Source organism: Phocaeicola paurosaccharolyticus JCM 15092, from assembly GCF_000613805.1.
Lineage (GTDB): Bacteria > Bacteroidota > Bacteroidia > Bacteroidales > Bacteroidaceae > Phocaeicola > Phocaeicola paurosaccharolyticus.
Map to the genome: position 1 here is coordinate 173015 of NZ_BAJR01000001.1, position 115343 is coordinate 288357.

Consider the following 115343-nt stretch of genomic DNA (forward strand, 5'->3'; position numbering starts at 1 on the left):
TTCTCGAAGTTGTCGCTAGCTACTCCTATCTGTCCTATAATCTGTTTCTTTGCAGCATCCAATTGTGATGAACTAAGTTTGTTATCACGTAGCTTTTTGAGTTCCTTTTCTGTAATTGATATACATCTGTCAATATCGTGGATATCGCATCCGAAATAGATACAGAATACCCCAGTGTCTGTATATGAGGTGAGATTTGCCTCTACGTTATATACCAATCCTCTCTTTTCTCTCAGGCTTACATTGAGTCTGCTGTTCATACCAGGTCCTCCCAACATATTGTTTAGCAGATATAGACCGGTACGCTTGTCATTATATGCGTCATATCCACGACTGCCTATCATGATATGGGCCTGGTGAGTCTCTTTTGATAAGATCTTTTTTATTGGGAGATATGGCAGCGGCTTACATCTTATCTTATATGTAGGTAGGAGAGGTATGTCGTTTGTCAATTTACCAATGACTCTCTTAACCTTTTTAATATCGATATTCCCTTGAACGAAGAAAATCATATTTGTGGTACGGTATAACTTTGACGTAAACTCTTTAGCATTATTACTCTTGAACTTCCTTAGGAGTTCAGGTTTACCTAAGATGTTTTTACCAAGAGGGTGAGAAGGGAAAAGCAACTCCTCGAAATCATCGAATATAAGTTCAGAAGGATCGTCCTTATAGCTCTGAATCTCATCTAAAATAACCTCTACTTCTTTTTCTATTTCTTGCTGTGGAAAAGTACTGTGGAATACAATATCTGTAAGCAGTTCAGCAGCTCTCTCAAAGTCTTCTTTAAGAAAAGAGCTATATACTACCGTCTCCTCTTTATTAGTATATGCATTAAGCTCTCCGCCGACTCTCTCCATTCTGTTCAAGATATGCCATGCATGTCTTTTTTCCGTCCCTTTGAAGATCATATGTTCAACAAAGTGAGCCATTCCTTCCTGATTTTCTGACTCATCACGGGTACCTGCATCTACAGCAAAACCACAATAAGCTACGTCCGAATTATTGGGTATATGTATTACCCTAAGACCGTTTGTAAGAGTGAATATATTGTACGATATCATTTTAAATTCTTATTCATATATGTAATCACAAAAATACAATAAAAGTTATTGCTGTTCATCAAAAAATGCAGATATTTGTAGACTAACTAAAACGACATCATATTGATAATCTATTATGCTGACATCCATAAATGAATTACTCGAGAAAGAGGCGCAAGCAGTAAAAAATATTCCTATTACTGATGCCTACGAGAAAGCTGTTGAGCTTATAGTTGAGCAGGTGCACAATAAAAATGGGAAACTTGTTACTTCTGGAATGGGTAAAGCTGGACAAATTGCTATGAATATTGCAACAACTTTCTGTTCTACCGGAATACCATCAGTATTTCTTCATCCAAGTGAAGCTCAACATGGAGACTTAGGAGTGTTGCAAAAGAATGATCTTTTACTTCTGATATCTAATTCAGGAAAGACTAGGGAGATTGTTGAACTGACAAAGTTGGCTCATACACTTAATCCGGAACTGAAGTATATAGTAATAACAAGCAATCCTGAAAGTCCTCTTGCAGAAGAATCTGATATTTGTCTACTTACAGGTCATCCTAATGAAGTTTGTCTTTTAGGTATGACTCCTACTACATCTACTACTGTAATGACTGTAATAGGTGATATTCTTGTTGTAGAGACAATGAGACGTACAGGTTTTACTATTGAAGAGTACAGCAAGCGCCATCACGGCGGTTATCTAGGAGAAAAATCCAGAGAACTGAGTAAATAATATTTTTTAATCCTATATAGTTATTTCTATTAAGTAGAAGCTATATCAGTATATCTAGTCCATGGTATATAAAGAGAAAAACTTTGTATACCATGGACTTTTATTATACTTTTTCAATCTGCGACAGACAAATAATCTTGTAAAGAAAACTGATATAGCCAAATGATATTTATATACAATCACTCTTCCATTTATACACTATAAAATGTTAATTTATTAATTGTAAAAGCCATTTTAATTGAGGTATATCAATATTAAACCATTTATAAATTGAGAAATTATCTTGTCTTAAATCGTAAAATAAGGTGGGCTTATATTTTTGTGTTTTTAAATAAATAATTTGCATATATTTTTAATGGTAATATAAAAAACAGGAAATCAATAGTTTAATTAAAATATAAATTGGCGCTACTTGTATAACGCCTGTGTCGCTTTTATGATTTATCCTCAATTTTAACCAAAAAGTAACAGAAAAATCCTACATTTTAAAAATATCCTAATATTTATAAATAAATTCATATAAATTTTTTGGTTGATTAAGATATTAAGATATTTTTGTTCGTCGAATAAGGATTTAAACAAAACCGGCCGATGGAATCAGAAAGTAAAAAAAAGGATGGTGCTTATGATACATTCTTAACTAAAACAAAAGAGGAGGTAGTCAAAAGTGCAAGGAATGAATGGAATAAATTGGTTGAGAGTGGAGATAAAATTGGAAGAAGATGTGATAGTGATCTTTATACAAGTATAGTCTACAATTTTGAAGTAAGAAAGGTATATCTAGATCCATCACTTAACCTTGTTAAGTTAAGCCACATTGTAGGAACTAATACTACCTATCTATCGAATGTTATCAATAAATATTTTAAATGTAATCTGAAGAATCTCATAAACAGGTATCGCGTAGAGCATGCTAAGTATCTATTAGATTTTGAGCGAGAGCCGATATGCCAACTTCCTAAAAAGTGTGGCTTTACATCGAGAAGTGTATTTTATGTAGCCTTCAAGAAAGTTATAGGTATCACTCCTCTACAATATGTAATATCCGAGAATGCTGAAGATAAGGATGAAATTTAACGAAATATTTTTAGTCAATTAAATTTATAAATTTAAAGTTTTCTAGTCATGAAAAAAATTTTTAAGTGCGATTCTGTTAGGTGCCTTTATGGTTGCCTCTACAGTGACATTTGAGTCTTGTAAGGATTATGATGATGACATCGATAACCTACAAGGTCAAATAGATAAGATAGCAACTAGCCTTACAGACCTACAGGCTAAGGTTGGCTCATTTGTTAAATCTGTTACTTATGACTCTTCTACAGGAGTCCTTACAGTAGTGGATAGTAATAATTCTAGTGTAACTTACACTATTGCAAAAAATCTTCCTACTTACTCAATCACTGTTAGTGCTGATGGAACAGTTTCACTGTTAAAAGATAATACAGTTGTCTCTTCAGGCAAAATCACATTCCCTACTCCGGAGCCAGTTGCATCTTTTGACCCATCTAACTAACTGTTGATGCAAATACAGGAAAAGTTTTGTATAATGGAAAAGAGACAGCTGTTGTAATTCCTTCTGAAGGTGTAATTTCAATTAAGGATTATAAGGATGCTAACGGATCAGTTGTTGGTTATACTATAATGTACAAAAACCAATCTGTATCTTTTGGATTGAACGATATGCTGACTCTTAAGTCACTGGTATTCCAATCAGATCTTTTTGTTAATGGTATAGAGGCTATAGAGTATCCATACATGGCATATACATATCTAAAAGAGGGAACTAGTACTGTAACTACATATAATGACGAGAATTATGTTAACTGTGTTATAGAAACTTTACCAAAGGAGTGGAATTATGTTAATGATAATAGTGATTATTATAACCCTATTGAGTATATTAATTATCACATGAATCCATCAAGTGCAAAAGTTGTAAAAGAGAATCTTTCATTTATATCTAGAGATGTAGAGGCTATCTCAAGAGCATCTGTTGCAAATCCAACTGTTGAAGACCTAAAAGCTCCAAAAGATGGTATTATTCCTGTAGGCTTTAAAGCTATAGGTAAAGATATTGCTACTGGTACATTGGAAGGAACTCCTTCTTCCGCAGCAGCAAATAAAGCTAATATTATGGCCCTTCAGGCAGTAGTTAAGAGTGGTGATAAAGATACTACAATCACTTCTGATTATGCAATGTTATATGCTTCAATTGTAGCTCCACAGTCTTTAGGATATACTGATCCTGCAGTTGTAGCTTTGAATTGTACAGTTTCAACAAATCCAGATGCCCTATTTAAGACAGTTCAGACTGCAATAGGAAATGCTCCAACTCTTCAGGTTCCTTATAATGGTTCACTTGATTTAAAAGAGCAGCTTAATCTACATTACAACTCTAATTCAAAGACATCAAAGGGTGGAACACATAGAATTTGGGCTTATGGTGATGAATCTAAGTATGGATTGAAATATGATTATTCGTTAATTCAATACAAGACAGGTACAAATGCAACATCAGATAGTAAGTATGCTATTCTTGAAGATGGAGTTGTTTTACCTCGTATAGTTAATGCTTCTGGAGAGACTATTAGTCAACAAGGTATCTCTTCTGTAGGAAAACGCCCTTTAGTAAGGGTACGTATTCTTGACTCTCAAAATAGAGTTGTTGTATATGGATTTATTAAACTTGAGATTGTTAAACAGGTAGGCACAATTACTACAGATGAGTTTAATTTCAATAATAAGCCATTTGGCTGTAATGCTCTTGATTTAGGTTTGACATGGTCACAAATTTCATATCAGCTACTTGAAAAAGCTGCTGTTCAATCTAAAGCTGAATTCGATGCTTTATATATGTTTGATGTTGATGCTATTGGAAATGCAAACCAGTTTGTTCTAAATACATCAACTGGGAAATATGCTCCTGCTACTACAGCACAGATATATGGAGATGTTACTGAATATCCAAATCCTACTGGAACTACAAACTCAGTACTTACATGGAATATTCCTGTAGATGAACAACAGAAGATTTATGAGAAAACAAATCATTCTGTTACAATATATGTAAGATATGTCAGCAAACAAGGTACTACAGCTAATGCACCAATTTATATGCCTTTGACTGTAACAATTGAAAAACCTCAGGGTTCTGTTGTTACTAAACTGACAAATTATTGGTATAATAATCTTACAAATACTCGTCTTAATGTTCAGTTCCCTATAGACAATGGAAATACTTCAAGTTATGTAGTAGACTTAGATCAGGTATGGGAGCAAAATGTTCCTAAGTTTAATGCTCCTGCTACAGGTTTCCCATCATATACAGCTGCCACTTTTGCAACAGAGGCTGCAGCAAATCTTGCAGGTGGATATAAATACTATTTCGCTGCAACACAGAATGTGCTTGTTGTTGATGGAATTACATATACTTTATCAGTAAGTAATACTAAGGCTAAAGATCTATGGACCAATGTTAATTATGATGTAACTCTTGATAATGCTTTAGCACATGCACTTAGAACAGATGCCGGTGTTTATACTAACACTACATTATTTGCTGCTAAGGGTACAGATGCTCCAGTTGCAATTGCTACAATTGACCAAGCTACAGGTAATATAACTTATGCAAATAACGATGTTTCTAAGACTTTGCTTAATGCATACGGACATAATGCTGCTGCTCATTTTGCAAAAATTGGTATCTGTGCTTATACAGGCTGTAATATTGCATTTGCATTGAATAATGGAGAGTATCCTGCATACTTTATTCGTCCAATAGATCCAATTGGAAATAATACTGGAGAATTTGTTGATGCTCAGGCTAATGGTTCTTCTATTGATATCGCTAAAATATTCAGTTTCAACGATTGGCGTGATGTTAAATTCGTAGATGGTACTAACTATGCTAACTGCTGGTTGTATGCATTCTATGGATTGAATAAGGTAACCGTTGACCTTGCAAAAGTTACAACTGATTTAAGTGGTGGTAATATTGCTTCAACTCTATTATCTTCAAAGACTTCTTTGATTAAGTTGACTCAGCTAAATGCTGCCGGTAATGTTACAGCAACTGGTACTACATTTAACTTAGCAGCTTATAATAACGCTGCAGCAGGTACATTAGCTACTTATAATGCTATTGTTACTGCAATGGGTAAGATTAAATATGAAAACAATGGAAATAATGTTCAGACATTTAATCTACGTATTCCTGTAGTATTCTCTTATACTTGGGGTGATATTAATACTTATGCTGACGTTGTTGTAAAAGGAACATTGGGTAACTAATACTTATTTGTAATTGAAATGATATAAAAACAGGTGTGCAGTTATGTACACCTGTTTTATATAATGATACATATATGAAAAAACATTTTTTTTATTTAGCAATTTTTGCTCTAATTATGTTATCAGCATGCTCTGAGCAGAAGAAGGAGAAGGCACCTACTGCCCATGAGAAGTTTATAAGTGAACTTACAGCTCAAGACACATTAGACATTTTAAACTTATCGAATGCATGCATGGATACTCTTAAAGTGGGAAATGTTGATGCTGCCATTAAAATGCTCTATGTAATAAGGAATGACTCTTTGATTAGAGTGCCAGATTCTAAAGAGAAAGAATTGCGACAAAATTTCAAACTTTTTCCTGTTCTAGACTATAAGTTAGAGTATTATGCTTTTATTGATCAAGCAAATAATGATGTGAAATATCAGATAGAGTTCTTTAAGCATAATAGTCCGGATGATAAGACTCCAAACACAATTGGATTTATGATGAATCCGGTGAAAGTAGATGGGAAATGGTTCCTGACTCTGAAAGAGCCAAATGAAAAAGTAATGAATAACTAATTATTAATTTTATTCAAGAAAGAGGATTACTAATAAGTATTAGTAATCCTCTTTTTATTTTTTTAGGTTGTAATTCACTACTTTATTTTTCTTTTATACCTTTGCCACATAATAGTAATTATGGAAGATATATTCGATATACACGAGCAACAATTCGGAGGAAAAGAGAAGGATTTCGAAAATGCCTTAAGGCCATTGAACTTTGACGATTTCAGTGGACAAGATAAGGTGGTTGATAATCTCCGTATATTTGTGAAGGCTGCCAGACTTAGAGCTGAAGCTCTGGATCATGTGCTTTTACATGGCCCTCCCGGACTTGGTAAAACAACACTAAGCAACATTATAGCGAATGAACTTGGTGTAGGATTTAAAGTGACATCAGGACCTGTACTTGATAAGCCGGGTGACCTGGCAGGAGTACTTACCAGTCTGGAACCTAATGATGTACTATTTATTGATGAGATTCATCGCCTTAGTCCAGTGGTTGAGGAGTACCTCTACTCAGCAATGGAGGATTATCGTATTGATATTATGATTGATAAAGGGCCTTCGGCAAGAAGTATCCAGTTGGATTTGAGTCCATTTACCCTTGTTGGGGCAACTACTCGAAGTGGTCTGCTAACAGCGCCACTACGTGCCCGCTTTGGCATCAATCTTCATCTTGAGTATTATGACGACGATATACTTACTAAGATTATACGTCGATCAGCAACTATAATGAAGGTCCCTTGTGATTTTGATGCTGCTGGTGAGATTGCTTCAAGAAGTCGTGGTACACCACGTATTGCTAATGCATTGTTACGTAGAGTGCGTGACTTTGCACAAGTAAAAGGCTCAGGTAGAATTGATATCGATATTGCTAAGATTGCTCTAGAAGCACTAAATATTGATAAGTATGGGCTTGATGAGATTGATAATAAGATATTGTGCACTATAATTGATAAGTTTAAGGGTGGTCCTGTTGGCATAACTACTATAGCTACTGCATTAGGCGAAGATCCTGGAACTATAGAAGAGGTGTATGAACCTTTCCTTATTAAAGAGGGATTCTTGAAACGTACCCCTAGAGGAAGAGAGGCAACAGAACTTGCATATATTCATCTTGGAAGAAGCATATATTCAAGTCAACGAAATTTATTTGACGAAATATAATGGCAGGACTAAAATCATTGGCTAAAGATACAGCCATTTACGGAGTGAGCAGTATCGTAGGAAGATTCCTAAATTATCTGTTAGTACCAATTTATGCAGCTGCAATGTCGGCTGCTTCCGGAGGTTATGGAATAGTTACAGAGGTGTATGCATGGACAGCACTTCTCATGGTTATTTTAACTTATGGTATGGAAACCACGTTCTTCCGATTTGTAAACAAAGAGGGTGAGAATCCGGCAAAAGTATATTCCACAACACTTATAATGATAGCTACTACAACACTGATATTTTTGTCGGTGTGTATGGTTTTCCTGCAGGAAATAGCCAATGTAATGGGCTATCATGATCATCCATGGTATATTGGTATGATGGCAATAGTAGTTGCAATGGATTCTTTCCAGGCTATTCCATTTGCTTATCTAAGATATAAGAAGAGACCGATACTATTTGCTTCTTTAAAGCTCTTGTTCATTTTTCTCAATATATCGATTAATTTATGTTACTATGTATTCCTTGGTGGAAGTGATGTGTTTTATGCATTCTTCTTCAACCTTATTTGTACAGGTGTGATAATGATTTTGCTTGTCCCACAGCTAAAATTTGCAGAAGGATTTGATAAGGCCTTGATGAAAAAGATGTTGCGCTATTCTTTCCCTATACTTATCTTAGGTGTAGCTGGAATCTTGAATCAGGTAGTTGATAAAATCATCTTTCCTCACGTCTATCCTGATCCAAATCAAGCTAAAGTTGAACTAGGTATATATGGTGCTTCAAGTAAGATAGCTATGATAATGGCAATGATGACTCAGGCTTTCAGATATGCTTATGAGCCGTTTGTCTTTGGCAAGAGTAAAGATAAAAATAGCAAGAAATTGTACGCTGATGCTATGAAGTACTTTATCATATTTACTATGTTGGCATTCCTTACTGTATCACTATATCTTGATGTTATAAAATATATTCTAGCTCCTGATTATTGGGCCGGTTTGAAGGTGGTTCCAATAGTTATGATGGCAGAGATATTTATGGGTATATATTTTAATCTGTCATTCTGGTATAAGCTTATTGATGAGACAAAATGGGGAGCCTACTTCTCTTTTGCCGGATGTTTTGTTTTAATATTAATCAATGTAATTTTTATTCCTAAATATAGTTACATGGCATGTGCTTGGGCAGGTTTTGCCGGATATGCTGTTGCAATGACTTTATCTTACATAGTGGGCCAAAAGAAATATCCTATAAACTACGATTTGAAGTCTATTGGTATATATACCTTTTTAGCAATTTCTATATATTTTATATCTTTGATACTTCCTATCGAGAACATTTTGCTTTTGCTGATTGTTCGTACTATATTACTGGCACTCTTTGCCGGATATATTGTAAAGAAGGAGTTTTTAAAGAGATAGATTATGAGTAGATTAAAAACCGGAACGGGCCATGAATTAATAAATATGCCTAGAATAAGGGCATTAGTGAATAGTTATTTGCGTATACCTAAGTCTCCGGAAGATGAAAGATTGACTGTCGAAGGTATAAAAAGTGGCGTTGTGTTCAAAGGTGCTACTCTTTGGATTCTTATATTTGCTATTTTTGTGGCTTCTCTAGGCCTGAATGTTAACTCTACGGCGGTTATCATTGGTGCCATGCTGATATCTCCTCTGATGGGCCCAATTATGGGCGTAGGTCTTTCTGTAGGAATAGGTGATTTCGATCTTCTTAAGAAATCTTTGAAGAACCTTTTGGTAGCAACTATTTTCAGTGTGCTTACATCAACCCTCTATTTCTATCTAACTCCAATAGATGAGGCTCAATCAGAACTTTTAGCGCGCACTTCACCTACTATCTATGATGTTATGATAGCTTTTTTTGGTGGTTTTGCCGGTATAGTAGCTCTATTTACCAAAGATAAAGGGAATGTAATTCCTGGAGTTGCAATTGCTACAGCTTTAATGCCGCCGCTTTGTACAGCAGGTTTCGGACTTGCTACAGGCGATATCTACTATTTTCTTGGTGCATTCTATCTATATTTTATCAATTCTGTATTTATAAGTCTTGCAACATATATTGGAGTAAGGGTTATGAAGTTCAAAAAGTTGGATTATGCTAATCATGAACGTGAGAAAAAGGTAAAGAAATATATATTGATAGTTGCTGTAATAACCATGAGCCCTGCAATTTATCTTACTTACGGACTTGTTAAGAAGACAATATATACAACAGCTGCAGACAACTTTGTAACGGATGTTCTTGACTTTAAAGGCACTCTGATAATAGAAAAGAGTATATCGTATGAAGATAAGAGAATACAGATTGTTCTTATAGGAAAAGAGGTTACTAATGAACAGATAGCAATAGCTAAAGACCAGCTTAAAAAATATAAACTGTTAGGAACATCTCTTGTTGTACTTCAGGGTTTCAATCAGAATAATATCGATGTCGGAATGATGAAATCAATGATTATGGAGGATTTCTATAGGAACAGTGAGCAGAGGATCATACAGCAGCAGTCAAAAATTGACTCATTACAGAAAGAACTTAATGCATTCTCTGCATACAATTTTGTTAAGAAGAACGTAGGAGCCGAGATAAAGGTGTTGTATCCTGAAGTCACATCTTTTGCATTTGCTAAAACTATAGAGTTATCTGTTGACTCTGCTAAGGCTGATACAGTAACCCTTGCACTTTTAAATTTTAAGAAAGTTCCTTCTAAATCTCAACAGAATAAAATCAGCGATTGGATAAAGGCCAGACTTAATGCCAAAAGAGTGAAACTTATTATTAAATAAAGAATAATGACTGAGCCGAATTAAATAGTCTTCAACATTTATAAATAAAAAACTCGAGTCATTATGGCTCGAGTTTTTTGTTATTGTATAGATTATACTATTTTTTCTTTCTGCGTGCAAAGCCTTCGTCGTTATTTGGGAAGAACTGTTGCCAATCATCTTTTTTATTAGACTCTTTAAACTCAGTTGATTCTTTTTCCTGACGTTGTTTTTTTGGCCCTCTTGAGCTTGTATAGCCTCTATCTTCACGTGAAGGTCTTGGTTTACGACCACGATCGTCATCCCTTCTTGATGAGTCAGAACGTTTATGGCCGCTTCTATCGCTCTTTCCTGTATTTTCTCCAGCTACTTCAACAATTACCTTACGGCCGTTGAAGTTCACACCATTTAAAGACTCTACAACAGAATTAGCTTGCTTTTCATCAACCTCGAAGAATGAGAAGTTTTTCATCAAATCTATTCTACCGATGTTTGTACGCTGCTTCTTCATGTTGCGATTAATAAGCTCAATAATCTGATTTGCATAGAATCCGTCCATCTTTCCAAGGTTTAGGAAGAGACGTGTGTATCCATTTTCAGCTTTTCTTGCACTTTTATCGCGGTCTGTTCCTCTATCTTTTCTAGCAAAGTCTCTATCTCCTCTGTCACCTCTGTCACTTGAGTTTGGAGCTTCAATTTCTGGAGCATTCTTGTAGTAGTCGAGGAAGCGGTTGAACTCACTGGATACAACTCTCTTTATAAGGTCCTCTTTTGACAACCATTCGAATTTTCTATAGATACCTGGTAGGAATGATGCAATCTCATCTTCATCAACTTTTACCTTTTCAATGTCATCAATAACCTTGATAAGCTGTTGTTGGCAAATATCTTTTCCAGAAGGTAACTGACCGATATTAAACCTCTTGTTGATAATCTTTTCAATCTCACGTAACTTACCTTTTTCACGAAGGTTGATGATTGCGATAGATATACCTGTCTTTCCGGCACGTCCTGTACGTCCACTTCTGTGTGTATAGCTTTCAGTGTCATCAGGTAGGCCATAGTTTATAACGTGAGTAAGGTCATTCACATCAAGTCCACGTGCGGCAACATCTGTAGCAACAAGCAGCTGTAAATGGTGTTGACGGAATTTCTGCATTACAAGGTCACGTTGAGCCTGTGAAAGCTCACCATGCAGTGAGTCTGCACTATATCCATCCTGTATTAACTTGTCTGCTATTTCCTGAGTCTCTTTACGGGTACGGCAGAATATTATACCATAAATCTGCGGATAGAAGTCAACAATACGTTTCAGGGCTGCATATTTGTCTCTTGCATGAATAGTGTATGCAGTATGTGTAACATTCTTGCTACCCTCATTCTTTGTACCTATTGTAATCTCTTTGGCATTATGAAGGTAAGTTTTAGCTATTCTTGAAATCTCTGGGCTCATAGTAGCCGAGAACATCAATGTATTCCTATTTTCAGGAACTTTTTCAAGAATAGAATTTATACTGTCGGTAAATCCCATGTTAAGCATTTCGTCAGCTTCATCCATTACGACATTGTTTACTGTCTCTAGATGGGCTACTTTACGCTCAATAAGGTCAATAAGTCTTCCTGGAGTAGCTACAATAATGTGTACTCCCGCTTTCATACTTCTAATTTGACTCTCTATAGATGAGCCTCCATATACAGGAAGTATTTTTAAATCATCAATATATTTAGAATAATCGTTTAGATCGCCTGCAATTTGTAGGCATAATTCTCGGGTAGGGCATAATATGAGAGCCTGAGGCACTCTTTTATTCACATCAATTTTTTGGAGCAGCGGCAGACCAAAAGCGGCTGTTTTTCCTGTCCCTGTCTGAGCAAGGGCGACGACGTCATTTCCTTCACCAAGCAAATACGGAATAACTTCTTCTTGCACTGGCATGGGGTTTTCATATCCCATCTCTTCAATCGCTTTCCGTATTTCGGAAGAGACGCCTAATTCTTCAAATGTCTTCATTTATTTCAAATATCAATTTCGATTTGCAAAGATATATATAAAACATAGATATATTGCGTTTTAAATGATATTTGTATAAAAAGGTTCTATTTTTTTGAGTTTAAAAATCATTATTCTATCTCTTCCTTATCTCTGTATTCTAGTATATCACCAGGTTGGCAATTTAAAGCATTACATATTGCCTCCAAAGTCGAGAAGCGTATAGCCTTAGCCTTTCCTGTTTTTAAAATAGATAAGTTTGCTGGAGTAAGCTCTATCTTTTCTGCTAGATCTCCTAAAGATATCTTTCTTTTAGCCATCATTACGTCTAGATTAACTATTATAGGCATTTTTATTTAATTAGTAGTTCGTTAATAAATTTTCATTAGTTAGGTCATTTGTATAAACATAGTTAGGATATATTTACACTATTAGGTTCACTGCATCAATCTTTAAATAGTTAGATCTTGCTCCTCTTTAATTTTCACACTTACTGCAAAAATCTCGGTTAAAAGGACAAAAATTGCCATGTATGTCCAACTGAATTCATATGTAGATATACCTGTTATGTTGTATCCGGGAATAATAACCTGATTTAATGCATCTCTCTCTATCATCAACTGTTGTACGAAGATTGTTAAATTCCATATTATAGAAGAGTAACATGAAAACCTTATATGCCATACGTTTTTCTTTGTAAAGACATCTCGCTTTGATATTGAGATAAATGCTCGAATAAGAAGATAAAATCCATATATGGAAGCCAATAATGATATAACCACGGGAACATTAATCAGATCTGATGCTAATGATGGCTTTATATATGTTCTAACTTGTGATATTGTGTTTGTAACGTTTCTGTTATAACTATCAATATAAGCATCTTTATTTTTTATATCCTTTGGGGTTATATTGACTTTAACCATATAGCTTGGTCTATCTTTTTTCTCCATTTCCGTCCTTTGCATGCCATCTTTCAGTCCCTCTTCAAAATCACTGAAAGCACTTTGGAAGGAGAATACAAATTCGAGAATGAATGCCAATATTGCAAGAATACCTAAGAATCTGATTTGTTTCATGTTTGTATCAGTAAGTTGATTGCATAGTGTAGTTATAGGATTCCATTATAATGGTCTTTCTATTACTACTTTATTGCTATTTACATTACTGGCATTTGCTGTCTTTGAACATGCTATCATAACTATAGTTATAAGAGCTGTTACAATTGGGATAAAGATTACTGCTTTCATAATAATTAATTAGTTTTTGTTTTACTTTTTAGTCTTCTTAATAAAAATATATCGTTTATCGATATGCAAATGTAAAGCTATTTTTAATATGAAAAATAAAAAGCATAAAATATTTATCGTTTTTCGATAAATATTTTATGCTTTAGCCGTTTTTAAGAGTAATATATAGCTTTTGAAAACAGTTTATTAGGGGATATAATATATACTTAATCTGTTATTGCCTTATTAGAAAATCTATTCATGAATATTTTCATAAGGAAAATAAATGCAATAAATGATATCAAAGACAAGCATGCCATGGTGTTAAATCCAAGCAAGTCTGTGAGTTTATCATATTCAGGGAATAGAAACATAATAATAACAGAAATGGTATTATTTATGAAATGCAGTATTATTACAGCTGTAAGGCTTCTAGTACGGAAGTAAATGTCGCCAAGTATAAGTCCGAATAAGAAAGCGAATAGCATCTGTGCCGGGTTAAGGTGAACTATTCCGAATAATAGAGCTGATACGAATATAGCATGTCTAGGATTTTTCCATTTATTGAGAAGATGCCTTTCTATTGCTCCTCGGAATAACATCTCTTCAAATATAGGTGCTATTATCGACATGGTGATTACGCCAACAATATCCTCTTGCATCATCGAGAATGTCGATTTGAACCAATCGGGGAGATCCATAATATCGCTAATGAAGTTCAGCCAGATCATAGCAGTAATTCCTATAGCAGAATATAACAGAATGTTTGTAGGCTTCCCCGGATTAATAGCCTCTTTGTCGATTATCAGATACTTATTTCTAAGCAAAATCCATACCATGAAAGCTATCGAAGCTATGTTGGCTGCCAATGACAAACTAAATGGTAGACCCCATTCAACCAGTAAAGTTCCGGATTTAATATAATGCCAACCGGCATATCCAGCTAAAGCAAGACTGGTAGCACACAGCTGTGATGCAAAATAATATAATAGCAGTTTAATTACTCTTGCCATGATTTATATGTTATCTTTCAATATTTGCAAAGCTTCTTCTTTATCTTTATCAATCTGTTGGATAAGTTCCTCCATAGAGTCGAACTTCTCCTCTTTACGCATGAACTCAATAAACTCAATCTCTATTATTTTGCTATAAAGATCTCCACTGAAGTTGAAGATATTAACCTCAATACTCTTGTGTTCACCATTATCTAGAGTAGGTCGTGTGCCTATATTGAGCATTCCACCTCTCTTAGTTCCGTCAGTGTAAACATATACAGCATAAACTCCTTTACCTGGAAGAATCTTATCATCATCCAGCAATGATATATTGGCCGTAGGATATCCTAACTTTCTTCCTATTTTATAGCCGTCTATAACTTTACCACTGATAGAGTATCTGTATCCTAATAGGCTGTTTGCTTTAGCAATGTCCGAGCTTATAAGTAACTTCCTTATAGCAGAAGAACTCACAGCAAACTCTTCGTTGTCAAGTTCAGTAGCCTGAATAACCTCTATGCCTATCTCTTTACCATATTTGCAGTACTCCTCGAAACCTTCAAGACGGTTATGCCCGAAACGATGGTCATACCCAATAATAAGGGCAGTTACCATATATTTCTCTTTCAGCAGTTTCATGAAGTCAAAAGCTGAAAGGCTTGCTATATCTCTGGTAAAAGGAAGTAGAATACAGTAATCAACCCCGCTCTTTTCTATGAGTTTTATCTTCTCTTCTTTAGTTGATATAGATTGAGGTTGATATTCGTCATTTAATACTTTTCTTGGATGTACAGGAAATGTAATTATTGCACTTACAACTCCTCTCTCTTGTGCTACTTTTTTGAGTTGTGAAATAAGGAACTGATGTCCTTTATGCACTCCATCAAAAAAACCAATCGTAGCAGCACAAGGTTCTATACCATTTAACAATTCATCACCTATAACCTTCATCTTAAGCTTTTTAAGCTAATTTCTCTCTTTTTCTATTTATAAATCTAATTAATTCACCTATCCAAAGAACAAGAGAAGATGATGCAATGATTGTTATCCATGAAGAGATGTTCATTGCCTCTGTTCTAAATACTTTTCCGCCGAACTCAACAATAATGATTTGTCCAACAAGAATAATGGCTGCAACAAGAAGCATACCGGCTGCATGACGTCCATCTTTAAATACAGAGTGGTTAGTCCCAAATACGCTGGCATTGAACATATTCCAGAACTGAAGCATCACAAATAGTGTAAAGAACTGCGTAAGTGCCATAGGTAATGCATCAGTTGGCATATTATTCATATATATAATGAAGCCCATTAATAATGCTAAGAAAGCAACTCCTACACCAACTATATTCTTTAGCATTGAAGGTGTAATAATGAAATCGGAAGCTTTTCTTGGTTTCTCTTTCATAACATCCATGCTAGGTGGAATAGATGCAAGTGCCATTGCTGCAAATGTGTCCATTATTAGGTTCACCCATAACATCTGAGTCACGGTTAGTGGTAGCTCAGTTCCAAAGATAGCTCCAAGTAGTACACTACTTAATGCAACGAGGTTGATGGTTAGCTGGAACACAATAAATCTCTGGATATTCTTATATAGTGAACGTCCCCACATCACGGCAGTAGCGATACTATTGAAAGAGTCGTCGAGAAGTGTTATATCACTTGCCTCTTTTGCAACAGAAGTACCAGTTCCCATTGATAGCCCAACCTGAGCATGATTAAGAGCAGGGGCATCATTTGTACCATCACCTGTAACGGCAACAACAGCACCTCTCTTCTGAAGAAGTTGTACCAACCTCTGTTTATCCATAGGACGTGCGCGGCTCATCACCTTTATATCCAAAACACTGTCTAATGCTTCTTCATCAGATAGAGCTGCGAAATCAACCCCAGTAATACGGTTACGCTCTGTGTCGCTATCTGTCCAAAGACCTATCTGCCTTGCTATTTCAGTAGCTGTGGCTGGAGTATCGCCTGTTACAATCTTAATCTTTATTCCCGCTGATTGACATCTATCAACAGCTTGAGGTACATCTTCTCTGATAGGGTCACTTATAGCAAAAATACCTATTAAATTAAGATCGCCATCATTTACGATATCTTCGCATTTCTCTTTAGCGTTATCTGTCACTACCTTGTAAGCAAGGGCTAGAGTACGCATTGCTTTATTCTGATATGCAAGAAGTTTTGCATTATATTGGTCAATTTCCTCTTTTGATAGGTTGCATTTGCTCATTACAATCTCAGGAGCACCCTTCATGTATATCACTCTATCTTTAAGGGTAGGAGAGTTTACCAAAGTTGCCATATATTTCCTCTCGGTTGAGAAGGTGAGTTGGTCTATAACCTTCACGCTCTCTCTAATAGGCAGGTAGTTGACACCTTTTCCGTTTAACCATAGTAGAAGAGCAATCTCTGTTGGATTACCCACTCCGTAAGGTTTTTCACTTTCATCTTTAATCTCAAGGAATGCGGTACTGTTTACACTGATTGCCTCAGGAAGCATCTCTTCTTTCTCCTTCTTTATGTCAGCCTCGTATACCTGCATAAGGTTCTGAGTAAGTGTTCCTGTCTTATCTGTACAGATAACTGTTATAGCCCCCATGGTCTCACAAGCATGCATTTTGCGTACAAGATTGTTTGTTTTCAACATGCGGCGCATGTTCAGTGCAAGACTTAATGTAACACTCATAGGTAATCCTTCTGGAACAGCCACAACTATAAGTGTTACGGCCATCATAAAGTATTTCAACACAATCTGTGTTACTATAAGCCAGTCTGTAGTGCTGTTTTCAGCAAAGTAGTGATATAAATCTTTTCCGGTAAAGAGAATGAATGTCAATGCGGCAATAGTGAATCCTACCTTACCAATGAGGTTAGCCAACTTCTTCAACTGTTTGTTAAGTGGGGTCTCTTCCTCACTTATCTCAGTTGCCTGACGAGCTACTTTTCCTATCTCAGTCTTATCTCCAATGCTCTCCACTCTCATTACACCATGACCATCAGTTATTGTAGTGCCTCGCATTACTGAGTTGCTAGAGTATGTGGCCTCCTCATCGAATAGCTCTTCATTGATAGTCTTATTAACCATAAGTTCACCCGTAAGTGTTGACTCGTTTACCTGTAATGATACTGCATCTATCAGTATGCCGTCTGCTGGGATCTCTTCACCTGTGTTTAGTACAACTATATCACCGACTACCACATCTTTACGTGGAATTTCATGTATACTTTCATCTCTGATTACTGTAACAGGAGTTTCTTCTCCAAGTGCATTAAGCAGATCAAACTTTTTGTTTGCATCATACTCGAAGTAAAAACCTATACCTGTTGCCAAAAATATTGCGAAGAAAATACCTATGGTCTCGGCATATTCCTGCTCAATTACTGATATTACAAGCGAAAAGAGGGCTGCAACAAGTAAAACCTGAATAACTGGGTCTCTGAATTTTTCAAGATATAACAGCCACATTGATGGACGCTTAGGAGGAGTAAGGACATTGTATCCATACTTTTCTCTGCTTCTTATTACTTCTTCATTGTTCAATCCTTTGATAGTAGAATCTTGCTCTGTTTTCATACTTATTTATTTGTAATATATAATCAATGCAAAAATAGTATATTAAAATCAGTAAAATCTCATTTTTAGTTCTTTTATGTAATTATTTGGGTGAAAACAGAGCAATGTGGCAATTCATTATTCATCAATTTATATCTTTGAAATAGATATATTTAGTACATAAAAGCCTATATAGAGCAATTCAGTTTATTAATTTTTTCAGCTATAAAAAGGAAAAAAAATGGATTGAGCTATTGCAGAATTCGAAGTTATCTATTACCTTTGCACCGCTAAGAGAAAGAGAAACTCTTTTTCGGACTTGTAGCTCAGTTGGTTAGAGCAACAGACTCATAATCTGGAGGTCCCTGGTTCAAGCCCAGGCTGGTCCACAAAGAATAAATGCTAATTGCAATATAATAACGCAGTTAGCGTTTTTCTTTTTATACTGCTATGTGTACAGTGGTTCAAGAATTTGGGGTCAGCGGATATTTTAGGTTGTTTTGGTATTGACCTGTTAAATCTCAAATGTTACGAAGTGAGCCGCTAAAATTCAAAAGCATTGAGTCTAGATGAAATAACAATCTGGTTCATCGGTTAGTGTAATAAAATCTGTCGTGATCGGTTTATGAATCGATCATGATCAGTTGACCAATGAATCATGATCGGTTGAACAGTTTATCGTGATTCATTTAAGAATCATTAAAATTGAGCTTTAAAATTTAGAGAATTGTAATTAAAGAGCTCTTTATATTATAAAAGTCAAAAAAATATATGCTGTAACTGTTTATTGAAAACTAAAATGTAATTTTGCTATTCAAATTCAATAAGCATTATGAATAAAATAGATAAAATTATTGCTTTGCCTATGTTGATGCTTACTCTTTTCGGAGTAATATCTTGTGGAAGCAGCAAAGGCAAAGAGGCCCAGAATGAAGAAAAGGCTATGTTAATTAAAGCTCCGGAGTTCAATGCCGACAGTGCATACCAATATATAAAAGAACAGGCCGATTTCGGTCCACGTGTGCCAAATACTGAGGCTCATAGAAAGTGTGGGGACTATATTGCCTCTCAACTTGAGAAGTTTGGAGCAAAAGTCTATAATCAGAATGCAGATCTGATTGCATACGACGGAACAATACTCAAATCAAGAAATATAATCGGAGCATATAAACCTGAAAGCAAAAAAAGAGTGCTTATTGCTGCTCATTGGGATAGTCGTCCCTATGCAGATAATGACCCAGATGAAAAAAATCATAGAAAAGCTATTTTAGGTGTTGACGATGGTGCTAGTGGAGTAGGGGTCATCTTGGAAATTGCCAGACAAATCTCAATCAAAGAACCGGAAATAGGAATAGATCTGATTATGTTTGATTCCGAGGACTATGGAACTCCTCAGTTCTATAAGGGTCCATATAAGGAAGATTCATGGTGCCTAGGTTCACAATATTGGGGACGAGGACAGCATGTAGAAGGATACAATGCAAGATATGGCATACTTCTTGATATGGTAGGAGGCAAGGATGCGACTTTCTATTACGAAACTTACTCTGCAAGTACAGCAAATAGTGCTATGAAAAAAATATGGGACATGGCTCATCAAGCCGGTTTCGGAGCATACTTTATAAAGGAGAGTGGACAAGAGGTCACTGACGATCATGTATATGTAAATAAGTATGCAAGTATACCTTGTGTAGATATTATCAACTATGATAAGGGAAATGGAAGTTTTGTTAATACATGGCATACTGTTAATGACACCATGGAGAATATTGATAAGAATACATTGAAAGCAGTAGGTCAGACTGTTATGGAGGTAATATATAATGAAAAGTAATATAGATATGAAAACGATAGATGAACTTCAGGAAGAGGTGATTGATGAATTCAGCGACTTCGATGATTGGATGGATAAGTACCAGCTACTTATTGACTTGGGAAATGAACAGGAACCTTTGGACGCACAATATAAGAATGATCAGAATCTTATTGACGGATGCCAGAGCCGTGTATGGCTTCAGGCTGATCTTGTTGATGGAAAAATTATTTTTCAGGCTGAGAGTGATGCGTTGATAGTTAAAGGTATTGTTACTTTACTAATAAAAGTTCTTTCCGGACATACTCCACAAGAGATTCTTGATAGTGATCTTCATTTTATTGAGAAGATAGGTCTGAAAGAGCATCTTTCTCCTACTCGTAGCAACGGTTTATTGGCTATGATAAAACAGATGAGGATGTATGCACTGGCATTCAAGACAAAACAGGAGGTAAAATAACTTACTCTATACAGAGTATAGCTATGAATTAACTAAATGGATTATCTAAAATCCAACATATTAAATAAAAAGATTAGCCTGATATTTGATTTGACTCCAAAAAGTTGGACTGATTAATAAAGATCTCAAGAGTATAGAGTTCGGTATTGTACCGGACTCTTTCCTTTTAATTTTAATTCTATCGTTATTATAGTATTCAATTAACTAAGAGATTACGTCTTTGAGCATTTAATAAGTACCTTGCTGTTGTCCCAAATAGTTGTAGCAAACAGGTACATATCTCCTCCCTCTTTAAGTTTTAGTTTCTTTCGTAAGTCATTCACCGAGGAGGGGAAATTCCTGATAGTAAGGTTGGCTTTATCAATGCCTTTCAAAAGTGCCTTAACTTCCTTTCCAGAGAAGCTTGAAATTCCTTCAATCTTGAACTTTCTTCCAGGAAAACTATCCACTAATTCATCAGAAGTATAGAGGTGAGTATTGACAGATAGTTTCTTCACTTCGAATTTCTTGGTTAAAGTTTTATATCCGCCTCCCTTCATAATAGAAGCATTGGGCTCGTATAGGTATGCTCCCATTTTTTCGGCTATAATAGATGTGGCAGATGATTCACTTTCCATTGTAAAAGAGAACTTATCGGTTTTGTTGGATATGTTCACGCAGTTTATCTCTACAGATTTATTAGCAGAATTTCTTTCAAGAATCAGTAGTAGCTCTTTGCACTCATTATTTACTGATACAACATGAATAGAGGTTATATGTTTTAGCTCTTTTAATGCAATTGTTATATCCAGCATAGGTGAAAGTTTGACCATCACCTTATCACCCTTATCTACCAAAAGCTCTTCTATTCCAATTATGTCGGGTTCACAGTCAGAAATCATCACTGTCTTTCCACCACTTCTGCTACGACGTGCCGGATCAATCATTATAAGGTCTACATGAGGCATCTGCTTAAGAAATTCTATTGCATCAGTATTATGTATCTCAACATTATCTGCTCCCAATATCTTCATGTTGTTGGCTGCAATATCACACAAAAGCTCTTGTCGTTCTACATAATCTGCAAACTTAAAATTCCGTGATATAAAGAAGAGATCTACGCCTAAACCGGAAGTCAGATCAACGAATGATTCTCCAGAGAAAATGGAGGCCTTGTATAGAGCCGTCTGTTGCGAAGAACATTGTTCCATTGATAGGTGAGGAGGAAATACAACCTTACTGTTTTCGTTCCACAGAGGAATTTTTTTTGCAGCAATCTGCCTTGCTGATATCTGCCTGGCAGCCATCTGTATATCTATATCAGGATATCTTGAACCTTGCAGAGCAAGTTTGTTTACATCATCATCCTTATGAATAGAAACAAAATCAACCATCTCATCAGATAAAACCATAATAATTCCTCGCTATTGTATTTCTTAAATCACAAATTTAAGAAAATGAATCAAGTGTAGTATATTTGCATGATTAAAAATTAGAAATTATTTCCCCCATCTTTATAAGATTCATAACAAGAGTTTTATTTTTCTGTTATCACATATATGAAAGAATACGGTTTTCCAATATCTAGATCACTAATTACGAAGATTGCTATCTTTTTGATATTCATTTTTGTGTTTGTGGCTATTTTCCCAATACTTTTGGAGAGAGATTTTACTCCGGCAAATGAGTTACGTTATCTCAGCATCGCTGACGAAGCCATTAGAAATAATCATTTTTTTTTTCTTTACTAATCAAGGAGAGCCTTATGCAGATAAGCCACCTCTATTTCTTTGGATAGTAATGTTGGGGAAAGTGTTACTTGGACATCATAGCATTCCCTTTCTATCACTATTTTCTCTTCTACCTGCTTTTATTATCGCTTTTGTCATGGATAGATGGATTGCGCCTCACATCTCTTTCTCTATAAGGGTTGCTGCATTGATGATGCTATTTAGCACAGCAATGTTCATAGGCTCCGCTGTTGTAATAAGGATGGATATGCTTATGGCTATGTTTATAATACTTGCTTTGCGTATCTTCTTTAGTATGGAGGAAGAGGAAAATAATAAGAGAATTTATAGTTGGCTTTTCCCTATTTGTGTCTTTATGGCAATATTTACGAAAGGTCCGATAGGTTTGCTTATACCTTTAATATCTACTATTACATATCTTTTAGTGAGTAAAAAAGCATATCATATAAAGAGATATTGGGGAGTTACTACCTGGGTTATATTGCTGACTTTATTATCTTTATGGTTTGCAAATACATACATGGAAGGTGGAAAAGAATTTTTGTATAATCAACTTTTTCATCAGACTTTAGGACGTGCAGTAAACTCGTTCCATCACGATAATCCTTTTTACTATTATCTTATCAGTTTCTGGTATTCACTTGCTCCTTGGTCAATATTGATTGTTGTTACATTTATTGCAGGGATTTGTAGTAAGGTCGAAAGAATCGGTCTGGAGAAATTTTTTATGTGCATTATTGGGACTTCTTTCCTGTTGCTCTCATTAATAAGCTCAAAGTTGGATATATATATGTTGCCATTATTCCCTTTTTGGATTTATATGTCAGTTCTATGGCTATCTAGAGTTAAAAATTACAAGATTATAATTGCTTCTCTGATTATTCCTGCAATAGCGCTTGTATTGGCTTTATTTGCTGATATCAACTTAATTAATAGTAATAATAATGATTTCAGATTTGACCTTACTTTTCCAGCAGCAATATCATTGACTTTATTTGGCATAATAACAGTCATACTTCTCTTCAGAAAAAGAGTTATTTGTGCAATAGCTACAATTTTTATGGGAATATATATATCAATCTTCCTTCTAGGGTGGAATGTTAAGTATTTAAATAATTATATAGGTTACGGAGAAATATGTCAAGATGTGAAGAGAGTGAGAAAACAATACTCACTAAGTGATAAAACCTATGTTTACAAAATGAAGAATGCTCAAGATATGGATGTATATCTCAATGATGAGGTAATCATCCTACAAAGACCTTTGGAAGAGTACACTCCTAAAGGCTTGATTATTCTTCCAAGTAAACTATTGCCTAAAAGCCTCCCGAAAGAGACAAAAATCATAAAAAAAGATCCATACACTATTTTAGTAAATAAATAGTAAGATTTGCGCATAAAGTATATGTAAAAAATAGCCCTCTAAAGCCATTATAAGGCTTTAGAGGGTATATTTATTGTGAAGTCTCTTAAGACTTAAACTTTGAATCTATGATAAAAAGTTAATTGCCTAATTTATGGTTAAACTTATACTATTATCGAAATTGGAATGTATATTAGATATTCCTTATAATGGCATTTACTCTTTAGCTTTTTTCAGCATTCCATCAAATCCTAAGCGATGTTTAGCACTTACACTAATAGTCCTTCCCCTCAATAAAGTTGGTTGATAGCTACGTGATGTTACCGAGAGTTTTACTCCTGTTATCAGTTCTACGGCTTTTGCGTAAAGAGGTTCATTATTTGTGCCGAAATCTCTATAGTTATAGAATACATTAGTTTGATTGAGTGGGTTTGTTTCATCAATAATCAGACTAGTTATAGGCTCAAATCCACCTTGATAGTCACCAAATCCTTTTGCATTATAGCTCTGGAATGTTATAGGTACTATTCTGTATTTGTTGTTTCTTATAGTTTTCTCAGTGTATTCCATTCCCACATTCTTTCCAACTGTCTTCTCACCTATTAGTACTACGTCAATGTCAATACCTCTTAATGAGTTGATAACAAGTTCACTTGATGAAGCTGTATTATTGCCTACAATGCAGTATATTTTCTTCAGTCCAAGAAAACCATCAGATAGGGATACTCCTAAATTTGAGTATGTTGATGTTGCAAATAAGTCCTCATCCATAATGCCGTTTAACACTTTCATTCTCTCAGCATTATATCTGTATTTGGTAAATACTTTGTCTTTAGCATAATTTCCTGCTACGCAAGTCGCTATCATATTTGCCGAAATAGTATGTCCACCTCCATTGTATCTTAAGTCAAGGATAAGGTCTGTAATTTTCTGGCTATTGAAATCTTTAAAGACATTGAATAGTTCTTCGTCAAAACCTGCATCAAATGAAGAGTATACTAGATAACCAATCTTATGGGTACCTTCTGGTAGTACTTTGCTAAGCAATATAGGGTTGCAATACATAGCCTTTGATGTTAGGCCAACCTCTTTTCCATCGCTTGTAACATTCACTGAGATGACATTGGCAGGGCCCATTAATTTAGTGTATTGAGTATACCAATTTGAAACACTGATATCTGTTCCGTCTATTTTATTAATCAATGTCCCTCTTTTTAGTCCTGCATTAGAGGCGGGAGAGTCAGGATATATACCTTCAATGCTAAAATATACATAATCACCAGTCTCTGTTGCTACACGTATAGGAGTGATTCCTGTAAAACCAAAGCTATATGCAAGTTCCTTATCTATATACTTTGTAGCGCGAGATCCTGTAGAGCTTACACTGTTTATAGTATTCAATTTCTCAATATATGAGAAGATATAATATTTACCGTCAGATTCTAGTTTTTTGTCCAACGTATTAGTATTCATACTTAACAACGCATCTGAAAAGAATGATTGGTAGTCCTTTGTATTGTCTAGAGATAATGTCTTATATTCATCATTCCATAGGTACATTTCGCTAAGATAGTCGTATACAGCTTTGTTGACCTCCATATCCTCTGTTGTAAGACTTGGATCAAGAGCTTTTTGTATCACACTGAAACTTACATCAGAGTATCCTTTTACACTTATGCTTATAATGGCAGTTCTATCTTTATCTGTAGTGGATGTAGCAGTTAGTTTAATAATGTTTTGTCCTCTATCTCCTGTAGTTGGCGTTATCTTGCACCAACTTGAATTACTTGATGCACCCCAGCTGTTCGCTGCATTGAAAACTACCTGCAATGGTGTTGTCGTTGTTATCTCAAGAGGTTCTTTATTCAACCAACTTTGTCCTGATACACCGGATCCTATTTCTTCATTATTACTTTTACATGACATAAGGCATGTTGATATGAAGATGAATAGGAGTAAATTTAGATATCCTATTTTTTTTCATTCTATTCTAATTTGAAAAAGATTTAAAAAGTGAGTTACTGATTAATTTAATGATGATTATGTTTGTGTTCTATTAATAATTGAATATAATAAAAACGCCAAGATAGTAATATTGTTTAGTAAATCTCTTTTTTATTCAATGAATGGAAAGTATATTTCGGCATATCTATCATACAGAATCATTTAGATTGTTTTGTTGTTATATATTTTGAACCTGTCTCATTACTCTTAGGAAATTTTCGCCCCATATTTTAGTAATATCCTCTTTTGAGTATCTCTCTAAAAGGAGACGTCGGGTAAAGTTTATTAGCTCGCTTGCTGATGCACATCCAGCCACTCCACCGTCACCATCGAAATCGGTTCCTATTCCTACATGGTCAATTCCCATAATATTTACCATATGGTTCAGGTGATAAATGGCATCGATGATAGATGCTTCTCCCTGTTCTCTAAGAAAACCGTGATAGAGAGTTACCTGAGCTACCCCTCCATGTTTTGCCAGTTGTCTGAGCTGATCATCAGTAAGATTACGTGGATGGTTACATAATGCCTTGGATGATGAGTGTGATGCAACAATAGGCATACTGCTTATATCAATTGCATCGTAGAATGTCTTTTCACCAGCATGTGAGATATCTACCATCATCCCCACGCGATTCATCTCCTTTATAACCTTATTTCCGAACTCTGTTACACCCATATTCTCATCATTACCCTTAGCAGAGCCGCATATAAGATTGTTTCCATTGTGGCATAGAGTCATATATACAACTCCGCGTTTACGGAAGCGCTCTACATTAGATAAATCTTTCCCTATTGCATATCCGTTCTCTATACCATCATTATTGCCTTTTTCCTTTCGGCTTTCAGTCTGTACAGATCATCCGGTGTATAAGCTATATTTACAAAAGTGCAGTTCTCGGCGACCATATCCTCAATCTGGTTTAGTATATTATCCGCCTTATTTGTAGCGGCTAGCAGAGATTCATCATCACATCCCAATTGTTTCAGATATGCTACCATTATTGTAGAGTCGAGTGCCCCTTCATCCATCTTATGCAAATCAACAAGGATCTTAGGATCTCTTGAAGCAAAATTTATCCCTTGGTCGAAAAACATTGGAGTATCGCAGTGTGAATCTAGCGATAATATATTTTTATGAAGTTCTCTAGCCTCTTTGTAAGAACTGCTTTCGCCAACAAGCCACTGGAATAGCGGCATCATAGATTCATCACCTTCCATGATGAAACATTCGGGATGCCACTGAACACCTATCATAGATTTATATTCAGTGGATTCCATTGCCTCTATCACTCCATCGCTAGCTATGGCTGATACTTGGAAACCTTTAGCGGGTTCCTTTACAGCCTGGTGATGGAATGAGTTTACAGCTAATCTGTCAGTCTTGAATATTTTAGAGAGTAGAGACTCCTCTTTCAGAGATACGGTGTGTGAGGCATAACCCCTGTCAAGATCCTGATCATGCTTTATGCGAGTACCATCCATCTGGGTATGTATATCTTGATAAAGCGTTCCATCAAAAGCTGCATTCATAATCTGTATTCCACGGCATATGCCAAGAATCGGTATTTGTCTGTCGGCAGCTAGTTTTGTAATAATGAGCTCACTTTTATCTCTTTTATGGTTGATGCTGTGTAATTCTTTTACTGGTTCTTCATCTAGTAGGAGAGGATTTATATCACCTCCTCCTGTAAGAATTAGACCATCAATAGAGTTTACTACACTTATCAAACTGTCAATGTTTTCAAAAGGAGGTATAATGAATGGAGTGCCACCTGCTTTCAAAATGGAGGTAAAATAGCCTTCAGCTAGAGAACACTCACTGTTTTTGTAATTTCCTGTCAATCCGATTACCGGGTTTTTTTTAAGGCTAGGTGGTAATTTATGTATATCATCATAAACTTTAGAAATGTCAAATGTTTGAAGTCTTTCCATAAGTTAAATTAATAGTAGAAACATAACAAAGATATGTAATATTTCAGATTTATTTTTCATATTTGTTAAAAATCTAATGTGCATGGAACCTTTACATGATTTTGCCGGATTGACAAGAAAACTGCTCTCTCAAAAGATTCGCAAGAGGGTAGCTGTTGCCTGTCCTAATGATCCTCATACAGAATATGTTATTTCACGTGCATTGCATGAGGGCATTGCTGAATTCCTGCTTGTTGCCGATGCGGCAAATGTGCAGAAATCACTATATATTCAGGATGCTTTCCCCGAGAGCGTTAAAGTTTTTAAGGTCGCTTCAATTGAAAACGCGGCACCTCAGGCAGTATCGCTTGTTAAACATGGCTATGCCGATATTCTTATGAAAGGGCTAATCAATACAGATAATCTGTTGCGAGCCGTTCTTGATAAGGAGAATGGACTTCTCTCTAAAGGAAGTGTACTTAGTCATGTTACACTCGCTCAGATACCTCTCTACAACAAGCTTTTGCTCTTTTCAGATGCTGCTGTCATTCCAAAGCCTACTCTTGAGCAGTTCGACTCTATCCTAAAATATGATATTGAGGTATGTCATAAGTTAGGTATTGCTAATCCAAGTATTGCTTTGATAAACAGTAGCGAGAAGGTAAACCCGAAGTTCCCTCATACGATTGACTATGTAATACTTAAGGAGCGTGCAGCAAATGGCGATTATGGGTCAATAAATCTTGATGGTCCTATGGATGTAAAGACTGCATGTGATTCACATAGTGGTAAACTTAAAGGGATAAACTCTCCTGTAGTAGGCCATGCCGATCTCCTTATTTTTCCAAATATAGAATCAGGAAATACATTTTATAAATCTATATCTCTGTTTGGAGATGCTAATATGGCAGGAATGCTAACAGGAACAATAGCTCCTGTTGTTGTGCCTTCGCGTGCCGACTCAGGAAATTCTAAATACTACAGTCTTGTATTGGCTTGTATTGCCGGTTAAAGTAAATAATTATGAGAATATTTGTTATCAACCCAGGATCTACTTCGACAAAACTAGCTATCTATGAAGATGATAAGCAGATATGGGAAGCAGGTGCACATCATCCTGTGCACGAATTAGAACAGTTTCATCACGCTGTGGAGCAGTTTAAATATAGATTGGATTTTGTTTATAATAAGTTAGATATGTGTGGAATCCCTCTAAAATTTGATGCAATTATTGCTAGGGGAGGTCTCCTGAGGCCTACTCCAGGAGGTGTTTATCAAATCAATGATAAGATTAAGCACGATTTGATACATGCTGAGATGGACCATGCCTGCAATCTAGGTGCCCTGATTGCTGATGACATGAGCAAGAGATGTAACTGCCCTGCTTATATTGCTGATCCGGAAGTGGTAGATGAACTGATTCCTGAGGCAAGGCTTACTGGGATACCTGAGATAAATAGAATATCCATATTTCACGCTCTGAATAGTAAGGCTCTATCAAGAAAATATGCGGAATTTATTGGGAAAAGATACGAAGATATCAATCTTATTGTTGCGCATATGGGAGGAGGGATATCAGTAGGCGCGCATCGCCGTGGGAAGGTTATTGATGTAAACAATGCACTTAACGGAGATGGACCGTTCAGCCCTGAGAGAGCAGGAACAATTCCGGCTGATCAGCTTGCAGAGCTCTGTTTTAGTGGAAAATACACATTAAAAGCAATAAAGAAACTATTGAATGGCAAAGGAGGGTTGACAGCACACCTTGGTACAAATGATGTAGCAACAATAGCAGAGAAAGCACAAAGAGGTGAGGAGCCTTATAATACTATTCTGAATTCAATGATATATAATGTTGCAAAACAGATTGGAGGAATGTATGTAGCACTTAAAGGTGATGTAGACTGTATAATCCTTACTGGAGGAATAGCTTATTGCAATTATTGTATTGCAAATCTTAAAGAACAGATAGATTACCTTGCTAAGGTTGAGGTTATGCCTGGAGAAAATGAGATGGACTCACTTGCATATAATGCTCTCTCTGTTCTTAAAGGTAAGACTATACTTCAAGAGTATAATCCTTGAGAATAAAAAAATCAGGCAGGTACTTTTAGTACCTGCCTGAGCAATATTTAAAGCGTTTAGAATTAATATTCATCTTTACGTTTTGGGTTCATCGGGAACCACCCTTTCTTTACCCTTTCTCTTTGTTCAAATACCTCTTTTATTGTCCAGAATGATGAGAACGCAAAAACACCAAGAAACGAAGAGATCAGTATATTGCTTATTGTTATTGAGAGGATTACACCAATAATCCCGGCAATAAGGAAAACCCACCAGCACCTTGTTCCAAAATAATATTCGGCCTTTATGACTATAGGATGAAAAAGTCCTATAATTAGAAACGTACCAATGCCGATAATTATTCCGCTTAGGTTCAGGTCGTTAAGCAGATCCATTATTTTTCGTATTTGATAGGAATCTCTTTCTTAATGCTTTGTTCCAAAGAAATCATAGTCTCAGTTGCCGATACACCTGGTATTTCCTGAATCTTAGAATTCAATATATCCATAAGATGCTCATTGTCTTTTGAATATAGCTTTGTAAGCATAGTGTAAGCTCCTGTAGTGAAGTGACATTCCACAATCTCTGGAATTTTCATTAGTTCCTCTACTACTGATTTGTACATAGAACCTTTCTCAAGTTTGATTCCTACGTAAGTACAGGTACGATATCCAAGGCTTTTTGGGTTAACATGATAACCTGAGCCTATGATGACGTCCATATCAATTAGGCGCTGAACTCTTTGATGTATTGCAGCGCGAGAAACTCCACAGTCAGCAGCTACATCTTTAAAAGGTATGCGGGCATTTTGTGAAATAATTTCAAGAATCTGTCTGTCAAGATTGTCAATTTTTTCCATTTTATATTTAGTTTATATCTTGTCAATATGTAAGCAAATATATGAATAGTTTTTATTTTATAATAAAGAAGTGCATAAAAAACCAAGTTTTTTTATGATTTATCAGTAATATTGTTTCAAAAACTAACTCTCTTCTTTATCTCGTCTATTCTGTCTCTCCTTTGGATAGAGAAAGTACCACTATTCTTATCCAAGTACTCAAGAAGATATAATGATTTTGACAAAAGATTTTTTTGTTCTTCCGATTGCTTACATAAAGCATCTTGATATAATAGTTCAGCCAGCATCTCTATTCTTGTAAGGATTTCTGTACCCTCATACTTATTCATTAAATCGTTTAAGATATTTTCTCCATCTTCATTGTAGTAATATTTAGGAAGGTGATTGAAGTAGGTGTTATATAGACTCTGTAGTGCTACTTCAAGTTCAGGGTCATCCTCTTTTTTCTTTCTGCTAAGCAGTAGCTCTAGATTTTCATTGAAGTCATTGAGCAATCTCATAATATAGTCTCTTGCTAACATCTTATTTATCAATAATGGTTACTAATATCTTGTCTATTCTTGCGCCATCCATATCTACAACTTCCAGATTGAACTTATTCCACTCAATCGATTCTCCTGTCTTAGGGATATGCGTCATCTCATGGAGTACAAGTCCGCTTAGGGTATTATAGCTGTATTCTGAGTATATATCTTCCAAATCAAAGTATTTAAGAAAATCATAGAAAGGACATTGTCCATCAATAAGCCACGTGCCATCTTTCCTTTGCATTATATCAGGCTCCTCATGTTCTCCGGGAAGTGATCCTACAAGAGCCTCAAGTATATCCTTTATTGTAATGATACCTTGCATGCAGCCAAACTCATCGCAAATCAACCCATACTTTACATGGCTCTTCTTTATATGTTCAAGAACCTTGTAAACATCTGTACTCTCATGAAAATATACTGCTTTTCTGATATACGTTCTTATGTCGAATGGTTTTTTTGCATCAAGTTTACCAAACAGGTCTTTAAGGTAGACTACACCTAATATGTTGTCCAATGAATTCCCTTCTGTCACAGGGTATACCTGGTAGAGATTCTTACATACAACATCGTAAATCTCTTCTCCACCCATATTTACATCGAGGAATACTACATCGCTCCTGTAAGTCATAATGGTATTGATACTTCTATCGCCAAGAGAAAAAACTCTGTCTACAATATCCTGTTCCACCTCTTGTACCTCACCACTCTCCGTTCCTTGGTCAATCATTGTTTTTATCTCCTCTTCAGTCACCTTCTCTGAAGCTTGGTTTATATCAAACAGGTTGAATATTACAGAGGTGCTCTTTGCCAGTAACCATACGAATGGTGTTGTTATTATTGATAGTATATTCATCGGCCTGGCAAGCCATTTAGCCATCTTGGTAGATAGAGCCATCCCAATTCTTTTGGGAACAAGCTCTCCGAAGATTATAGAGAGATAGGTGACAATAATAATTATTGATACCTGTGCCACCGTATGTGAATATGTTTCAGGAAAGCCATTTTGGATAAGCCATGTGCTTAAATCGTCTGCAAGGACATCGCCCGAATAGATACCGGTAAGTATTCCAATAAGTGTTATGCCTATCTGTATTGTAGAGAGAAATTTTTCAGGTTGGTTTACTAGATTAAGTGCTACCTGTGCAGCCTTACTGCCATGGCGTATGTCATTATTTAAGCTACTCTTTCTTGCAGAGATAAGAGCCATTTCATACATAGCAAAAACGCCATTCAATAAGATTAAAAATATGATAATAATAATGTCCATTTTCCCGTTTGTCAATACGAAACAAATATATGGAATATTGTTTTAAATTCAGCTTTATGGATATAACATTTATCATTATGCTTAAAAAAAGCAACATCACTGAACATTTTATAATGAGTATGTCAATACTTATATAACCTTAATATTGTGTTAATTATATTTTATATTGACCTGTTTTTGGTTTTTTGTCTCCATTTTTGGCTAATGAGAGCGGATTACAAGTGCCCGTTTCATTTAGATTCACTATTTTTGTCTAAATTAGAATAAAATGCATCCCTTAGAATTATTTAAATATTGTCCGAAATGTGGCTCGCTAAATTTTGGCGTAAATAACGAGAAGTCAAAAAAATGTGCCGATTGTGGTTTTGTCTACTACTTCAACTCCAGTGCTGCAACAGTAGCGTTTATACTTAAAGAGGATGACTCCCTGTTAGTATGCCGCAGAGCTAAAAATCCGATGAAAGGAACATTAGATCTGCCAGGAGGTTTCATTGATATGTTTGAAACAGGTGAGCAGGGAGTTGCTCGTGAGGTATTTGAAGAGACGGGACTTACTGTTGATGAGTCTCACTATCAGTTTTCATTACCAAATACATATCTCTATTCTGAATTTCTGGTGCATACACTCGATATGTTCTTTCTCTGTAAAGTAAAGAGTACAGAAGAGATAAAGGCTATGGATGATGTTGCAGACTCTTTCTGGATACCGCTGGACAAAATTAATCCCGAAGAGTTCGGGCTGGCCTCAGTACGTGAGGGGGTAAAAATATTTTTAAAAACTCATAAACATAATTAGGAATGGATAAAAGAGTATTATTTGTAGCTGTACTTCTTTCAGGATATAGCTTTAATGCCAAAGCTCAACAGTTCACACCTGTCGATGAGTCAGGAGAGGTAGAGTATGAAAAAGCATGCAAAGAGTTTCAACTTGTACCATCAAGGAGTATAGCTATGTTTAATGACTACCTTGATAAATATCCCGATTCAAGACATAGAAACAGGGTTGAATCGCTTATAGCTACAGCATATTTTAAAGAGGGCAGATATAAAGAGGCTATTGCTATCTTTAACTCTTGTGATATTGATGCTCTCGCTGACAACGAGAGAGATGAGGCTGCCTATTCACTGGCAACTGCTTATCTTAAGGAGAATGATATAGAGAAGGCAAAGGTGTGGTTCACTATGCTAAAGAGCATCAGTGGCAGTCATTATATGGATGCAGTATACAACCTTGCATATATTGACTATTCTGAAAAGAGATATGATGATGCTGCGAAGGCTTTTCTTTCGTTAAAAGATAATGAGAGATTAGGTGAAAATTCATCATATTATCTATCTGAGATATATCTGCTGCAAAAGAGGTATCAAAATTCTCTTTCAATATCTAAGGAGTTGCAGGAGAAATACCCTAACAGTAAGCTCCTGTCTGATTACTACAGGGTGGAGGGAGAATCATACTATGGTATGAATTCGTTTGTTGAGGCTGCAACAGCATTACAGAAATATATTTTATCTGCTTCGCAACCACAAAGAGCAGCTCTGTATGAAGCAGGAGTTTCTCTCTATAATACCGGTGTCTATTCACAGGCTGCCTCAATGTTTAGTAAGGTGGCAACCACTAGTGACGAGATATCTCAGAGCTCATACCTATATATGGGACTCTCATATCTGCAACTTAAAGAAAGAAATATGGCAAGGATGTCGTTTGAACAGGCTGCCAACTATAACTTCAACACAAAAATTAAGGAGGAGGCTCTTTATAATTACGCTCTGCTGATACATGAGACATCATATTCTCCTTTTGCAGAATCTGTAACTGTCTTCGAGAGGTTTCTTAATGAGTTCCCGGATTCAGAGTATTCTGATCGCGTAAACGACTATCTAGTTGAGGTCTATATGAATACAAAAAGCTATGTAGCAGCTCTGGCATCTATTAACAAGATTAAAAGTCCTGGCAAAGCTATCATGGAAGCAAAACAGAAGATACTCTTTAGCTTGGGTACACAAGAGTTCGCCAACTCTGATTTCGAAAAAGCATTGTCATATTTCAATCAGTCGCTCTCCTTAGGGAACTATGCAGAGAGTGTTCGTCTGAATGCAACCTACTGGAAAGGAGAGACCCTATATAGGCTAGAGAGATATGATCAGGCTACAGAGGAGTATAAGAGATATATAAACTCAGCAAAAGATAGAGCCGGGGAAGAATATAGACTTGCTCTTTATAACTTAGGATATTGTTACTTCAAACAGAAAAATTACTCACAGGCTAAGGGATGGTTTGAGAAATATGCTTCACTTCCTAAGGATAATGCACTTATGCTTGCTGATGCATATAACCGTATCGGCGATTGTAATTTTTACTCGCGCGAGTTTGCTGTTGCTGCAACGAATTACTCCAAAGCTAAAGCAGCAGATAGCTCTCTTGCCGACTACTCTCTCTACCAGGAGGCTTTTGTTAAAGGCCTTCAGAGAGATTACAATGGTAAGATAGTTACTCTTAATACCCTTCTTAGTGACTATCCACAATCTCAATATATTGATGATGCCATATATGAGCAGGGAAGAGCTTTTGTACAGATGGAACAGAATAATAAAGCTATCGAGAGATATAATATCCTTCTTCAGAAATTTCCACAAAGTGCAATGGCTAGGAAAGCAGCTAGTGAGATAGGACTTCTTTACTATCAGGATGATAAATATCCTCAGGCTATCGATGCTTACAAAAAGGTTATTAAGGAGTATCCAGGAAGTGAAGAGGCTGGGCTTGCACAGCGTGACCTTAAATCAATCTATATTGATCTTAACAAAGTTGATGAATATGCAGCTTTTGCATCAACCTTGAACAATGGAGTTGCCTTCAACGCCAATGAGAGGGACTCTCTGACTTATGCAGCCGCAGAAAAGGTTTACATGAAAGGGGCAGTCGATGAGGCAAGGCGTAGTTTTATAAACTATCTACAATCGTTCCCACAGGGAGCTTTTGCATTGGATGCCAACTATTATGTTGGACTGATAGATTTTAATCAGAAGAACTATAAGGAAGCTCTTTCATCACTGGATAAAGTTCTTCAGTTCCCTTCAAACAAATTCTCTGAAAATGCTATGCTGCTCAGCGCAACTATGGCATTTGATGGAGGTGATTATCAGAAATCTTTAACTCTATACTCTAATCTTATCAACAAAACTGCATCAGCTGATAAGCTGCAGAGGGCTCAGATAGGTATGCTAAGAAGTGCAGCCAAACTAAATCGTAGTAGCGATATTATAATGGCAGCGGATAAACTTTTGGCATCGGCAAAACTATCTCCTGAACTCTCCAATGAAGCAAGATATTATCGTTCAAAGGCATACATACAGAGTCGAGAGTTAAATAAAGCGTTACCAGACTTAAAGCTTCTTGCTAATGATACACGAAACGTATATGGAGCTGAGGCAAAGTTTCAGTTAGCTCAAATCTATTTCGAACAAGGCAACAAGAGTGCAGCAGAGAAGGAACTATTGAACTACATTGAAGTGAGTACTCCACATGTATATTGGTTGGCACGTTCATTCGTGCTATTATCGGATATCTATATGCAGACAGGACGTAATGTTGAGGCGAAGCAGTATCTGCTATCTCTTAAACAGAACTATAATGAGAATCAGGAGATAAATTCGATGATAGAGAGTCGCTTAAGTAAGTTGTAGAGTATAATAAAAGAAAAAGTAACTGTTATGAAAAAGAATATATTACTGTTTTTATCACTAATCTCTGTTTCGTTGACTTCCTATTCACAGAAAGACACTACAATGAACAGGACAGTGATAGTAGAGAATAACTATAATCCCGAGATTATGGATGCTTCGAAGATAAATGTTCTTCCTAAAATTGAGGATTTCAAAGCTCCGAAGAACGATATCAGATATTCCACAAATGCCACTCCCTTAACCTCTTTCTCTGACAAAACTGTAGATTTTCAAATTTCAGAACCTCTAAAGAGGGGGCAAAAGAATGGATATCTACGGGCTGGATATGGAAACTATGGGAATACAGATATCTTTGCAAAGTATGTTGTAGACTTGACTTCGGAAGATAGATTGTCATTTGAAACCGGACTGGACGGAATGAAGGGAAAACTGAAAGATTGGAATAGCCACGATTGGAACGGTCGTTTCTTCACCTCACATATCAATGCAGATTATTCTCACTATTTCAAAAATTATCTATTTACAGTACAAGGGAAGTTTAAATCACAAGTATTCAACTATATTAATCACGGAGGTTTTGATAAACAGCATAATACAATTGCTGATGTAAACGCGTCATTAAGTTCATTGCAAGATAATACTCCTATAAATTTCTATGTAAAAATGGGATATAGGAGTTTTGCTCAGAAGTTTGCTCTTGGTGACTTTAAACAAGGTTCGCAGGGTGACTTCTACATAAATGGTAATGTGTGGGGTAAGTTGAATGATGAAAGCAATGTTGGAATCAACTTTGAGATGGATAATCTCTCATACTCCTCTAGAACCCTTGATGGATATAGCGCTCTCAGGACTAATCCATACTACAGCTTGAAAGGCGATGATTGGAACATACGTATAGGTGCACATGCCGACTATCAGACAGCATTAGAGAAGGGTGTGGAGTTTGCTCCCGACCTGCTTGTCCAGTATTCAATTGACGACAGATATCAGCTATATGCAAAAGTAGATGGTGGTGTAATACTGAATGATTTTTATCGTCTTAGCTCTTTATCTCCTTACTTCATAATGAACAGGCAGTATCTTTCAACCTCTGTCCCTTTTGACGGTAAGATAGGATTTAAAGCTTCACCCATGGACGAGATGTGGTTGCATCTGTTTGCAGGATATAGAATAAACAAGAATGAGCTTTCGTATATTGTAAGCTCAGAACCTTCTTATACTCAGTTTTATCAAGATAAAGCAAATTGTGTTTATGGAGGTGGTGAGTTCAGATATAGTTTTAAGGATCTATTCGATATAAATACAAAAGCAGTGATATACAAATGGAACAGTAAAGCTGCCAATGAAGATCTTTTCCTTGCATCTAAACCAGAACTTACTCTTGATATTGACCTAAGATATAGAGTTATTCAAAACCTATACCTCAATGGTGGTTTCTCGTATGTTAAGCGAATAGATAATAAAGATATCATTGGTGACTATCGCTACAAATATGATAATTTAAACAACTTATATATTGGAGCAGAATATGAAATTTTCGATAATATATCAGTCTATGCTAAGCTGAACAATATACTTAACTCAAAGAATTACAGAGAAGATTGTTACCCTACTGAGAAGTTTAATTTTATAGGAGGGCTCTCTTTTAAATTCTAACAGATTGATTAGAAAAAAACGTTTTTTATAAAAAAAGCAGAAACATACCTTATTATATAGATATGTTTTTGCTTTTTTCCTACTTTTGCCACCAAATAAATTGGAATAGATAGCATTATGCATAAAAATCTTGTTATTGTTGAGTCTCCGGCTAAAGCTAAAACTATAGAGAAATTCTTAGGCGCTGACTATAAAGTTCTTTCCAGTTACGGACATATACGTGATCTGAAGAAGAAGGAATTCAGTATAGATGTGGAAAATGGATTTGAACCTACATATGAAATCCCTGATGATAAGAAAGCTCTAGTCAAGGAGTTGAAAAGTGCAGCGAAAAATGCAGATATGGTTTGGCTCGCATCCGATGAGGACCGCGAGGGAGAAGCTATATCATGGCATCTGTTTGATGTACTTAAGCTCGATCCGAAAAAGACCAAGCGAATTGTATTCCATGAAATTACGAAGAGTGCTATTCTTAAGGCTATAGAAAATCCTAGAGATATAGATTTCAACCTTGTAAATGCACAACAGGCGCGACGCGTACTCGACAGAATAGTGGGCTTTGAACTATCTCCGGTTCTCTGGAGAAAGGTGAAACCTGCTTTATCAGCCGGACGTGTGCAGTCGGTAGCTGTGCGTCTTATTGTTGAGCGTGAGAGAGAAGCAAATGCTTTTGTCTGCGAATCTTCATATAGAGTAGTTGCCATATTCGAGGTGAAAGATAAAGATGGTAGTATAAGTGATGTTAAAGCTGAACTCTCTTCAAGACTGAAGACTAAAGAGGAAGCTGAAGCATTCCTTCAAAAATGTGTAGATTCTACCTTCAGAATTGAAGATATAACTACACGTCCGTTAAAGAAATCACCGGCTCCACCATTTACAACTTCAACATTACAGCAAGAAGCTGCCCGTAAATTGGGACTTCCTGTAGCAAGAACAATGATGATTGCTCAGAAACTTTATGAGAACGGATTGATAACATATATGCGTACTGACTCTGTTAACTTGTCAAGTTTGGCTCTTAACACTTCTCGCGATGAGATTATATCTCTCATGGGTGAGAAATATGTTAAAAACCGCCACTATTCAACAAAGAGTAAGGGAGCTCAGGAGGCTCATGAGGCTATACGACCTACATATATGTCAAATGTTGACATTGAGGGTACTCCACAGGAGAAGAAGTTGTATGAACTTATATGGAAACGCACCATCGCATCTCAGATGGCTGATGCTGAACTTGAAAAGACTACTGCAAATATCTCTATAAGCAATGACGACAGAAAGTTTGTAGCAACAGGTGAGGTTATCAAGTTTGATGGTTTCCTTAAGGTTTATGCAGAAAGCTATGACGACGATAATCAAGAAGATGATAGTAGTAAGTTGCTCCCTCCACTTGTTAAAGGTGATGAGGTGAAGAGAAAGAGCATTGTTGCTACAGAACGCTTTACTCAGGCTCCTCCAAGATATACCGAAGGTAGTCTTGTAAGGAAACTCGAAGAATTAGGTATTGGACGTCCTTCTACTTACGCACCTACTATATCTACAGTCCAACAGAGAGGATATGTGGAGAAGTCAAATAGAGAGGGTGTGAAAAGAGAATATGATATACTCACATTGAAAGGCTCTAAAATCAGTGCTGCAACAAAGAGTGAAATTACCGGCAGTGAGAAGTCAAAACTGTTACCTACAGATGTTGGAATAGTTGTTAATGACTTCCTTATGGAGTTCTTCCCAGGCATTATGGACTATAATTTCACAGCAAAGGTTGAGAAAGAGTTTGATGAGGTTGCTGATGGAGAAAAGGCATGGAACGGACTGATGGGTGACTTCTACAAAGAGTTCCATCCATTGGTGAATGAGACCATGAATAAGAAAAGTGAACATAAGGTTGGTGAAAGACTTCTTGGCAATGATCCAAAATCAGGTAAGCTGTATTTGTTAAGATAGGACGTTTCGGACCTGTAATTCAGATCGGTACTGCTGATGACGAAGAGAAACCTAAGTTTGCGCAGATAACCAAAGGTTGCTCAATGGAAAGCATAAGTCTAGAGGAGGCTCTCGAAGCATTCAAACTACCTAGAGATCTAGGTGAGTATGACGGTAAGATTGTAACCGTAGGAGAAAGTAGATTCGGTCCATATATACGCTATGATAACAGTTTTACATCTATACCTAAGGATATTTCTCCTATGGAGATCAATTTGGATGAGGCTGTTGAACTTATTAATGCAAAGAAAGAGGCAGAAGCAAAGAAGATGATTAAGTCTTTTGATGAGGAACCTGAACTTCAGATCCTTAATGGACGCTTCGGACCTTACATTTCATACAAAAAGAAGAATTTTAAAATACCTTCATCACAAAAGCCTGAAGCTCTCACTCTTGAAGAGTGTATGACAATAGTAAACACACCTAAGGAGAAGAGTACAGCAAAGAAAGTTAGAAAAACAACGAAGAAGAAAGAATGAAAAGGGTATTCCTAATAGGATATATGGGTGCTGGTAAGACTACTTTGGGAAAAGCTTTATCAAAAAAAAGCGGTCTTACATTCATTGATCTTGATTGGTATATTGAGGAGAGGTATCATAAAACCATACAGCAGATATTTGCTGATCATGGTGAAGAGGGATTTAGAGAAATTGAAAAGAATATGCTTCATGAAGTTTCTGAATTTGAAGATGTTATCATCTCTACCGGGGGAGGTACTCCTTGCTTCTTTGATAATATGGATTATATGAACTCCGTAGGAGAGACTGTTTTTCTGGACGTTTCTCTAGATGTGCTTTTTAACCGTCTCTCTGTTGCCCGACACCAACGTCCACTCCTAAAAGGGAAAAGTGATAATGAGCTTCTCTTGATAATCAAACAGGGACTCGAAAAGAGATTACCTTTTTATACAAAGGCTAAACATAACTTCATAGCGGATGAACTTGAGAGTATAAAAGAGATTGATAGTTCTGTTCAGAAACTTGAGAAAGAATTAAATTATATATAGCTATTATAATAATATAAACATCTTGCAAAAATAAAGAAATGAGAAAATGGCGAATTGAAGATTCTGAAGAGCTCTACAACATTACAGGTTGGGGTACTTCATATTTCGGCATCAATGACAAAGGTCATGTCGTAGTTACACCAAGGAAGAAAGGTGTTGCTGTCGATTTGAAAGAATTAGTGGACGAATTACAGATAAGGGATGTGTCTGCTCCAATGCTTATCCGCTTCCCGGATATTATTGATAATCGTATTGAGAAGATAGCTAACTGCTTCAGCCAGGCATCTCAAGAATATGGTTATAAAGCACAGAACTTTATTATCTATCCTATTAAGGTGAACCAGATGCGCCCTGTAGTTGAAGAGATTATCAGTCACGGAAAAAAATTCAACCTTGGACTTGAAGCTGGGTCAAAACCGGAACTTCATGCTGTAATAGCTGTTAATACAGATTCTGATTCTCTTATTATCTGCAACGGATACAAGGATGAAAGCTATATTGAACTAGCCCTTCTTGCTCAAAAGATGGGTAAGCGTATATTCCTTGTAGTTGAGAAACTAAATGAGTTGCGCCTTATTGCAAAGATGGCAAAGCAGTTGAATGTTTCTCCTAATATAGGTATACGTATTAAACTGGCATCTTCAGGAAGTGGAAAATGGGAAGAGAGCGGTGGCGACGCAAGTAAGTTCGGTCTTACTTCCAGTGAACTGCTTGAGGCTCTTGATTTCCTTGAGAAGAAGGATATGAAGAATTGCCTTAAACTTATTCATTTCCATATCGGAAGTCAGGTTACAAAAATCAGAAGAATTAAAACTGCTCTTCGTGAGGCATCACAATTCTATGTTCAACTATATAGCATGGGCTTCAATGTTGAATTTGTCGATATAGGCGGTGGACTTGGCGTTGATTATGACGGAACACGCTCATCAAGCAGTGAAAGTAGTGTGAACTACTCAATACAGGAGTATGTTAACGACTCTATATCTACTCTGGTAGATGTAAGCGATAAGAATAATATACCACACCCAAATATCATTACAGAAAGCGGACGCTCACTTACCGCTCACCATTCTGTATTGATTTTCGAGGTGCTCGAGACTGCAAGTCTTCCTGAGATGGACGAAGAATTCGAAGTTAGCGATACCGATCATGAACTTGTTCATGAATTATACTCTATATGGGATAACCTGAATCAGAGTCGTATGATTGAGGCTTGGCACGATGCACAACAGATACGTGAGGAGGCACTCGACCTATTTAGTCATGGTATCGTTGACCTCAAGACAAGAGCTCAGATAGAGAGACTATATTGGTCGGTTACAAGAGAGATTAACCAGATTGCATCAGGTCTGAAACATGCTCCTGATGAGTTCAGGAAGTTAGGAAAGCTATTGGCAGATAAATATTTCTGTAACTTCTCTTTGTTTCAATCTCTTCCAGACTCATGGGCTATTGACCAGATATTCCCTATAATGCCTATACAGAGACTTGATGAGAAACCTGACAGAAGCGCTACTCTTCAGGATATTACATGCGACTCAGATGGAAAGATCTCAAATTTCGTATCTCCAAGGAATGTGTCACACGACCTTCCGGTACACTCATTAAAAGGTAAGGACTCGTATTATATCGGTGTATTCCTTGTAGGAGCTTATCAGGAGATTCTTGGTGATATGCACAACCTTTTCGGTGATACAAATGCTGTGCACGTAAGTGTTGACGATAAGAGTTACTCCATAGATCAGGTTATCGATGGTGAAACAGTTGCCGAGGTATTGGATTATGTACAATATAGTCCTAAGAAGTTGGTAAGAACTCTTGAAACATGGGTGACAAAATCAGTGAAAGAGGGTAAGATATCTGTAGAAGAGGGTAAAGAATTCCTCTCTAACTATCGCTCAGGACTTTATGGATATACTTATCTAGAATGATATAATGAAAGAGAACGTTACTGTTATAAAGGTAGGAGGCAAGATTGTTGAAGAGACAGATTCACTCTCTGCTCTTCTTGATGATTTTGCCAAGATCCAAGGATATAAAGTGCTTGTTCATGGCGGAGGTCGTTCTGCGACAAAAATGTGTGCTCAACTTGGTATAGAGAGTAAGATGGTAAATGGCAGAAGAGTGACAGATCTTGAGACACTGAAAGTGGTAACCATGGTATATGGTGGCTTGGTGAACAAGAATATAGTTGCTCAGTTGCAAAAACGTGGCATTAATGCTATTGGACTTACCGGAGCTGATATGAATGTGATGCACTCTGTTAAACGCCCCGTAAAAGATGTAGATTACGGTTTTGTGGGAGATGTGGATAGAGTAGATGCAGAAGCACTTGGACGACTTATTCATGCTGATGTAGTTCCTGTAATGGCACCACTGACTCATGATGGTAATGGAAACATGCTAAATACAAATGCTGATACCATTGCCGGTGAGACTGCAAAAGCACTTGCCCAGCTCTTTGATGTTACATTAGTATACTGCTTTGAAAAGAGGGGAGTACTACGTGATGAAAATGATGATGACAGTGTAATCCCAGTAATCACTAAGAGTGATTTTAATGATTTTATTGATCAGAAGGTGATAACAGGTGGTATGATTCCTAAACTTGAGAACGCTTTTTCTGCAATTGATAAAGGCGTTGAACAGGTTATAATTACCTGTGCATCTGATATTAAGGGAGAAAAAGGTACTTTGATAAAAAAATAATTAAAAAAATGACGGGTAAGGTGTAACTTTCGTTCAACTTACCCGTCATTATTATAGAGAGCGATGGAAAAGATCAATTTCCGTAATGATATATTGCCGCTTAAGAACAAACTTTATAGGTTGGCTCTTAGAATAACGCTTGATAGCGCCGAAGCGGAAGATATTGTGCAGGATACTATGATCAGAGTATGGCATCGCAAGGATGAGTGGGAAAAGTTTGATTCTATTGAGGCCTATTGTCTCACTGTTGCAAGAAATCTTGCTATTGACAGAAGCCAGAAGTTGGAATCAAAAAATATCCAACTTAACGATGATGCCACCGAAATATCTGACTCTCATGACCCTCATGAGCTAATGGAACATGATGAACAAGTTGTAATTATTCATCAACTTATGAACCTTCTTCCAGAGAAACAACGCTCGGTAATACAGTTGAGGGACATTGAGGGTAAGAATTATAAGGAGATTGCTGAAATTTTAGATATTACCGAAGAACAGGTTAAAGTAAATCTTTTCAGGGGTAGACAGAAAATAAAACAAAAATATCTTGAAATTCAAAATTATGGACTATAAGTATATTGAACAGCTTTTGGAACGTTATTGGGACTGCGAGACCACCATTGAGGAGGAACAGATTCTTAGGGCATTCTTCCATCAGGAGGATGTTCCATCCAACTTAATTCAATATAAACCATTGTTTGTTTATCAGAAGGAGCAAAAGAGCATATTATTGGGCGAAGAGTTTGATAAGAAAATGCTTGGACTTATTGAGAAACCTGTTGTTAAAGCACAGAAACTTACAATATACAGACGTTTTGCTCCGCTTTTCAAGGCTGCTGCGATGATTGCTATAATCTTAACAGTTGGAGTGGTTATGAAGAAGTCTGTTGACAATAATGGTGGTCTTATTTATGTTTATGATCAGTATCAGGGAAACAATAGTGACCCACAAGTTGCTTATGATTCTAAGCTACCTGTTGATTCAATAAATAATATTGTAAAGGATCAAGATGGTAGTCAGGTTGAAAATAATTAAATAGAATTTTTCATTTGCGAATATAATATAATGCTTTTTAAAACTTTTTGGAGGCTGTGAAGCTTTCAATTCTCTCAAATTTTAATTCACTAAATATTAAAGGATTGCAAGTCGTTTGCAATCCTTTTTTATATTTTATTCGCAAATTAATGATATAAATAAAATAAAACAGGCAAAAAGCATTGTTAGAAACGTAAAAGCTTAATATCTTCGTGAGGAAATGGCAACAAAAAGAGTAATAGTTGATAAAGATTTTGATAAGATTATTGTAAGGACACATAGGCTTGCTCGCAATATTACTATGCGCACAAAGAGCGATGGACTTTATGTAACTACGCCTCCTTATACCACATTAACAAAGGTGATGGAGGTAGTTGAGAAGTTCCGACAGTCTCTTCTTGAGAAATGGAGCCTTGTGAAAAAGGCGCCTATAGCTCCCGGTTTTAATATTGATGCTCCATGCTTTAAGTTATCTGTCATAGAGGGAAACTATCACTGTTTTACTCTTAAACATGTTGAGGAGAAGACAGTTATAATGTGCCCTTCGACTTTGGACTATGCTGAGAAGAAGAACCAGAATCTTTTGACTAATGCAATTATCAGGGCTCTGAAAAGACGTGCGGCAGAGTATCTGCCACCTCTGTTGAATGAACTCTCCTATATTAGTGGACTTCATTATAATAAGATAAAGATAACAGGCAGCCGTTCTCGCTGGGGTAGCTGTTCAGCTGCAAAAAGCATTAATCTTTCATGCTATCTTATGTTGTTGCCATCACATCTCATGGAGTATGTACTTCTTCATGAACTATCGCATACAAAAGAGATGAATCATGGACCACAATTTTGGGAACTACTTGACTCTGTAACAGATGGAAGAGCTCAATCCTTAAGGAAAGAGCTGAGGGCATATAGTACAAAATTGTATTTCTAAATATATAAAGGTCCATTGAATCTCTTTTTTGAATAGCTTAGAATTATTATTAGCAACCTAATTAAAAAACAGATATATGAAAAACAAATTTACTTTATTACTTCTTTTTTTCTTTTCGTGTGCGCTAACGGTGTTCTCGGAGAACTATCCGTATCGCAGTGATGTGTTGTGGTTTACAGTCCCAAATCATTCAAATTGGCTTTATAAGACAGGAGAAAAGGCTTCTGTTGAAGTGCAGTTTTTAAAATATGGAATACCACAAGATGGTGTGAAAGTTAACTATGAGTTGGGTGGAGATATGATGCCTGCAGACGAAACAGGGTCAATTACGTTGAAAAATGGAAAGGGAGTAGTTAATATCGGTACTATGAAGAGCCCAGGTTTTCGTGATTGCCGACTAACTGCTACTATAAATGGGAAAACTTACAAGCATCATGTAAAAGTAGGCTTCTCTCCCGAGAAACTTACACCTTATACAAAGCTTCCTAAAGACTTCAAACAATTTTGGAATGAGCAGTTGGAAATCTCTTCAAAGTTTCCACTTAAATATACTAAGGAGTTTTGTAAAGAGTATTCAACTGATAAGATTGATTGTTATTTGGTAAAACTTCAACTTAACAGCCGTAATCAGAGTATATATGGATATCTCTTCTATCCTAAGAAAAAGGGAAATTTCCCTGTAGTGTTATGCCCTCCTGGGGCTGGTATAAAGACAATTAAAGAACCTTTACGTCATAAATATTATACCGAAAATGACTTTATACGCTTTGAATTTGAGATACATGGACTTAATCCGCAGATGTCTAATGAAGAGTTCAATGAGATAAGTTCTGCGTTCAATGGGTCAGAGAACGGATATCTTACAAATGGTCTTGACAACAAGAATAACTATTATATGAAACGTGTTTATCTAGCCTGCACGAAATCTATAGATTTCCTTACATCTCTTCCTGAATGGGATGGAAAGAATGTCGTAGTACAGGGCGGAAGCCAAGGTGGTGCATTGTCACTTATTACAGCTGGACTGGATAAACGTGTCACTGCTTGTGTTGCAAATCACCCTGCATTAAGTGATATGGCCGGATATAAAGCGGGAAGAGCCGGAGGTTATCCTCACTTTTTCCGTAATTCAAAGGATATGGATACTCCCGAGAAGATAAATACAATGTCTTATTACGATGTCGTGAACTTTGCAAGAGAGATAACCTGTCCTACTTACATAACATGGGGTTATAACGATGATGTTTGCCCACCTACAACAAGCTATATAGTATACAACCTGATGAGTTGTCCAAAGGAGGCTCTTATTACTCCAATAAATGAGCATTGGACCTCTGATGATACGGAATATGGTCATATGTTGTGGATAAAGAACCACTTAAAATAGAACCTGTTGGTGCAATAATAAAGAGAGTCCGAGTAACATTAATTGTTACTCGGACTCTCTTTATTTCTTGATTAATTTATAGCACAATAAGTTGTTTAGCTGATGGGAGTTGCTATAATTGTTCTATGGAATTTCTGCTTATAAGCCAGAAGAATTATATAGCATTCTGGTCATATCATAGATTGGAGTTTATTCTTTTGAGTTTGGCATCTCGCTCTCCATAATGAGTACAATGCCCTCTTTCTTCTTAATTTCTATCTTACTTCCCTCTTTCTTTAAATTGAAAGGAGATGTGTTATCACTTTTTTTATCGACAACCATAAGAACATTTTCGTCGCTAAAGCGTTTAACTTCTAATTGGATAACAGTGTCAGGCATAATGCGGTTTAGTAATAAACTGTCATTAATGTAAATAGCCAAACTGTCATTTGCAAAGTCACCTGCGATCTCAATGCTGTATGAACCGTAATAACTCTCTTTTTTGTCTCCATCTCTTTTTAAACTGAAGGAGAGATAGAGGAAAATAAAAATCACGGCGATTACTCCTATAGCGAGTGCGCCATTGATAAACATGAATTGTTTGTTGTTATTTAAATTGCTCTTTCTCATATATCCATATGTTTATTACAAACTTACAATTTTTATGAGAATATTTTGTGGCTCTTGTATATAATTTGTATCTTTGCGCCGAAATGGATGAATGGTGGGGCTTGAATAAGCCCTTTTTTTGTTCTTAATATTTAATAAATGATAGATAAGAAAGTTGTAAGTCGGATTGTTGACGAATGGCTGGAAGGTAAAGATTACTTTCTTGTGGATGTGAATGTAAGCTCTGGCGATAAGATTATTGTTGAAATTGATCATGCAGAAGGCGTTTGGATTGATGACTGTGTAGATCTGAGCCGTTTTATTGAATCTAAATTGGATCGTGAGCAGGAGGATTATGAATTAGAAGTTGGCTCAGCTGGAATAGGACAACCATTTAAGGTTTTAGAGCAATATCTGATTCATCTTGATAAGGAAGTTGAGGTAATGACAAAAGATGGCAAGAAATTAGAAGGTGTTCTTAAAGTTGCCGATGAGAATGGATTTACCATTACTATAAAAAAGAAAGTTAAACTTGAAGGAGAGAAACGTCCTAAAATGATGGATGAAGACCTTCACTTTGGATATGACGAAATAAAATATACCAAATACTTAATTAGTTTTAAATAATTATGGCCAAGAAAGAAGAAACAGTCAGTTTGATCGATACATTTTCGGAATTTAAAGATCTGAAGAATATTGATAGAACAACTATGGTTAGCGTACTAGAAGAGTCTTTCCGTAGTGTTATAGCGAAAATGTTCGGCACTGATGAAAATTATGATGTCATTGTAAACCCTGACAAGGGAGATTTCGAGATATGGCGTAATAGAGAGGTTGTCGCTGATGAGGATCTCACAAATTCTAATATGCAGATATCTTTGACAGAAGCACGTAAGATAGATACATCATACGAGGTTGGTGAAGAGGTTACAGATGAAGTTATCTTCGCAAATTTCGGTCGTAGAGCAATTTTGAACTTGAGACAGACATTGGCCTCTAAGATTCTTGAACTTGAAAAAGACAGCTTATATAATAAATATATTGATAGAGTAGGTACTGTAGTAAATGCTGAGGTTTATCAAATCTGGAAAAAAGAGATGTTGCTCCTTGATGACGAGGGTAATGAGCTGCTTCTTCCTAAGACAGAACAGATACCAAGCGATTTCTATCGCAAAGGTGAGACTGTACGTGCTGTAGTAGCAAGAGTAGACAATAAGAATAACAATCCTAAGATTATCTTGAGCAGAACTTCTCCGGTATTCTTGGAGAGACTTTTTGAAATGGAAGTACCTGAAATTAATGACGGACTTATTACCATTAAGAAGATTGCTCGTATTCCAGGTGAAAGAGCTAAGATAGCTGTTGAATCATATGATGACAGAATTGATCCTGTTGGTGCTTGTGTTGGTGTGAAGGGATCTCGTATTCATGGAATAGTACGTGAGTTACGCAATGAAAATATAGATGTTATTAACTATACTTCAAATATACAACTCTTTATACAACGTGCCCTTAGCCCTGCAAAAGTTTCTTCTATAGTTCTTCACGAAGAAGATAAGAAAGCTGAAGTTTATCTTAAGCCTGAAGAGGTCTCTTTGGCTATTGGTAAAGGTGGTATGAATATTAAACTAGCCAGCATGTTGACCGAATATACTATTGACGTATATCGTGAAATTGATGATGAAAGCATGGGTGAGGATATCTATCTGGAGGAGTTTAAGGATGAAATTGATGAGTGGGTTATCAATTCAATAAAATCAATTGGACTAGATACAGCTAAAGCTGTACTTAATGCTCCAAGAGAGATGCTTATTGAAAAGGCTGACCTTGAAGAAAGCACAGTTGATGAAGTGTTGAGAATTTTAAGAGCTGAATTTGAAGAGTAATCTTCACTAATTGAGCTCGGTATAAATAATTAAATCGAGTATGACGATTAGACTGAACAAAGTAACAAGAGATTTAAACGTAGGAATAACAACGGTAGTTGAATTTTTGCAGAAGAAAGGCTATGAGATAGAATCTAGCCCTAATGCTAAAATTACCGAAGAACAGTATGCTGAACTCGTAAAAGAGTTTAGCAGCGATAAGGACTTGAAAATAGAATCCGAGAAATTTATTCAGGAACGTCAGAATAAAGATCGTAATAAGGCTTCTATCTCTATTGAGGATTTTGACAAGCCAAAAGCTAAGCCTGAAGAGACTGTTATGACTGTTGTCCCAGAGGATGCACGTCCAAAGTTCAAGCAGGTTGGTAAAATAGATTTGGATAGTCTCAATAAGCGCCATAGTGCTAAAAAAGAAGAGATAAAAGAAGAAGTTTTGGGAACTAAAGAACCAGAAGTGTCAAAACCTGAACCGGTTGCGTATGAAGAAGAGAAACTTGAGAAACCTCAGGAGCAACCTGTTGCTAAAGAGATTGTTCAAGAGAGTTTCGATAAGAAGGAAGAGTCAACAGAGATTGTTGATGATAAGTCGTTACATAAGACAGTAGCAGAGACCAATACACAAGATAATAATGTATTAACTACCAATACTGAAGAAAAGAAATCCCAGGTTATAGAAATGGAAAATAAGCCTCAAGAGACGCAAGAAGAGAAAAATACGGAAGAAGTATTTAAAATCCGCCCTACTGAATTTAAATCTAAGATTAATGTTGTTGGTCAAATCGACTTGGCTGCCTTGAACCAGTCTACTCGTCCAAAGAAGAAATCCAAAGAAGAGAAGAAGAAGGAGAGGGAAGAGAAAGATAAGCAACGTATTGAACAGCGCAAGCAGATTAAAGATGCAATTATCAAGGAGATTCGTAAGGATGATAAAGGAAATAAGCCTAACAGCTCTGATGATGATGCAAACAAAAAGAAAAAACGCACTAGAATTAATAAAGAGCGTGTAGACATAAATTCTGCAAGCAATGCTAATGGTGGTCAAAATAATAACAGACCACACAATAATAATAACAATAACAATAAGAATAATAACAATAAGAATAATAACAATAAGAATAATAACAATAATAGCAACAACAACAATAACAATAACAATAACAGAAATCAGAATAACCAAGGTGGAAAGTTTAATAACCGTTTTAAGAAACCGGTAGTTAAAGCTGAGGTTAGTGATGAAGATGTTGCTAAGCAGGTTAAAGAGACTCTTGCCCGTCTTACAAATAAGACTAAGAGCAAAACCTCTAAATATCGTAAGGAGAAACGTGAAAACGTGATGAACCGTCAGATGGAACAGGAGGAGCTCGAACAGGAAGAGAGCAAGGTATTGAAACTTACCGAGTTTGTTACTGCCAACGAGTTGGCTAGCATGATGGATGTTCCGGTTACTAGAATTATTGGAACATGTATGAGTATCGGCATCATGGTCTCTATTAACCAACGCCTTGATGCAGAGACTATCAACCTTGTGGCTGAAGAGTTCGGATTCAAGACTGAATATGTAAGTGCTGAGGTTGCTCAGGCTGTTACAGAAGAGGAAGATGCTGAGGAAGACTTACTTCCACGCGCTCCAATCGTTACTGTAATGGGACATGTTGACCATGGTAAGACTTCTTTGCTTGACTATATCCGTAAGGCTAATGTTATCGCCGGTGAGGCCGGAGGTATCACACAGCATATCGGTGCATACAATGTTAAGCTTGAGGATGGACGCCGTATCACATTCCTTGATACTCCGGGTCATGAGGCGTTTACCGCTATGCGTGCTCGTGGTGCAAAGGTTACAGATATTGCGATTATCATTGTTGCTGCCGATGACAATGTCATGCCACAGACTAAGGAGCTATCAACCATGCTATGGCTGCCGGTGTTCCTATAGTATTTGCTATCAATAAGATTGATAAACCTCATGCTAATCCGGACAAGATTAAAGAGGAACTTGCCTCTATGAACTATCTTGTTGAGGAATGGGGAGGTAAATATCAGTCACAAGATATTTCAGCTAAACAGGGTCTTGGAGTACATGAACTTCTTGAGAAAGTACTTCTTGAAGCAGAAATGCTTGACCTTAAGGCTAACCCTAACCGTAAAGCAGCAGGTTCTATCATAGAGTCTACTCTTGATAAGGGACGTGGATATGTTGCTACTGTACTTGTAGCAAACGGTACTCTTAATATGGGAGATATCGTTCTTGCCGGTACATCTTATGGTAAGGTTAAGGCTATGTTCAACGAACGTAACCAACGTATTAAAGTAGCCGGACCTTCAGAGCCTGTACTTATACTAGGTCTAAATGGTGCTCCTGCTGCAGGTGATACATTCCATGTTATCGAGACTGAACAGGAAGCTCGTGATATCGCTAATAAGCGTGAACAGTTACAGCGTGAGCAGGGACTTCGTACTCAGAAGATGCTTACTCTTGATGAAGTAGGACGTCGTCTTGCTATCGGTGACTTCCATGAACTTAATATTATCGTTAAGGGTGACGTGGACGGTTCTGTTGAGGCATTGAGTGACTCACTTATCAAACTATCTACAGAGCAGGTTCAGGTTAATGTTATACACAAGGGTGTTGGTCAGATTTCAGAATCGGATGTTACTCTTGCTGCTGCATCTAACGCAATTATGATCGGATTCCAGGTACGTCCTTCTAGTGCTGCTGCAAGACTTGCAGAGCAGGATGGTGTTGATATACGTAAATACTCAGTTATCTACGATGCTATTGAAGAGGTTAAATCTGCAATGGAAGGTATGCTTGCTCCTAAGGTTAAGGAAGAGGTTACTTCAAATATCGAGGTACGCGAGGTGTTCAACATTACCAAGGTTGGTATTGTTGCCGGTGCTATTGTTAAGTCTGGTAAGGTTAAGAGATCGGATAAAGCTCGTATTATCCGTGAGGGTATTGTTGTCTTCTCTGGTAATATCAATGCATTGAAGAGATTCAAGGATGATGTTAAGGAGGTAGGTGTTAACTTCGAGTGCGGTATAAGCCTTACTAACTGCAATGACATTAAGGTTGGCGATATTATCGAAACTTACGAAGAGATCGAGGTTAAGCAGACTTTATAATTTGAATTTATAAAATAGAGATAGTGCCAATGTGCTTTTATGGCACATTGGCATTTTTTATTTAATATTTATATATTTGGTGATGGACTTTATTATACTAGGTATTATTATTGTAGGGATAGTCAAAGGTTGGATGAGTGGATTTGTAAAGCAGGTTGTTTTAATAGTCGGCCTTATTGCAGGACTTCTCTTTGCAAGAGTGCTTTATGGGATGGTAGCTGAATGGCTGGCTCCTAAACTCGGTTCCTCCGCAACAGTAGCACAGATTTTAGCTTTTATAATTATATGGATAGCTGTTCCGACAGCTCTTTCATTAGCAGCAAATATACTGACAAAAGCTCTTGACTCAATAAATGTAGGATGGCTTAACAGATGGTTAGGTTGCGGCCTTGGTGCTCTGAAGTATATGCTTATTATAGGAGTGGTGATTAATGTAATAGAATATATTGATCCAAAAGGTTATATAATAAGTAAAACAAAAAGAGAGGACTCTACGTTATATTATCCTATGGAGAAATTTGCAGGTATCTTTTTCCCTGCTGCCAAAAACTTATTAACTAAATGATTCAGAAATGCAAACAGAACCCAATAAATTTGTTAAAGAACTGACTCAGGAGAAATACAAGTATGGATTTACTACTGAAGTCAGCACTGATATAATAGAGAAGGGACTTAATGAGGATGTTATCAGACTCATTTCTTCTAAGAAAGGTGAGCCTGAATGGATGTTGGAGTTTCGTCTTAATGCATATCGTCATTGGCTTACAATGACGATGCCTCACTGGGCACATTTGGATATCCCTGAGATTGATTATCAGGCAATTTCATACTATGCCGATCCGACTAAGAAAAAGGAGGGCCCAAAGAGTATGGATGAAGTTGACCCGGAGCTGATAAAGACATTCAATAAGCTGGGAATTCCTCTTCATGAGCAGAGACAACTCAGTGGAATGGCTGTAGATGCCGTAATGGACTCTGTATCAGTAAAGACAACCTTCAAGGAGACTCTTATGGAGAAGGGCATTATATTTTGTTCTTTCAGCGAGGCAGTTAAAGAACATCCTGATTTGGTACAGAAATATTTAGGTTCAGTGGTTGGCTACAGAGATAACTTCTTTGCAGCTCTTAACTCTGCTGTCTTCAGTGACGGATCTTTCGTATATATACCAAAAGGTGTGAGATGCCCTATGGAACTCTCAACCTATTTCCGTATAAATGCTGCCAATACAGGTCAGTTTGAACGCACACTTATTGTAGCAGATGATGATAGTTATGTCTCTTATCTTGAGGGATGTACAGCTCCTCAGCGAGACGAGAATCAGCTTCATGCAGCTATCGTTGAGATTGTGGTACACGACCGAGCAGAGGTTAAATATTCAACTGTTCAGAACTGGTATCCTGGTGATGTTAATGGTAAGGGCGGTATATATAACTTTGTTACTAAACGTGGACACTGTAAGGGTGTTGACAGTAAACTCTCATGGACACAGGTGGAGACAGGATCTGCCATTACATGGAAATATCCAAGTTGTATCCTTAGTGGTGATAACGCTACTGCTGAATTCTACTCTGTAGCTGTGACAAACAACTACCAGCAGGCAGATACAGGAACAAAGATGATTCATCTTGGAAAGAATACCAAGAGTACTATTGTCAGCAAAGGTATCAGTGCCGGAAAGAGCCAGAACTCATACAGAGGCTTGGTACGTGTCTCTTCTAAGGCAGATAATGCACGTAACTATAGCCAATGTGACTCTCTGCTTCTTGGAAGCAACTGCGGTGCTCACACATTTCCATATATGGATATAAACAATGAGACTGCTATTGTAGAACATGAAGCTACTACTAGTAAGATTAGTGAAGATCAGCTATTCTATTGCAACCAGCGAGGTATAAACACTGAGGATGCCATAGGGCTGATAGTAAATGGTTATGCTAAAGAGGTGATAAACAAGCTTCCTATGGAGTTTGCAGTCGAGGCACAGAAGTTGCTCGCTGTATCGCTTGAGGGAAGTGTAGGATAGAATATATAAACATTCAGAATCATGTTACAAATTAGAGATTTGCATGCCAGCATTAATGGCAAAGAGATATTAAAAGGTATTAACCTTGACATAGAGAAAGGAAAAGTTCATGCTATAATGGGACCAAACGGTTCAGGTAAGAGTACACTCTCTGCAGTACTTGTTGGTAACCCGGCTTTCGAGGTTACTAAAGGTACAGTGACTTTCGAAGGTAAGAATCTTCTTGAGATGAGTCCTGAAGAGAGAAGTCATGTTGGACTATTCCTATCATTCCAATACCCGGTTGAGATACCAGGTGTGAGCATGGTTAACTTCATGCGTACAGCTGTAAACGAAAAACGTAAATATCTTGGTCAGGAAGCATTGACAGCAAGTGAGTTTCTGAAACTCATGCGCGAGAAGAGAGCTGTTGTTGAGCTAGATAACAAGTTGGCAAATCGTTCTGTAAACGAAGGTTTCTCAGGAGGTGAAAAGAAGAGAAATGAGATTTTCCAGATGGCAATGCTTGAACCAAAGCTGAGTATCCTCGATGAGACTGACTCAGGTCTTGATATTGATGCCCTACGCATAGTAGCCGAGGGAGTCAACAAGCTTAAGACTCCTGAGACAAGTTGCATAGTAATTACTCACTATCAAAGATTACTTGACTATATCAAACCTGATATTGTTCATGTACTATATAAGGGAAAAATTGTAAAAACAGCCGGTCCTGAACTTGCCCTTGATCTTGAAGAGAGAGGCTATGATTGGATTAAAGCTGAATTGGGAGAATAAATATGGCAGCAGAACAACAATATATTGATATATTTCTTGAGTGCGGATCTGCTATAAATAAACACAGCTCTGAGCTGTTGAATTCCAAGAGAGCAGAAGCATTCGAGAATTTCAAGAAAAATGGATTTCCTACCCGGAAGGTAGAGAAATACAAATATACAGATGCAGATGAACTGTTCGCTCCGGATTATGGACTGAACATTAATCGTCTGGATATACCTGTCAATCCATACAAAGTATTCAAATGTGATGTGCCAAATATGAGCACAGCTCTTTACTTTGTTGTTAACGACAGCTTCTATCCTGTTTCTCAAGCATCTCCTAATATTCCGGAGGGTGTAATCATTGGTAGCTTGAAAGAGTTTTCAGAAAAGCATCCTGAGATTATAGAGAAATATTATGGTAAGATTGCAAAGACAGAAGAGGATTCTATAACTGCACTCAATACAATGATGGCTCAAGATGGATTCCTGCTATATGTACCTAAAGGTGTGGTAGTAGAGAGACCTATACAGCTTGTCAACATTCTCCACTCAAGTGTAGATTTGATGTCAAACAGAAGGGTCCTTGTTATCCTTGAGGAGAATGCACATGCTAAGCTGTTGATATGTGATCATGCTATGGATGATGTAAAGTTCCTGTCTACACAAGTTATAGAGGCATTTATAGGTGATAACTCTTTATTCGATCTTTACGAACTTGAGGAGACACACAACAGGAATGTACGTTTCAGTAATCTATATGTAAGCCAAAGTGCCAACAGCAATGTGCTTCTAAATGGTATGACTTTACATAATGGAGTTACCCGTAACATGACAAATGTATCTCTTGAAGGAAAAGGTGCCGAGATAAAGCTTTGCGGAATGGCCATAGCTGATAAGAGAGAACATATTGATAATAATACATTTATCGATCATAAGGTCAGTGATTGTTCAAGCAATGAGCTATTTAAGTATGTTCTTGATGATGAGGCGGTAGGCGCTTTTGCCGGTAAGGTATTGGTACGCCATGATGCACAGCACACTAACTCGGAACAGACAAACCGTAACCTATGTGCTACTCGTACAGCGAGGATGTACACACAGCCGCAGCTTGAAATTTATGCTGATGATGTGAAATGTTCGCATGGCGCAACGGTTGGACAGCTTGACGAGAATGCACTGTTTTATATGCAGCAGCGTGGTATCTCTCTCAGAGAGGCACGTCTTCTACTGATGTTTGCTTTCGTAAATGAGGTTATAGACAATGTCCGTCTTGATGTATTGAAAGAGAGACTACATGTTCTTGTAGAGAAGAGGTTCCGCGGTGAGTTGAGTAAGTGTGAGGGATGTGCAATTTGTAAATAAAGAGATTATGTACGACGTACTAAAGATAAGAGAAGATTTTCCCATATTAGGTAGAGAGGTTTATGGAAAACCTCTTATCTATCTTGATAATGGTGCCACTACACAAAAACCAAAATGTGTGGTGGAGTCTATAGTTAATGAGTATTATTCTGTAAATGCTAATGTACATAGAGGAGTTCATTTTCTCTCTCAGCAGGCAACAGAACTACATGAAGCATCTCGTGAGACTGTAAGGAAATTCATCAATGCCAAGAGCATAAATGAGATTGTCTTTACACGCGGTACCACAGAGAGTATAAACCTTATAGCTTCTACATTTGCCGACAGCCAGATGAATGAAGGCGATGAGGTTATTGTGTCTGCTATGGAACATCATAGCAACATTGTTCCTTGGCAGCTGCAGGCAGCTAAGAAAGGAATAAAGCTTAGAGTGATACCTATTAGCGATAAGGGTGAAATCCTTATGGATGAGTACAAGAAACTCTTCTCTGAACATACAAAGCTGGTTAGTGTAGTACATGTAAGTAATGTGCTTGGTACTATCAACCCTGTTAAGGAGATTGTTGAAATAGCTCATGCTAATGGAGTGCCTGTACTTATTGACGGTGCACAGAGTGTTCCTCATATGAAGGTAGACATGCAAGAGATAGGTGCCGATTTCTTTGCTTTCAGCGGACATAAGATTTATGGTCCTACCGGTATTGGTGTTCTATATGGAAAAGAGGAGTGGCTAGATAAACTTCCCCCTTATCAGGGTGGAGGAGAGATGATACAGAATGTGTCGTTCGAGAAGACCACTTTTAATGTACTTCCATACAAGTTTGAGGCAGGTACACCAGACTATATTGGTTCCACTGCTTTGGCAAAGGCATTGGACTATGTATCCGAAATAGGCATAGAGAATATATCTGCTTATGAAGATGGATTGACAAAATATGCCATGAAACGCCTTTATGAAATACCTGACATGCGTATATTCGGAGAGGCAGCTCACAAAGGTGGAGTAATCTCTTTTCTTGTAGGTAATATTCATCACCTTGACATGGGAACACTGTTGGACAGACTTGGTATAGCAGTCCGTACCGGTCATCACTGTGCTGAACCTTTGATGAGAAGATTTGGCATTGAGGGAACAGTGAGAGCATCATTAGGTATGTATAATACCAAAGAGGAGATTGATTCTCTTGTTGAAGGCATAGATAGGGTGCGTAAGATGTTCTGAAAATATACAATAACATATAATTAATCCACCTTGAGAATCTCTTTCTCAAGGTGTTTTTTTATATTTGCCTGTAACATTATATCAATAATTATGAAACTATCTAGATTACAGGTTTTAATCTGTTTAATATTCACTATCATGAGTTGTACCGGAAAACAGAAAGAGAATGTAAATTCAAGTTTGAATATGATTGTAGGCACCTATACAGGTACAGGAAGTGAGGGTATCTATATATGCTCTATTGATACTGTCACAGGAAAGTCTATCATATCAGATAGTATAAGACAGGAAAATCCTTCATTTCTAACATTATCTCCTGATAAGAAATTTGTCTATGCAGTAACCGAGAATGAAGATTCTTCAGCAGGCATTACCGCTTACTCATTTGATAAGGGCAAGTTGACAAAACTTAATAGCATAACCGGCTTGGGATCAGCGCCATGTAATATTGCTACTAATGGTAAGGAGGTCTCTACAGCTGAGTATGGTGGCGGGTCAATGACAAGATATGCTTTGAAGAGTGACGGAAGTTTAGGTTCACTTATTCAGCATACTCTGTTCCGTGGAGGCTCAGTAGACAAGAAGGCGCAACTTGCTCCACATATCCACAGCGTGGTTTACAATGAAGATGGTAATCTGTATATATCCGATCTTGGTTCGGACAAGATATATGTCCAAAAAGATAGTATGGTTGTTGATACAATAAATTTTGAACCTAACTTCGGACCACGTCATTTCATTTTCAGTAATGATAATAAGATGATGTATGTCATTGGTGAACTATCAGGAAAAGTGGCAGTGCTTAAAAGAGAAGAAGGAACTTTCAATGCTGTTCAATACATTCTTTCCGACGTTACAGAAGGGGTGAATGGCAAAGGCTCTGCCGATATACACATCTCTACTGATGGCAAATATCTTTATACCTCTAACCGTTTGAAAAATGATGGAATAACAATTTTCTCAATAGCTTCTGACGGCACATTAAAGATGGTAGGATATATCAATACCGGAATCCATCCACGAAACTTTACCATAACTCCGGATGACAAATGGATAATTGTGACATGCCGTGATAGCAACAGCATAGAGTTCTATAAGCGCGACTGCAAGAGTGGAATGCTAACTCCTAAGAAGGAGTTTACAATCAATATTAAAAAGCCTGTATTTGTAACTATTTTTTAGTATATGGTTACCCCGTTAAGATTATCCACACGGCATAAAAGGCAAGGCATAAGTTATATAAAGAGATAAGCTTAGTCGATTTTCACACCTTTTATCAATTTTGTGATATCTTTGTTTAAAAGAAAAATAGATGTTATTACCATACTTAGATATAGAAAAAATAGAAGCCGGCTGCGATGAGGCTGGTCGTGGTTGTCTAGCCGGACCGGTTTATGCAGCAGCAGTAATATTACCTCATGACTTCAAGAATGATGAACTGAATGACTCAAAACAGTTGTCCGAGCATAAACGCTATATGTTGCGTGAAGTGATAGAAAAAGAGGCTCTGGCTTGGGGTGTAGGAGTGGTCACTAATGAAGAGATTGACAAGATAAATATCCTCAATGCCTCATTCCTCGCTATGCATAGGGCTATAGATCAGCTGAAAGTCCGTCCCGAAGCTCTTTTGATAGATGGTAATAGGTTTAAGAAATATCATGAGATACCACACACTACTGTGGTGAAAGGTGATGGCAAATATCTATCTATAGCTGCAGCGTCTGTATTGGCCAAGACATATAGAGATGATTTTATGAATAAAATTGATGAAGAGTATCCTGGGTACTACTGGAAGGGAAATAAGGGCTATCCAACAAAGAAACATCGTGATGGGATACGTCGCCTTGGAGTAACTCCATATCATAGAATGACATTTAATCTTCTAGGAGAAGATCCTCAACTCTCATTGGAATTTTAGTGATAAAGTGCAATACAAAGAAAAAAGAGTAATAATTATCTTCTTCTCAGTCTCTTGTAATATAGATTTGCTTCAGTTAGTCCGAAGTTACGTGGATTTGTAAAGATAATCTTCGCTGCCAAGATTCTATATACGTATCTGTTTGTCTCTTCCACTAAGTCTAAGTCAATTGCATCTGATACTCCCTGTCTAGACAGTTCATAGTTTATTCTTGCCTGCCCTATGTTATAAGATTGCGCTGCAGCAACCCAATCTCCGAACTTACTGTATGCATCTTTCAGGTATCTGCAGGCAGCATATGTAGCTTTGTCAATGTGATAGCGTTCATCTATCCTTCCATCCACACGCAAGCCATACTGTATAGCAGTACCTCTCATAAATTGCCAAAGTCCGGTGGCACCAACCTGTGATCGTGCAAACTGGTCCATGCCACTCTCTATCACCATCAAATATTTAAAGTCATCGGGTACATTGCAACGTTCCAGTATCTCCTCTACTATAGGGAAGAAGTAGTTGGCTCTCTGAATTAATGTAGATGAATATGGAGTTAATGATCTCATCTCTCTCTGAAGTTTTCTCTGTCTTTCACGAGTCGATAGATCTATCTTTTGATTGCAAAATCTTACAATGTTATGCTCAATCAGAGAATCTATCTCAATAACCAATTTTTGGTCTAGAACTCTCTTTTCCTCAGGTAATGGAAGTAAGGGAAGAGGATCCGGATCTTGCGCTCTAGCAATAGTAAAGGCTATGCAATAGAATAAAAGAGTAAATAGATATCTCATTTTAAAGCCTAGTTGTTATAATTGCTGCAAAGGTAGTCATTGTTTTGATATGATGAATATTTATCTGTAATAAAGTAGACTGCAATATATTATGTTAATAATTTCTCTAATTATCACATTTACATATTGCTATTCGTAATTATTAATAATTGGAAGTGAAAAGAAAGAGATAATTTCTCCTTTTTTTGTAACTTTGCGCAATAAATAAAGAAACAATTAAAACAATAAAAATATGGCTAAGAAAGCTCTTTTAATGATTCTTGATGGCTGGGGAATAGGCGATCATGGAAAAGATGATGTAATCTTCAATACTCCGACTCCATATTGGGACTATCTTATAGAGAATTATCCAAATTCTCAGCTTCAGGCTAGTGGAGAAAATGTAGGTTTGCCTGATGGTCAGATGGGTAACTCAGAGGTAGGCCACCTTAATATAGGTGCCGGTCGTGTTGTTTATCAGGATCTTGTTAAGATTAACCGCGCTTGTGCTGATAACAGCATTATGCAGAACCCTGAGATTGTTTCAGCTTTCGATTATGCAAAGAAGAACAATAAGAATATCCATTTCATGGGATTGACATCTAATGGTGGTGTTCATAGTTCACTTGATCACCTGTTCAAGTTGTGTGATATCTCTAAGGAGTATGGTTTGGAAAATACTTTCATCCATTGTTTCATGGATGGTCGTGATACAGACCCTAAGAGCGGTAAAGGCTTTATAGAAGAGGTTGATGCACACTGCAAGAAGAGCGCTGGTAAGATAGCATCAATCATCGGCCGTTACTATGCAATGGACCGTGACAAACGTTGGGAACGTGTGAAAGAGGGTTACGAACTTTTGGTAAATGGTGTAGGAAAGAAAGCTGATAATATGGTTCAGGCTATGCAGGAGTCATATGATGAGGGTGTTACTGATGAGTTTATCAAACCTATCGTTAATGCTGCTTTCGACGGAACTATTAAAGAGGGTGATGTAGTTATCTTCTTCAACTACCGTAATGACCGTGCAAAAGAACTTACTGTAGTTCTTACTCAGGAAGACAAACCAGATTTCGGAATGCATATTGTTCCTAATCTTCAGTTCTACTGCATGACTCCATACGATGCTTCATTCAAGGGAGTTCATATCATCTTCAATAAGGAGAACGTACAGAATACACTTGGTGAGTATCTTGCAAACCAGAAAAAGACTCAGCTTCATATAGCAGAGACAGAGAAATATGCTCACGTAACATTCTTCTTCAATGGTGGCCGTGAGACTCCATTCGAAGGTGAGGAACGTATACTTGTTGCTTCTCCAAAAGTAGCTACTTACGACCTTAAACCGGAGATGAGTGCTTATGAGGTTAAAGAGAAACTTGTAGATGCAATCAACTCAGAGAAGTTTGACTTTATTGTAGTAAACTTCGCTAATGGTGATATGGTTGGTCATACTGGTATATACAGTGCTATCGAGAAGGCAGTTAAGGCTGTTGATGAGTGCGTGAAAGATACTGTTGAGGCTGCTAAGAAGAATGATTATGAGGTAATCATCATAGCTGACCACGGTAATGCTGATCATGCTCTTAATGCTGATGGTACTCCTAATACTGCTCACTCTCTTAATCCTGTTCCATGTGTTTACGTAACAGAGAACAAGGATGCAAAGGTTGTAAATGGTATTCTTGCTGATGTAGCTCCTACATTGCTTACCATCATGGGACTTGAAGTTCCTAAAGATATGACTGGTAATGTACTTATTAAGTAATATCAAATTATGATATATTGAGATGGGAACTTTATAAGTTCCCATCTTTTTTTGTCTTTATCTGTTCTGTTTTATTATCCTAAGCTTTAGGATAATAAAATATAAGCTTAGGATATTAATCCTAAGCCTTAGGACAAAGAAAATTTCTTTTTTATTGATAAAACAGTCGTCAGAGAGTTAAATTTTGAGTCGTTCTCTTCAGGATAATTATAGACAATTGTCTTTTCATTCAGATATGATAACCTACTTTTTTGTACTTTTGCCGACATAATAAAGAGCGCAGTTATGATTCAGATAGATGATGTAGTTATTTCACTTGATGTCTTCAGAGAAAAATTTCTTTGTAATCTTGATGCATGCAAAGGAGAGTGTTGTATAGAGGGTGATGCAGGAGCTCCTGTAGAGATGGATGAAGTCGAGAAACTTGAAGAGGTTCTTCCTGTAATTTGGGATGATCTATCGGAGCAAGCCAAAGAGGTTATCGATAAGCAGGGTGTGGTCTACACAGACAGGATGGTGATCTTGTAACATCTATTGTAAACAACAAGGACTGCGTATTTACTTACTATGATGAGAAAGGTTACTGCTTCTGTGCAATTGAAAAGGCTTACCGTTCCGGAAAGACAAAGTTTTATAAACCTATATCATGTCACCTTTATCCTATACGTATAGGTAATTATGGGCCATACAAAGCTGTAAACTATCACAGATGGGACGTATGCAAGGCAGCAGAGTTACTCGGACAGAAAGAGAATCTCCCTGTATACAAATTCCTTAAGGAGCCTCTGGTAAGAAAATTCGGTGAGGAGTGGTACAAAGAGATGGAGATAGCTGCTGAGGAACTGAAAAACCGTGGGCTAATTTAATAACCATATATAAAATCAGAGCCCGGAACAAGGAGTTTTATCTCTATGTTCCGGGCTCTTTACTTGACTCGTTTTTCTCTCTCTTAATGATTTATATTATTATAGTCGTGTATATACTATGTATCCATTGCCTGGAACACTCAAAGTACTAGGCACATTCTCATTAACTCCCTTCATATAGTTATACCACTCTCCGCTAACTGATGGGAATGTGATGTTTACACTATTCTCTGTGAAGTTTCCAACGACTACTATCTCTTTCCCAAAGGTGCTCTTTATCACTAATGAGCGACCGTTATTCCAGTCAGAAACTCCAACATGCATCTCTACTATAGCTGATGCCGAGAAGAGTTCAGGGTAGTCGTTTCTTAACTTAAGCAGTTTGGCATATGTATCATGCAGGTTCTTTCTTGATGTAACATCTAGATAGTCCCACTTCACAGGTTTAGGGTCTGTTCTATAGTTTTCACTCTCAGATGTGCCACTCTCATTGCTGTTGATACTATAGTCATAGCCCAACTCTCCAAACTCCCAAATCATCTTTGGTCCTGGAACAGTAAGGAAGAAAGCAGTATTAGCACATAACTGGTTCATAGATACATCGAGTGAGTTCTTGATATATGTTGCTCCCCATTTTTTCTGCTTATATGCCATTCTCTCTTCATCATGACTCTCCATATAGCCTACCCAGTATGGATCTTTCTGATATAGCCACTCAAAGCTGCTGTTCTCACTGTAACCCATTGCACTCTGACAGAAGGCATTGTTTGTATTCCTCCACATATGCATTTTAAGGCTTGCCAATTCATTTTCCTCTTTGGTATCACAAAAATGTTCAAGGATTACGAAAGCGTTCGGATTAGCTGCTTTAATTGCGCTATTGTAATCGCTAATGATATTTACTCTTGAAGCATCATAATTTTGGGCAGTCTCTGTTGTTGAGGCTGTCTGAGTCAATCCTTTTGAGAGGTCGAAACGGAAACCATCTATCTTGAACTCGTCAATAAGGAACTTAAGGTTACGTTTGAAAAACTTACGTACCAACGGACTGTCATGATTAAAGTCATGGAACACACTGTATGGATGTGGTGCAGTCACGTTGAAATACGGATTGTTATCAGCAGTAAGGTTGTTGTTGCTATCCCAATATAATTTTGCGAAAGGCATATTTCCGGTAGCATGATTGTAAACTATATCCAGAATAACAGCAATATCCTGTTTATGACATTCATCGATAAATGTACGGAACATTGCCTTTGTACCATAAGCCTTGTCGAGAGCAAAGTAGAAACATGGATTATATCCCCAGCTGTTGTTACCATCGAACTCCTGTACAGGCATAAGCTCTATAGCATTTATTCCAAGTGACTTAAGGTAGCTCAGCTTGTCGATCACAGCAGAAATATTTCTTGCTGTTGTGAAATCGCGAATGTTGAGTTCGTAAATAACCAGTTTGTCAGGGTTGTTGATCTTGAAATTATTTACAGACCATGTAAAGCTCTCTTTATTAATCTTGAATGTTGATGCAATGCCTTTTGCTCCTTCAGGGTAAGTCTTATTCTGATTGTAGGTAGCATCATTTATATATTTGTCATTGTCAGGGTCAAGGATCTTCTCTGAATATGCGTCGGCAAGTCGTACAGTATTTCCATCTTTTGTTCCAAGATAATATTGGAAAGCGTACTCTTTCTGGCTATCAAGACCTGTCAGTGTTATCCACCAGCATCCTGCATTTTCATCTCTGTTCATCTGTGACTTGCTGTCATTGGCGAGAGTCCAATTATTGAAATCTCCGACAACGTGAGCAAAGTCTTTATGATTGCCGTTCTTGTCTTTATCGTATAGAACAAGAGTTACTGTAGAGTTGTCGACAATGTTTATACCCTCAATAACACCGGTTGGCAGGGGAGCATTCTTTATAGCAGCAGGTACAAAACTTTTATATTTTGAGTCGGTGACATTGATGAAGTACTCGTTTGTCAGTCCTTTCTTTGTTCCATCTTGACTTCTTACTACTATACCTATCTTGTTAACAGGTGTGACTCCTGAGTTGAACCAATTTCTTATTGATGATGATAGAGTTAGCGACCAGATATTATCTTGACTTTTTACCATCTTACACTTCTCTATGTTCTGGTCCCAAGCGGCAGGTACATATTCCCACGTACCTTCATTTACAATGCCAATATGTGCATAAACATCTCCTGTGTAGTTATATAGCTGACTTGTTTGATCAGCTTTGAAGGTTATGGTTAGTGGTTTGTCGGCATCAGCAACTTCAAGATCAGTACTTATACCATTCTTGATTATCGGCTTTACAACATATGGCTCATCATTGTTACTTGAGGAGCAACTGCTGAAAAGAGGAATCAGAATCATCAGATTCCATAGGAAATATAGATTTTTCTTTGTTATCATAAAATGATTAATTATAAAAGAGGCCATAACAAGATATTGTCAATCTTGAAATGACCTCTTTACTATTCATTCATCAGTTATTTCTTTTGAGCTGTCTTAAGCGGCATGATTATATATTCACCGGTAAGGTCATTGAACTCAATGAAATATTCTCCGCCTTTTTCAATAGATATATTTCCACTACCACCGCTATTTTCTGCTTTGCCGAATGGAATTTCACCGGTTCCCCAGTTACCACCACCTTTACTTGCATCATCCCAGGAGTCGTTGGCACGGAACTTCATAGCTTTACCACCGATAAGTTCAACCTTCTTGAGAACCATAAGTGTTCCTGTCCTGCAACAAGTTCCATAGGAGTTGAAGCGCCCCATCCAGCAGGAGTAGCATCACCAATGATACCTACAGTGTTGAACTTGGTTGCTCCAGATGCGTCGTATGGAGTACAAGTGTACTTGTTTGTAGTGAAGTCTACAGCAAATGTATAGTATCCTGCAGCAGCAAATATGTAGTTACCACCCTCGTTCTTAGTGTTGAAGTCACCTGAAGCTCCTGAACTTGCAAAAGCACCGGCTGTATTCCAGTCACCCGGCATAGTGATAAGTTTGATTTCATTAGCCTGGAAATATCCTGTGTACGAATATATCTTCTCCTTCATATTATTGTTTGTTGAGAAGAATGGCTGAAGGTCAGCACCGATGTTTGCAGGGTCATTTCCCCAACCTACAAGAGCAGCACCTACAATGTAGTAAGCAGCTTTCATTGGAGTCTCAGCAATATAAGGAGTGAAAGTAACATCTTGTATGTTTGAATACAACACCTTCTGTACAGGAGCGTTGAAATCAATTGATGTGATTTGAGTCATAAGTCGCATGCTAAGTGTCACAGGTTTCATCTTTAATGTATAGTTCATACCTGCACTGTTAAGCATTTTAGCAGTAAGGATAAGCTGATTTGTAGATGAACTTCCAATTTCTATAGGTTTGCTGAAGTCGCCTCCGGCTGTATCTGCCTGTAGAACATATTTCACAGGAGCACTATAGCCATAGTCTGCTTTGTCCCATAGAACATAACCAAGGTTACTGTTCATATCGGTATTTTCAGTAAAGATCTCATTTTCCGGCAATATTGCTTTCAGAACAGGAGAAACAAAGCTCTCTTCTGGCGCAATAATAAGATCTGGATCATCGCTACAACTCATAAGACCTGATAAGGTGAGCAATGAGAATAGGAGTATATTAATTTTTTTCATATTATATCATTTTAAAGTTCAGAGATTAATAACCTGGATTCTGTGTTAAATTAGAGTTTGAACCAACTTCATCTGCAGGAAGAGGGAATATGTTAAAGAAGCTCTCTACAGAGCGACCAGCTTGTGTGTTACCTTTCCATGTCCATATGTAGTTATCTCCTGTAAACTTATTGTATCTTACAAGGTCAGTACGACGTTGAGCCTCGAAGAAGAACTCACGACCCTTTTCATCAAGTAAGAAGTCAAGTGTAAGATCATCTGCAGTAATAGCTGATGAGCTATCATTATTGTAAGCTCTCAATCTAAGATCATTGATATATTGAACAGCCTGAGCTTTAGAACCTCCGGTACCACCACGAAGTACAGCTTCTGCATAAGTAAGGTATACTTCACCAAGACGGAATAGAGGGAAGTCTACCCATACAAGATTTGAAGCAGGATTTGTACCATCGCTGTTCTTATTTACATACTTAACTATAGGAGTACCATTACCTGGGTATATAGATGGGTTTACAATTTCCTGATTCTCAGTCTTGTCTGTTCTTACCATGCTCATACGGCTGTCTTTATCAGAATTAGCCTCTTTCTTGAATGTATTAACAAGAGATATCTTAGCTCTGTTACCTTGCCATGCATCCTGTGCATTGATCTCACCCTTCATAGAAGATGGAACTGTTGAGCAGATAAGGAATGTCATACCACCCCAAGTTTGGTTATCTGCACCTTCATATCTGATAGGGAAGATAATCTCCTTAGATTTGTAGTTATCAGCTTTGAACAGGTTAGCATAAACAGGCTCAAGTTTGAATCCTGCATTGATGACCTTATTACAATATGTGATAGCTTCTGTATACTTAGGAGCCTTGATGTAAACCTCTGCATTAAGATATAGCCTTGATAGTAGAGTCCAAACAGCAGCCTTAGTGGCGCGTCCATACTCTGTTGTGCTAAAGCCTACAGTTGGATTTAGCATATCGCTCTCTATGGCAAGAAGTTCACTCTCTATGTAGTTGAATATGTTCTGTGCACTCTCCTGTGATGGATATGAACCGATAGCGCTCTCTTCGTTTACGAATGGAACATTTCTGAACATATCAAGAAGATAGTAGTATGCAAGTGCACGATGGAAACGTGCTTCTGCTCTATACTGTTTGATGATAGCTTTATCGCTGTCGCTTACATTACGACTAGCCAACTCTCCATCTGTAGTCTGACGAAGGAATGCATTTGACAACTGTACCTGATACAGAAATCTGTAGTAAAGACCTTTTATGAATACATTACCTGAGCTCCATGTCATTGTGTTCAAGTCGTTCACGCCGGCATCACCCCAGCAGCAATGTGCCTCATCAGAAGTAAGTTCCTGAAGATTCCAAAGTCCTCTAAGGAAAGATGCTTGGCTACCGCCGTCAACACCTGCTATATCCTGATCTCCTTCACCTCCGCTGTTACCTCCGATAGCAAGACCTGAGTAGATCTTAGCCAAAGAGCTTGTATATACATCGAGGTTTTCAGAAAAGACCTTATCACTTGTAGTCTCTGTACTTGCCAATGGAACTGTGTCCAAATCATTCACACAAGAGGTTACAGAGAATAGCAACCCTGCCCCGAAAGCAGATGATAATATTATTTTTTTATATGTTTTCATGATACTGCAATTTAAAAGTTAAGATTTAATCCAAGCATGAATACGCGTGCATGAGGATAAATACGGTTGTCGATACCGTTGTTATTGAATTCAGGATCTACTCCGTCATATTTTGTGATAACGAATGGGTTCTGAACTGTAGCATATATTCTTGCATTCTGTGATTCGTTGAATATCTTATCGAATCTATATCCTAAAGTGATGTTGTCACATCTCAAGAATGAAGCGTTCTGGATATAGTAGCTTGAGAAATAACGTACGTCAGAGAAGTTTGTAGCAATAGCACTGTTGTTACGGTTCTTAAGGAATCCGGCAGGATCGTAAATTGAACTTCCGTGAGCTTCAGTATTTGACTGAACGTTATTATAAGCATAGTTACCGATGCTAGCTCTCAAAGAGAAAGCAAAGTCCCAATTCTTATAAGATAGGTTAGAAGAGAGTCCCATGATTACATCAGGAGCAGCTTTCTTGTAAGCAACAAGGTCATTCTCTTTCTTGATTTGTCCATCGCCATCGATGTCTTCGTAGTAACCTTCAATAGGACTTCCACTCTGATCGTATACCTGTTTGTATACATAGAATGAGTTGTATGGTTTACCTACCTGATGTATAAGTATATTATTACCTGTACCACCGTCAATACCACCATGAATTACACCCTGATAGCTTGGGTCATCATTGAAAGTAAGTTTTGTAATCTTGTTCTTATTGTAAGATACGTTATAGTTCACTTCCCAATTCCAGTCTTTTGAAACGATAGGACGTGCAGTTAGAGTGAATTCAACACCTTTGTTAACAAGTGAACCTACGTTTGTAAGAAGTTCATTGTTATAGTTAGAGCCTCCAGGGATAGGAACTCTGTTAAGCAAGTCTTTAGTCTCTCTATAGTAGAAGTCCAATGTACCAGTAAGACGGTTATTTATCAATCCATAGTCCAAACCTGCATTCCAAGTGGTAGTCTTTTCCCATTTCAAATGCTCATCATAAGCTTCTGGACGAACCAAAGAATATTTGTTATTACCGAAGAAGTAGTTTGCACCAGATTTACTATATGTATAGCGAGCAAGATATGGATAGTCACCATTGTTCAAGTCTTGCTGACCGGTGATACCCCAACCAAGACGAAGTTTCAAATCAGAAACAGCAGCAACATTCTTCAAGAATGATTCCTCTTTCAACTTCCATGCAAGAGCAACAGATGGGAATAATCCCCAACGGTCATTTTTGCTGAAACGTGAAGAACCATCATCACGTACAGTGAATGTAAGCAAGTATCTGTTCATGAATGTATAGTTCATACGTCCGAAGAAAGAGATTAGATAGCTCTCAGTAGGATATTCAGGATCATCATCTTTATATTTCTCAGTACCATATTTGTCTGCCATAGCAGCTGAATAAGGGTATTTAGTGCGAACATTGCTGTAGAAATGCTGCCATGAATAACCACCCATAATATCGAAATGGTTGTTGCTGTCGAAATCTTTGTTATAGTTAAGATAGAAATCTAAAAGGTGATTTCTCTTTAACTGCCAGTATTCAGTATTTTCTCCAAAACCATTCTTGAAGCCACCTGTACACCAGCTGATAGCTGAGTTGTCTGCAATTATCTTCTTACCATCACTCTTTGATACGTCATAACCAATGTTTAAGTTAGCACGTAAACCTGGAATGTAAGAGAACTGATAGTCTGCCTGGATATTACCTATACTTCTGTAGACATTTGAGTTATCATCAATTTCGTTAAGATATGATAGTGGGTTAGCAAGACCAATTTTAATAGGTTCGTTATTTGAATCTAGTGACATGTAGTAACCGTTACCATATTGTGAGCCCTCCATATAGATAGGCTGTGTAGGGTCAAACTGGATAGCAGAGTTGATTGCACCTGTATCAGCATAACGGTTCTTGTTGTATACACCCTTTACATTGATTTTAATATCAAGTTTGTTGTTTAAGAATTTAGGGTTAAGTGCTATAGATGCAGTAGTACGTTGTAAGTTTGATGTCTTAAGGATACCATTGTCATCTGTATAAGATAAAGAAGCACGATAAGGCATATTAGCAACAGCACCAGAAACGCTTACGTTATGGTCAGTACTGAAAGATGTTCTGAAAATCTCATCCTGCCAGTTTGTATTTGCTGTACCTAAAGCTTTTACCTGAGGAGAATCTGCTGCGTAAAGACTTTTTACATAGTCAGAGTAAACCTGTGCATCCATAACGTCTACTGTCTTAGCTTTATTGCTTATAGAGAATGAACCGCTATAGCTAACATTTACCTTGCCACTCTTTCCTGTCTTAGTTGTTATGATGATTACACCATTTGATGCACGTGAACCATAGATTGCAGTAGCAGATGCATCTTTAAGAATAGTAAAACTTGCGATATCGTTAGGATGGATACTTGACAATGGGTTTGCCATACCTTTAATTCCACTGTTGTCAACAGGTACACCATCGATAACGATCAATGGGTCATTACTAGCTGACATAGAAGAACCACCACGGATACGGATAGTTGCAGCAGAACCTGGAGCACCACCATCAGTTACTACGCTCACACCTGCAGCCTTACCAACAAGAAGGTCGGAAGCCGAAGTTGCCATACCTTTAGTTAACTTGTCTGCATTGATTGCTGTAACAGCACCTGTAGCATCGTTCTTTTTTACCTGACCGTAACCGATTACTACTACATCTTCCAACATCTTTGAATCGTCTTGCAATATTACGTTCATATTTGCTGTAGCCTGTAGCTCCTGTGGCTGGTAGCCTACAAAAGAGAAAATGAGAGTACTACCTCTATTTACATCAAGCTGAAATCTACCATCAAAATCGGTTATTGTACCAGTTGTGGTGCCTTTCACAATTACATTTGCGCCAATAATAGGTTCCCCTGTAGCGTCTTTTACGAGTCCCTTGACATTAATTTGCTGTGCAAACATATCAGCGGACACGAATACTCCTATTAACAGAAGTAATAGCTTAAACATAATTTTTTGTTTCATGTCTTTAAATTTAAAGTTAAGATTTTATCTCTTTTCGTTTATATATTTTACCTGTCGAAAACTGCTCTTAAAGTGATTGCTATCTCTTTTAATTATTACTTTAACTCCTTTACACTTATTGCAAATCCACCACCATTAGCAGCTTTTATGGTCATTTTGCTCTTATTGGTAACAACCTTATTTGTTATGGTATAAGATTGTGGGTTCTTTCTCCAGTCTGCATCTTTACCATCTGCATAAACTGTTGCCAAATATTTCTTTCCTTTATCAAGAAAACCGAAATCTAATTTTGAAGTGTGACCGCCTTCACCTGCTGTACAGCCAATGTACCAGTCATTACTAGCTTTTGCTTTTCTTGCAATTGTGATATACTCACCCGGTTCAGCCTCCAAGTATTCTGTCTTATCCCAATCTATTGCCACATCCTTTATGAATTGGAAAGCATCCATGAATCTCTCATAATTCTCAGGAATATCTGCTGCCATCTGAAGTGGGCTGTACATAGTTACATAGAGAGCAAGTTGTCTAGTCAGTGTTGAGCGGACATGTGAATTATTGGTTGGATTCATCACACTGCAATCTTGTTCGAAGATTCCCGGGGTGTAATCCATTGGACCACCAATTAGTCGTGTGAATGGAAGGATAGTAGTGTGGTTGACATTATTTCCTCCGAATGATTCATATTCAGTACCTCTTGCAGATTCATTTCCAATAAGGTTAGGATAAGTTCTACATAATCCTGTAGGTCTTGTTGCCTCGTGAGCGTTGACCATGATTTTGTAATCAGCCGCTTTCTTAACAGCATAGAGGTAATGGTTATTCATCCATTGTCCATAGTGGTGTTCTCCTCTAGGAATGATATCGCCTACATATCCGCTCTTTACAGCGTTGTATCCGTTATCTACCATAAACTTGTACGCTGCATCCATGTGACGCTCGTAGTTACGTACTGAGGAAGATGTTTCGTGGTGCATCATAATACGTACACCTTTTGATTTAGCATAGCTTTGAAGGGCTTTAACATCGAAGTCAGGATATGGAGTCAAGAAATCGAATACATAATCTTTGCTCTTACCAAACCAGTCTTCCCAACCTTCGTTCCATCCTTCTACCAATACCTGTGAGAAACCATGCTTTGCAGCAAAGTCAATATATCTCTTCACATTCTCTGTATTAGCTGAATGACGTCCGTTAGGTTTAGTCTTTTTATAATCTGTAACTCCAAGTTGTACGCTTGGCAACTCGTCAGTATAAGCCCAACTTCCTTTGTTGGTTATCATATCCCACCATACACCTATATATTTTACAGGAGTGATCCATGATGTATCAGCAAGCTTACAAGGCTCATTAAGGTTAAGAGTGATGCGTGATGCAAGAATCTTACGTGCATCATCACTAACGATGATTGTACGCCATGGTGACTTGCAAGGAGTCTGCATATATCCTTTGTCGCCCTGAGCATCTGGAGTAAGCCAAGATTCGAATATCATGTTCTTGTCATCTAAGTTAAGGTTCATACATGAGTAATCAACAAGGGCCGCTTCATGGATATTAATATATAGACCGTCCTCTGTTTTCATCATTAAGGCTGTCTGTACACCTGTAGGAGAGAATGGTGTCTGAGATGAGTTGGGAGTGATTGCTTTTTTCATTAGACCTCTAATCTCAGAAAGTTTAGAGATTGTGTAATCATACTCTTGTGTATCATAGTCTCCTGGAATCCAGAATGCTTTGTGATCCCCATTCATTGCAAATTGGGAATGCTCTTCTTTTATAACAAAATAATTAAGGTTTTGTTGTTGAGGGAATTCATATCTAAATCCAAGACCATCGTTGAACAAACGGAAACGGATAACCAAATTTCTGTTGTTTGTTTTTTGGAAAAGGTTTATATATAATTCGTTATAATTATTGCTTATTTCACTTTCCTCACCCCATACCGGTTTCCAACTCTCAGTAAAATTTGAAGTTATTTTTTCTTTAAGTGTGAAACCATCGTAAAAATTAGTTTTTGAATCTAACTTATCGGTATCTTTATTTTCTCTCCATTCAAAATCAGTCTTCTTATTAGGATCTTCTTTTTTAAGTTCCAGACCAAGCTTACTTGTTTTGATGACTGTTTTGCCAAAGTAAAGTAAATCGTAAGTTGGGGCTCCCTCTTTATCAAGAGTAAAAGTCATCTTTAGATTTCCATCAGGAGATGTAATAGATGTTTGTGAATTCACATAAAGTGAATAACAAAATAACATACTTGCAAGGATAATTCCTTTTATTCTCATATCAATTAATATTAAATTGTCAGCTAACTAGTAATTAGAGATACTTTATTGATCTCGTTTATACAAATTTATATTCAGAAGTCGAAATCAATCTTATCAATAAAAAAAATATAAATAATATAACACCTAATTATTTGTTATATATCTGACTATTAGTTGTTTGTAAAAAGTTCTTTAGTGAAAAAATATAAATCTTTATTAAATTTTAGAACTCTAAAATCAATATATCTCGCTTGTTTAGGTGTAGTGGGCTATCTAAATTGATAGTCTTATTATCAAGAATGTTTCTTGCACTTTTCTTAGGGAGTATCTCCTTGAATATAGATAGATCAAGAGTCTGTTCCTGGTTTCTTCCGTTAATCATAACTACAACAGATTTATCGCCTAACTTTCTTTGATATACATACACACCCTTCTGTGGTGGGAAATGTTTAAGTGTTCCTTGAGCAATTAGCTGGCTGTTTGCCTTTCTCCAGTTCAAGACAGTCTTTACAAAGTTAAAAGCTTCATTCTGCCTAGCATCTCTACCTTGTGCAGTGAAATAGTTATCCTTATCTCCATTCCAACCACCAGGGAAATCGCATCTTAACATACCGTCACCCTTAGCTTTATCACCAGTCATAAGTACTTCATCACCATAATATAGCTGTGGGATTCCACGAGTTGTCATCATGAATGCTATAGCCTGTTTGTAACGGTCAAGGTTGCTGGTATCTTCAGGATGAACAAAGAAGCGAGAAGTGTCATGGTTATCAAGGAATACTAATAGATTATGTGTATTGCTGAATACTATGTCCTGAGATATATATTCATAAAGATTGAATAGACCTCCATTCCAGTCTGTAGTCTCCTCATCAAATGATCTGTTCATTAGCTGCAGTAGAGGGAAGTCCATAATAGTTGGGAGGTATGAATTCTTAGGTGCAGCCAATTTGCTGTCTTTTTGCCAGTATGAAACAAGAACGTTACTGCCCAGCCAGCATTCACCTACTATATTGAAATTAGGATATTCGTTCATAACTCTTTTACACCAACGTGCCATCATATCGAAATCAGCATATGGATATGTATCCTGACGGATTCCGTTAATTCCTGAATATTCTATCCACCATATACTGCTTTGGTATAGGAAGTCTTCAACAAGACGATTTTTATGGTTGAAGTCAGGCATAACAGTATCGAACCATCCCTTCTCTGATGAAATCTTAATTGCATCCGCTGCATAAGGATCCGACTGTGAAATTGTCTGGAAAGAGCAAGGCATGTATTTACCCTCATTATTGAACCAATCTTTTGAAGGCATATCTTCGAAAAGGAAGCTCTCACTGCCGCAGTGGTTGAAGATCATATCCATGATAACCTTTATACCTAGATCATGAGATAACTTTACGAAGTTCTTAAACTCTTGATTTGTGCCGAAACGACGATCTATCTGATAATAGTCCGTTGTAGCATATCCGTGATATGATGTCTTTGTCATGTCGTTCTCAAAAAGAGGATTGAACCAGATTGCTGTCACACCAAGGTCCTTTAAATAATTCAAATTATTTTCTACACCTTTAATATCACCACCATGTCTAGCAGATGGATTATTTCTGTCGACAGCATTCTCGCGCATATCTTTGATAACGTCGTTCTTTGGATTGCCATTACTGAACCTATCCGGCATTATAAGATATAGTACATCTTCATCTGTAAATCCCTGTATGTTTGATGAATTTGCTTCGCGTTGCTTAAGCTCGTAAGGAACAACGGTTTTTTTCTTGCCGTTCTTAAGAATTATATTGAAAGTTTGAGGCTTTGCATCTGATAAATCTACATACAGCATAAGATAATTAGGATTATCCACTTTGGCTATTTCCTTTATTTTAATGTCATCTGTAGATAATGTAACATCTTCTGTATAGATATTATCACCATAGAGCATAATCTGGAGTGTTGAATCTTTCATGCCGGACCACCAGAATGTTGGAGCTATCTTCTTTATCTTCTCTGCACTTACAGACTGACTGATAAAAGTGCATATGAGTAATGAAATGATTATTGTAAGTTTTCTCATAATGTATAAGGATTAACTATTTGAAACAAATGTATAAAGTAAGTGGAACTAATATTTGAAATAGAATATATATATAAGTATAATGATGGACTAAAGTGATGATTATAAAATGTTTCAATGTTTTTTGTTTAAGAAAAATATAAATGAATATTAAAGAGATATTATATCTTTTATGTTTTATTTATATATATTTGTGTAACTGTTAATCGAAAACAATAATTTCATAGATATGAAAAAGATCTTTACCTTCTCTCTGTTTCTTTGCCTCTTTAGCTTATCTCTTTATGCTCAAGGTAAATCATATGAAAGCGTTATTAATGAGCTTGACAATGTAATATATAATAAAGGGAAATACTTGCAGAACAGGGAGGTAAGGATAAGTTCAATTAAGGATAGGATTAAAAATAGCTATAACAAATCAGATCGATACGCTCTGTACGATAGCCTCTATACTGAATACCTTCACTACCAGACCGACTCAGCTTGTCATGTGTACGTATAATGAGCAAACTGATTCCTGCTGCCAATAGTGCTGCCCATGAGAATGAGTTGAAGATAATGACTTCGGAAGTATATAGCCTTATGGGCATGTATAACGAAGCTTATGAGCTGCTATGTAGCATAGATAAATCAACATTAGACAGGAGTCTTTTAAACTACTACTATCGTACTTTAAGAGCTTATTATGGATGGATTGCTGATTATACAACAGGAACAGAGGAGAAGAAGAGATATCTGCTTAAAACGAATCAATATAGAGACTCTATAATTATTACCACAGATAACAAGATAGACATGGGTATAGTTGAGGCTGAGCAGTATACCCTTAAAGGACGCCCTGATTCTGCACTTGTAATATTAAACTCGCTTATTAAGCAATCTTCAGACCGTCAACAACAGGCTTATATAAACTATACCATATCGGAAACTTATGCTGCAATGGATAACATTGAAAAGCAGATCTATTTCCTTGCAAAAACTGCTATCGTGGATCTTGAAAATGGAACTCGTGAGTATGCTTCACTCCAAAAACTTGCTGAGCAGATGTTCGAAGAGGGTGACATTGATAGAGCGTACAGATATCTGAGCAGATCTATGGAGGATGCTGTGTCATGTAATGCTAGATTAAGGTTTATTGAGGTTACCAAGTTTTTTCCTATAATTGATAAGGCATATAAAATAAAGGAAGACAAGGCAAAATTTGTATCTAACATACTGCTTATAAGTATAAGTATACTATCTATTTTCCTTATTGCTGCAATATTCTATCTATACATATGGATGAAGAAACTTTCGGTAATGCGACGTAATCTTAGTATAGCTAACAAACAGTTGCAGGCAGTAAATAAAGAACTTGAGCAGACAGGTCATATAAAGGTTGTATATATTGGGCGTTACCTTGATAAATGTGTGAACTACCTTGATAAGATTGAGCAGTATAGGAGGTCGCTTGCCAAGTTAGCCATGGCATCGAAGATGGAGGAACTCTTTAAGGCAATTAAGTCGGAGGAGTTCATTAAAGATGAGAGAAAAGATTTTTATAATGAATTTGACAAGTCATTTATTGAGCTATTCCCTAATTTTATAACAAAGTTCAATGATTTATTGATGGATGATGCCAAAATATATCCAAAATATGGTGAGATACTTACAACAGAACTTCGTATATTTGCTTTAATCAGATTGGGAGTAACCGACTCAAACAGCATAGCTCACTTCTTGGGATACTCACTCGCTACAATATACAATTACCGAAGCAAACTAAGGAATAAAGCAAAAGGTAATAAGGATGAGTTTGAAGAAGATGTAATGAAAATATGATGAAGATATAACTATTCGTTAACCTAATAACATTATGAAACAAATTCAGGATTTAAGTTTTATGAAGCTTTGGAACATTAGTTTTGGCTTCTTCGGAGTTCAAATAGCTTATGCACTTCAGAGTGCAAATATCAGTAGAATATTTTCAACACTTGGTGCTGATCCACATAACCTAAGCTATTTTTGGATTCTTCCTCCTTTGGCGGGAATTATTGTACAACCAATCGTAGGAGCAATGAGTGATAGAACCTGGACGCGTTTTGGAAGACGAATACCTTATCTCTTTGTGGGTGCCCTTATAGCTGTTTGTGTGATGTGTCTTCTACCTAATGCCGGTAGCTTGGGCCTTACTGTATCATCAGCAATGATCTTCGGACTTATTTCTCTTATGTTTCTTGATACATCTATTAATATGGCTATGCAGCCATTCAAGATGATGGTGGGAGATATGGTAAATGAAAAACAGAAAGGACTTGCTTACTCTATTCAGAGTTTCCTCTGTAATGCAGGTAGTCTTGCCGGATATCTCTTCCCATTCATATTTGCTGCTATTGGTATAAGTAATATTGCTCCTAAAGGTGTAATACCTGATTCTGTAATATATTCATTCTATATAGGTGCCATAATTCTTATTCTTTGTGTGATATATACTGCTGTGAAGGTTAAAGAGATACCTCCTAAAGAGTATGCGGAGTATCATGGCATAACTGAGAACGAGAAGAACGATAAGAGTAACATGTTTAAACTTCTTGTAAAGGCTCCTAAAGTATTTTGGACAGTTGGTCTTGTTCAGTTCTTCTGCTGGGCAGCCTTCATGTTTATGTGGACATATACTAATGGAACTATTGCTGCCAATGTATTTGATACTCCAGTGGTACAGTCTATTGTTGATGGCGTGAGCGTATTAAGACTTGATACTCAGTCTGTGCAGTATCAAAGTGCAGGTGACTGGGTAGGAATACTCTTTGCCGTTCAGGCTATAGGATCTGTTCTATGGGCTCCTATAGTTCCTCTGTTCAAAAATACAAAATTAGCCTATGCTCTTAGTCTTGTACTTGGTGGAGTAGGATTTATCTCAATATTCTTCATTCATAATCAATATGCACTATTCTTCTCTTTTATCTTGATAGGTTTTGCTTGGGCTGCTATGCTTGCATTGCCATTCACTATATTGACAAATGCGTTGAAAGGTGGTCATATGGGAACTTATTTGGGACTATTCAATGGTACAATATGTATACCTCAAATAGTTGCCGCTTCATTGGGAGGTACCATACTGAATATGTTCAGCGTAAGCGGTAAAATAGCTCCTGAGGTAAATATGCTTGTACTTGCCGGGATATTCCTAATAATTGGTGCAGTATGCGTTCTCATTGTTAAAGAGAAAAAGATTGCTATATCTTAATTGTAGTTTTAAACACCGATTTGGGGTATAGAAAATATACTTTTTATATTTGTTTTTTGAAACTGAATTTGCAAAATATGTTCCCTTTTATAGGACAATAATTGAACTATAATATTGAAACAAAGAAATATAGACCTAAATAAGTTATATTATTTCTAGCCGACAAAAGGAAAAGAGCCATATCATTCTCTATTTTGAGAAAAATATGGCTCTTCAATTTATTCATAGATACGGTTTTAATCATTGATTAAAGATAACCCAGCATAAAATGATAGTTTAATCATCTTTTCTTTATTGCGATTTATAGTCTACTCTTATTTATACATACTCATATAGTTACAGCTCTTATCATCTTATAATTTCGACTATTCTTGAGTTCCATTTATAGAGAAGAATTTATCATATTCTTCCACTATTATCTATCATAGATCTTATCTTATTATTAATCCTATCGCTCTTCAACAGCTCTTCTATAGTGAGATGCATTCTATAGCGCCAATAGTGTTTTGGATTGGCAGGAACATTTATTCTTTCTGCTTCTGCATCCTTATTACGCATCTGTTCATCTATCGACATCCAATCTTGGAAAGAGAGTATGCATAGCAGTGACGGACATTCCAGATGGCGGCGTACTATTTCCTCACACAACCATCCTGGAGCCTCTTTTGGAGCAGTGTCCCAATGACCTAATACATGGTTATAGTATCTGCAAGACTGATCGTAATCCTCTTCCCACCAGCCTCTCAGAGTGCTCATATCATGAGTTGATATAGTACATACAGACTTATATGGGTACTCCCATACATGTCCGAATTCATGTTCAGGATTTTTTGGCATACATTGTATCTCAAGACTTAATATCTGAAGTTCATCCATAACCCATGGTACACAATCGGGCACCATTCCTAAATCTTCTCCACATACTAGCATATCGGTTGATTGTGTTAGCACAGGTAGCTTTTTCATTGCCTCTTCATACCAGAATTTGTTATGACGGTTGTAGAAATAGTTGTTGTACAATTTGTTGAATGCCTCTTTCTCCTGCCAGCTTAATCTCTCGAATATTAAGTCATTTTGAACGGCTATTCTTGGGTGATACATTTTTGAAGAGTTTCTGTCTCTTACAAATAGGACATTGCTTATTAAAGAGTAAAGTCCCTCTTTTATATTGTTGCTCTCCTCATCACTTCTATCTTTAAAGTATGCCTCTATCTTACGCTGAGTGTCGTACTCTGGCAGCATGGCATATATGTCATGGTGTTTATTGGCAAGGAATGTCTTTTTTACTTCATCACGTTTATCACCAAATATCCTATAAAGTATATCTTCATTAATAAATGGTTGAGTCATGAACTCTTCCTGGAAATGAAGGCCATATTGCTCAATCTCATTTACACTCATAGGAAGGGCAGGTACAAACTGTCCGAGGAGACCATGTACTGAATTTGATGGTATTTCCCATATTCTAAAGAATCCAAGGATATGATCTATACGATAAGCAGTGAAATATTCTGCCATCTTGCGGAATCTCTTCTGCCACCATTCGTAGTTGTCCTTCTCCATAACATCCCAGTTGTATGTAGGGAATCCCCAATTCTGTCCATTCTTTGAGAATGCATCGGGTGGGGCTCCTGCCTGTCCGTTCATGTTGAAGTAATATGGTTCTATCCATGCCTCAACACTGTTTCGGCTTATTCCGATAGGGATGTCCCCTTTGAAAATAATACCTTTCTCACGTGCATAATTACTAGCTTCAAGAAGCTGTTCGTGGAGGAGGTATTGGATATAGTAATAGAATGATATCTCTGCATAAGCACTACTGGTTTTGGCACATAATGCTTTAATCAGTTCAGAATTATAAGTTGAATGTTCAGGCCAAGAGCTGAATTGTGGAGTGCTATATTTATCACGGAGGCAACTGAAAGCAGCATAAGGCAACAACCAATCCTCATTTTTTGCGAAGAACTCCTTGAACTTCTTTGATGATAAAACCTTATTGCCCTCCTGTTTTAATAGCTCTCTTAAATACTCTCTCTTATATTCATTTACCTTTTCATAATCTATCTTTGGTAATTCATTTAGAATCTTCCTCTCTTTTTCGTACCTCTCCTGAAACTCCTTCTCCTTTAGAGTAGGGAGCTTTCTCAAATCGATATACATTGGGTGGAATGCATATATAGAGATGCTGTTGTAAGGGTAAGAGTCTGTCCAGCTGTTTGTTATTGTTGTGTCATTAATAGGGAGTATCTGTATGGCACTCTGATGAGTAAGGACAGCCCAGTCAACAAGACTTTTAAGATCGCCGAAATCGCCCACACCATAACTTCCCTCACTTCTTAATGAGAAGACAGGTATTGCAGTGCCTGCAACTTTCTGTATATGAGAGTAGAATTTTACTTCTGCTTCTTGTGCAGCATATATCTCTCCCGGTTGCATATGCTCGATAGATATAATTCTATTCTCACGTCCTTCCCATTCAATAATCTCTTTACTATTATTGTCGCATGCAACAAACTTATATTCAAAAGGAAATTGTAGGAAGGCAGTGTTTATAAATGCCCACCACTCGTTAGGCTGTACTTGCTGCATGGTTACTGCTCTTTGTTTGCCCCAATCACCGAAATATGATCCAGAACCACTAATTGCCAAATATGCATTTCGTTTATCAAGAGCTGGTGTTATAGCTCTAAAAAGAATATAACTCTCTTTATCTGAAATGTTTATGCTAAAGTTCTCTTTTGAATCTTTTTTGCTGAATGCTGATGAATAGAGGAATGAGTGATATGGCATATCTCTCCAGTTGTCATCTGCTACAAAGCTAGTGCACGAGTCAATATTTTCCGGTATATGATGAACTACGGTGTTATTCTCCTCTCTAACGAATTTTCCATCTCTGTAAAGAGAGTATTGGTATGTTATCTGTCCAGGATTATTGTTTTTATCAATAGTTAAGGTTGTACTCCAACTTTCTCCGTCGGATGTTGATAACATTATCGGTTCCTTTTTGTTGCCGTTAATGGTTATTGCAATCTGCTCCCCCCATATGGTACGATACTTTATTCTGAAGGTGATTTTCATAATTTTTCGAATTAATGGTTTATCATTTCTCAAATTTATTATAATTCCTCTAATTAGATTTCAACTTAAAATAAAATATAAGTTATAAGCCACTTAAATTTGCTCATGGTCGCAGCAGAATCTTAATAAATCTCCCTTTTTATCGAAAAAAGATTTATAAGAAATAGAATTGACAAAGAAATATAATATAAATGAATTCAAAGAAAAGAGAGGGGTATCCAAACTTGGATACCCCTCTCTAGTATATATTTCAGCTAAGTTTATGCATCTATATTAGCATATGTAGCATTAGTTTCAATAAATTCACGTCTAGGAGCTACTTCATCACCCATCAGCATAGAGAATGTTGTGTCAACACTTGCTGCATTCTCCATAGTAACTTGCTTAAGAATTCTAGTTTCAGGATTCATTGTTGTCTCCCAAAGCTGTTCAGGGTTCATTTCACCAAGACCTTTATAACGCTGTGTGTGAACACCGCTTTCAGATCCTGCATTGTATTTCTGCATGAACTCAATTCTAGACTCTTCAGTGTAGCAGTACTCTTTTATTTTACCTTTTGAACAAAGATATAAAGGAGGGTTTGCAATATAAAGATGACCTTCTAGAATTAGTTCCGGCATATAGCGGTAGAACAAAGTCATGATAAGTGTGTCGATATGTGATCCATCGACATCGGCATCGGTCATTATAATAATCTTATTATAACGAAGTTTCTCGATATTTGCTTTCTTACTATCATCTTCGTCAACACCGAATCGTATACCTAGTGCCTGAATAATGTTGTTTACCTCATCACTCTCGAAAGCTTTATGCCACATAGCCTTCTCAACATTAAGAATCTTACCTCTTAGTGGAAGAATAGCTTGAGTAGCGCGGCTACGTCCTTGTTTAGCAGAACCACCTGCAGAGTCACCCTCGACAAGGAATAGTTCGCATTCGTCAGGATTTCTGCTTGAGCAGTCAGCCAGTTTACCAGGAAGACCACCACCACCCATAGGGCTCTTTCTAAGAACAGACTCACGGGCTTTTCTAGCGGCAATACGAGCTGTTGCAGCAAGTACAACCTTGTCAACAATTGTTTTAGCTTCCTTTGGATGTTCTTCGAGATAGTATGTCAAGGCTTCACCTACAGCTTGTTGTACTGCACCACCGACTTCGCTGTTACCAAGTTTTGTTTTTGTCTGTCCCTCAAACTGTGGCTCAGAAACTTTTACAGAGATTACGGCAATAAGACCTTCTCGGAAGTCCTCACCTGATATCTCTACCTTCGCTTTTTCAAGAGCTTTGCTCTCTTCAGCATACTTCTTCAAAGTACGTGTCAGTGCAACACGGAAACCTGTCTCATGAGTACCACCTTCTATTGTATTGATATTGTTTACATATGAATAGAGAGTTTCACGATATGAAGTATTATACATTAAAGCGCACTCAATAGGGATACCATTCTTCTCTGTATTTATGTATATAACATCTTCAATGAGCTTAGGATTAGTTTCATTCAAGATACGTACATACTCTTTAATACCTTCTTCAGAATAGAATGCTTCACTTCTGTATTTTCCATGTTTTTCCTTTTCTGATTCTCTAAGGTCTTTAAGGGTAATAGTTAAACCTTTGTTGAGGTATGAAAGTTCGCGAAGGCGAGTTCTAAGAACATCATAACTATAAGATACCTTTTCAAAGATAGAACCGTCGGGATGGAAAGTCTGGCGTGTTCCTTGGAGAGTTGTAGTTTCATCAAGCTCTTTTACAGGAGAAACTGGTTTTCCGTATCTGTATGTTTGAGTAAATACCTTTCCGCTTCTGTAGACTGTTGTTGTCATCTCATCAGACAAAGCATTAACGCAAGATACACCGACACCATGTAAACCACCGGAAACTTTATATGATCCCTTATCGAACTTACCACCAGCATGTAGTATTGTCATAACTACTTGCAAAGCAGAGACCTTCTCTTTAGGATGTTCATCAGTCGGAATACCACGTCCGTTATCTTGTACAGTTATAGAGTCGCCTTCGTTAATTGTTACATCAATTCTATTACAATAACCAGCTAGAGTCTCATCAATAGAGTTATCTACAACCTCATATACAAGATGGTGAAGACCCTTTTCGCCGATATCACCGATATACATGGCAGGACGTTTACGTACAGCTTCCAAACCTTCCAGGACCTGAATGTTGCTGCTGAGTAAGCTTCCTCGCCAACTTTCATTTCTTCTTGAGTCATGCTATTTAATATTACAATTATTTGATTTCAAAGGTACAAAAAAATGTTCAATGAAAGAATAGTCTTGCCCTTTAAAATAGCTATCATTTTAAATAAAAAATCAGTATATTTTTATGAAAAGCGGATATATTGAAATAAATTCTTCGATGACTGATAATCAGATGATTATACGTGGAATTATATATCCCCTTGTTTAAATTTTAAATAGTATAACGGAGATAGAAATACAATATCTGATATATTTTAAAATGATTCCACTTTCAATTTCAAAACATTCTGTTTAGATTCAATTCAGGTATACTGATTTGAGAATATTTAGTTTAGTAGAAAGGGCATAATAGTAGTATTTCTACAATATGCCGAGGTGAAAAGTATTATTATTGGAAAGAATACTTTAGAAGTGAAGTTAGGACATTATGTGGCTATCCTGAATAATCTATGAGAATCATACAGATTAACAGATTATTAGAGTATGATAATCGGTAAAACATGGTACAAAGACAAAAGGCTAGATTAAAAAATCCAGCCTGTTTTATCTTTTTTAGTCTAAGACGATGCTTAAGCTAGTTTGCCAATGTAAACAGCCAATTTAGATTTCAAATTAGCAGCTTTGTTCTTGTGGATTATATTACGCTTAGCGAGTTTATCCAACATTTTCTGAACGCTAGGATACATAGCAACAGCTTCTGCTTTGTCAGTAGTTGCACGAAGTTTTTTAACAGCGTTACGCATAGTTTTTGCATAATATCTGTTATGAAGTTTTCTCTTCTCTTCCTGTCTAATTCTCTTAATTGATGATTTGTGATTTGCCATTTCGACTAATCTTTAATTTTATTTTTATTATTTATTTTTTTTTCGTAGTCCGTGGGGGAATCGAACCCCCCTTGCAAGAATGAAAATCTTGAGTACTAACCGATATACGAACGGACCGACTTAATAAGTTCATCAGCCTATCTTCATAAGGGGCTTAAGACATTATTTTCCTCATTAGCGGATGCAAAGGTAGAAACTATTTTCTAAACGGCAAACATTTGAGTAGAAAAATCTGAGTTTCATCTAAAAAAATGGATATTTAGCCTATATTTGTAATTACTCACTTTATATAATCATAGTTATTATTTATGCTGCAGAAAATCAATGGTATTGTTATACATATTATAAAATATAATGATAGCTTTAATATAGCAGATATATTCACACGTGAGAAGGGTAGGGCATCGTTTCTTGTACGTATTCCTAAGAGCGAAAAGCGGGAGTAAGAAACAACCTTTTTCAACCACTTTCAATGATTGAATTGGAAGCAGATTTTCGTGACAACAGACATATATTCAGGGTAAAGAATGCTAAGCCATATATGCCCTTCATTTCAATACCATATGACCCTTATAAGGTGGCAATAGCTCTATTTATATCAGAGTTTCTGAATAGAGCACTCCGTGAAGAGATTCATGATCAACTTCTATATTCTTATATAGAGAATTCAATAAAGTGGTTTGACGAATGCCGTACAAATTTCGCTAACTTTCATCTGGTTTTCCTCCTGAGGATGTCTAGATTCTTAGGTTTATATCCTAATATGGAAGATTATGAGGATGGATCGTACTTCGATATGGTAAACAGCTGCTTTACACCGGGACAGCCTATAAGTGGCGCCTTTATAGGTCCGGAAGATGCATCGCATATACGCATGCTTTTTAGGATGAATTATGAAACAATGCACCTCTTTGCGATGAATAGGGAGCAGAGGAACAGATGCCTTAATATAATAAATGACTACTATCGGCTCCATATTCCTGATTTCCCTGTATTGAAATCAATGGATGTGCTTAAGGAGGTCTTTTCGTAAGATTCAGAATAGAGTTTAAACTTTATATAATAAAATAAGAACCTTTTTCTACTCAGAAATGAGTAAGAGAAAGGTTCTTATTTTATTATGATGTTGGTATTCTTATTAACCCAACAGCTCTTTTACTTTTGCAGAGATAACTCTTCCTTCTGCCTTACCGGCAAGGGCTTTTGTTGCTGCACCCATGACTTTACCCATATCCTGAGGTCCTGCTGCTCCAACGTTAGCTATAATCTCCTTAAGAGCTGCCTCAAGCTCCTCATTGCTCATCTGCTTTGGAAGATACTTTTCGATAACTTCTACTTGAGCAAGTTCAGCGTCGGCCAGGTCTGCACGTCCCTGTTGAGTATATATTGCAGCAGAGTCTTTGCCCTGTTTTGAAAGTTTCTGCATGATTTTCAATGCAGCATCATCTGTTAGTGTATCGTTAGCTCCAGGAGCTGTCTTTGCTTCAAGGAAATACTTCTTTATATTTCTCAAAGTCTCTAAGGCTACCTTATCTTTAGCTTTCATAGCCTCTTTTATATCATTGCTTATCTGATCAAATAAATCCATATTATTGTACATTAAATGTTATAGTATTCATTTCGTTATCTCCATCCTTATCTTCAAACTGCTGAATGTCGGATACAGCTTTAGATTGTATGCTTTCAAGCACACTCTTCGAACGCTGATAAGTAGGAGTTGTCTCAACCATACTTATTATATCGTCGTTATCCAGATCTTCAAGTGTGAAGATATAAGTGTTATAACGTCTTCTCTTTTTCCCTGCTGTAGATGTGGTTTCGCCATAATATCCCTCACGTCTATCATCTTTACGCTGTTCCTCTTCTTCGAGTTCCTCCATTCTCTTCTGTTCTTCGATGGTACGTTTGTTGAGCATATTATCCATCCCAGGTATATCCTTTATACCGAATCCGGTAGCAAGAACGGTGAATTTAACCTTCTCGTCAAGGGTTTCGTCAATATATAGACCCCATTTTGTCTCAACATCTTTACCGAACTTACTCATAAAATCATGAACTTCGTTCATCTCCTCCATCATAAGTTCGCTATTTGTGCTGTATGAGATATTGAATAGAATCTTTTTTGAGTTGAAGATATCGTTGTTGTTCAGCAATGGTGAGTGAAGAGCATCATTTATAGCCTGGCTCACGCGATTCTCACCCGATCCATATCCTGTACTCATAATAGCTACTCCACCATTTTTGAGTACGGTCTTAACATCGTTGAAGTCAAGGTTTATCTTACCTCTTATTGTTATAATTTCAGCTATGCTCTTTGCTGCTATAGAGAGTGTATCATCTGCTTTTCCAAAAGCATTCAGTACGCTCACATCCGAGTATATATCTCTCAGACGCTCATTGTTAATAACAAGAAGTGCATCAACATGTTTACTCATCTGTTCCACGCCGTCAAGAGCCTGGTCAATCTTCTTGTTACCTTCGAATAAGAATGGTATAGTAACGATTCCCACTGTAAGAATATCCATATCCTTTGCTGTACTAGCAATGATAGGAGCAGCACCTGTTCCTGTTCCACCGCCCATTCCAGCAGTAATGAATACCATCTTACATCCGTCGCTTAGCATGTTTTTTACATCCTCGATACTCTCCTGTGCAGCTTCGCGGGCACGATCAGGGCGGTTACCGGCACCAAGTCCTTCGCTGCCTAACTGAAGTTTTATAGGTACCGGAGACTCTGCCAAAGCTTGGTTATCGGTATTACACACAACGAAAGTAACATCGTGAATACCCTCTTTATACATATGGTTTACGGCGTTGCCACCTCCTCCACCAACACCAATTACCTTAATGATACTTGGTGAATCTGTTTGGAAATCGAATGGCATTATAATTTCATCAGACATAATCTTAATAATTATATATAAGTTGATGTATTTTATTTCTCATCTTTTAAGATCTCTTCGGATAGAGCAGAAATTTTCTTTCCAACCTTTGATATCCAACTAGGACCCGCTTTTAATCTCTTTATCTCTTGATTTAGATCTTTAATCTGCTCTCTCTTTTCAGGCAGATTTAGTGCATCAGCCTTTTTAAGTAAAGAAAGTGCCTCTTTGTACTCCTCTTTACCCTTAAGCTCATTTATTTTGGTGATAAGAGAATTGAACTCAGCATTTTTCTTTCTCAACTCTTCCTCTTTTCTCTTTTTCTCCTCTTCTGCAGCTCTTTTTTCTGCCAGTTTCTTATCAGGTGATTCGTACTGTTGTTTAGGTTTTCTCTCCTCAGCCGCCTCATTATCGAATAGGTCTGCAACAACATTTGTACTGTGCTGTACTTTATATGAATCATCTTTTCTGCAGCTCTCTTTACCAGCAGCAAGTATAGAAAGTATTCCTATCTGAGCACCATCTCTCTTCAACTCAACGGCACCGCTTACAGTTAATTGAATATCTTTTGCTACACGTACTTTCTCAAGCTTTGTGAGTTTGGTAAATGCCTCTTCTATATTCTTCATGTTTGCTCCTCCGCCAGTAAGAACGGCTCCTGCTAGAAGTTTGTCAGATGAATAGCCTGAAAGATATATTTGGTTCCATGCATTTGAGATAATCTCGTTTACACGTGCTTCTATAATCTCTTGTAGAAGTGATGCTTCGATAGAACATTTGCCTTCTATCTTGTATACTTTCTCTTGATCTTTTTCAGAAGGTTCATAATAGGCATCTCCAAATTTCACCTTCAACTCTTCAGCCTCTTCTTCCTCAATCTGCTGACTGCAAATATCTTTAGTAATATTGTTTCCTCCTAATGGAATTACAGCCAGATGTCTTAATATATTGTTTTTGAAAAGAGAAACTGTAGTGGTATCGGCACCAAAGTCCACTAGCATACATCCCGATCTCTTTTCGCTGTTAGTCAGAACTGCATTTGCCACAGCAATTGGTTGTGTTATATAGTCGACAATGTCAATGTTTGATTGGTCAAAACATTTGTCAATATTCATTTTCAGGGAATTTCTTGCTATGATGTTCAAGAAACGTCCTTCAATATGATCGGTAGGCACTCCAACAGGATCTGTAAGGTAGTTAATTCCAACTTTATACTCTTGTGGAGCTACTTCCAATATCTCTTGATCAATTATTGGAACCTCACGATTGCTGTCCATCAATAAATCAATAAATTCCTGAGATATCTTTGTCTCCTCTCCTAAGTGGCGAACCTCAGTATTACGTATTGTTCTTAGCGACTGTCCGCTTATTCCTACATATACTCTTCCAATAGAATCCTTGATAGTATTCTCAAGTCTTTTTATTATGGAATTAAGACATTGTGAAGTCTTATCAAGATTGTATATGACTCCTTTCCTAATAAATTCGGAAGATTTCTCGCTGGCAACTGCCATAATTTGTATGCTGCCGTCAGGATTTTTCTTACCTACAATACCTGTCGCTTTAGATGAACCCAGTTCTATTGCTGCGATAAAATCAGTTGATACCATATATTATAACTCTTTTTTAGTACAAATTATTTGATTACTGAACTCTAAACTTATCCTATCATATTTATTCCATCCAACTATATTTAGAGCCTTTTCATAAAAAATCTTTAGCCTTTTGAACTTATCTTCATATTCTTCTGCCTTTCCTAGAAAAATAATATGGTCTCCAACCATAGGTACTATCTCTACCTCTTTAGTTGTGGTAATATTGATCTGTTCAATCTGTGATCTCCAGAAAGGATTGTTATTGATAAATTGCCCAAGTTTAAAAATTTCATTCTTTGCCATTTTCCTGTCAATATAACCGGTAACAACAGGCACATATATTGGGGTTTTGACTAAAGGCATAATTTTCGCCTTACAATCTATATAATAACACTCGCCATTATTGCCCATCACCCTTAATATAGGAACTCTCTGGTTTATGACTATGGCTATTTTCCGATTACTTGTCTTATAACACTCCACATTATCTACGAGAGGAAGTCTATTTAATTCCTTCTCCATAATCTTGGTATTGATACTGTTCATATCTTTCCCAACAGGCATTAGGCCTTTTGACTTAAGTTGATCAGTAATACCCTTTTTTGTGATAAAGCCGTAGTCTATGCTGTCGGCGATGAAGACTCCCACACTGTCACATCTTTGCCCAATAGGTCGGGCATTTAGCATGGTAACAGCAACCACAAGGTAGCTGGTTATCATAAGAAGAAACAGCAGTATGAAAATCCTTTTTATCATCTCTTATTTAAAATATCACAAATATTTGGAGCAAAATTATCTATGTCGCCTGCTCCAAGAGTAATTAGCACCTGGAACTCCTTCTTCTTCAACAAATCCAATAGTTCCTCCTTCTTGCACATATATTTCTCTACGCCAGGGGCAAGATTATCGTATATCAGTTGGCTCGTAACACCTGGTATTGGTTTTTCACGAGCAGGATAAATATCTATTATTATAACCTCATCAAGTAGAGAGAGACTATCAGCAAAATCTTTATAGAAGTCACGAGTACGTGTATAAAGATGTGGTTGAAAAACAGCAGAAATCTTCTTATCCTGATACAATGCTCTCATAGATAAGATGCTCTGTTTAATTTCAGCTGGGTGATGAGCATAATCGCTTAAGAATACTACTTTGTCATTCTTAATCTTAAAGTCGAAACGTCTGTCTACTCCTCTGAAAGTAGCCATTGCTGCTTTAATCTCTTCATTTGATACTCCACTCATCTGTGCTATAGCCATTGCAGCTATTCCATTGTCAATGTTGATAGCTACAGGCACGCCAAGCTGTATATCTTTAATATTGCCGAAAGGTGAGATGAAGTCGAAAAAGATTTCTCCATTGCCAATTCTTACATTCTCAGCATGGAAGTCTCCACTTTCACGGCTATAGGTATATATTTTTGTTCCTGGCTTTACATCAGGCTTCAGCGCTAAATTCTCGTGTATTATCAATGCGCCATCGCTAGATATAAGTGAGGTATAGTGACGGAAACTCTCAAGATATTCCTCTTTAGTTCCATATATATCAAGATGGTCAGCATCTGTAGATGTTATTACTGAAATATAAGGAGTGAGCCAATGAAATGAACGATCGAACTCATCAGCTTCAATAACTACATAGTCACTTTTATCTGAGAGTAGCAAATTAGTTCCATAGTTCTTTGAAATACCTCCTAGAAAAGCATTACACTCTACGTGTGAATTATGGAGCAGATGTGCTGCCATAGTAGATGTAGTCGTTTTACCATGAGTTCCGGCAACGCATAGACCTTTTGATGTTTTAGTAAGCATACCCAACACCTGTGATCTTTTCATAATCTGGAATCCATTTTCTTTGAAGAAACAAAATTCAGTGTGATCACCGGGAATAGCAGGTGTATAGACAATAAGAGTAGTAGCAGCATCCTTAAAATCCTCAGCTATCTCATCCACACTATCCTTATAGTGTATATCGGCACCCTCTTCAATTAGTTTGTCAGTAAGTTCACTTGGGGTCTTGTCATATCCACCAACTCTCTTCTGCTTTGATAGGAAATATCTTACCAAAGCGCTCATACCTATACCACCGGCACCAATAAAATATACTGATTTGAAAGTATTAACATCCATGTTCATTTCTATATTTTTCAGCAAGTTTGCACACCTCGTCAGCAATAACATTTGCCGAGTCAGTAAATGCAAGTTTCTCAATATTCATACTTAATTTTTTCAGAAGTTCATCGTTCTTTACACTATCTATCGCTTTACTTATAAGTCCCTCTGAAGCAGCAGCATCTTTTATGTAAAGAGCAGCCTCTTTAGTTACAAGAGCAAGTGCATTCTTTGTCTGATGATCCTCTGCAACATTTGGTGAAGGGACAAGAACAACAGGCTTTTTTAGTATGCAGAACTCAGATATGGATCCTGCTCCAGCTCTACTTATAACAAGGTCGGCTGCTGCATATGCCTTTGTCATGTCGCTTATGAAGTCGGTTACATAAATCATAGGCAACTCACCAAAAGATTCTACAGCTTTCTTGGCTTCGTCAAAATAGATTTTTCCGGTCTGCCATATGAACTGTACATTCGATTCTTTTATCTTCTCAATGCCTTCAATCATGCAGTTGTTAAGAGTTCTTGCTCCAAGACTTCCTCCAATTACAAGTATAGTTTTCTTGTTTGGATTAAGTCCGAATGATTTAATAGCCTCTTCTCTTGTCGTTTCCTTATCAAACAGCCCTTGTCTTACCGGGTTTCCAGTAAGAATAATTTTCTCTTTATCGAAAAATCTCTCCATACCTTCGTATGCAACACATATCTTGCTTGCTTTTTTAGCAAGCAGCTTGTTAGTTACTCCGGCATAAGAATTCTGTTCCTGTATAAGAGAAGGAATACCCATTGTCCCTGCAACTTTAAGTGTCGGTCCGCTTGCATAGCCTCCTACACCTACAGCTACCTGAGGTTTGAACTCCTTAATTATTTTTTTTGCCATATACTGACTCTTGAAGAGCTTTATCAGTACTGGTATATTTTTAAAGAGGTTTTTTCTGTCGAATCCTGCAACAGGAAGCCCTTTAATGTCATAACCAGCAGCTGGTACACGTTGCATCTCCATTCTTCCTAATGCGCCGACGAACAATATCTTAGCTTCTGGATGCTTTGCTTTAATTGCATTCGCAATAGATACGGCAGGGAAGATATGTCCCCCTGTTCCACCACCGCTAATTATAACTCTTAATTCTACTCCCATATTTTTTATTATATTACAAAGTTATCAATAAACAGGCAATATATATTTAATAATATAGTAATTTATTAATAACATTTTTTGTTTCGTCCTAAATATATTTTTTCCTAATCATTCTTGATTATCAGCACTAACAGCCTGTTCGCTGTTTACAATATCCTTAGCTTTCTCTAAAAGAGTCTGTGTGGCAGCCTGCAATTTTGCCTCATTTGCTGCTTCTTCCTCTGCGGTCTTCTCTGCTTCTTGTTCTGCCACGAAACGGCTTACGCTCAATATCATTCCGATATATGCGCAGTTTATCAGCGTTGATGTACCACCTTTACTGATAAGAGGCAGTGGTTGTCCTGTAACGGGGAATAGTCCCACAGCTACCATCATATTCAGTAGCGCCTGAGAAACCAATAGAAGGGCAATTCCCATAACGAGAAATGCCGGGAATGATTTGTCACATTTTCTTGCAATTTTACCCGCTCGCATAAGTAACCATAGATAGAGAAGTACAATAAAGGCTCCTCCCACCAGCCCGAGTTCCTCAACAATGATAGCAAATATAAAGTCGGAGAATGCTTGTGAGAGGAAGTCTCTCTGTACACTATTACCAGGCATTTTTCCGACAACATTGCTTGATGCTATCGCTATGTTGGCATGTGCAATCTGAGCATCTTTATCGATGTCATATTTAGCTGCAGGAACATCCTCTTTGTCATCGAAGAATCCTTTAATACGGCCTTGCCATGTCTCGACTCTATGCATTAGAGGTACCTTGCTTAACTTCTGTGTTGGTAGAGCCATTACTATAGAAACGAAGAGGGTAACCACGAAGAGAATGCCGAAGGTAAGCTTCATAATCTGTCTCCATGGAACTCTTCCGATAATCATCATTAGGTAGACAACTCCGAAGAGAAGTGCTGCTGTAGATCCATTTTCAGGTGCTATGAGCACGAAAGCTATTCCCACTATTATCATAATGTATTTAAAAGCTTTCGGATTTGCACCATCCTCATCTTGTAGTTTAGAAAGAATAAAAGCTGTTGCTACTATTACTGCCATCTTTGCCAACTCCGAAGGTTGGAACTGTATTCCAAAAAATGTCATCCATCTTGCAGCTCCATTTATTCTGTCGCCTGTCAAAACACCCATTGCCATAACAAAGGCAAGAAGTATAGTAGAGATAGGGTAGAGAAAAAATGGAATCACACGGAACCATTTGCATGGAATGTTGTGTACAAAGATTACAATGGCCACACCCACAAGCAAAATAACACTATGTTGTGTGATAGGTCCCCAGTGGTCGCCCGTCTTATATGTCAGAGTACTGGCAGCACTGAAAACCTCCGTAATAGATATAAGGCAAAGGAATAGGAATATAATCCAAATTACTTTATCACCTTTAAACAGATCTTTTATTAAATCCATTATATACTGAAATTATAAATTCCTTACACACTCCTTGAATTGTTCTCCTCTGTCTTCATAACTCTTGAAGAGATCAAAACTTGCGCAACAAGGACTAAGCAAAACTGTCTCGCCCTTTTTTGCCATATTGTATGCGGCATCTACTGCATCTTTCATGCTTCTTACATCGGCTATAGGAATCCCGTAACCATCGAAGAACTCATGTAACTTCTCATTGTGGAGTCCCATAAATATAAGTCCGCTACAATTCTCCTTAACTAGATCAGCAATCTCATTATAGTCATTTCCTTTATCTTTTCCTCCAAGAATAAGTACAGTCTTAGTAGTCATGCTCTTGAGTGCATACCAGCATGAATTTACATTTGTTGCCTTAGAGTCATTGATGTATTCTACACCTTTAACCTTGCATACCTTCTCCAATCTGTGTTCTACACCTTCGAAATCGCTAAGTGCCTCACGTATACACTCTTTGCGTATACCTGCAATATCGGCAGATATCCCGGCAGCCATTGAGTTGAAAAGATTATGAGTGCCAGTAAGAGCTAAATCCTCCTGTTCCATGTTGAATGGTACAGGTTCCATAAAAAATACTTTATCCTGTTCTGTGTATGCAGCGACACCGTTCTCCTTGTTCTCTGAGAAAGGATAGTGCTGTCCATGAATTCCATATTTGCTAAGTTCAGCTCTGATGATAGGGTCATCGTTCCAGAAAATGAATGCATCTTCAGGAGTTTGGTTCTGAATTATTCTGAACTTTGAATCAACATAGTTCTGCATTTTGAAATCATAACGATCTAGATGATCAGGAGTGATATTCATCAATACAGCAATGTTTGCATGGAACTTGTACATATTATCCAACTGGAAGCTACTTAATTCAATGATATAGTAATCATGGTTGCTTTCTGCAACTTGTAGAGCAAGACTCTGACCAATATTTCCAGCAAGGCCTACGTTAAGACCCGCTTTCTTGAATATATGATATATCAAAGATGTAGTTGTTGTCTTACCATTACTACCAGTGATACATATCATCTTTGCATTTGTATATCTTCCGGCAAATTCAATTTCAGATATTATAGGAATTCCTTTAGACTGAATTTCCATTATCATAGGAGCATTGTTAGGAATACCCGGACTCTTGATAACCTCATCTGCATTCAGTATCAGTTCTTTGGAGTGATGTCCCTCTTCCCACTCAATTCCTCTCTCGTTAAGCATAGATTTGTAATTATCCTTAATAAGGGACATGTCGGAAACAAAGGTGTCAAAACCTTTCTTTTGAGCTAATATAGCAGCTCCAACGCCACTCTCACCTGCTCCTAATATGACAATTCTTTTACCCATAATGATATTTTTTTCTTATCTTATCTTTAATGTTATTATAGTAATGGCTGCAAGGACAATAGTTATAATCCAGAATCTCACAGTAATCTTAGATTCATGGAAAACATTATTTGGCCCTTTGAATATATAAGAGCAGTTAGGGTCCAACTGAGCCATTGTTGTTCTGAAATGGTCGTGTATAGGTGCTCTCTTAAAGACTCTTTGCAGATGCCCTTTTTTCTTTCCACTCTTAAAATATCTCACTTGAAGTATCACAGATAGATTCTCGATAAGGAATATACCACATAATATAGGTATTAGTAGTTCCTTATGGATTGTTATGGCGAATACAGCAATAATGCCGCCAATAGTCAAACTTCCTGTATCACCCATAAATACCTGTGCAGGAAATGCATTGTACCATAGAAATCCTATAAGAGCACCAATGAATGCACATATGAAAATTACCAACTCCTCACTGCCCGGTATATACATTATATTAAGGTATCCTGCATATTCTATATGGCTCGAGACGTAAGCAAGGATACCAAGCGTAAGTCCGATAATTGCTGAGTTACCAGCCGCCATACCATCCATACCATCATTGAGATTAGCGCCGTTGGATACTGCTGTGACAACGAAAATTGTTACGAAGACAAATATAATCCATCCTACTGTCTGTGAATTCTCACCTAAGAAGCCAACGAAATCAGAGTAATCAAAGTTGTTATTCTTGAAGAATGGTATAGTAGTCTTTGTAGACTTTTCATTCAATGCTTTATGGACAATCTCTATATTATCACCCTTCTTTACCTCAATATTTTCTCTTATAACCACTTTAGGGCTTAGATATAGTGTAAGGCCTACAATCAGACCTAATCCAACTTGTCCTATGATTTTGAATTTGCCATGAAGTCCCTCTTTATCTTTTCTGAATACCTTAATATAGTCGTCGAGGAATCCTAATGTGCCCAACCATACTGTTGTGATAATCATTAACATCATATATACATTACCCAATCTACCAAGAAGAAGGCATGGTATAAGTATTGCAACAATGATAATGATACCTCCCATTGTTGGAACTCCTACCTTGTTTACATTGAATGGGTCAATAGAGGCATCTCTCTGTGTTTCTGTTATCTGATGTCTCTTCAAAAGGCTTATGAAATATTGACCGAATATTGCAGATATAAGTAATGACAATATAATTGCCATCAATGATCTGAATGAGACATATCCGAACATTCTAGCTCCTGGGAAGTCAAATCTTTCTAAATATTTAAATAGATAGTATAGCATATCATTATTTTTTATTCATTGTCAAAAACTTCCTTTAAAATCTCTTTGTCGTCGAAATGATGCTTAACACCTTTTATATCCTGGTAGTTTTCATGTCCTTTTCCGGCAACTAAAATAACATCTCTATTTCCTGCGAGCATGCATGCAGTACGAATAGCTTCTTTTCTGTCTATTATGCATACCACCTTCTTCATCTGCTCTTTATTAAGTCCGGCAACCATATCGTTTATGATATCTTGAGGCTCTTCAAATCGTGGATTATCTGAAGTGATTATAACCCTATCGCTCTGCTTCACTGCCTCTTGAGCCATGATAGGTCGTTTGCCTTTATCTCTGTTTCCTCCTGCTCCGACTACTGTAATTACCTCTCCTTTGCCTTGCAATACTTCGTGGATAGCATTGAGAACATTCTCAATAGCATCTGGAGTATGTGCGTAGTCAACAATTGCAGTATAACCCTTTGATGATCTTAATGAGTCGAATCGTCCTGCAACAGGGCGCAAAGTGCTTAGAACCAACAAAACATCTTCTGGTTTCTTGCCAAGAAGACATGCTGCTCCATAGACTGCAAGGAGGTTGGATGCATTAAAGCGACCTATAAACCGAACATTCACCTCTATATTATTTATCTCCATAGACATTCCTTCGAATGTATCCTCAAGAACCTTCCCTTTGAAATCACTTATGCTTCGGATGGAGTAATCGGATACCTTTGCTTTTGTATTCTGGGTCATAACAAGACCATTTTTGTCATCAAGGTTTGTAAGTGCGAATGCGCTTTTTGGAAGATGGTCAAAGAATGCTTTCTTTGCTTTGAGGTAGTTCTCGAATGTCTTATGATAATCTAAGTGATCGCGTGTTATGTTTGTGAAAATGCCCCCGGCATATTTCAGTCCACCAATTCTTTTCTGAGAAATAGAGTGGGAGCTTACCTCCATAAAAACATATTTACATCCCTCATCAGCCATCTGTCCAAGTAGCTTGTTTAAAGTGATTGGATCGGGAGTGGTATGTTCTGTAGGTACAGGTTTATCATCAATATAGTTGCATACTGTAGAGATAAGTCCAACCTTGTATCCGAATTTGCGGAACATATCATATAATAAGGTAGCTATTGTAGTCTTTCCGTTAGTTCCGGTAACTCCGACGAGTTCAACCTTGCTTGTAGGATCTCCATAGAAATTTGTGGCAACCTGTCCCACGATATCTTCTGTATCTACTACTTTAATGTAGCATATATCTTCTTTCAGATTCTCTGGCAAATCTTGGCATATTACCACCTTGGTACCCTTTTCTATAGCTTTCTCTATATATTCGTGTCCATCTGCTTGCGTACCTTTTATAGCAATGAAGATGTGTCCCTCCTCAATTAACCTGGAGTCAATGTTTACTCCTTTAATATCACAGTTCAAGTTCCCATGAACTTCTACTGTCTTTACTCCTTTAATTATATCTCCTAGTTTCATGTTGTAAAACTTTATTTTAAAATTAAATGTATCGCTTCACCCCTGACTACACGCTTTCCTGCAGCCAAACTTTGTGATTCGACTTTTCCTACTCCACCAACTCTTGCCTTTAACCCTAAACTCTCTAGTAGATAAACAGCATCTTTAGCTCCCATACCTTTTACATTAGGAACTATTCTGTTGTTTCCCTTATATCTTTTTAGTACTATTTTGTTATTCTGTGCAGCAGGCACACCCCAAATAGGACTATTTAAATTTGTGTTGTCAGGAATTCCAACGGTAGAAATATTTATATTATTAAGTACGTAATGTGCTGCAGCGATATCGCCACATTTTACGTCAGGGATAAGTATACTTGCAGAATCTTTTGCTTCTGACAGGTTTTTAGCAAGATGTTTTGCAAAAACTCTTTCAGCAATTTCACTGAACACTTTACCTGCCATAAGACCACCTGATGCAGGTAGTCCAGGTTTTTGGATAGCTACTATACAGCTGTATTTAGGATCTTCTGAAGGGAAATATCCACAGAAACTTACTAAGTATCGTCTTCCTCCACCCATATATCCCTCTTTACCTTGAGAGACTTGTGCTGTTCCTGTCTTTCCAGATACATGGAACTGTTTAGAACCTGCTCTTTTTCCCAGACCTTCGCTTACCACCTTTTCAAGGATAGTCTGAATCTGTGATAATGTTCTCTTAGATGCGATCGCTGGATTTAAAACTTCAGTAGGAACTTCTTTTATAACTTCATCACCTCTGGTAATAGCTCTTACGAACTTTGGTTTTACCATAACTCCTCCATTAGCTATAGCGTTATAGAATGCAAGTGTGTTAATAGGAGGTACTTGTGTTTCATATCCTATTGACATCCATGCAAGTGCAGTCTTTGACCAATTGTTCTTGTTAGGCATTCTAATATGAGGGTTACCTGAACCGGGTATATCAAGATTTAGTGGGGTTGCAATGCCAAGTTTATATAGTCCTTCTACAAATTTAGTCGGATTGTTATGATAGTTCTCATCAATAAGTCTAGATACTCCGATATTTGATGATACCATAAGAGACTTGGTTGTTGTAAGAACACCATATCCACCCTTATGCCAGTTATGGTCTTTCATAGGACGGCCATGCATGTTGTATACACCATTACCTGTATCTACAGTCTGGTCAGGAGTAATCTTACCATCTTCGAGAGCTACCATGATAGATGCTGTTTTAAAAGTAGAACCAGGTTCCATCATATCTGCTACTGCGTTGTTCTTTAGCTCTCTATATACGCCGTCGTTGCACTTGGTCATATTAACTATGGCCTTTACCTCTCCAGTCTTAACTTCCATAAGCACAGCTACACCTACAGTGGCATTAATCTCGTTAAGTTCATCTATAAGTGCTTTCTCTGCTATATCCTGCATTCCAACATCAATGGTTGTTATAATGTCGTAGCCGTCAACAGGAGGGAGGTCAACAATATTGAGATATTTGTTCATCACCTTTTGGCGGTGAGTGATTCCGGGGACACCTTTTAATATTGAATCATATGATAATTCAAGTCCGTTCTTTGCACCAAGTTCAATCTCTGAGTACATATCTCCAAGCGTTCTTTTAGCCAATGAACCAAATGGTTTTTTTCTCTGGTTAAAAGCCTGCTCATGGAAGCCGCCCTTGAATTTGCTTAGTTTAAATACAGGTAGTTGTTTTACCTCTTTATATTCAATATATGATATGCGATTTGGGTATAGAAGGTAGTTCCTACTCCTTTTTCTTCTGCCCTTCATTATGTGAGCTCGGAAATCGGCAATACTTTTATCCGGGAATATCTGATTCAGACCAATGCATATTGAGTCCATATTTGCTCTGAGGAGACTGTCTTTATAATCACCTCCGGCAAGGAAGTCCATATATATCTTGTACTCCGGCAAACTACTTGCCATGAGCTGACCGTCTGAAGAGAGGATATTGCCTCTGTTAGGGTTAACTTCTACGTTCTCTTTGACGAATCTATCTGCAACATCCTGCCAATATTGTTTCTCGGCAAACATTATGATTCCTGCTTTAACAACAATAGCAAGACCTACCAGCCCCATGATTAGCATGATGAAGGTATACCTGATCATTATATTGCTCTTCTTTGGAATCATTTCTCGTCAATAACAATTAAATATGGTCTGTTTGTTGCTGTCTGCAACTCACTTCCCTGTGTTGAAATATATTCTTCTATCTTAGATTGTCTACTTTTCTCCATGAGTTCTGATGATCTAGTCAATGCATCGTATTTTACATCATCCAACTCTTTCTTCAATCTGTCTATTTCAATTAACTCTTGCTGGCTGCTATATCGGTTGTCAATATATAAAACAGTAAGAATCATTATAAGTATAAGCAAGCGCGTCTGTCTCTTAAAAAAGTCATTAGCAAGTATATCACCTCCCAAGATGCTCCTTATAGACATCTTTTTTGAAGTGTTCTCACTTTTATTGCTCTCTTTTTTGTCAATAACGGGCTCTTCCATAACACAATTTATTTACTTTTTCTCTGCAATTCTAAGTTTAGCACTTCTAGATCGTGGGTTTCTCTCTATCTCCTCAGGGGTAGGAGTGATCACCTTATTGTTGATAAGTTTAAACGGAGATTGTATGTTTCCAAAAAAATCCTGCTCAATCTTACCTTCAAAATTTCCTGATTTTATAAAGTTCTTTACTATTCTGTCTTCTAAAGAGTGATAAGTTATTACAGAAAGTCTTCCACCAGGCCTTAGGTATTCAGCAGCTGAGTATAGCATCTCTTTTAGTGCTTCCATCTCTTGGTTTACCTCTATACGCAATGCCTGAAACACTTTTGCCATCTCTTTTTTCTCTCTGTCTCTACCAAATAGAGGCTGGACTATATTAATAAAGTCTGATGTATTTTTTATCGAAGTTGTAGCTCTTGATTTAACAATCACAGAAGCTAATTTTCGGCTGTTTTTGAGTTCTCCATATAGATAGAGAATTGAGGCCAACTGTTCCTCCTCGTATGTGTTAAGGATATCGGCAGCCGTCATGCTTGCTTTTTGGTTCATTCTCATATCAAGTTTTCCGTCAAATCTAAATGAAAAACCCCTCTCAGAATCATCAAAGTGGTGTGATGATACACCTAAGTCAGCAAGAAGTCCGTCTATCTCATCAATGCCGTGGTATCTTAAGAAATTGGCAAGGTATCTGAAGTTACTTCTTACGAAAGTAAATCTATTGTCGTCAACGATATTTCTTTCTGCATCTTGGTCCTGGTCGAATCCCAATAAACGTCCATCGTCTCCAAGACGTCGCAATATTTCTTTAGAGTGTCCGCCGCCACCAAAAGTGACGTCAACGAAAACTTTTCCATTTTCTAAGTTTAGGCCGTCGATACTCTCATTCAAAAGTACCGGGATGTGATATGTAATGTTCTCGTCACTCATTCTTACTCTTCTGCTTTTTTATTGTTATCCATCATCTTCTGCAATTCCAAACTAAATTCTTCAGGGTTCATGAATGGCTGCTCGCACAACTCTGTTGCCCAAATCTCAATAGTATTGTCCACACCAATGACTTTTACCTCCTGATTGATGTGGGCTAACTTAATATATCTTTTTGGTAATAGAAAACGTCCGTTGCTGTCGAGTGAAACAATCTCAACATCTGAAACGAACTGACGGAATATCATTTGATCTTTAGGGTTCCACTTGTTCAGTCGGCTTCTTAACTCGTTGAGTTCTTCATTCCACGTACTCTCAGGACACAATACGAGACAGTCTTGGAAAATGTCTTTTCTAAGAATAAGATATTCTTCAGAGGCATTTTGAAGCTGTTTTCTGAAAATTGATGGAAGAAACAGTCTTCCTTTTATGTCAATTTTCATCTCAATATTCCCTAAGAATCGCATGTATTACACCTTATTAATATAAAACTTGATGTAAAAGTACACAATTCCCCACAATTCCCCACAAATTATATAAGAAAATAATAAAAAAATTATCAACAGGTTTTTGCCTCTATTTACTAACCTCTTTCGAGGGCATATAAAGTGAGCTATTTTTAACCGATAATGCTTTTTGTTACTCTTGTTTTATGATGCTAAATGAAACATTATGTGAAATAAATGGTTAATAACCTTATAAATGTTGGTTTTTTATATCATTAATCATCATTTTTTTTACTCAGAATATCAATTTTTAAAAAGATAAGTTATTTTTGCATACACAAAGTTTATGATGATGAAAGAGGAATCTATCTTTTTGATCAATATTGATAAAATAATTGAAGAAAAAGCTGGTAAAAAAGCTAAATATGTACCCGGACTTTTAAGACGTTATTTAAAGCGTATAGTTCATCAGGATGAGTTGAATGAATTTCTGATTGAATCGAAAGATAAAGTTGGTGTTGATTTTCTTGAGGCTTGCATGGGCTTCTTGGATGTGAAGGTAGATGTTTTTGGTAAAGAGAACCTTCCTAAAGAGGGGTGCTTTACTTTTGTAAGCAATCATCCACTTGGTGGTGTTGACGGAGTCGCATTAGGATATATATTGGGTTCTTATTATGATGGAAATGTTAGATATTTAGTAAATGACCTTTTGATGAACCTACATGGATTGGCACCATTGTGCATTCCTATCAATAAGACCGGAAAACAATCTAAAGACTTTCCTAAAATAGTAGAACAGGGCTTCAGCTCGCCTAATAACATAATAATGTTCCCAGCTGGAATTTGTTCAAGAAGGCATAACGGAATTATTAAAGATATTGATTGGAAGAAGACTTTTGTAACAAAAAGTGTAGAGACAAGACGTGATGTTGTTCCGTTGCATTTTGAAGGACAAAATTCTAATTGGTTTTATAATTTGGCAAACATATGCGATAATCTAGGTTTGAAGATTAATGTCGCTATGCTTTACCTTGCTGATGAAATGATGAAAAATAGGCATCAGACATTTAAGTTGACCATAGGTAAGACAATTCCTTGGGAGACTTTTGATAAGAGCAAAACACCGCACGACTGGGCACAATATGTAAAAGATATTGTCTACAAACTATAAAGGCAGAAGATATTAATGATACAAATGGAAGAAATAATTACCCCTATTAGTAAGGAGGTGCTAAAGTCAGAATTGACTGAAGAGAAGAGACTCCGATTTACCAATAAGAGTCATAACGAGATATACGTTATTACTGCTCAGAATTCTCCTAATGTTATGAAAGAGATAGGTCGATTGAGAGAAATAGCATTTAGAGCAGCTGGTGGAGGTACTGGTAAATCTATGGATATTGATGAGTATGATACTATGGATGATCCATATAAACAACTCATAGTATGGAATCCTGAAGGAGAAGAAATTTTAGGAGGATATAGATATCTGTTGGGTGATGAAGTTAAGTTTGATGAAACAGGCAAACCGATACTTGCAACATCTCATATGTTTAATTTCTCTCAAGAATTTATTAAAAATTACCTGCCTTACACTGTTGAACTAGGTAGATCCTTCGTTACTCTTGAGTATCAGTCATCACGTGCCGGCTCAAAAGGCCTGTTCGCTTTGGATAATCTTTGGGATGGGCTTGGAGCACTTACTGTTATTAAACCAAATGTGAAGTATTACTTTGGTAAAATGACAATGTATCCTAGTTATCACCGTCAGGGGCGAGATATGATTCTGTATTTCCTTAACAAGCATTTTGGAGATAAGGATAAGCTTATTACTCCGATGAAACCTTTGGAAATTGAGACAAATCGTGACTTCTTAGAGAATCTTTTTTGCTGTAACTCATTCAAGGAGGATTATAAAATTCTGAATACAGAGGTTAGAAAGCTTGGATATAATATACCCCCTCTTGTTAATGCCTATATGGGTCTTTCACCAACAATGAGAATGTTCGGCACCGCCATAAACTATGGTTTCGGTGATGTAGAGGAGACAGGTATACTTATTGCTGTAGATGAGATATTGGAAGATAAAAGAGTAAGACATATAGAGTCGTTTGTAAAAGAGCATCCAGAGGCTTTGAGATTTACTTCAGGAGCTAATCCTATCATATCAAAATAGATTATTATCGAAACATACAGATAAACAATATTATAGAGCTCGGATTTGATTCGGGCTCTTTTTATAATAACTTCTGTTGGTGATAAATATCTGTCTGTTAAAAGGTAGGCTCACTCCGAAACATTGGAGATTTCACAAATTCTATTTCTTCTTGATAAATATTATTATCTTTGCTTCGTGTTAAGAAAAGAGAGAATCAGTTATTTTCATTGTTCGGGAAAATGAATCATGATAGACTGTTCAACCGATCATGATTCATTGATTAGCCGATCATGATCCATTACTTAACCGATCATGATTCATTGATTAATCTGTCATGATCTATTTATAAACCGATCACGACAGATTTTATTATACTAACTGATGAACCGGATTTTATTCCCAACTTTGGTTTTCGAGATTATACAGCAGGAATGCTGTCCCCGTTTATTTTGCGATAAAGATCAAGAGCATATATATCCGTCATACCTGAGATATAGTCGAGCACACCCTGAATGCGTGTATAGATATCCTCATCGCATATATTGTACTGGTTTGATACTCTGTTTATTAGAAGTCTTGAATATGCCTTCTCAGGTGAGTTTACGGCATCTACCATAAGCCTATGAGAGTGTTTATTATCTTGAAACCGGCAAGCTCAATATCAACGACGTCTCTTGAGTGATAAATCTTTTGTATAGCAACTTCCGAGCATCTATTATATGCAGTGCGAGCCTTTTCGGACATGCTCTTTATGAGAGTAGAATTAAAATCGCCATCAAGTATCTTCTCCTCATTTTTCATGAATGCTTCGGTGCACTCATTAATCATGATGCTTATTGCCAGTGAGCGTAGGTAGGCAATCTGTTCATTCTTATCGGTTACTATTTTGCATATATTTTTTATACTTTCAATCTTCTTATCTGTAAAGAATGTAGAGTATAGGTCCACGCTCTCCTGGAAGGTTAGAATCTTAAGTTTGTATGCATCTTCTATATCCATCATCTGATAGCATATATCGTCTGCAGCCTCTACTAGATAAACAAGAGGGTGTCTTGCAAAGCGTAGCGGCTCATTCTCTTTGCTTAGTTGTCGGATACCAAGTTCAAGGGCAATTTTTTTATAATCCTGTTCTTCAGAAATAAAAAATCCAAATTTCTGTTTGTTACCGGCAAGTTGCGATGAAAAGGGGTATTTTACTACAGAAGCCAATGTTGAATATGTAAGCACAAACCCTCCTTTACGTCTTCCCTGGAATTGATGGGTAAGTAGACGGAGGGCATTTGCATTTCCTTCAAAATGAGTGAGGTCATTCCATTGACTATCTGTGAACTTACTTCTTAGCTCAACTCCTTTGCCTTCTGAGAAGAATGTGGCTATTGCCTTCTCTCCTGAGTGACCGAAAGGTGGGTTGCCAAGGTCGTGTGCAAGACAAGCGGCAGAGACTATTGAACCAATCTCGGAGATATGAGTTTCCGATAGACTGGGGTGTTTTTGAAGAAGCTTAGTTGAAATTATATTTCCTAATGAACGACCAACACACGAAACCTCAAGGCTATGTGTAAGACGGTTGTGCACGAAGATACTCCCAGGCAGAGGAAAAACCTGTGTCTTATTCTGTAGTCTGCGGAATGGAGCTGAGAAGATAAGTCTGTCATAATCTCTTTGAAACTCAGACCTATCGTCTTTTCTTAAATCATGAATTTCTTCAAGTCCAAGTCGCTTGTTTGATATCAGTTTTTCCCATTCCATTTTACACTGTCGTTTATTTGCAAAAGTATAAAACTTCCTTTTAAAAAAGTGTAAATAGATAGATTATTACATTGATTTTACTAAATTCGCAAAATGTTAATAAGTTTGATAAAACGATGAAAGTAAAGATTATTAATAAGTCACATCATCCGTTGCCGGCATATGCAACCGAACAGTCGGCAGGGCTCGACATACGTGCAAATATTGATACCCCAATTGAGTTAAAACCCCTCCAAAGATGTCTTGTTCCGACAGGACTATATATGGCTTTACCAAAAGGGTATGAAGCTCAAGTAAGACCAAGAAGTGGTTTGGCAATAAAAAAAGGAATTGGTGTTTTGAACTCTCCTGGTACAATAGATGCAGATTATAGAGGTGAGATTTGTGTAATATTGATTAACCTTTCATCCGAGAATTTCATTATTGAAGATGGCGAGAGAGTAGCCCAGCTTGTAATCTCTAAGTTTGAGCAGACTCAGTGGGATGAGGTGGAGGTACTTGACGAGACCGAACGTGGTGACGGAGGTTTCGGTCATACTGGAAAAAAATAGAAGATGAAGAAAACTATATTGATAGAAAAAATCATACTGGCGGTTTGTATTGTGTTCTCTATGATCTCATGCGGGACACTGAAGAGCCATAAAGAAACCTTGCCTGTGCACAAAAATGTGGTTGCATCAGAAAACTTATCTGCTGATGCACAGAGAAGGTATGACTATTTCTATCTCGAAGCGTTACGCTTGAAAGAGAAAGGTGAATACGATGCTGCATTCGACTTGTTGAATCATTGTGTCAGTATAAACCCAAACGGAGCAGCTTCATTATACGAACTTTTCAGGTTTTACATGTATATGAAGCAACCTGAAAATGCAGAAAAAGCATTAAAGAAAGCAGTAAAAATCTCTCCTGACAACTATTGGTATAAGCAAACGCTAGCATCCTACTATCAGGATAAAGGACTTTTGCCGGAGGCTATTTATGTTTTCGAAGATATGTCTACACAATTTCCTACACGCTTGGAACCGCTTATCTCATTGGTCGATTTATACAATAGGACTAAAGATTATGATCAGGTTATCGCAACATTGAACCGTCTTGAGGGCCTTGACGGGAAGTCGGAGCAGATAAGTATGGAGAAGTTCAGGATGTATCTCAGTAAAGGAGACGATGTTAAGGCGTTCACAGAGATTGAGAATCTTGCAAAGGAGTATCCATATGATATGAGATATATGACAATCCTTGGAGATGTATATCTTAATAATGGAAAGAGCGAAAAGGCTTATGATACCTATATGAAAGTTTTGCAGAAAGAGCCTGGATATGCTCCAGCAATGCTCTCTCTGGCATCTTACTACGAGAAACAGGGTAATGACTCACTTTATCAGAATCAGATAGATTCTGTACTTCTTAATGAATCACTGGATAGTAACTCCAAACTTGATATCATGAGAGGCCTTATAGTTAAATCTGAACAGACAGACAAGGATAGCATAAAGATTGCATCTCTTTTCAACTCTATCTTGATGAAAAAACAGGAAAATGCAGATATTGCAATGCTCGCTGCTCAATATATGCTTAGCAAGAATATGAATAAGGAGTCGGTACCTATACTCAATATGGTTCTTGAAATTGATCCTGAGAATACTCCTGCTCGTCTGCAATTGCTTAACTTTGCTCTTAAAGAGGAGAATGCTGAAAAGATTATTGATATATGCAAACGTGCTATAGAGTATACTCCCGAAGTATTGGAGTACTATTACTATCTGGGATTATCATATCATCAGAAAGAGATGACAGATGAGGCACTTAGTGTTTTCAAAAAAGGCGTGGGCCAGGTTACCTCTAAGAGTGATAAGAATATAGCGTCAGATTTCTATGCTATAATGGGAGACCTTTATCACGTAAAAGGAATGAATAAGGAGGCTTATGCAGCTTATGACTCTTCTCTGGTTTATAAAGCTGACAATATAGGTGCTCTTAATAACTATGCATACTATCTGTCGGTGGAGAAAACGAACCTTGACAAGGCAGAAGAGATGAGTTATCGTACAGTAAAGGCTGAACCAACTAATGGGACCTATCTTGACACTTATGCATGGATACTATTTGAAAAAGGGAAATATGCTGAAGCAAAGATATATATAGATCAGGCATTGATTAATGATGGTGATAAAAGTTCTGTAGTAGTTGAACATGCTGGTGACATATATGCCAAGAATGGAGATATAGAAAAAGCAGTTCAATATTGGGACAAAGCATATAAATTAGCTCAGGAAGGTGATTCTGATAATGGAAACAAGAGAGAAGTAAAAGAGCTTAACTTGCTTAAAAAGAAAATTGCACAAAAGAAATATTTATTACAATGATGAAAAGGAACTTTATCTATCTATCCCTGTTCATTATGGTTTCTATGGTATCTTCGTGTTCTTCTACAAAGAAGATGACAAAGAGTGTAACTGTAGGTGAACTAACAGAGAGAGAATATGTAGATAAAATTATAGATAACAGAAATAAGTTTGATGTCATATGGGCAAAATCTGTGTTCACCCTCATTTTTGATAAGAAAGATCCTATCAGCGTTTCAGGAACAATGAGGATAAAGAGAGGTGAGGTAGTTATGCTTTCCGCTGTTCCTCTGCTCGGTATAGAGGTGGCAAGAGTAGAAATTACTCCTTCAGGTGTGCTTGTTATTGACCGAATGAAGAAGAGATATGTCAAGGTTTCATATTCAGAACTGAATAGTTATGTAAAGAAGAGTTTCGACTATAATTCTCTTGAGGCGCTTTTTATAAACTCCATATTTATACCAGGTGCGAATGGCTTATCGACTCATAGCTCTGATAGATACAAAATATCTAAGGATGCAGACAATGTTACTATACATGTAGATAGTTCAAAAGAACTGAATTATAGCTTTATTACAAGTTCGTCTAGCGGCCGACTTATAGAGAGTGACATATGCCTTAAGGGTACTCCTTATACCATGAGATGGAAATATGGCAACTTCAGACCTTTGCAGAATAGTGAGTTTCCATCGGTGATGAATGTAAACCTAGATGGAGTTAAGAATAAAATTTCTCTTGAAATAGAACTGACAAAGCTAACGAACAATTCTGACTGGACCTATACGACAGATATTCCCAAAAAATATGAAAAGGTCGGATTGGATGATATCTTAAAAATTTTTGCTAAATGATGAAACGTTTTCTACTCTTATTAATTACATGTCTGTCTGTCTTTTTTGTATCTGCTCAATCTACAAAGAAGATTAAAGAGTTGGAGTCGCAGAGAAATCAGTTGCGTGAACAGATTGCAAAGTCCGAGACTATATTGAAATCGACTAATAAAGATGTCAAGAGTCAGTTGGCTAACCTTGCACTTATAAATGGGCAAATTATAGAGAGGAAGAAATATGTTTATCTTATGGAAGAGAATCTGAAGGAACTAGGAAATGACCTTTTTAAATTGCAGAAGCAGCTTAATGCTCTTCAAAGGGATTTGAAAGATAAGAAAGATAAATATGAAGCTTCTGTAAAATATCTATATAGGAATAAATCTATCCAAGATAAGCTTTTGTTTATTTTATCGGCAGATAACTTCTCACAAACATACCGTAGATTGAGATATGTTAACGAGTATGCCAACTATCAGCGTGTTCAGGCTAAAGAGATAGAGAAAAGACAAGTTCAGGTAAATGCAAAGAAGGCTGAAGTGGAGAGTGTAAGAGAGGAGAAGTCTAAATTGCTTAGACAAGGAGAAGAGGAGAAGGCAAGACTTGAGATTCAGGAGAAGGACAGGCAGGTAATTTTAGGGTCTCTTAAAAAGAAGCAGAATAGCATTCAGGCTGAGATAAACAAGAAGAAACGTACAGCTCAGAAACTTAACGCCCAAATTGACAGGCTTATTGAAATTGAGATAGAGAAAGCTAGAAAGAGAGCTGAGGAAGAGGCTAGAAGGAAGGCAGCAGAGGAGGCTAGGAGAGCTGAGGCATTAAGAGAAAAAGAAAAGGAGAGCAGCAAGAGTACTGCCAAGAAATCGACTAAGTCTGTAGAAAAGAGAAAAACAGAAAAAGCAAAACCTCTTGAAATTTTCAATATGAACGACAATGACAGACATTTGTCTAGTAATTTTGAAAGGAACAAGGGCATTCTTCCTGTACCTGTAACCGGACCATATGTGATAGTCAGCCACTATGGTCAGTATGGTGTCGATGGGCTGAAGAATGTAGTACTTGATAACAAGGGAATAGATATAAAAGGGCAGAGAGGTGCCAAGGCTAGAGCGATATTTGATGGAGAGGTATCTGCTGTATTCCAATATAATGGATTAAGTAATGTCTTAATCAGACACGGACAATATATATCTGTATATTGCAATCTTTCATCTGTATCAGTATCAAGAGGTAATCGTGTCGGAACGCGAGACGTTATTGGTAATATAAGTACTGACTCATCAGGAAATACCATACTCCATTTCCAGCTCAGAAAAGAGACTTCTAAGCTGAATCCGGAAACTTGGTTAGGCAGATAATCTGGTTTTTAATCAGATTATCAGTCCATCAAGGATATTTATGTATGTCTCTATACCCGATTCAATCTCATTGAGCATTATGTACTCATCTGCTGTATGAGAACGAGATGACTTTCCTGGGCCAATCTTTATTGATGGGAATTTCATGAGTGCCTGATCTGAAAGAGTAGGTGAGCCATAAGGTGTCAGCCCTAGTTCTACACATCTCTTTACGAATTGATGGTTACCATCAATCTTCGAAGAATTTAGTCGGAATGAACGTGCAGTGACCTCGCTGGTTACATTTCCCTTTATTTTATTGAATAGCTCTTCATTAGACCAGTTCTCATTACTCCTTATATCTACGACAAAGCTACATGTGTCAGGAATTACATTATGCTGACTTCCTGCATTGATTTGAGTAACGCTCATCTTAACATCTCCAAGTAATGGGGAGCCATTTCCGAATTTATAATTCTTGAACCAGTTAATATCTTCCATTGCAAGATAGATTGCATTTATTCCCTCCTCGCGAGCTGCATGACCAGCTTTTCCTCTTGCTACTACGTCAAGAACCATCAGCCCCTTCTCGGCAACTGCAGGTTGCATCTCAGTAGGTTCTCCTACAATACCTAGGGATATAGGAGGTAGTTGAGATATTACGCTCTCAATACCGTCTTTCCCGGAAACCTCTTCTTCGCATGAAGCGAGGAATATAAGATTGTAGTTCTGTCTCTTTTGAGAGAGGTATCTGTAAACCTGGAAAAGAGAGACTAGACTTGCGCCAGCATCGTTGCTGCCAAGTCCATATAACTTGCCATTCTCCAACTTTGGAGTGAATGGATGCTTACGCCATCCATTTACCGGTTTTACAGTATCTATATGTGAGTTTAAAAGGATGGTAGGTTTCTTTAAATCAAAGTCCGGTGCAATACACCAAACATTATTGCCTGATCTTCCTGTAAGTATTCCAGCCTCCTCTATATATGTCTGTAAGAAGTCTGCCGCTTTATCTTCTTCACGGCTTAATGAAGGAATTCTGATTAGCGAACTAAGCAAAGTTATCGCCTCTGATGAGTAATATTCTATATCAACCATAACTATATCTTTTTGTAATACAAAGATACATTATTAGTAAAATAAGTTTGTTACTATTCTAATAATAATTAAGTTAATAGTGCAACTACATATTCATTCTAAGCTTGTTAACCCTTTGAGCCGTTGGCTAAATTAATGATATAATGTTATGTGTAATTCCAAATTAAACCATACCTTTGCGGCAATTTAAAATGATTTGTAATGAATAAAACACTATTATCAGATCTAATTTACAATCAGTCCGAGAAATATGGTGAACGTGTTGCACTGAGATTTCGTGATTACTCAACTGAGTCGTGGATCCCTGTGACATGGAATAGTTTCTCTGATTTTGTAAGAAAAGCAGCCAATTCATTAATACATCTCGGAGTTAAGGAACAAGAAAACATAGGTGTCTTTTCGCAAAATAAGCCAGAATGCCTTTATGTCGATTTCGGAGCTTTCAGTGATAGGATTGTAACTATACCACTTTATGCAACAAGTTCTGAAACTCAAGTTGAATATATTATTGAAGATTCTTCAATAGAGTATATTTTTGTCGGTGAACAATTTCAATACGATGTAGCATATGAGGTACTTAAAAAGGACAACGCGCTGAAACATATTATTATATTTGATTCTGAGGTAAGCAAAAAGAGTGATGACTTATCATCTATTTATTTTGATGAGTTCGTATCATATGGAAGTGACTTTAAGTATGATGAGGAGGTTGAAAGAAGAATTGCTCAGTCTACTAAAGATGACCTAGCAAATATATTATATACTTCAGGAACAACGGGTGAGCCTAAAGGAGTTATGCTTCACCACTCATGCTATGAAGCGGCAGTGCCTGCTCATATTGAGAGACTTAAAGATATGACAGGTGATGAGGTTGTCATGAATTTCCTTCCATTTACACACGTATTTGAAAAGGCGTGGACATACTATTGTCTTTGCAGAGGTTGTGAAATGTGTATCAACCTAAAACCGTCGGATATTCAGAGAACAATTAAGGAGATTCGTCCAAATCTGATGTGTAGTGTTCCTAGATTTTGGGAGAAGTATATTCAGGTGTTCAAGAGAAGATTAATTCTACTAAAGGTATCGCTAAAGTTATCATGCTTGACGCAATTAAGACTGGAAAGAAATATAACATTGATTATAAGAGAGCAGGAAAGAAAGCCCCTCTATTTCTTTCAATGAAATATAAACTCTACGATAAGAGCGTCTATACACTTCTGAAGAAAACCATAGGTATTGAAAGAGGAAGTTTCTTCCCAACTGCAGGAGCTGCTATACCAAATGCTGTTGAGGAGTTTGTTCATTCAGTAGGTATAAACATGATTGCAGGATATGGACTAACTGAATCTACGGCTACTGTCTCTTGCCAATGGAAAGATGATTATGACATTGGTTCTGTAGGTAAATTAATGCCTAATGTTCAGGTTAAAATTGGCGAGAACGATGAAGTCTTGTTGAAGGGTGAGACAATAACAAAAGGTTATTATAAGAAACCTGAGGCTACAAAAAATACTTTTACCGAAGATGGATGGCTCAGAACGGGAGATTCCGGTTACTTTAAAGATGGTAATTTATATCTTAAAGAGAGAATAAAAGACCTTTTCAAGACGTCTAATGGCAAATATATAGCACCTCAGGCTATTGAATCAAAGATTGTAGTTGACAGATATGTTGATCAGATAGCAGTGATTGCAGATCAAAGGAAGTTTGTATCAGCACTTATCATACCTGAATATAAACTTGTTGAAGAGTATGCTAAGAGTAACGGCATCGGATACTCATCAATGGAAGAGTTATTGAATAATCCAAAGATTATCGAACTCTTCACTAAAAGAATAGATGCTCTTCAGACTGAATTTGCAAGCTATGAGAAGATCAAACGTTTTACTCTTCTTGCCAATCCTTTCAGTATGGAGAGGGGAGAGCTTACAAATACATTAAAGATTAAGAGAAATGTTCTTTATACGAACTACTCTAAAGAGATAGACAAGATGTACGAGTGCTAAAATTCTCGTATCTCTCTGCAAAGTGCAATCCGTCAGTTATTACTAATGCGGGTTGCACTTTGTATTTTATATATTCTAATTCTTATAAATAGAACTCATAGAGAGTTCTTTATGTTGTAGATAAATAGATTTTGAACTATCTTTGTGCAAAATTAATAAGTCAATGATAACATTAGATCAACTAAAAGATATAAAGGACCGTACAGAGGCTTTGAATAGATATCTGGATATAGATAATAAGCTTATCCAGGTTGAAGAGGAACAGCTTCGCACTCAGGCTCCTGGTTTCTGGGATGATGCAAAAACAGCTGAAGCTCAGATGAAAAAGGTTAAGGATCTTCAGAAATGGATAGATGGATATAAGATTGTTAAGACATTATCTGATGAACTTGATCTGGCATTTGATTTTTTTAAAAATGAACTTGTTACAGAACAGGAGATTGATGAAACCTACGCTAAAGCTATAGAGGCAGTAGAATCTCTAGAGCTAAAAAATATGCTTCGTCAGGAGGCAGACCAAATGGATTGTATTCTTAAAATCAATTCAGGGGCTGGTGGTACAGAAAGTCAAGACTGGGCTTCTATGCTTATGAGGATGTATATGCGTTGGGGTGAGACTAATAAGTGTAAGGTAAGTATTTCTAATATTCAGGATGGTGATGAGGCTGGAATCAAGACTGTAACATTACAGATTGAGGGAGGTTTCGCTTACGGATACCTTAAAGGTGAGAATGGAGTTCACAGGCTTGTTAGAGTATCTCCTTATAATGCTCAGGGAAAACGAATGACCTCTTTTGCTTCGGTATTTGTTACTCCTCTTATTGACGACAGCATTGAGGTTAATATCGAGCCTGCTCGTATCTCATGGGATACTTTCCGATCTGGTGGAGCCGGTGGTCAGAACGTCAATAAAGTGGAATCGGGAGTTCGTTTGAGATATCAATATAAAGATCCATATTCTGGTGCTGAAGAAGAGATTTTGATTGAGAATACAGAGACTCGTGATCAGCCAAAGAATAAGGAGAATGCAATGCGTCAGTTGCGATCAATATTATATGATAAAGAGATGCAACACAGGATGGAGGAGCAGGCAAAAGTAGAAGCTAATAAGAAGAAAATTGAATGGGGATCTCAGATAAGGAGTTATGTCTTTGATGATAGAAGAGTGAAGGATCATAGGACCAATTACCAGACATCTGATGTTAATGGAGTTATGGATGGAAAGATTGACGGGTTCATTAAAGCATACCTTATGGAGTTCTCAGACGCAGAGATTTAAAATTATTCTATTTTTGGTTTTATTTGTTGTTTTTAATATGTATATTTGAGATACACTATAAATCTTAATACAATACATATGGGAAAGAGAAACAGAGAAGCATATGCTAAACGGCAAGAAGTGAAAGCCAATAATATTATTAAGGGAATTTTTGTATCTTTGATAGTATTAGCTCTTGTATCAATGGTTTTCTTTGCAGTAAATGCTTAAAAGAGAATTGCTAATTTGAAGTCTTGTACAAACTAATGTATGAGACTTTTTTTATCCATCATAATATGGCTTTAGAGATAGAAAGAAAGTTTCTTGTAGTTGATGATAGCTTTAAAATAGAGAGCTATGAATCTGCTCATATAGTTCAAGGCTATATATGCCGTGAGCCTGGAAAGAGTGTTAGAATAAGAATAAGTGATAATAG

At 37.0% G+C, this 115343-nt stretch carries 84 protein-coding genes, 2 tRNA genes and 8 pseudogenes (2 of these 94 running past the window's edge); 50 read left to right on the top strand and 44 right to left on the bottom strand.

The window, feature by feature from the left end; all coding sequences use genetic code 11:
- Positions 1-1064: the 5' portion of a M16 family metallopeptidase gene (locus tag JCM15092_RS00695; RefSeq protein ID WP_051532441.1), read on the bottom strand. Its footprint begins 160 nt before the window's first position; only the first 1064 of its 1224 coding nucleotides appear in the window; it begins with the start codon at positions 1062-1064; the stop codon falls past the left edge of the window.
- Positions 1065-1179: 115 nt separating this feature from the next.
- Between JCM15092_RS00695 and JCM15092_RS00700 the strand changes: the two genes are divergently transcribed.
- The 8 genes from JCM15092_RS00700 to JCM15092_RS00730 all read left to right on the top strand — a co-directional run bounded on the left by JCM15092_RS00700 (position 1180) and on the right by JCM15092_RS00730 (position 10576).
- Positions 1180-1782 carry an SIS domain-containing protein gene (locus JCM15092_RS00700; protein WP_024992977.1) on the top strand — a complete coding sequence of 201 codons (603 nt, stop codon included), beginning with the start codon at positions 1180-1182 and terminating at the stop codon, positions 1780-1782.
- A 591-nt stretch (positions 1783-2373) separates the two neighbouring features.
- The gene (locus JCM15092_RS00705) at positions 2374-2859 is read left to right on the top strand and encodes a helix-turn-helix domain-containing protein (RefSeq protein ID WP_024992978.1); all 486 of its coding nucleotides are present in this window, start codon (positions 2374-2376) and stop codon (positions 2857-2859) included.
- An 88-nt stretch (positions 2860-2947) separates the two neighbouring features.
- Complete coding sequence (locus tag JCM15092_RS17365; RefSeq protein ID WP_034541375.1) at positions 2948-3295, top strand: hypothetical protein; 348 nt, start codon at positions 2948-2950, stop codon at positions 3293-3295.
- A 26-nt stretch (positions 3296-3321) separates the two neighbouring features.
- On the top strand, positions 3322-6072 hold the full coding sequence (locus JCM15092_RS14475) for a hypothetical protein (RefSeq protein WP_235782240.1): 2751 nt from the start codon (positions 3322-3324) through the stop codon (positions 6070-6072).
- Positions 6073-6188: 116 nt separating this feature from the next.
- Positions 6189-6635, top strand: a complete 447-nt coding sequence (locus JCM15092_RS00715) for a hypothetical protein (RefSeq protein WP_024992979.1) — start codon at positions 6189-6191, stop codon at positions 6633-6635.
- A gap of 120 nt (positions 6636-6755) precedes the next feature.
- On the top strand, positions 6756-7787 hold the full coding sequence (ruvB, locus tag JCM15092_RS00720) for a Holliday junction branch migration DNA helicase RuvB (RefSeq protein ID WP_024992980.1): 1032 nt from the start codon (positions 6756-6758) through the stop codon (positions 7785-7787).
- Positions 7787-9196, top strand: coding sequence for a lipopolysaccharide biosynthesis protein (locus tag JCM15092_RS14480; RefSeq protein WP_034541377.1), 1410 nt, complete (start codon positions 7787-7789; stop codon positions 9194-9196). Before ruvB ends, JCM15092_RS14480 begins: the two co-directional genes overlap by 1 nt.
- A gap of 3 nt (positions 9197-9199) precedes the next feature.
- The gene (locus tag JCM15092_RS00730; protein ID WP_024992981.1) at positions 9200-10576 is read left to right on the top strand and encodes a TIGR00341 family protein; all 1377 of its coding nucleotides are present in this window, start codon (positions 9200-9202) and stop codon (positions 10574-10576) included.
- Between the two features lie 97 nt (positions 10577-10673).
- Here the strand turns inward: JCM15092_RS00730 and JCM15092_RS00735 are convergent, their stop codons facing one another.
- From JCM15092_RS00735 to JCM15092_RS00765, 7 genes are all read right to left on the bottom strand, one after another.
- Positions 10674-12566, bottom strand: coding sequence for a DEAD/DEAH box helicase (locus JCM15092_RS00735; protein ID WP_024992982.1), 1893 nt, complete (start codon positions 12564-12566; stop codon positions 10674-10676).
- 110 nt (positions 12567-12676) lie between these two features.
- Positions 12677-12895: a helix-turn-helix domain-containing protein gene (locus JCM15092_RS00740; protein WP_024992983.1), complete on the bottom strand. Its 219-nt coding sequence runs from the start codon at positions 12893-12895 to the stop codon at positions 12677-12679.
- Between the two features lie 102 nt (positions 12896-12997).
- Positions 12998-13624 (bottom strand): DUF2975 domain-containing protein, encoded by a 627-nt coding sequence (locus JCM15092_RS16405; RefSeq protein ID WP_024992984.1) that lies wholly within the window; start codon positions 13622-13624, stop codon positions 12998-13000.
- Between the two features lie 45 nt (positions 13625-13669).
- Positions 13670-13795: a hypothetical protein gene (locus JCM15092_RS17780; protein ID WP_262501357.1), complete on the bottom strand. Its 126-nt coding sequence runs from the start codon at positions 13793-13795 to the stop codon at positions 13670-13672.
- Positions 13796-14001: 206 nt separating this feature from the next.
- On the bottom strand, positions 14002-14787 hold the full coding sequence (locus JCM15092_RS00755; protein ID WP_024992985.1) for a CPBP family intramembrane glutamic endopeptidase: 786 nt from the start codon (positions 14785-14787) through the stop codon (positions 14002-14004).
- A gap of 3 nt (positions 14788-14790) precedes the next feature.
- Positions 14791-15720: a bifunctional riboflavin kinase/FAD synthetase gene (locus tag JCM15092_RS00760; RefSeq protein WP_024992986.1), complete on the bottom strand. Its 930-nt coding sequence runs from the start codon at positions 15718-15720 to the stop codon at positions 14791-14793.
- A 10-nt stretch (positions 15721-15730) separates the two neighbouring features.
- Positions 15731-18352, bottom strand: a complete 2622-nt coding sequence (locus JCM15092_RS00765) for a calcium-translocating P-type ATPase, PMCA-type (RefSeq protein ID WP_034541379.1) — start codon at positions 18350-18352, stop codon at positions 15731-15733.
- A gap of 294 nt (positions 18353-18646) precedes the next feature.
- Between JCM15092_RS00765 and JCM15092_RS00770 the strand changes: the two genes are divergently transcribed.
- The 3 genes from JCM15092_RS00770 (at position 18647) to JCM15092_RS00780 (ending at position 20604) form a co-directional block, all read left to right on the top strand.
- Positions 18647-18720: transfer RNA gene (locus JCM15092_RS00770), tRNA-Ile, on the top strand.
- Positions 18721-19163: 443 nt separating this feature from the next.
- The gene (locus tag JCM15092_RS00775) at positions 19164-20165 is read left to right on the top strand and encodes a M20 family metallopeptidase (protein ID WP_024992988.1); all 1002 of its coding nucleotides are present in this window, start codon (positions 19164-19166) and stop codon (positions 20163-20165) included.
- A gap of 7 nt (positions 20166-20172) precedes the next feature.
- Positions 20173-20604 (top strand): SufE family protein, encoded by a 432-nt coding sequence (locus JCM15092_RS00780; protein ID WP_024992989.1) that lies wholly within the window; start codon positions 20173-20175, stop codon positions 20602-20604.
- Positions 20605-20816: 212 nt separating this feature from the next.
- Here JCM15092_RS00780 and JCM15092_RS14490 read toward each other — a convergent pair whose 3' ends face one another.
- Positions 20817-21995 carry a THUMP-like domain-containing protein gene (locus tag JCM15092_RS14490; protein ID WP_034541381.1) on the bottom strand — a complete coding sequence of 393 codons (1179 nt, stop codon included), beginning with the start codon at positions 21993-21995 and terminating at the stop codon, positions 20817-20819.
- Positions 21996-22266: 271 nt separating this feature from the next.
- On the opposite strand from JCM15092_RS14490, the gene JCM15092_RS14495 reads away from it, so the two are divergent.
- Positions 22267-23718 (top strand): ArnT family glycosyltransferase, encoded by a 1452-nt coding sequence (locus JCM15092_RS14495; RefSeq protein WP_148296578.1) that lies wholly within the window; start codon positions 22267-22269, stop codon positions 23716-23718.
- Between the two features lie 195 nt (positions 23719-23913).
- Here the strand turns inward: JCM15092_RS14495 and JCM15092_RS00795 are convergent, their stop codons facing one another.
- Together JCM15092_RS00795 and JCM15092_RS14500 are read right to left on the bottom strand one after the other, a co-directional pair.
- Positions 23914-25623: a S41 family peptidase gene (locus JCM15092_RS00795; protein WP_024992990.1), complete on the bottom strand. Its 1710-nt coding sequence runs from the start codon at positions 25621-25623 to the stop codon at positions 23914-23916.
- Positions 25624-25879: 256 nt separating this feature from the next.
- Positions 25880-27636 (bottom strand): annotated as a pseudogene (locus JCM15092_RS14500) (membrane dipeptidase).
- Between the two features lie 82 nt (positions 27637-27718).
- Between JCM15092_RS14500 and JCM15092_RS00805 the strand changes: the two are divergent.
- Together JCM15092_RS00805 and buk are read left to right on the top strand one after the other, a co-directional pair.
- Positions 27719-28627: a phosphate acyltransferase gene (locus JCM15092_RS00805; RefSeq protein ID WP_024992991.1), complete on the top strand. Its 909-nt coding sequence runs from the start codon at positions 27719-27721 to the stop codon at positions 28625-28627.
- Between the two features lie 11 nt (positions 28628-28638).
- Complete coding sequence (gene buk, locus JCM15092_RS00810; protein WP_024992992.1) at positions 28639-29700, top strand: butyrate kinase; 1062 nt, start codon at positions 28639-28641, stop codon at positions 29698-29700.
- 62 nt (positions 29701-29762) lie between these two features.
- Here the strand turns inward: buk and JCM15092_RS00815 are convergent, their stop codons facing one another.
- The 4 genes from JCM15092_RS00815 to JCM15092_RS00830 form a co-directional block, all read right to left on the bottom strand.
- Positions 29763-30074 (bottom strand): DUF4491 family protein, encoded by a 312-nt coding sequence (locus tag JCM15092_RS00815; protein ID WP_024992993.1) that lies wholly within the window; start codon positions 30072-30074, stop codon positions 29763-29765.
- On the bottom strand, positions 30074-30538 hold the full coding sequence (locus tag JCM15092_RS00820; RefSeq protein ID WP_024992994.1) for an Lrp/AsnC family transcriptional regulator: 465 nt from the start codon (positions 30536-30538) through the stop codon (positions 30074-30076). Before JCM15092_RS00820 ends, JCM15092_RS00815 begins: the two co-directional genes overlap by 1 nt.
- A 116-nt stretch (positions 30539-30654) precedes the next feature.
- Positions 30655-31059, bottom strand: coding sequence for a hypothetical protein (locus JCM15092_RS00825; RefSeq protein WP_084488387.1), 405 nt, complete (start codon positions 31057-31059; stop codon positions 30655-30657).
- Between the two features lies 1 nt (position 31060).
- Entirely contained in the window at positions 31061-32335 is a 1275-nt protein-coding gene (locus JCM15092_RS00830; protein WP_024992996.1) for a hemolysin family protein, read from the bottom strand.
- Positions 32336-32603: 268 nt separating this feature from the next.
- Between JCM15092_RS00830 and JCM15092_RS00835 the strand changes: the two genes are divergently transcribed.
- From JCM15092_RS00835 to JCM15092_RS00885, 11 genes and pseudogenes are all read left to right on the top strand, one after another.
- Positions 32604-33131 (top strand): NUDIX hydrolase, encoded by a 528-nt coding sequence (locus JCM15092_RS00835; RefSeq protein WP_024992997.1) that lies wholly within the window; start codon positions 32604-32606, stop codon positions 33129-33131.
- A gap of 2 nt (positions 33132-33133) precedes the next feature.
- Positions 33134-36022 carry a tetratricopeptide repeat protein gene (locus JCM15092_RS14505; RefSeq protein WP_034541383.1) on the top strand — a complete coding sequence of 963 codons (2889 nt, stop codon included), beginning with the start codon at positions 33134-33136 and terminating at the stop codon, positions 36020-36022.
- Between the two features lie 27 nt (positions 36023-36049).
- Positions 36050-37678 carry a TonB-dependent receptor gene (locus JCM15092_RS14510; protein ID WP_148296579.1) on the top strand — a complete coding sequence of 543 codons (1629 nt, stop codon included), beginning with the start codon at positions 36050-36052 and terminating at the stop codon, positions 37676-37678.
- Positions 37679-37795: 117 nt separating this feature from the next.
- Positions 37796-40140 (top strand): annotated as a pseudogene (gene topA, locus JCM15092_RS14515) (type I DNA topoisomerase).
- A complete protein-coding gene (locus JCM15092_RS00855) occupies positions 40137-40667 on the top strand; it encodes a shikimate kinase (RefSeq protein WP_024992998.1) in 531 nt (176 codons plus the stop codon). Before topA ends, JCM15092_RS00855 begins: the two are co-directional and overlap by 4 nt.
- 38 nt (positions 40668-40705) lie before the next feature.
- Positions 40706-42598, top strand: a complete 1893-nt coding sequence (gene speA, locus JCM15092_RS00860; protein ID WP_024992999.1) for a biosynthetic arginine decarboxylase — start codon at positions 40706-40708, stop codon at positions 42596-42598.
- A 4-nt stretch (positions 42599-42602) separates the two neighbouring features.
- The gene (argB, locus tag JCM15092_RS00865) at positions 42603-43376 is read left to right on the top strand and encodes an acetylglutamate kinase (RefSeq protein WP_024993000.1); all 774 of its coding nucleotides are present in this window, start codon (positions 42603-42605) and stop codon (positions 43374-43376) included.
- A gap of 63 nt (positions 43377-43439) precedes the next feature.
- Entirely contained in the window at positions 43440-43949 is a 510-nt protein-coding gene (locus tag JCM15092_RS00870) for a GFO_1088 family ECF-type sigma factor (RefSeq protein ID WP_024993001.1), read from the top strand.
- On the top strand, positions 43939-44412 hold the full coding sequence (locus JCM15092_RS00875; RefSeq protein WP_024993002.1) for a PG0215 family putative anti-sigma factor: 474 nt from the start codon (positions 43939-43941) through the stop codon (positions 44410-44412). Before JCM15092_RS00870 ends, JCM15092_RS00875 begins: the two co-directional genes overlap by 11 nt.
- Positions 44413-44632: 220 nt before the next feature.
- On the top strand, positions 44633-45343 hold the full coding sequence (locus JCM15092_RS00880) for a M48 family metallopeptidase (protein WP_024993003.1): 711 nt from the start codon (positions 44633-44635) through the stop codon (positions 45341-45343).
- A gap of 76 nt (positions 45344-45419) precedes the next feature.
- Entirely contained in the window at positions 45420-46730 is a 1311-nt protein-coding gene (locus JCM15092_RS00885) for an acetylxylan esterase (protein ID WP_024993004.1), read from the top strand.
- 189 nt (positions 46731-46919) lie between these two features.
- Here the strand turns inward: JCM15092_RS00885 and JCM15092_RS00890 are convergent, their stop codons facing one another.
- Positions 46920-47339: a hypothetical protein gene (locus tag JCM15092_RS00890; protein WP_024993005.1), complete on the bottom strand. Its 420-nt coding sequence runs from the start codon at positions 47337-47339 to the stop codon at positions 46920-46922.
- Positions 47340-47477: 138 nt separating this feature from the next.
- Here JCM15092_RS00890 and rimP point away from each other — a divergent pair, with 138 nt between their 5' ends.
- From rimP to rnhB, 10 genes and pseudogenes are all read left to right on the top strand, one after another.
- Positions 47478-47945, top strand: coding sequence for a ribosome assembly cofactor RimP (gene rimP, locus JCM15092_RS00895; RefSeq protein WP_024993006.1), 468 nt, complete (start codon positions 47478-47480; stop codon positions 47943-47945).
- A gap of 2 nt (positions 47946-47947) precedes the next feature.
- Complete coding sequence (gene nusA, locus JCM15092_RS00900) at positions 47948-49204, top strand: transcription termination factor NusA (protein WP_024993007.1); 1257 nt, start codon at positions 47948-47950, stop codon at positions 49202-49204.
- A 40-nt stretch (positions 49205-49244) separates the two neighbouring features.
- Positions 49245-52330 (top strand): annotated as a pseudogene (infB, locus tag JCM15092_RS14520) (translation initiation factor IF-2).
- 82 nt (positions 52331-52412) lie between these two features.
- Positions 52413-52895, top strand: coding sequence for a CvpA family protein (locus JCM15092_RS00910; protein WP_034541387.1), 483 nt, complete (start codon positions 52413-52415; stop codon positions 52893-52895).
- A gap of 7 nt (positions 52896-52902) precedes the next feature.
- Entirely contained in the window at positions 52903-54354 is a 1452-nt protein-coding gene (gene sufB, locus JCM15092_RS00915; RefSeq protein WP_024993009.1) for a Fe-S cluster assembly protein SufB, read from the top strand.
- Positions 54355-54375: 21 nt separating this feature from the next.
- Positions 54376-55128: a Fe-S cluster assembly ATPase SufC gene (gene sufC, locus JCM15092_RS00920; RefSeq protein ID WP_024993010.1), complete on the top strand. Its 753-nt coding sequence runs from the start codon at positions 54376-54378 to the stop codon at positions 55126-55128.
- A 2-nt stretch (positions 55129-55130) separates the two neighbouring features.
- Positions 55131-56474, top strand: a complete 1344-nt coding sequence (sufD, locus tag JCM15092_RS00925; protein WP_024993011.1) for a Fe-S cluster assembly protein SufD — start codon at positions 55131-55133, stop codon at positions 56472-56474.
- A gap of 7 nt (positions 56475-56481) precedes the next feature.
- A complete protein-coding gene (locus tag JCM15092_RS00930; protein ID WP_024993012.1) occupies positions 56482-57696 on the top strand; it encodes an aminotransferase class V-fold PLP-dependent enzyme in 1215 nt (404 codons plus the stop codon).
- A 138-nt stretch (positions 57697-57834) separates the two neighbouring features.
- Positions 57835-58878 carry a lactonase family protein gene (locus JCM15092_RS00935; protein ID WP_051532445.1) on the top strand — a complete coding sequence of 348 codons (1044 nt, stop codon included), beginning with the start codon at positions 57835-57837 and terminating at the stop codon, positions 58876-58878.
- Positions 58879-59008: 130 nt separating this feature from the next.
- Positions 59009-59614: a ribonuclease HII gene (rnhB, locus tag JCM15092_RS00940; protein ID WP_024993014.1), complete on the top strand. Its 606-nt coding sequence runs from the start codon at positions 59009-59011 to the stop codon at positions 59612-59614.
- Between the two features lie 35 nt (positions 59615-59649).
- On the opposite strand, the gene JCM15092_RS00945 is transcribed toward rnhB, so the two are convergent.
- Positions 59650-60399, bottom strand: a complete 750-nt coding sequence (locus tag JCM15092_RS00945; protein WP_024993015.1) for a lytic transglycosylase domain-containing protein — start codon at positions 60397-60399, stop codon at positions 59650-59652.
- A 232-nt stretch (positions 60400-60631) separates the two neighbouring features.
- On the opposite strand from JCM15092_RS00945, the gene gpmI reads away from it, so the two are divergent.
- Both gpmI and JCM15092_RS14525 read left to right on the top strand, forming a co-directional pair.
- Positions 60632-62146 (top strand): 2,3-bisphosphoglycerate-independent phosphoglycerate mutase, encoded by a 1515-nt coding sequence (gpmI, locus tag JCM15092_RS00950; RefSeq protein ID WP_024993016.1) that lies wholly within the window; start codon positions 60632-60634, stop codon positions 62144-62146.
- A gap of 285 nt (positions 62147-62431) precedes the next feature.
- A pseudogene (locus JCM15092_RS14525) lies at positions 62432-63012 on the top strand (DUF3109 family protein).
- 99 nt (positions 63013-63111) lie between these two features.
- Here the strand turns inward: JCM15092_RS14525 and JCM15092_RS14530 are convergent.
- From JCM15092_RS14530 to JCM15092_RS00990, 7 genes are all read right to left on the bottom strand, one after another.
- The gene (locus JCM15092_RS14530; RefSeq protein WP_034541390.1) at positions 63112-65430 is read right to left on the bottom strand and encodes an alpha-amylase family glycosyl hydrolase; all 2319 of its coding nucleotides are present in this window, start codon (positions 65428-65430) and stop codon (positions 63112-63114) included.
- A 77-nt stretch (positions 65431-65507) separates the two neighbouring features.
- A complete protein-coding gene (locus JCM15092_RS00965) occupies positions 65508-65753 on the bottom strand; it encodes a cadherin repeat domain-containing protein (protein WP_024993017.1) in 246 nt (81 codons plus the stop codon).
- Entirely contained in the window at positions 65711-66679 is a 969-nt protein-coding gene (locus JCM15092_RS00970; RefSeq protein WP_084488391.1) for a SusE domain-containing protein, read from the bottom strand. Before JCM15092_RS00970 ends, JCM15092_RS00965 begins: the two co-directional genes overlap by 43 nt.
- 25 nt (positions 66680-66704) lie before the next feature.
- Entirely contained in the window at positions 66705-68327 is a 1623-nt protein-coding gene (locus JCM15092_RS00975) for a RagB/SusD family nutrient uptake outer membrane protein (protein WP_024993019.1), read from the bottom strand.
- Positions 68328-68338: 11 nt separating this feature from the next.
- Entirely contained in the window at positions 68339-71332 is a 2994-nt protein-coding gene (locus JCM15092_RS00980; RefSeq protein ID WP_024993020.1) for a SusC/RagA family TonB-linked outer membrane protein, read from the bottom strand.
- 95 nt (positions 71333-71427) lie between these two features.
- Positions 71428-73581 carry a glycoside hydrolase family 97 protein gene (locus tag JCM15092_RS00985; protein WP_439645888.1) on the bottom strand — a complete coding sequence of 718 codons (2154 nt, stop codon included), beginning with the start codon at positions 73579-73581 and terminating at the stop codon, positions 71428-71430.
- A 235-nt stretch (positions 73582-73816) separates the two neighbouring features.
- Positions 73817-75670, bottom strand: coding sequence for a glycoside hydrolase family 13 protein (locus tag JCM15092_RS00990; protein ID WP_024993022.1), 1854 nt, complete (start codon positions 75668-75670; stop codon positions 73817-73819).
- A 229-nt stretch (positions 75671-75899) separates the two neighbouring features.
- Between JCM15092_RS00990 and susR the strand changes: the two are divergent.
- Both susR and JCM15092_RS01000 read left to right on the top strand, forming a co-directional pair.
- Positions 75900-77491 (top strand): annotated as a pseudogene (gene susR, locus JCM15092_RS14535) (SusR family glycan utilization regulator).
- 34 nt (positions 77492-77525) lie between these two features.
- Entirely contained in the window at positions 77526-78896 is a 1371-nt protein-coding gene (locus JCM15092_RS01000; protein ID WP_024993023.1) for an MFS transporter, read from the top strand.
- A gap of 399 nt (positions 78897-79295) precedes the next feature.
- Here the strand turns inward: JCM15092_RS01000 and JCM15092_RS01005 are convergent, their stop codons facing one another.
- From JCM15092_RS01005 to JCM15092_RS01020, 4 genes are all read right to left on the bottom strand, one after another.
- Positions 79296-81974, bottom strand: a complete 2679-nt coding sequence (locus JCM15092_RS01005; protein ID WP_024993024.1) for a 4-alpha-glucanotransferase — start codon at positions 81972-81974, stop codon at positions 79296-79298.
- Positions 81975-82234: 260 nt separating this feature from the next.
- The gene (locus JCM15092_RS14540; protein ID WP_304622514.1) at positions 82235-84109 is read right to left on the bottom strand and encodes a DNA topoisomerase subunit B; all 1875 of its coding nucleotides are present in this window, start codon (positions 84107-84109) and stop codon (positions 82235-82237) included.
- A 653-nt stretch (positions 84110-84762) separates the two neighbouring features.
- Positions 84763-85017 carry a 30S ribosomal protein S20 gene (gene rpsT, locus JCM15092_RS01015; RefSeq protein ID WP_024993025.1) on the bottom strand — a complete coding sequence of 85 codons (255 nt, stop codon included), beginning with the start codon at positions 85015-85017 and terminating at the stop codon, positions 84763-84765.
- A gap of 45 nt (positions 85018-85062) precedes the next feature.
- A tRNA-Glu gene (locus tag JCM15092_RS01020) sits at positions 85063-85134 on the bottom strand.
- A gap of 191 nt (positions 85135-85325) precedes the next feature.
- Here JCM15092_RS01020 and recO point away from each other — a divergent pair.
- Positions 85326-86050 (top strand): annotated as a pseudogene (gene recO / locus JCM15092_RS14545) (DNA repair protein RecO).
- Positions 86051-86155: 105 nt separating this feature from the next.
- Here the strand turns inward: recO and JCM15092_RS01030 are convergent.
- The 14 genes from JCM15092_RS01030 to mraZ all read right to left on the bottom strand — a co-directional run bounded on the left by JCM15092_RS01030 (position 86156) and on the right by mraZ (position 102150).
- Positions 86156-86605, bottom strand: coding sequence for a GatB/YqeY domain-containing protein (locus JCM15092_RS01030; protein ID WP_024993026.1), 450 nt, complete (start codon positions 86603-86605; stop codon positions 86156-86158).
- Between the two features lies 1 nt (position 86606).
- A complete protein-coding gene (ftsZ, locus tag JCM15092_RS01035) occupies positions 86607-87920 on the bottom strand; it encodes a cell division protein FtsZ (protein WP_024993027.1) in 1314 nt (437 codons plus the stop codon).
- Positions 87921-87952: 32 nt separating this feature from the next.
- Complete coding sequence (gene ftsA, locus JCM15092_RS01040) at positions 87953-89509, bottom strand: cell division protein FtsA (protein WP_024993028.1); 1557 nt, start codon at positions 89507-89509, stop codon at positions 87953-87955.
- Between the two features lie 3 nt (positions 89510-89512).
- Entirely contained in the window at positions 89513-90250 is a 738-nt protein-coding gene (locus JCM15092_RS01045) for a cell division protein FtsQ/DivIB (protein WP_024993029.1), read from the bottom strand.
- Positions 90247-91623, bottom strand: a complete 1377-nt coding sequence (gene murC, locus JCM15092_RS01050; RefSeq protein ID WP_024993030.1) for a UDP-N-acetylmuramate--L-alanine ligase — start codon at positions 91621-91623, stop codon at positions 90247-90249. The genes JCM15092_RS01045 and murC overlap by 4 nt, the downstream gene beginning before the upstream one ends.
- Positions 91613-92743 (bottom strand): undecaprenyldiphospho-muramoylpentapeptide beta-N-acetylglucosaminyltransferase, encoded by a 1131-nt coding sequence (gene murG, locus JCM15092_RS01055; protein ID WP_024993031.1) that lies wholly within the window; start codon positions 92741-92743, stop codon positions 91613-91615. The genes murC and murG overlap by 11 nt, the downstream gene beginning before the upstream one ends.
- Positions 92744-92851: 108 nt before the next feature.
- The gene (locus tag JCM15092_RS01060) at positions 92852-94156 is read right to left on the bottom strand and encodes an FtsW/RodA/SpoVE family cell cycle protein (RefSeq protein WP_024993032.1); all 1305 of its coding nucleotides are present in this window, start codon (positions 94154-94156) and stop codon (positions 92852-92854) included.
- Positions 94157-94168: 12 nt separating this feature from the next.
- Entirely contained in the window at positions 94169-95503 is a 1335-nt protein-coding gene (gene murD, locus JCM15092_RS01065; protein ID WP_024993033.1) for a UDP-N-acetylmuramoyl-L-alanine--D-glutamate ligase, read from the bottom strand.
- Between the two features lie 15 nt (positions 95504-95518).
- Positions 95519-96784 carry a phospho-N-acetylmuramoyl-pentapeptide-transferase gene (mraY, locus tag JCM15092_RS01070; protein ID WP_024993034.1) on the bottom strand — a complete coding sequence of 422 codons (1266 nt, stop codon included), beginning with the start codon at positions 96782-96784 and terminating at the stop codon, positions 95519-95521.
- 11 nt (positions 96785-96795) lie between these two features.
- Positions 96796-98250, bottom strand: a complete 1455-nt coding sequence (locus JCM15092_RS01075; RefSeq protein ID WP_024993035.1) for a UDP-N-acetylmuramoyl-L-alanyl-D-glutamate--2,6-diaminopimelate ligase — start codon at positions 98248-98250, stop codon at positions 96796-96798.
- An 11-nt stretch (positions 98251-98261) separates the two neighbouring features.
- The gene (locus JCM15092_RS01080) at positions 98262-100388 is read right to left on the bottom strand and encodes a PASTA domain-containing penicillin-binding protein (RefSeq protein WP_024993036.1); all 2127 of its coding nucleotides are present in this window, start codon (positions 100386-100388) and stop codon (positions 98262-98264) included.
- The gene (locus JCM15092_RS01085; RefSeq protein ID WP_024993037.1) at positions 100385-100759 is read right to left on the bottom strand and encodes an FtsL-like putative cell division protein; all 375 of its coding nucleotides are present in this window, start codon (positions 100757-100759) and stop codon (positions 100385-100387) included. The genes JCM15092_RS01080 and JCM15092_RS01085 overlap by 4 nt, the downstream gene beginning before the upstream one ends.
- A 12-nt stretch (positions 100760-100771) precedes the next feature.
- Positions 100772-101686, bottom strand: a complete 915-nt coding sequence (gene rsmH / locus JCM15092_RS01090; protein WP_024993038.1) for a 16S rRNA (cytosine(1402)-N(4))-methyltransferase RsmH — start codon at positions 101684-101686, stop codon at positions 100772-100774.
- 2 nt (positions 101687-101688) lie between these two features.
- Positions 101689-102150: a division/cell wall cluster transcriptional repressor MraZ gene (gene mraZ / locus JCM15092_RS14550; RefSeq protein ID WP_034541393.1), complete on the bottom strand. Its 462-nt coding sequence runs from the start codon at positions 102148-102150 to the stop codon at positions 101689-101691.
- A 331-nt stretch (positions 102151-102481) separates the two neighbouring features.
- Between mraZ and glsA the strand changes: the two genes are divergently transcribed.
- Complete coding sequence (gene glsA / locus JCM15092_RS01100) at positions 102482-103300, top strand: lyso-glycine lipid O-acyltransferase GlsA (RefSeq protein ID WP_024993039.1); 819 nt, start codon at positions 102482-102484, stop codon at positions 103298-103300.
- 24 nt (positions 103301-103324) lie between these two features.
- Positions 103325-104305, top strand: coding sequence for a glycine N(alpha)-acyltransferase GlsB (gene glsB, locus JCM15092_RS01105; protein WP_024993040.1), 981 nt, complete (start codon positions 103325-103327; stop codon positions 104303-104305).
- 400 nt (positions 104306-104705) lie between these two features.
- Here the strand turns inward: glsB and JCM15092_RS14555 are convergent.
- Positions 104706-106036: pseudogene (locus tag JCM15092_RS14555) on the bottom strand (deoxyguanosinetriphosphate triphosphohydrolase).
- Between the two features lie 116 nt (positions 106037-106152).
- Between JCM15092_RS14555 and dut the strand changes: the two are divergent.
- From dut to JCM15092_RS01130, 4 genes are read left to right on the top strand one after another with little or no spacing between them, the layout of a single operon-like run.
- A complete protein-coding gene (gene dut, locus JCM15092_RS01115; protein ID WP_024993041.1) occupies positions 106153-106587 on the top strand; it encodes a dUTP diphosphatase in 435 nt (144 codons plus the stop codon).
- 3 nt (positions 106588-106590) lie between these two features.
- The gene (locus JCM15092_RS01120) at positions 106591-108402 is read left to right on the top strand and encodes a tetratricopeptide repeat protein (protein WP_024993042.1); all 1812 of its coding nucleotides are present in this window, start codon (positions 106591-106593) and stop codon (positions 108400-108402) included.
- Complete coding sequence (lolB1, locus tag JCM15092_RS01125; RefSeq protein ID WP_024993043.1) at positions 108399-109232, top strand: lipoprotein insertase outer membrane protein LolB1; 834 nt, start codon at positions 108399-108401, stop codon at positions 109230-109232. Before JCM15092_RS01120 ends, lolB1 begins: the two co-directional genes overlap by 4 nt.
- On the top strand, positions 109232-110566 hold the full coding sequence (locus JCM15092_RS01130; protein ID WP_024993044.1) for a murein hydrolase activator EnvC family protein: 1335 nt from the start codon (positions 109232-109234) through the stop codon (positions 110564-110566). Before lolB1 ends, JCM15092_RS01130 begins: the two co-directional genes overlap by 1 nt.
- A gap of 12 nt (positions 110567-110578) precedes the next feature.
- Here JCM15092_RS01130 and JCM15092_RS01135 read toward each other — a convergent pair whose 3' ends face one another.
- Entirely contained in the window at positions 110579-111643 is a 1065-nt protein-coding gene (locus tag JCM15092_RS01135) for a M20 family metallo-hydrolase (RefSeq protein ID WP_024993045.1), read from the bottom strand.
- Between the two features lie 201 nt (positions 111644-111844).
- On the opposite strand from JCM15092_RS01135, the pseudogene JCM15092_RS14560 reads away from it, so the two are divergent.
- The 4 genes and pseudogenes from JCM15092_RS14560 to JCM15092_RS01155 all read left to right on the top strand — a co-directional run.
- A pseudogene (locus JCM15092_RS14560) lies at positions 111845-113649 on the top strand (AMP-dependent synthetase/ligase).
- A gap of 163 nt (positions 113650-113812) precedes the next feature.
- The gene (prfB, locus tag JCM15092_RS01145; protein WP_024993046.1) at positions 113813-114928 is read left to right on the top strand and encodes a peptide chain release factor 2; all 1116 of its coding nucleotides are present in this window, start codon (positions 113813-113815) and stop codon (positions 114926-114928) included.
- Between the two features lie 78 nt (positions 114929-115006).
- Positions 115007-115138 (top strand): hypothetical protein, encoded by a 132-nt coding sequence (locus JCM15092_RS17785; RefSeq protein WP_262501358.1) that lies wholly within the window; start codon positions 115007-115009, stop codon positions 115136-115138.
- A gap of 65 nt (positions 115139-115203) precedes the next feature.
- Positions 115204-115343, top strand: partial view of a CYTH domain-containing protein gene (locus JCM15092_RS01155; protein ID WP_024993047.1) — the start only. Its footprint extends 337 nt past the window's final position; the window shows 140 of its 477 coding nt (coding positions 1-140); the start codon lies at positions 115204-115206; its stop codon lies beyond the right edge, outside the window.

Excerpts from the sequence above, each read along its gene's own strand:
- JCM15092_RS00700 (WP_024992977.1), top strand. The coding sequence starts at position 1,180 with ATGCTGACATCCATAAATGAATTACTCGAGAAAGAGGCGCAAGCAGTA.
- JCM15092_RS00705 (WP_024992978.1), top strand. The coding sequence starts at position 2,374 with ATGGAATCAGAAAGTAAAAAAAAGGATGGTGCTTATGATACATTCTTA.
- JCM15092_RS17365 (WP_034541375.1), top strand. The coding sequence starts at position 2,948 with ATGGTTGCCTCTACAGTGACATTTGAGTCTTGTAAGGATTATGATGAT.
- JCM15092_RS00715 (WP_024992979.1), top strand. The coding sequence starts at position 6,189 with ATGTTATCAGCATGCTCTGAGCAGAAGAAGGAGAAGGCACCTACTGCC.
- ruvB (WP_024992980.1), top strand. The coding sequence starts at position 6,756 with ATGGAAGATATATTCGATATACACGAGCAACAATTCGGAGGAAAAGAG.
- JCM15092_RS14480 (WP_034541377.1), top strand. The coding sequence starts at position 7,787 with ATGGCAGGACTAAAATCATTGGCTAAAGATACAGCCATTTACGGAGTG.
- JCM15092_RS00730 (WP_024992981.1), top strand. The coding sequence starts at position 9,200 with ATGAGTAGATTAAAAACCGGAACGGGCCATGAATTAATAAATATGCCT.
- JCM15092_RS00735 (WP_024992982.1), bottom strand. The coding sequence starts at position 12,566 with ATGAAGACATTTGAAGAATTAGGCGTCTCTTCCGAAATACGGAAAGCG.
- JCM15092_RS00740 (WP_024992983.1), bottom strand. The coding sequence starts at position 12,895 with ATGCCTATAATAGTTAATCTAGACGTAATGATGGCTAAAAGAAAGATA.
- JCM15092_RS16405 (WP_024992984.1), bottom strand. The coding sequence starts at position 13,624 with ATGAAACAAATCAGATTCTTAGGTATTCTTGCAATATTGGCATTCATT.
- JCM15092_RS17780 (WP_262501357.1), bottom strand. The coding sequence starts at position 13,795 with ATGAAAGCAGTAATCTTTATCCCAATTGTAACAGCTCTTATAACTATA.
- JCM15092_RS00755 (WP_024992985.1), bottom strand. The coding sequence starts at position 14,787 with ATGGCAAGAGTAATTAAACTGCTATTATATTATTTTGCATCACAGCTG.
- JCM15092_RS00760 (WP_024992986.1), bottom strand. The coding sequence starts at position 15,720 with ATGAAGGTTATAGGTGATGAATTGTTAAATGGTATAGAACCTTGTGCT.
- JCM15092_RS00765 (WP_034541379.1), bottom strand. The coding sequence starts at position 18,352 with ATGAAAACAGAGCAAGATTCTACTATCAAAGGATTGAACAATGAAGAA.
- JCM15092_RS00775 (WP_024992988.1), top strand. The coding sequence starts at position 19,164 with ATGAATAAAATAGATAAAATTATTGCTTTGCCTATGTTGATGCTTACT.
- JCM15092_RS00780 (WP_024992989.1), top strand. The coding sequence starts at position 20,173 with ATGAAAACGATAGATGAACTTCAGGAAGAGGTGATTGATGAATTCAGC.
- JCM15092_RS14490 (WP_034541381.1), bottom strand. The coding sequence starts at position 21,995 with ATGGTTTTATCTGATGAGATGGTTGATTTTGTTTCTATTCATAAGGAT.
- JCM15092_RS14495 (WP_148296578.1), top strand. The coding sequence starts at position 22,267 with ATGAGTTACGTTATCTCAGCATCGCTGACGAAGCCATTAGAAATAATC.
- JCM15092_RS00795 (WP_024992990.1), bottom strand. The coding sequence starts at position 25,623 with ATGTCATGTAAAAGTAATAATGAAGAAATAGGATCCGGTGTATCAGGA.
- JCM15092_RS00805 (WP_024992991.1), top strand. The coding sequence starts at position 27,719 with ATGGAACCTTTACATGATTTTGCCGGATTGACAAGAAAACTGCTCTCT.
- buk (WP_024992992.1), top strand. The coding sequence starts at position 28,639 with ATGAGAATATTTGTTATCAACCCAGGATCTACTTCGACAAAACTAGCT.
- JCM15092_RS00815 (WP_024992993.1), bottom strand. The coding sequence starts at position 30,074 with ATGGATCTGCTTAACGACCTGAACCTAAGCGGAATAATTATCGGCATT.
- JCM15092_RS00820 (WP_024992994.1), bottom strand. The coding sequence starts at position 30,538 with ATGGAAAAAATTGACAATCTTGACAGACAGATTCTTGAAATTATTTCA.
- JCM15092_RS00825 (WP_084488387.1), bottom strand. The coding sequence starts at position 31,059 with ATGTTAGCAAGAGACTATATTATGAGATTGCTCAATGACTTCAATGAA.
- JCM15092_RS00830 (WP_024992996.1), bottom strand. The coding sequence starts at position 32,335 with ATGGACATTATTATTATCATATTTTTAATCTTATTGAATGGCGTTTTT.
- JCM15092_RS00835 (WP_024992997.1), top strand. The coding sequence starts at position 32,604 with ATGCATCCCTTAGAATTATTTAAATATTGTCCGAAATGTGGCTCGCTA.
- JCM15092_RS14505 (WP_034541383.1), top strand. The coding sequence starts at position 33,134 with ATGGATAAAAGAGTATTATTTGTAGCTGTACTTCTTTCAGGATATAGC.
- JCM15092_RS14510 (WP_148296579.1), top strand. The coding sequence starts at position 36,050 with ATGAAAAAGAATATATTACTGTTTTTATCACTAATCTCTGTTTCGTTG.
- JCM15092_RS00855 (WP_024992998.1), top strand. The coding sequence starts at position 40,137 with ATGAAAAGGGTATTCCTAATAGGATATATGGGTGCTGGTAAGACTACT.
- speA (WP_024992999.1), top strand. The coding sequence starts at position 40,706 with ATGAGAAAATGGCGAATTGAAGATTCTGAAGAGCTCTACAACATTACA.
- argB (WP_024993000.1), top strand. The coding sequence starts at position 42,603 with ATGAAAGAGAACGTTACTGTTATAAAGGTAGGAGGCAAGATTGTTGAA.
- JCM15092_RS00870 (WP_024993001.1), top strand. The coding sequence starts at position 43,440 with ATGGAAAAGATCAATTTCCGTAATGATATATTGCCGCTTAAGAACAAA.
- JCM15092_RS00875 (WP_024993002.1), top strand. The coding sequence starts at position 43,939 with ATGGACTATAAGTATATTGAACAGCTTTTGGAACGTTATTGGGACTGC.
- JCM15092_RS00880 (WP_024993003.1), top strand. The coding sequence starts at position 44,633 with ATGGCAACAAAAAGAGTAATAGTTGATAAAGATTTTGATAAGATTATT.
- JCM15092_RS00885 (WP_024993004.1), top strand. The coding sequence starts at position 45,420 with ATGAAAAACAAATTTACTTTATTACTTCTTTTTTTCTTTTCGTGTGCG.
- JCM15092_RS00890 (WP_024993005.1), bottom strand. The coding sequence starts at position 47,339 with ATGAGAAAGAGCAATTTAAATAACAACAAACAATTCATGTTTATCAAT.
- rimP (WP_024993006.1), top strand. The coding sequence starts at position 47,478 with ATGATAGATAAGAAAGTTGTAAGTCGGATTGTTGACGAATGGCTGGAA.
- nusA (WP_024993007.1), top strand. The coding sequence starts at position 47,948 with ATGGCCAAGAAAGAAGAAACAGTCAGTTTGATCGATACATTTTCGGAA.
- JCM15092_RS00910 (WP_034541387.1), top strand. The coding sequence starts at position 52,413 with ATGGACTTTATTATACTAGGTATTATTATTGTAGGGATAGTCAAAGGT.
- sufB (WP_024993009.1), top strand. The coding sequence starts at position 52,903 with ATGCAAACAGAACCCAATAAATTTGTTAAAGAACTGACTCAGGAGAAA.
- sufC (WP_024993010.1), top strand. The coding sequence starts at position 54,376 with ATGTTACAAATTAGAGATTTGCATGCCAGCATTAATGGCAAAGAGATA.
- sufD (WP_024993011.1), top strand. The coding sequence starts at position 55,131 with ATGGCAGCAGAACAACAATATATTGATATATTTCTTGAGTGCGGATCT.
- JCM15092_RS00930 (WP_024993012.1), top strand. The coding sequence starts at position 56,482 with ATGTACGACGTACTAAAGATAAGAGAAGATTTTCCCATATTAGGTAGA.
- JCM15092_RS00935 (WP_051532445.1), top strand. The coding sequence starts at position 57,835 with ATGAGTTGTACCGGAAAACAGAAAGAGAATGTAAATTCAAGTTTGAAT.
- rnhB (WP_024993014.1), top strand. The coding sequence starts at position 59,009 with ATGTTATTACCATACTTAGATATAGAAAAAATAGAAGCCGGCTGCGAT.
- JCM15092_RS00945 (WP_024993015.1), bottom strand. The coding sequence starts at position 60,399 with ATGAGATATCTATTTACTCTTTTATTCTATTGCATAGCCTTTACTATT.
- gpmI (WP_024993016.1), top strand. The coding sequence starts at position 60,632 with ATGGCTAAGAAAGCTCTTTTAATGATTCTTGATGGCTGGGGAATAGGC.
- JCM15092_RS14530 (WP_034541390.1), bottom strand. The coding sequence starts at position 65,430 with ATGATAACAAAGAAAAATCTATATTTCCTATGGAATCTGATGATTCTG.
- JCM15092_RS00965 (WP_024993017.1), bottom strand. The coding sequence starts at position 65,753 with ATGGTTCTCAAGAAGGTTGAACTTATCGGTGGTAAAGCTATGAAGTTC.
- JCM15092_RS00970 (WP_084488391.1), bottom strand. The coding sequence starts at position 66,679 with ATGAAAAAAATTAATATACTCCTATTCTCATTGCTCACCTTATCAGGT.
- JCM15092_RS00975 (WP_024993019.1), bottom strand. The coding sequence starts at position 68,327 with ATGAAAACATATAAAAAAATAATATTATCATCTGCTTTCGGGGCAGGG.
- JCM15092_RS00980 (WP_024993020.1), bottom strand. The coding sequence starts at position 71,332 with ATGAAACAAAAAATTATGTTTAAGCTATTACTTCTGTTAATAGGAGTA.
- JCM15092_RS00985 (WP_439645888.1), bottom strand. The coding sequence starts at position 73,581 with ATGTTATTTTGTTATTCACTTTATGTGAATTCACAAACATCTATTACA.
- JCM15092_RS00990 (WP_024993022.1), bottom strand. The coding sequence starts at position 75,670 with ATGAGAAAACTTACAATAATCATTTCATTACTCATATGCACTTTTATC.
- JCM15092_RS01000 (WP_024993023.1), top strand. The coding sequence starts at position 77,526 with ATGAAACAAATTCAGGATTTAAGTTTTATGAAGCTTTGGAACATTAGT.
- JCM15092_RS01005 (WP_024993024.1), bottom strand. The coding sequence starts at position 81,974 with ATGAAAATCACCTTCAGAATAAAGTATCGTACCATATGGGGGGAGCAG.
- JCM15092_RS14540 (WP_304622514.1), bottom strand. The coding sequence starts at position 84,109 with ATGTATATCGGTGATATCGGCGAAAAGGGTCTTCACCATCTTGTATAT.
- rpsT (WP_024993025.1), bottom strand. The coding sequence starts at position 85,017 with ATGGCAAATCACAAATCATCAATTAAGAGAATTAGACAGGAAGAGAAG.
- JCM15092_RS01030 (WP_024993026.1), bottom strand. The coding sequence starts at position 86,605 with ATGGATTTATTTGATCAGATAAGCAATGATATAAAAGAGGCTATGAAA.
- ftsZ (WP_024993027.1), bottom strand. The coding sequence starts at position 87,920 with ATGTCTGATGAAATTATAATGCCATTCGATTTCCAAACAGATTCACCA.
- ftsA (WP_024993028.1), bottom strand. The coding sequence starts at position 89,509 with ATGGTATCAACTGATTTTATCGCAGCAATAGAACTGGGTTCATCTAAA.
- JCM15092_RS01045 (WP_024993029.1), bottom strand. The coding sequence starts at position 90,250 with ATGATAAAAAGGATTTTCATACTGCTGTTTCTTCTTATGATAACCAGC.
- murC (WP_024993030.1), bottom strand. The coding sequence starts at position 91,623 with ATGGATGTTAATACTTTCAAATCAGTATATTTTATTGGTGCCGGTGGT.
- murG (WP_024993031.1), bottom strand. The coding sequence starts at position 92,743 with ATGGGAGTAGAATTAAGAGTTATAATTAGCGGTGGTGGAACAGGGGGA.
- JCM15092_RS01060 (WP_024993032.1), bottom strand. The coding sequence starts at position 94,156 with ATGGATTTAATAAAAGATCTGTTTAAAGGTGATAAAGTAATTTGGATT.
- murD (WP_024993033.1), bottom strand. The coding sequence starts at position 95,503 with ATGGGTAAAAGAATTGTCATATTAGGAGCAGGTGAGAGTGGCGTTGGA.
- mraY (WP_024993034.1), bottom strand. The coding sequence starts at position 96,784 with ATGCTATACTATCTATTTAAATATTTAGAAAGATTTGACTTCCCAGGA.
- JCM15092_RS01075 (WP_024993035.1), bottom strand. The coding sequence starts at position 98,250 with ATGAAACTAGGAGATATAATTAAAGGAGTAAAGACAGTAGAAGTTCAT.
- JCM15092_RS01080 (WP_024993036.1), bottom strand. The coding sequence starts at position 100,388 with ATGATTCCAAAGAAGAGCAATATAATGATCAGGTATACCTTCATCATG.
- JCM15092_RS01085 (WP_024993037.1), bottom strand. The coding sequence starts at position 100,759 with ATGGAAGAGCCCGTTATTGACAAAAAAGAGAGCAATAAAAGTGAGAAC.
- rsmH (WP_024993038.1), bottom strand. The coding sequence starts at position 101,686 with ATGAGTGACGAGAACATTACATATCACATCCCGGTACTTTTGAATGAG.
- mraZ (WP_034541393.1), bottom strand. The coding sequence starts at position 102,150 with ATGCGATTCTTAGGGAATATTGAGATGAAAATTGACATAAAAGGAAGA.
- glsA (WP_024993039.1), top strand. The coding sequence starts at position 102,482 with ATGAAAGAGGAATCTATCTTTTTGATCAATATTGATAAAATAATTGAA.
- glsB (WP_024993040.1), top strand. The coding sequence starts at position 103,325 with ATGGAAGAAATAATTACCCCTATTAGTAAGGAGGTGCTAAAGTCAGAA.
- dut (WP_024993041.1), top strand. The coding sequence starts at position 106,153 with ATGAAAGTAAAGATTATTAATAAGTCACATCATCCGTTGCCGGCATAT.
- JCM15092_RS01120 (WP_024993042.1), top strand. The coding sequence starts at position 106,591 with ATGAAGAAAACTATATTGATAGAAAAAATCATACTGGCGGTTTGTATT.
- lolB1 (WP_024993043.1), top strand. The coding sequence starts at position 108,399 with ATGATGAAAAGGAACTTTATCTATCTATCCCTGTTCATTATGGTTTCT.
- JCM15092_RS01130 (WP_024993044.1), top strand. The coding sequence starts at position 109,232 with ATGAAACGTTTTCTACTCTTATTAATTACATGTCTGTCTGTCTTTTTT.
- JCM15092_RS01135 (WP_024993045.1), bottom strand. The coding sequence starts at position 111,643 with ATGGTTGATATAGAATATTACTCATCAGAGGCGATAACTTTGCTTAGT.
- prfB (WP_024993046.1), top strand. The coding sequence starts at position 113,813 with ATGATAACATTAGATCAACTAAAAGATATAAAGGACCGTACAGAGGCT.
- JCM15092_RS17785 (WP_262501358.1), top strand. The coding sequence starts at position 115,007 with ATGGGAAAGAGAAACAGAGAAGCATATGCTAAACGGCAAGAAGTGAAA.